At 35.5% G+C, this 115,343-nt stretch carries 89 protein-coding genes, 4 tRNA genes and 6 rRNA genes (1 of these 99 only partly in view); 36 read left to right on the plus strand and 63 right to left on the minus strand.

All coding sequences use genetic code 11. The features are described from left to right. Positions 1-162: 162 nt before the first annotated feature. The gene (dnaJ, locus tag AOY20_RS03785; RefSeq protein WP_054580624.1) at positions 163-1,278 is read right to left on the minus strand and encodes a molecular chaperone DnaJ; all 1,116 of its coding nucleotides are present in this window, start codon (positions 1,276-1,278) and stop codon (positions 163-165) included. A 106-nt stretch (positions 1,279-1,384) separates the two neighbouring features. Then, the gene (locus AOY20_RS03790; RefSeq protein ID WP_054580625.1) at positions 1,385-1,762 is read right to left on the minus strand and encodes a hypothetical protein; all 378 of its coding nucleotides are present in this window, start codon (positions 1,760-1,762) and stop codon (positions 1,385-1,387) included. A 628-nt stretch (positions 1,763-2,390) separates the two neighbouring features. Between AOY20_RS03790 and ppc the strand changes: the two genes are divergently transcribed. The 3 genes from ppc to AOY20_RS03805 all read left to right on the plus strand — a co-directional run bounded on the left by ppc (position 2,391) and on the right by AOY20_RS03805 (position 7,689). Next, positions 2,391-5,075, plus strand: coding sequence for a phosphoenolpyruvate carboxylase (gene ppc, locus AOY20_RS03795; RefSeq protein WP_054580626.1), 2,685 nt, complete (start codon positions 2,391-2,393; stop codon positions 5,073-5,075). A 296-nt stretch (positions 5,076-5,371) separates the two neighbouring features. Further along, a complete protein-coding gene (locus tag AOY20_RS03800; protein WP_054580627.1) occupies positions 5,372-6,676 on the plus strand; it encodes a solute carrier family 23 protein in 1,305 nt (434 codons plus the stop codon). A 113-nt stretch (positions 6,677-6,789) separates the two neighbouring features. After that, positions 6,790-7,689: a LysR family transcriptional regulator gene (locus AOY20_RS03805; protein WP_054580628.1), complete on the plus strand. Its 900-nt coding sequence runs from the start codon at positions 6,790-6,792 to the stop codon at positions 7,687-7,689. A 4-nt stretch (positions 7,690-7,693) separates the two neighbouring features. Here AOY20_RS03805 and AOY20_RS03810 read toward each other — a convergent pair whose 3' ends face one another. Then, on the minus strand, positions 7,694-8,416 hold the full coding sequence (locus AOY20_RS03810; protein ID WP_054580629.1) for a sulfite exporter TauE/SafE family protein: 723 nt from the start codon (positions 8,414-8,416) through the stop codon (positions 7,694-7,696). 124 nt (positions 8,417-8,540) lie between these two features. Here AOY20_RS03810 and AOY20_RS03815 point away from each other — a divergent pair, with 124 nt between their 5' ends. Then, a complete protein-coding gene (locus AOY20_RS03815; RefSeq protein ID WP_054580630.1) occupies positions 8,541-9,287 on the plus strand; it encodes an HAD family hydrolase in 747 nt (248 codons plus the stop codon). A gap of 38 nt (positions 9,288-9,325) precedes the next feature. On the opposite strand, the gene AOY20_RS03820 is transcribed toward AOY20_RS03815, so the two are convergent. The 5 genes from AOY20_RS03820 to AOY20_RS03840 form a co-directional block, all read right to left on the minus strand. Further along, complete coding sequence (locus tag AOY20_RS03820; protein ID WP_054580631.1) at positions 9,326-9,610, minus strand: chorismate mutase; 285 nt, start codon at positions 9,608-9,610, stop codon at positions 9,326-9,328. Between the two features lie 7 nt (positions 9,611-9,617). Further along, a complete protein-coding gene (locus AOY20_RS03825) occupies positions 9,618-10,913 on the minus strand; it encodes a hypothetical protein (RefSeq protein ID WP_054580632.1) in 1,296 nt (431 codons plus the stop codon). A 306-nt stretch (positions 10,914-11,219) separates the two neighbouring features. After that, positions 11,220-13,049: a dihydroxy-acid dehydratase gene (gene ilvD / locus AOY20_RS03830; protein ID WP_054580633.1), complete on the minus strand. Its 1,830-nt coding sequence runs from the start codon at positions 13,047-13,049 to the stop codon at positions 11,220-11,222. Positions 13,050-13,353: 304 nt separating this feature from the next. Then, the gene (locus tag AOY20_RS03835) at positions 13,354-13,776 is read right to left on the minus strand and encodes a hypothetical protein (RefSeq protein ID WP_054580634.1); all 423 of its coding nucleotides are present in this window, start codon (positions 13,774-13,776) and stop codon (positions 13,354-13,356) included. Between the two features lie 323 nt (positions 13,777-14,099). Continuing rightward, positions 14,100-17,183: an ESPR-type extended signal peptide-containing protein gene (locus AOY20_RS03840; protein WP_054580635.1), complete on the minus strand. Its 3,084-nt coding sequence runs from the start codon at positions 17,181-17,183 to the stop codon at positions 14,100-14,102. A 430-nt stretch (positions 17,184-17,613) separates the two neighbouring features. Here AOY20_RS03840 and fmt point away from each other — a divergent pair, with 430 nt between their 5' ends. Together fmt and rsmB are read left to right on the plus strand one after the other, a co-directional pair. Next, complete coding sequence (fmt, locus tag AOY20_RS03845) at positions 17,614-18,576, plus strand: methionyl-tRNA formyltransferase (RefSeq protein WP_054580636.1); 963 nt, start codon at positions 17,614-17,616, stop codon at positions 18,574-18,576. Beyond that, positions 18,573-19,883: a 16S rRNA (cytosine(967)-C(5))-methyltransferase RsmB gene (rsmB, locus tag AOY20_RS03850; RefSeq protein WP_054580637.1), complete on the plus strand. Its 1,311-nt coding sequence runs from the start codon at positions 18,573-18,575 to the stop codon at positions 19,881-19,883. The genes fmt and rsmB overlap by 4 nt, the downstream gene beginning before the upstream one ends. An 80-nt stretch (positions 19,884-19,963) precedes the next feature. Here rsmB and AOY20_RS14440 read toward each other — a convergent pair whose 3' ends face one another. The 12 genes from AOY20_RS14440 to tyrS form a co-directional block, all read right to left on the minus strand. After that, entirely contained in the window at positions 19,964-20,068 is a 105-nt protein-coding gene (locus AOY20_RS14440) for a methionine/alanine import family NSS transporter small subunit (RefSeq protein WP_081403353.1), read from the minus strand. 1 nt (position 20,069) lies between these two features. Continuing rightward, positions 20,070-21,551: a sodium-dependent transporter gene (locus AOY20_RS03855; protein ID WP_054580638.1), complete on the minus strand. Its 1,482-nt coding sequence runs from the start codon at positions 21,549-21,551 to the stop codon at positions 20,070-20,072. A 359-nt stretch (positions 21,552-21,910) separates the two neighbouring features. Then, a complete protein-coding gene (locus tag AOY20_RS03860) occupies positions 21,911-22,483 on the minus strand; it encodes a DUF1287 domain-containing protein (protein ID WP_054580639.1) in 573 nt (190 codons plus the stop codon). 158 nt (positions 22,484-22,641) lie between these two features. Beyond that, positions 22,642-23,928: a glutamate carboxypeptidase gene (locus AOY20_RS03865; RefSeq protein ID WP_054580640.1), complete on the minus strand. Its 1,287-nt coding sequence runs from the start codon at positions 23,926-23,928 to the stop codon at positions 22,642-22,644. 280 nt (positions 23,929-24,208) lie between these two features. Continuing rightward, positions 24,209-25,489: a M20/M25/M40 family metallo-hydrolase gene (locus AOY20_RS03870; RefSeq protein WP_054580641.1), complete on the minus strand. Its 1,281-nt coding sequence runs from the start codon at positions 25,487-25,489 to the stop codon at positions 24,209-24,211. A 228-nt stretch (positions 25,490-25,717) separates the two neighbouring features. Next, positions 25,718-27,067 (minus strand): aromatic acid/H+ symport family MFS transporter, encoded by a 1,350-nt coding sequence (locus AOY20_RS03875; RefSeq protein ID WP_054580642.1) that lies wholly within the window; start codon positions 27,065-27,067, stop codon positions 25,718-25,720. Positions 27,068-27,483: 416 nt separating this feature from the next. Continuing rightward, positions 27,484-27,598: ribosomal RNA gene (rrf, locus tag AOY20_RS03880) — 5S ribosomal RNA — on the minus strand. Between the two features lie 184 nt (positions 27,599-27,782). Further along, positions 27,783-30,674, minus strand: a 23S ribosomal RNA gene (locus AOY20_RS03885). 386 nt (positions 30,675-31,060) lie between these two features. Then, positions 31,061-31,136, minus strand: a tRNA-Ala gene (locus AOY20_RS03890). Positions 31,137-31,173: 37 nt separating this feature from the next. Further along, a tRNA-Ile gene (locus tag AOY20_RS03895) sits at positions 31,174-31,250 on the minus strand. Between the two features lie 61 nt (positions 31,251-31,311). Continuing rightward, positions 31,312-32,849: ribosomal RNA gene (locus AOY20_RS03900) — 16S ribosomal RNA — on the minus strand. A gap of 1,256 nt (positions 32,850-34,105) precedes the next feature. Further along, positions 34,106-35,320: a tyrosine--tRNA ligase gene (tyrS, locus tag AOY20_RS03905; RefSeq protein WP_054580643.1), complete on the minus strand. Its 1,215-nt coding sequence runs from the start codon at positions 35,318-35,320 to the stop codon at positions 34,106-34,108. A gap of 81 nt (positions 35,321-35,401) precedes the next feature. On the opposite strand from tyrS, the gene AOY20_RS03910 reads away from it, so the two are divergent. Then, positions 35,402-36,529 carry an anhydro-N-acetylmuramic acid kinase gene (locus AOY20_RS03910; protein ID WP_054580644.1) on the plus strand — a complete coding sequence of 376 codons (1,128 nt, stop codon included), beginning with the start codon at positions 35,402-35,404 and terminating at the stop codon, positions 36,527-36,529. A gap of 74 nt (positions 36,530-36,603) precedes the next feature. On the opposite strand, the gene AOY20_RS03915 is transcribed toward AOY20_RS03910, so the two are convergent. Beyond that, complete coding sequence (locus tag AOY20_RS03915) at positions 36,604-37,620, minus strand: alpha/beta fold hydrolase (RefSeq protein ID WP_054580645.1); 1,017 nt, start codon at positions 37,618-37,620, stop codon at positions 36,604-36,606. A 273-nt stretch (positions 37,621-37,893) separates the two neighbouring features. Then, the gene (gene erpA / locus AOY20_RS03920) at positions 37,894-38,229 is read right to left on the minus strand and encodes an iron-sulfur cluster insertion protein ErpA (RefSeq protein WP_054580646.1); all 336 of its coding nucleotides are present in this window, start codon (positions 38,227-38,229) and stop codon (positions 37,894-37,896) included. 232 nt (positions 38,230-38,461) lie between these two features. Here erpA and AOY20_RS03925 point away from each other — a divergent pair, with 232 nt between their 5' ends. Continuing rightward, positions 38,462-40,396: an ATP-binding cassette domain-containing protein gene (locus AOY20_RS03925; protein ID WP_054580647.1), complete on the plus strand. Its 1,935-nt coding sequence runs from the start codon at positions 38,462-38,464 to the stop codon at positions 40,394-40,396. Between the two features lie 73 nt (positions 40,397-40,469). Here AOY20_RS03925 and AOY20_RS03930 read toward each other — a convergent pair whose 3' ends face one another. The 5 genes from AOY20_RS03930 to dnaA form a co-directional block, all read right to left on the minus strand. Next, entirely contained in the window at positions 40,470-40,829 is a 360-nt protein-coding gene (locus AOY20_RS03930) for a hypothetical protein (RefSeq protein WP_054580648.1), read from the minus strand. A gap of 197 nt (positions 40,830-41,026) precedes the next feature. Continuing rightward, positions 41,027-43,495: a DNA topoisomerase (ATP-hydrolyzing) subunit B gene (gene gyrB / locus AOY20_RS03935; protein ID WP_054580649.1), complete on the minus strand. Its 2,469-nt coding sequence runs from the start codon at positions 43,493-43,495 to the stop codon at positions 41,027-41,029. A gap of 43 nt (positions 43,496-43,538) precedes the next feature. After that, positions 43,539-44,621 (minus strand): DNA replication/repair protein RecF, encoded by a 1,083-nt coding sequence (recF, locus tag AOY20_RS03940; protein WP_054580650.1) that lies wholly within the window; start codon positions 44,619-44,621, stop codon positions 43,539-43,541. Between the two features lie 17 nt (positions 44,622-44,638). Further along, the gene (gene dnaN, locus AOY20_RS03945) at positions 44,639-45,787 is read right to left on the minus strand and encodes a DNA polymerase III subunit beta (RefSeq protein WP_054580651.1); all 1,149 of its coding nucleotides are present in this window, start codon (positions 45,785-45,787) and stop codon (positions 44,639-44,641) included. Positions 45,788-45,896: 109 nt separating this feature from the next. Then, positions 45,897-47,273, minus strand: a complete 1,377-nt coding sequence (gene dnaA / locus AOY20_RS03950; protein WP_054580652.1) for a chromosomal replication initiator protein DnaA — start codon at positions 47,271-47,273, stop codon at positions 45,897-45,899. Positions 47,274-47,920: 647 nt separating this feature from the next. Here dnaA and rpmH point away from each other — a divergent pair. The 10 genes from rpmH to AOY20_RS04000 all read left to right on the plus strand — a co-directional run bounded on the left by rpmH (position 47,921) and on the right by AOY20_RS04000 (position 58,468). Further along, positions 47,921-48,055, plus strand: coding sequence for a 50S ribosomal protein L34 (rpmH, locus tag AOY20_RS03955; RefSeq protein ID WP_000831329.1), 135 nt, complete (start codon positions 47,921-47,923; stop codon positions 48,053-48,055). A gap of 29 nt (positions 48,056-48,084) precedes the next feature. Continuing rightward, the gene (gene rnpA, locus AOY20_RS03960) at positions 48,085-48,477 is read left to right on the plus strand and encodes a ribonuclease P protein component (protein ID WP_054580653.1); all 393 of its coding nucleotides are present in this window, start codon (positions 48,085-48,087) and stop codon (positions 48,475-48,477) included. Positions 48,478-48,486: 9 nt separating this feature from the next. Then, a complete protein-coding gene (gene yidD / locus AOY20_RS03965; protein WP_054580654.1) occupies positions 48,487-48,807 on the plus strand; it encodes a membrane protein insertion efficiency factor YidD in 321 nt (106 codons plus the stop codon). 5 nt (positions 48,808-48,812) lie between these two features. Further along, positions 48,813-50,576 (plus strand): membrane protein insertase YidC, encoded by a 1,764-nt coding sequence (gene yidC / locus AOY20_RS03970; RefSeq protein ID WP_054580655.1) that lies wholly within the window; start codon positions 48,813-48,815, stop codon positions 50,574-50,576. A gap of 91 nt (positions 50,577-50,667) precedes the next feature. Next, positions 50,668-52,023, plus strand: coding sequence for a tRNA uridine-5-carboxymethylaminomethyl(34) synthesis GTPase MnmE (gene mnmE, locus AOY20_RS03975; protein WP_054580656.1), 1,356 nt, complete (start codon positions 50,668-50,670; stop codon positions 52,021-52,023). Between the two features lie 351 nt (positions 52,024-52,374). Continuing rightward, positions 52,375-54,873: a fimbria/pilus outer membrane usher protein gene (locus AOY20_RS03980; protein ID WP_054580657.1), complete on the plus strand. Its 2,499-nt coding sequence runs from the start codon at positions 52,375-52,377 to the stop codon at positions 54,871-54,873. 15 nt (positions 54,874-54,888) lie between these two features. Next, on the plus strand, positions 54,889-55,635 hold the full coding sequence (locus AOY20_RS03985) for a fimbrial biogenesis chaperone (RefSeq protein WP_054580658.1): 747 nt from the start codon (positions 54,889-54,891) through the stop codon (positions 55,633-55,635). Positions 55,636-55,790: 155 nt separating this feature from the next. Further along, the gene (locus AOY20_RS03990) at positions 55,791-56,276 is read left to right on the plus strand and encodes a fimbrial protein (protein WP_158319988.1); all 486 of its coding nucleotides are present in this window, start codon (positions 55,791-55,793) and stop codon (positions 56,274-56,276) included. Between the two features lie 15 nt (positions 56,277-56,291). Beyond that, the gene (locus AOY20_RS03995; RefSeq protein WP_054580660.1) at positions 56,292-57,356 is read left to right on the plus strand and encodes a fimbrial protein; all 1,065 of its coding nucleotides are present in this window, start codon (positions 56,292-56,294) and stop codon (positions 57,354-57,356) included. 323 nt (positions 57,357-57,679) lie between these two features. Then, entirely contained in the window at positions 57,680-58,468 is a 789-nt protein-coding gene (locus tag AOY20_RS04000; protein ID WP_054580661.1) for an ankyrin repeat domain-containing protein, read from the plus strand. A 59-nt stretch (positions 58,469-58,527) separates the two neighbouring features. Here AOY20_RS04000 and AOY20_RS04005 read toward each other — a convergent pair whose 3' ends face one another. Further along, on the minus strand, positions 58,528-59,715 hold the full coding sequence (locus tag AOY20_RS04005; protein ID WP_054580662.1) for an MFS transporter: 1,188 nt from the start codon (positions 59,713-59,715) through the stop codon (positions 58,528-58,530). A 256-nt stretch (positions 59,716-59,971) separates the two neighbouring features. On the opposite strand from AOY20_RS04005, the gene AOY20_RS04010 reads away from it, so the two are divergent. Continuing rightward, positions 59,972-60,667, plus strand: coding sequence for a DsbC family protein (locus AOY20_RS04010; RefSeq protein ID WP_054580663.1), 696 nt, complete (start codon positions 59,972-59,974; stop codon positions 60,665-60,667). 71 nt (positions 60,668-60,738) lie between these two features. On the opposite strand, the gene AOY20_RS04015 is transcribed toward AOY20_RS04010, so the two are convergent. The 3 genes from AOY20_RS04015 to guaD all read right to left on the minus strand — a co-directional run bounded on the left by AOY20_RS04015 (position 60,739) and on the right by guaD (position 63,208). Beyond that, positions 60,739-60,987, minus strand: coding sequence for a GlsB/YeaQ/YmgE family stress response membrane protein (locus AOY20_RS04015; protein ID WP_054580664.1), 249 nt, complete (start codon positions 60,985-60,987; stop codon positions 60,739-60,741). A gap of 167 nt (positions 60,988-61,154) precedes the next feature. Then, positions 61,155-61,682 carry a hypoxanthine phosphoribosyltransferase gene (hpt, locus tag AOY20_RS04020; protein WP_054580665.1) on the minus strand — a complete coding sequence of 176 codons (528 nt, stop codon included), beginning with the start codon at positions 61,680-61,682 and terminating at the stop codon, positions 61,155-61,157. A gap of 197 nt (positions 61,683-61,879) precedes the next feature. Beyond that, on the minus strand, positions 61,880-63,208 hold the full coding sequence (gene guaD / locus AOY20_RS04025; RefSeq protein WP_054580666.1) for a guanine deaminase: 1,329 nt from the start codon (positions 63,206-63,208) through the stop codon (positions 61,880-61,882). A gap of 229 nt (positions 63,209-63,437) precedes the next feature. On the opposite strand from guaD, the gene AOY20_RS04030 reads away from it, so the two are divergent. Next, positions 63,438-64,037 (plus strand): nucleotidyltransferase family protein, encoded by a 600-nt coding sequence (locus AOY20_RS04030; RefSeq protein ID WP_054580667.1) that lies wholly within the window; start codon positions 63,438-63,440, stop codon positions 64,035-64,037. A 52-nt stretch (positions 64,038-64,089) separates the two neighbouring features. Here AOY20_RS04030 and AOY20_RS04035 read toward each other — a convergent pair whose 3' ends face one another. Together AOY20_RS04035 and AOY20_RS04040 are read right to left on the minus strand one after the other, a co-directional pair. Then, positions 64,090-65,052 (minus strand): TerC family protein, encoded by a 963-nt coding sequence (locus AOY20_RS04035; RefSeq protein WP_054580668.1) that lies wholly within the window; start codon positions 65,050-65,052, stop codon positions 64,090-64,092. 301 nt (positions 65,053-65,353) lie between these two features. Continuing rightward, positions 65,354-66,547, minus strand: a complete 1,194-nt coding sequence (locus AOY20_RS04040) for a sugar transporter (RefSeq protein ID WP_054580669.1) — start codon at positions 66,545-66,547, stop codon at positions 65,354-65,356. Between the two features lie 133 nt (positions 66,548-66,680). Here AOY20_RS04040 and AOY20_RS04045 point away from each other — a divergent pair, with 133 nt between their 5' ends. Then, complete coding sequence (locus AOY20_RS04045; RefSeq protein WP_054580670.1) at positions 66,681-66,962, plus strand: GNAT family N-acetyltransferase; 282 nt, start codon at positions 66,681-66,683, stop codon at positions 66,960-66,962. A gap of 57 nt (positions 66,963-67,019) precedes the next feature. On the opposite strand, the gene AOY20_RS04050 is transcribed toward AOY20_RS04045, so the two are convergent. Both AOY20_RS04050 and mpl read right to left on the minus strand, forming a co-directional pair. Next, positions 67,020-68,108, minus strand: coding sequence for a zinc-dependent alcohol dehydrogenase family protein (locus AOY20_RS04050; protein WP_054580671.1), 1,089 nt, complete (start codon positions 68,106-68,108; stop codon positions 67,020-67,022). A gap of 193 nt (positions 68,109-68,301) precedes the next feature. Beyond that, complete coding sequence (gene mpl, locus AOY20_RS04055; RefSeq protein ID WP_054580672.1) at positions 68,302-69,666, minus strand: UDP-N-acetylmuramate:L-alanyl-gamma-D-glutamyl-meso-diaminopimelate ligase; 1,365 nt, start codon at positions 69,664-69,666, stop codon at positions 68,302-68,304. Positions 69,667-69,910: 244 nt separating this feature from the next. Between mpl and AOY20_RS04060 the strand changes: the two genes are divergently transcribed. The 4 genes from AOY20_RS04060 (at position 69,911) to AOY20_RS04075 (ending at position 74,122) form a co-directional block, all read left to right on the plus strand. After that, positions 69,911-70,252, plus strand: coding sequence for a DMT family protein (locus tag AOY20_RS04060; protein ID WP_054580673.1), 342 nt, complete (start codon positions 69,911-69,913; stop codon positions 70,250-70,252). Positions 70,253-70,437: 185 nt separating this feature from the next. Then, on the plus strand, positions 70,438-70,950 hold the full coding sequence (gene purE / locus AOY20_RS04065) for a 5-(carboxyamino)imidazole ribonucleotide mutase (RefSeq protein WP_054580674.1): 513 nt from the start codon (positions 70,438-70,440) through the stop codon (positions 70,948-70,950). 28 nt (positions 70,951-70,978) lie between these two features. Beyond that, positions 70,979-72,100, plus strand: a complete 1,122-nt coding sequence (locus AOY20_RS04070) for a 5-(carboxyamino)imidazole ribonucleotide synthase (protein WP_054580675.1) — start codon at positions 70,979-70,981, stop codon at positions 72,098-72,100. Between the two features lie 732 nt (positions 72,101-72,832). Further along, on the plus strand, positions 72,833-74,122 hold the full coding sequence (locus tag AOY20_RS04075) for a lytic murein transglycosylase (RefSeq protein WP_054580676.1): 1,290 nt from the start codon (positions 72,833-72,835) through the stop codon (positions 74,120-74,122). Positions 74,123-74,169: 47 nt separating this feature from the next. Here AOY20_RS04075 and AOY20_RS04080 read toward each other — a convergent pair whose 3' ends face one another. The 8 genes from AOY20_RS04080 to grpE all read right to left on the minus strand — a co-directional run bounded on the left by AOY20_RS04080 (position 74,170) and on the right by grpE (position 82,534). Beyond that, positions 74,170-74,547 (minus strand): hypothetical protein, encoded by a 378-nt coding sequence (locus AOY20_RS04080; protein WP_162490446.1) that lies wholly within the window; start codon positions 74,545-74,547, stop codon positions 74,170-74,172. Between the two features lie 153 nt (positions 74,548-74,700). Further along, positions 74,701-75,849 (minus strand): fimbrial protein, encoded by a 1,149-nt coding sequence (locus tag AOY20_RS04085; protein ID WP_054580678.1) that lies wholly within the window; start codon positions 75,847-75,849, stop codon positions 74,701-74,703. Position 75,850: 1 nt separating this feature from the next. Next, positions 75,851-77,179, minus strand: coding sequence for a fimbria/pilus outer membrane usher protein (locus tag AOY20_RS15030; RefSeq protein WP_081403355.1), 1,329 nt, complete (start codon positions 77,177-77,179; stop codon positions 75,851-75,853). Continuing rightward, positions 77,089-78,369, minus strand: coding sequence for a fimbria/pilus outer membrane usher protein (locus tag AOY20_RS15035; RefSeq protein ID WP_054580680.1), 1,281 nt, complete (start codon positions 78,367-78,369; stop codon positions 77,089-77,091). Before AOY20_RS15035 ends, AOY20_RS15030 begins: the two co-directional genes overlap by 91 nt. Position 78,370: 1 nt before the next feature. After that, positions 78,371-79,075, minus strand: a complete 705-nt coding sequence (locus tag AOY20_RS04100) for a fimbrial biogenesis chaperone (RefSeq protein WP_054580681.1) — start codon at positions 79,073-79,075, stop codon at positions 78,371-78,373. Positions 79,076-79,114: 39 nt separating this feature from the next. Beyond that, positions 79,115-79,696, minus strand: a complete 582-nt coding sequence (locus AOY20_RS04105; RefSeq protein ID WP_054580682.1) for a fimbrial protein — start codon at positions 79,694-79,696, stop codon at positions 79,115-79,117. A 226-nt stretch (positions 79,697-79,922) separates the two neighbouring features. Then, positions 79,923-81,866: a molecular chaperone DnaK gene (gene dnaK, locus AOY20_RS04110; RefSeq protein ID WP_054580683.1), complete on the minus strand. Its 1,944-nt coding sequence runs from the start codon at positions 81,864-81,866 to the stop codon at positions 79,923-79,925. Between the two features lie 119 nt (positions 81,867-81,985). Further along, positions 81,986-82,534 carry a nucleotide exchange factor GrpE gene (grpE, locus tag AOY20_RS04115; protein ID WP_054580684.1) on the minus strand — a complete coding sequence of 183 codons (549 nt, stop codon included), beginning with the start codon at positions 82,532-82,534 and terminating at the stop codon, positions 81,986-81,988. 658 nt (positions 82,535-83,192) lie between these two features. Between grpE and AOY20_RS04120 the strand changes: the two genes are divergently transcribed. The 9 genes from AOY20_RS04120 (at position 83,193) to AOY20_RS04160 (ending at position 94,233) form a co-directional block, all read left to right on the plus strand. Continuing rightward, the gene (locus tag AOY20_RS04120; protein WP_054582534.1) at positions 83,193-84,275 is read left to right on the plus strand and encodes an alpha/beta hydrolase; all 1,083 of its coding nucleotides are present in this window, start codon (positions 83,193-83,195) and stop codon (positions 84,273-84,275) included. Positions 84,276-84,429: 154 nt separating this feature from the next. After that, complete coding sequence (locus tag AOY20_RS04125; RefSeq protein WP_054580685.1) at positions 84,430-84,987, plus strand: peptidylprolyl isomerase; 558 nt, start codon at positions 84,430-84,432, stop codon at positions 84,985-84,987. Between the two features lie 433 nt (positions 84,988-85,420). After that, positions 85,421-86,958 (plus strand): 16S ribosomal RNA (locus tag AOY20_RS04130). 61 nt (positions 86,959-87,019) lie between these two features. Further along, positions 87,020-87,096: transfer RNA gene (locus AOY20_RS04135), tRNA-Ile, on the plus strand. Between the two features lie 37 nt (positions 87,097-87,133). Further along, positions 87,134-87,209: transfer RNA gene (locus tag AOY20_RS04140), tRNA-Ala, on the plus strand. A 386-nt stretch (positions 87,210-87,595) separates the two neighbouring features. Further along, positions 87,596-90,487, plus strand: a 23S ribosomal RNA gene (locus AOY20_RS04145). Positions 90,488-90,671: 184 nt separating this feature from the next. After that, a 5S ribosomal RNA gene (gene rrf, locus AOY20_RS04150) occupies positions 90,672-90,786 on the plus strand. Between the two features lie 372 nt (positions 90,787-91,158). Then, entirely contained in the window at positions 91,159-92,415 is a 1,257-nt protein-coding gene (locus AOY20_RS04155; protein WP_081403357.1) for a PQQ-dependent sugar dehydrogenase, read from the plus strand. Between the two features lie 168 nt (positions 92,416-92,583). After that, the gene (locus AOY20_RS04160; protein WP_054580686.1) at positions 92,584-94,233 is read left to right on the plus strand and encodes a Na/Pi cotransporter family protein; all 1,650 of its coding nucleotides are present in this window, start codon (positions 92,584-92,586) and stop codon (positions 94,231-94,233) included. On the opposite strand, the gene AOY20_RS04165 is transcribed toward AOY20_RS04160, so the two are convergent. The 5 genes from AOY20_RS04165 to AOY20_RS04185 form a co-directional block, all read right to left on the minus strand. After that, a complete protein-coding gene (locus AOY20_RS04165; RefSeq protein WP_054580687.1) occupies positions 94,230-94,799 on the minus strand; it encodes a hypothetical protein in 570 nt (189 codons plus the stop codon). The genes AOY20_RS04160 and AOY20_RS04165 overlap by 4 nt on opposite strands. A 45-nt stretch (positions 94,800-94,844) precedes the next feature. Beyond that, positions 94,845-95,270, minus strand: a complete 426-nt coding sequence (locus tag AOY20_RS04170) for a hypothetical protein (RefSeq protein WP_054580688.1) — start codon at positions 95,268-95,270, stop codon at positions 94,845-94,847. Next, on the minus strand, positions 95,267-96,643 hold the full coding sequence (locus tag AOY20_RS04175; protein WP_054580689.1) for a phosphatase PAP2/dual specificity phosphatase family protein: 1,377 nt from the start codon (positions 96,641-96,643) through the stop codon (positions 95,267-95,269). Before AOY20_RS04175 ends, AOY20_RS04170 begins: the two co-directional genes overlap by 4 nt. 74 nt (positions 96,644-96,717) lie before the next feature. Further along, the gene (locus tag AOY20_RS04180; RefSeq protein WP_054580690.1) at positions 96,718-98,466 is read right to left on the minus strand and encodes a bifunctional alpha/beta hydrolase/class I SAM-dependent methyltransferase; all 1,749 of its coding nucleotides are present in this window, start codon (positions 98,464-98,466) and stop codon (positions 96,718-96,720) included. 4 nt (positions 98,467-98,470) lie between these two features. Further along, complete coding sequence (locus AOY20_RS04185; RefSeq protein WP_054580691.1) at positions 98,471-99,109, minus strand: CDP-alcohol phosphatidyltransferase family protein; 639 nt, start codon at positions 99,107-99,109, stop codon at positions 98,471-98,473. Positions 99,110-99,279: 170 nt separating this feature from the next. On the opposite strand from AOY20_RS04185, the gene AOY20_RS04190 reads away from it, so the two are divergent. Further along, entirely contained in the window at positions 99,280-99,588 is a 309-nt protein-coding gene (locus tag AOY20_RS04190; protein WP_054580692.1) for an ankyrin repeat domain-containing protein, read from the plus strand. Between the two features lie 231 nt (positions 99,589-99,819). Here the strand turns inward: AOY20_RS04190 and AOY20_RS04195 are convergent, their stop codons facing one another. From AOY20_RS04195 to ribF, 5 genes are all read right to left on the minus strand, one after another. Continuing rightward, the gene (locus AOY20_RS04195; protein ID WP_054580693.1) at positions 99,820-100,362 is read right to left on the minus strand and encodes an NADPH-dependent FMN reductase; all 543 of its coding nucleotides are present in this window, start codon (positions 100,360-100,362) and stop codon (positions 99,820-99,822) included. A gap of 155 nt (positions 100,363-100,517) precedes the next feature. Then, on the minus strand, positions 100,518-101,000 hold the full coding sequence (locus AOY20_RS04200; RefSeq protein ID WP_054580694.1) for an FKBP-type peptidyl-prolyl cis-trans isomerase: 483 nt from the start codon (positions 100,998-101,000) through the stop codon (positions 100,518-100,520). Continuing rightward, a complete protein-coding gene (gene lspA, locus AOY20_RS04205) occupies positions 100,997-101,533 on the minus strand; it encodes a signal peptidase II (RefSeq protein ID WP_054580695.1) in 537 nt (178 codons plus the stop codon). Before lspA ends, AOY20_RS04200 begins: the two co-directional genes overlap by 4 nt. After that, complete coding sequence (gene ileS / locus AOY20_RS04210) at positions 101,526-104,372, minus strand: isoleucine--tRNA ligase (protein WP_054580696.1); 2,847 nt, start codon at positions 104,370-104,372, stop codon at positions 101,526-101,528. Before ileS ends, lspA begins: the two co-directional genes overlap by 8 nt. 60 nt (positions 104,373-104,432) lie before the next feature. Further along, on the minus strand, positions 104,433-105,437 hold the full coding sequence (gene ribF / locus AOY20_RS04215; protein ID WP_054582536.1) for a bifunctional riboflavin kinase/FAD synthetase: 1,005 nt from the start codon (positions 105,435-105,437) through the stop codon (positions 104,433-104,435). 197 nt (positions 105,438-105,634) lie between these two features. On the opposite strand from ribF, the gene AOY20_RS04220 reads away from it, so the two are divergent. Further along, the gene (locus AOY20_RS04220; RefSeq protein WP_054580697.1) at positions 105,635-106,198 is read left to right on the plus strand and encodes a 5'-methylthioadenosine/S-adenosylhomocysteine nucleosidase family protein; all 564 of its coding nucleotides are present in this window, start codon (positions 105,635-105,637) and stop codon (positions 106,196-106,198) included. A 57-nt stretch (positions 106,199-106,255) separates the two neighbouring features. On the opposite strand, the gene AOY20_RS04225 is transcribed toward AOY20_RS04220, so the two are convergent. The 10 genes from AOY20_RS04225 to AOY20_RS04270 form a co-directional block, all read right to left on the minus strand. Further along, positions 106,256-106,879: a TetR/AcrR family transcriptional regulator gene (locus tag AOY20_RS04225; RefSeq protein WP_054580698.1), complete on the minus strand. Its 624-nt coding sequence runs from the start codon at positions 106,877-106,879 to the stop codon at positions 106,256-106,258. Between the two features lie 305 nt (positions 106,880-107,184). Then, positions 107,185-107,988, minus strand: coding sequence for an ABC transporter ATP-binding protein (locus AOY20_RS04230; RefSeq protein WP_054580699.1), 804 nt, complete (start codon positions 107,986-107,988; stop codon positions 107,185-107,187). A gap of 10 nt (positions 107,989-107,998) precedes the next feature. Further along, the gene (gene ssuC / locus AOY20_RS04235; RefSeq protein ID WP_054580700.1) at positions 107,999-108,814 is read right to left on the minus strand and encodes an aliphatic sulfonate ABC transporter permease SsuC; all 816 of its coding nucleotides are present in this window, start codon (positions 108,812-108,814) and stop codon (positions 107,999-108,001) included. Beyond that, positions 108,814-109,989: an FMNH2-dependent alkanesulfonate monooxygenase gene (gene ssuD, locus AOY20_RS04240; RefSeq protein ID WP_054580701.1), complete on the minus strand. Its 1,176-nt coding sequence runs from the start codon at positions 109,987-109,989 to the stop codon at positions 108,814-108,816. The genes ssuC and ssuD overlap by 1 nt, the downstream gene beginning before the upstream one ends. A gap of 19 nt (positions 109,990-110,008) precedes the next feature. Then, a complete protein-coding gene (locus AOY20_RS04245; protein ID WP_227510380.1) occupies positions 110,009-110,932 on the minus strand; it encodes a sulfonate ABC transporter substrate-binding protein in 924 nt (307 codons plus the stop codon). 98 nt (positions 110,933-111,030) lie between these two features. Then, positions 111,031-112,002: a sulfonate ABC transporter substrate-binding protein gene (locus tag AOY20_RS04250; RefSeq protein ID WP_054580703.1), complete on the minus strand. Its 972-nt coding sequence runs from the start codon at positions 112,000-112,002 to the stop codon at positions 111,031-111,033. 334 nt (positions 112,003-112,336) lie between these two features. Beyond that, the gene (gene argA / locus AOY20_RS04255) at positions 112,337-113,689 is read right to left on the minus strand and encodes an amino-acid N-acetyltransferase (protein ID WP_054580704.1); all 1,353 of its coding nucleotides are present in this window, start codon (positions 113,687-113,689) and stop codon (positions 112,337-112,339) included. Between the two features lie 128 nt (positions 113,690-113,817). Beyond that, positions 113,818-114,183, minus strand: a complete 366-nt coding sequence (locus AOY20_RS04260; RefSeq protein WP_054580705.1) for an RcnB family protein — start codon at positions 114,181-114,183, stop codon at positions 113,818-113,820. A gap of 232 nt (positions 114,184-114,415) precedes the next feature. Further along, the gene (locus tag AOY20_RS04265) at positions 114,416-114,811 is read right to left on the minus strand and encodes an RcnB family protein (protein ID WP_054580706.1); all 396 of its coding nucleotides are present in this window, start codon (positions 114,809-114,811) and stop codon (positions 114,416-114,418) included. Between the two features lie 363 nt (positions 114,812-115,174). Then, positions 115,175-115,343, minus strand: partial view of a hypothetical protein gene (locus tag AOY20_RS04270; protein WP_054580707.1) — the 3' end only. It continues 251 nt past the right edge of the window; the window shows 169 of its 420 coding nt (coding positions 252-420); its start codon lies off the right edge, out of view; the stop codon is at positions 115,175-115,177.

The following is a 115,343-nucleotide window of genomic DNA, read 5'->3' on the forward strand; positions in this document are numbered from 1 at the left end:
CAGATACCCCCTAGCTATTAGTGATACTGCTAATAGTTTTTAGCCACATTCTTCCCAGTATGTGGCTTTTTTTTATATGATGTTCACGCTCTCTACTAATATTTTTAGTCTAATTTCAATAAAAAAAGGATGCAAATGCATCCTTTTTTTATTCATGATAGCTTAGTCAAATAAACGATCAAAGAATGATTTTTTCTTTGGTGATGATTTATTATCATCACCATCCATTGTCGCTTGTAATTCTTGCAACAATTCACGCTGACGAGCAGTTAAGTTAACAGGTGTTTCAATCACAACTCTGCAAAGTAAATCACCAGTCATACTCGTACGTACGGGTTTTACACCTTTACCACGTAAACGGAAGAGTTTACCTGTTTGAGTACCTTCTGGAATTTTCAAACTTACACGACCATCTAGTGTTGGAATTTGAATTTCTTTACCTAAAGCAGCATCAGCAATACTTACAGGCACATCCATATACAAATCGGCACCATCACGTTGGAAAATTTCATGCTCACGCACAACAACTTCAACGTATAAGTCACCAGATTGTCCATCACGAATTGCTTCGCCTTTGCCTGCTAAACGAACACGGTCACCATTATCTACACCTGCCGGAATAGTAACTTCGAGTGTCTGTTGACGATCTGTAACACCTGAACCATGACATGAATTACATGGGTTTTTAATAATCGTACCTTGTCCACGGCAAGTACTACACGTTTGTTGAACAGAGAAGAATCCCTGTTGCATACGTACTTGACCAGCGCCATGACAAGTTTTACATGTTTCTACATCATTTGGGTTCTTAGAACCTTTACCATTACATGGTTCACATGGAGCTGGTGCTGTGAATGTAATTGTTTTTTTAATGCCCTTCACTGCTTCTTCAAGCGTGAGTTCCATTACGTACCGTAAATCTGAACCACGGCGTGCACGCTGTTGACCTCCTCGGCCTCCACCACCAAATGCACCACCGAAAATATCACCAAATTGGCTAAAAATATCTTCCGCACTGAAGCCGCCAAAGCCGCCTCCACCGCCCATACCACCTTCAAATGCTTGATGTCCCATGCGATCATACATGCTACGTTTTTCAGCATCAGAAAGAACTTCATATGCTTCAGAAGCTTCTTTAAACTTATCTTCAGCTTCAGCATTATCTGGATTACGGTCTGGATGATATTTCATCGCCAACTTACGGTAGGCTTTTTTAATTTCATCATCACTAGCGGTTTTAGATACGCCCAAAACCTCATAATAATCACGTTTAGCCATGTCTGGCGATGCTCCTCACGGATAATTCATTTAATTTCACAATGTGGTCTGTAATGGGGGTCAAACTTGGTTTTACAAGAGCCAAAATATAAAAAAATTAATGTAACTAAAAAACAGCTTTATTTTTTATATATTTAGAAATGCCTTTAATCCATGTATTCAATAAATATAAAAATGCAATCAGGACAAAAACAACACCTATTACAGTGCATGCTGTTACCCATAAATATGTATCCCAATAATAAAAATAAAGTGGAATAAACCATATAGAAGCAAACATCATCAAAATAAAATAAATAAGGGAATTACGCATTACCCATAATGCTTGTGCATGTAACCACACTTCGGCATCATCAATTACTGTTACTTTTCTAGCAAATAAATAAGCTAATAAACTTGTAACAACCGTAAATAAAGCGAAAAACATGCAGATATACGCGATCGTTACCGAGCGACGATATTTTGCTAAATTGTCTTTTGCCATTCTTAACCAACCCCAACATCACCACATTTTTATTTTGTATTATGCGGCATTTTAAATTTTAGAACCGTATTTGAAATACAGGGGATACTATATTGAAAATTTCAATATTTCGCACCATATAATGACAGAATATTTAAATAATATTATTATTTTTTTCCGTAAAAATAGTGAATTTTATAAGAATTATAACAAATATAGTCTAATTTTACTGCCTCTACGAATATCTAGTATAAAAAATGTTTCTTATACATCAAAGAATAAAGTACATATATGTAACTTTATCTCATCATACATTCATCTGTTTTGCGATATCAACTCGTCATAGTTCCTTACAATTTTATTAATTAACTTATGAATTAATGTTATCAAATTAAAATTCAAAATAGATAAATGTAACGAGAATACCAGAAAAACATTATTTTCACTTTATGATTCATTTCATTATTAGAAATTAAAATATAGGTTTCAGTAAGATAAATAAAAAATTTACTATGTCGTATTTTGATACGATCAGCACTCTTTTTATTCAATAAATATTCAATCAATTTGCGACTTTTGTTGCATATAAGTTGGCAATCTATATTTTAAGGGTATAGTCACAATTCAAGGACATGTGGAGAACAATAAAATGGTTCAACAAATTGCTGCCCCTTTACGCGAAGACGTACGGTTGCTTGGAAATTTACTTGGTGAAACACTCAAGGAACAAGTTAGTCAAGATTTGTTTAATCAAGTAGAACAAATCCGTGCTCTATCTAAAGGTGCACGAGATGGACAATTAGAAGCAGAAAAGCAATTAGAAACCTTACTTTCAAGCTTAAAAGATGAAGAAATTTTACCATTAACACGTGCTTTCACTCACTTTTTAAATTTTGCAAATATTGCAGAGCAGTATCATGTCGTTCGCAGTCGAAGACAAAGTGAATTTGATGAAAATTCTCCTTCTCCAAATCCATTAGATCACTTATTTCAAAAATTTAAAGACAATAAAATTTCAGCGCATACTTTATATCAACAAATCTGCGAATTAAAAATTGAATTGGTTTTAACAGCACATCCAACAGAAGTCAGTCGTAGAACATTAATCCAAAAATATGATGGAATTAATGACTGTTTATTTAAAATGGATCAGCAAAAGCTCACACCTCGTGAACGCCAAACTGTTTTAAATGATCTTAAGCAACTCATTTGCTCTGCATGGCAAACTGATGAAATTCGCCAACATCGCCCTACTCCAATTGATGAAGCAAAATGGGGTTTTACAACCATTGAGCAAACGCTTTGGAATGCTGTTCCAAAATTTATGCGTGAATTAGATGAGTTTGTTGAACTTCATTGTGAACAAAACTTACCACTTACAATTTCTCCAATTCGTTTTGCCTCTTGGATGGGTGGAGATCGTGATGGTAATCCAAACGTGACACATCATGTTACTCAAGAAGTGCTCTGGTTATCTCGTTGGAAAGCAGCTGATTTATATTTACGTGATATTGAAGATTTACGTTGGGAATTATCTATTCAGCAATGTTCTGATGAGCTATTAGAAGCACTTGGCTCACCACATCAAGAACCCTATCGTGAATATTTAAGAGATACCCGAGAACGTTTAAAAGCAACGCGTGAATGGTTGACAATTAAATTATCGGGTAAAGATGCTGATGATCAATTCGTCATTAAAAGTAAAAATGAATTATTAGAACCTTTACTACTCTGTCATCGTTCTTTAATCGCTTGTAATTTACCTGAAATTGCCAATGGCAAATTACTCGATTTTATTCATAGAGTGAATTGCTTTGGTATTGAATTATTAAAACTAGATATTCGCCAAGAATCAGGTCGTCATCGTCAGGCAATTTCAGCCATTACTGAATATCTAGGTTTAGGTAATTTTGAAACATGGACTGAGCAAGCACGTCAAAATTTCCTTTTACAAGAATTACAAAGTAAACGCCCTTTATTACCGAAATTCATAAAAGAGCCTAAAGGTAGCCTTATTGAAGATCCAAGTGTTCAAGAAGTGTTTGCAACAATGCGGACTTTAGCAACTCAACCAACTGAATGTTTGGGTGCTTATATTATTTCAATGGCAGAATACCCAAGTGATGTACTCGCTGTCTTACTTTTACAAAAAGAAGCAGGTATTCAACATCCACTGCGTGTCGTTCCTTTATTTGAAACTTTAAAAGATTTAGATAGTGCTGCTGACACCATGGATACCTTGTTTAATATGCACTGGTATAAACAGCATATTCAAGCAAAACATGAAGTCATGATTGGTTATTCCGACTCTGCAAAAGATGCGGGCTTTATGTCTGCAAATTGGGCTCAATATCGTGCACAAGAAGAGTTAACAGAAGTTTCTCAAAAACACGGCGTACAATTAACATTATTCCATGGTCGCGGTGGTTCAATCAGTCGCGGTGGTGCACCAACTCAACAAGCCCTATTTTCACAACCACCTGGTTCAATTTCAGGTGCTATTCGTGTGACAGAACAGGGCGAAATGATTCGTTTTAAATTTGGTTTAGAGGGTATTGCTTTACAAACCTTAGAAATTTATACCGCTGCAACCTTAGAGGCAACACTACTTCCACCACCAACGCCAAAACAAGAATGGCGTGACTTAATGCATACTATGACTGAACTTTCAGTGAATGTGTATCGTCAAACAGTTCGTGAAAATCCACATTTTGTAAAATACTTAAGAACCGTGACACCTGAGCTTGAATTACAAATGCTACCTTTGGGTTCACGGCCGGCCAAACGTAAAGTCAGTGGAGGCATTGAATCATTACGTGCAATTCCTTGGGTCTTCGCTTGGACTCAAATACGGTTAATGCTTCCTGCTTGGCTTGGAACAGGTACTGCTTTACATGAAGTGATTGCTCAAGATCAAAAAGCTCTTTTAGAAGAAATGCTAAAAGAATGGCCTTACTTCCAAACATTAATTGATATGTTAGAAATGGTTCTATCTAAATCTGACACACATATTGCTCTTTATTACGAATCTCATCTTACACAAGATGAAGATTTAAAAAATTTAGGGGCTGAATTACGTCAACGTCTAAAAAATGCAGTTGAAACACTTTTAGTATTGAAAGGTGAATCTAAACTTTTAAGTACCAATGATGTTTTAGATCAATCTATGAAAGTTCGTAAGCCTTATATTCTTCCCTTACATTTACTACAAGCTGAACTTATGAAACGTCGCCGTGCATATTTAGCAGCACAGCATACAGAACATACACCAATTGATCATGCACTGATGGTCAGTATTACAGGTATTGCTGCTGGTTTACGCAATACAGGTTAAAAAATTATGTGAAAAAGCACACTTTTTATAAGTGTGCTTTTTTATTAACCAAACAAATAAATAACTCTATAAATTACAAATAAGCTAAATAAGAAATTTTTATGAAGTTTTGCTTTTCTAAAAACCAAGTATAATCTACTGATTTACAGTCACTTTTCAAATTCAAAAACTTTTACCATCTGGTAAAAATCTAAATAAGTCATATAATTAGTTTTAACAATTTTTTGTATCAAAGATTAAAACTTCGAATAAACAAGAGTATGATGTGCACAATTTATCTATTGAGTGCTCATTTTATGTCCAATTGGTTTCCCAAATGGCGCCCTTATTCGGGCAGTATCGATGCGCGTCCGGTAGGTACAAATGAATACCTCCCTCCTATACACAGTGCCATTTTAGGCGTTCAACATGTTTTTGCCATGTTTGGCGCAACTGTTCTTGCACCATTTCTAATGGGCTTTGATCCTAACCTTGCCATTATGATGTCAGGGATTTGTACTATTCTGTTTTTTATTATTACAGGTGGTCGAGTTCCAAGTTATTTAGGTTCAAGTTTCGCTTTTATTGGCGTCGTGATTGCAGCAACTGGTTATGCAGCATCAGGAACAGGAGCTCCCAATACAAACTTAGCTGCCGCAGCTGGTGGAATCATGGCATGTGGTATTTTATATGCCATTTTTGGTTTCTTAGTTGTAGCAACTGGAACTCGTTGGATTGAAAAACTTATGCCACCTGTTGTAACAGGTGCTGTAGTAATGATCATTGGTTTAAATTTAGCACCCGTGACTGTAAAAAATGTACTGGGTAATGACTTTAATATGTGGATGTCATTAGTCACTGTACTATGTATGGGTACTATTGCTGTTTTTACCAAAGGACTTCTTCAACGTCTTCTACTTCTTGTTGGCCTCTTAATGGCTTACTTAGTGTATTACATTGTTGCAAATGCAATGGGCTATGGTACTCCAATTAATTTTGCACCAATCCAACAAGCAGCATGGTTTGGCTTACCAACGTTCCACTCTCCTACTTTTGAATTTAATGCTGTCTTAATTATTGCACCGATTGCTTTAATTCTTGTGGCTGAAAACTTAGGTCATATTAAAGCTGTGAGTGCCATGACGGGAGAAAACCTAGATCCTCAAATTGGTAAAGCATTTATTGCCGATGGTGTCGCAACAACACTTTCAGGTGGTGTAGGTGCTCCGGGTATGACAACATATGGTGAAAACATTGGTGTTATGGCTGTAACACGTGTTTATTCTACTGTTGTGTTTGCAATTGCAGGTGTCTTTGCTATTTTCTTAGGTCTTTCTCCCAAGTTTGGTGCAGTGATCCATACTATTCCAACGGCTATTTTAACGGGTGCTTCAATTGTTGTATTTGGTCTAATTACCATTGCTGGTGCTAAAATTTGGATTGAAAATAAAGTCGATTTTTCTAAAAATAAAAATTTAATGGTTGCTGCTGTGACAATTATTTTAGGAACTGGAGACTTTGCACTTCAATTTGGTAGCTTTAACTTAGGTGGTATTGGTACCGCTACATTTGCTGCTCTTTTCCTTAACTGGTTCTTTGGTTTAGCAGACAAATCTCAATAATTTTATCTTCAAAATAATATATAAATTTCATAGCAGTCTTCGGACTGCTTTTTTTATGCTGTAATTTTCCTTAAGATGACAAACTTAGTTTTTATAATAATGATACCCATCTTATGCGCTTAGACTTTTTTGATTTAGAGTTGGTCTTACATATTGTAGAAACCGGCAGCTTTACTAAAGGTGCTGAACGATCGTCTATTTCATTACAAGCATGTAGCGAAAGAGTTAAAAAACTAGAACAACGCTATGCGGTTAATTTATTTATTCGCCACGCTTCAGGTGTAAAGCTCACTTTAGCAGGACAAACTTTTATAGAACATGCTCAACAGATTGTGCAACAAGCAAAACAACTGCAACAAGCTATGGCACCTTTTGCTCAAGGCATGAGTTCTAATGTCACACTATGGTGTAACTCTTCAGCACAAAGTGAATATTTACCTATGCTTTTACCACAATATTTGGTTGAAAACCCAAATACTCAAATTCAATTAAAAGAAGCTGAATCAAGCAATATTGTGCAGCAAATTGAAAATGGTACAGCGAAATTAGGTTTAATCTCGAGTTTTTTTAAATCTCACCATCTACAAACTTTAGAATTTTCTGAAGATCCTTTAGTTTTAATTTGTCCACCTCAGCATGAATTAGCTATACATCAACAGCTTAATTTAGATCATATTCTAAGTTACCCATTTGTTGGTTTAATGCAATATCACTCACTACAACAGTCTATAGAAACTCAAGCTCAAATTTTAGGATGTCAAATTCAATATCGCCTACGCTTACCCAATTTTGCAGCTATTGCTCAAGTCGTTGCTAATGGTGTCGGAATTGCCATTATGCCTAAACGAGCTGCTCAACGACATAATACTCAATTTGCCTTTAAACAAATTCAACTTGAAGGAGCATGGGCAAACCGTAAACTATTACTCACGGCTAAAAACTTTGATGACTTAGCAATGCCTTATCAGCATTTCACACAATTTCTAATTTCTCAAAGTACAAAAATTAAATAATCAATTAATGCACCACCATATAAGTACCTAATGCAATTAAGCCTGCAAAAAATACCTTACGAAATTTCTGTTCAGAAATTCTATAACGTAATTTCGTTCCTAACCACATTCCCATTAATGCAGGAATTAATGCCATTGCAGACATTGCATAATCGATTGGCATATTATCGACAGGATTCTGATGTAAAAAAACAGCTAAGCAGATCGTTGATGTTGTAAATGCCAAACCTAAAGATTGCACTAAATCATCACGCTTTAAATGTAGACTTTGCAAATAAGGAACTACAGGAATTACAACTACACCTGTTGCAACGGTCAATGCTCCTCCTAAATAACCCACAATTGGAGATAACCATTTTTCATGCCTAGATAAATTCGGCATACTTTTCGCACAAAGCCCATATAAACCGTATAGTCCAAGCATTCCGCCTAATAGTGCTTCACTTTTAAACTCACTATGACCTAGAGTTGGGAAAATACTCCACGTCGAACCAATGGCAATACAAATTAACATTGGCCAAAAACGGCGTACCAATCTTAAGACATGGCCTTCAGCAAATAGCTGCCAAAAATTAGTCACCATTGAAGGAATAATTAATAAAGTCGCAGCTTGGAATGGACTAATCACCATCGTTAATAGCCCCATTGCAACGGCTGGCAAGCCTAAACCAATCGTGCCCTTAATCATTCCCGCAATGGCAAAAACTACAATAACAAACAACAGCATCGTTGCTGAAACCTATTTTTTTAAATTAGGCACATGCTAAAGTGTTTATACTTAAATCAAAATGCATATTTTTCGAAGTAAGCCTCAATGAAAAGTTGAGGCTCTTATAAAAGGATATCTCTTCATGACAACATCAATTTTAAATCGACTTCATTCAAAAAAATTGGTTTGTTTTGATCTAGATGGTACGTTAATTGATTCTGTTGGTGTATGGAATCAAGTCGATGCTGCGCTTATTCTTCAGTTAAGTGGACATCAAATTGATTTAAATTTAATTCAACAAGATCGTGATCAACAACTAAGTTTTTTTAAAAATCATGCCGATCCATACCTAGAATATTGTGATTTTTTAAAAGAGAAATATCATTTTGTATTAGAAAAAAATCAAGTAAAAGAACAACGCTATGCTATTTCACATCACTTTTTAGATCATGTTATTTGCTTAAAACCTGAGGCAGATTTATTTCTGCATTATTTACATCAACACCATATTCAAACTGCATTAACCACAACTACAAGCTTAAGCAATATTCAACGCTATCAAAAAAATAATCAAAATATTTATTCTAAATTAAATTTTTCAAAAGATTTTTCTCTAATATTAACGCGTGATAAAGTCAAAAAAATTAAACCCGATCCTGAAATTTATTTAAATGCTCTTTCATATTTTCAATTGCAACCAAAAGACTGCTTAATTATTGAAGACTCTCTTATTGGTGTTCAAGCAGCCCATGCTGCAGGCATTGATGTGATCGCCATTTATGATCAATATTCTGATCATGAATGGTCTGATATTCAAAATCTAGCAACGGAAAACTACCATAGTTATGCTGAAATGCTAGATATCATCCAAACAAATACAGATAAATAATTTCAACTTCATCTGTATTTATTCTATTTTCCAAAAACTTAAGGGCGTATTTCTTTTAGTTCTCTACGTAAAAAATGCTGAATCATTTCCGTATAAAAACTTTCAATCATGTCTGGATCTACGCCCTTTTCTTCTGCCTGTTGGCGCACACGCGCAAGTACCTCTTCAATTCGTGGTGTTGCCGCATCTTGTTTAATACGTCTAAAACGAATGACTTGATCTACATAAAATTGACGTGTTGCAATTAAATCAATAAGTGATGCATCTAGTTCATCAATTTTGGCACGCGCTTGCTCTAAGGATTCTACTTTTTCTTTTTTCATTTGCTTTCTATTCGCCTTCTATTGAGCTTTCACTTTTGTACCTTTCTTCTAACACATTACTAAAAATACTTTCAATCATCCAGACACGATATAGACTATTAAAAACAAAATTTTGCCCATCAACTCTTAACTCTAATACTGGAAAATTAGGTTGAGATTTCATTTCACAATGCTGATCATTTTCTTCAAGCTTTTCTAAAACATCTATAGAGCTCAGAGTATCTATTTCTAATTCTTTCATCAGCGCATTGAAATGTGGCAGATAAGATAAATCTTTACCATCCGTCCAAACTGCCTGCAAAATGCTATACATTGCCTCAAGTTGTTGTTCTTCAGGTACGCTATAAAATAACTGAGCCATTTTTATGCTGGCTTGCTCTGTAGGACGACAAAAAGGCGTAAATTCAACTTCTGTTCGCTTAGATAACCGCGTTGCTAAACTCCAATCAAACAAATCACGCCCTTGATAACTCAATGGGTAAATTCTGAATTGAATATTATAATAATTCGCTAATTCTTCTTTAATATAAGCAAGTAATAACCAAGATATTGGATCCTCTAAAGCGATATATAAATCAAGTTCAGGATTGAGTGACTGAATTTCATTAAGCTCTTCAGCATCACTAATTAAATGTTCACGCCAATCAATATGATTAATTAAAAAAATAGGATTATCTGTAAATAATTTTTGTTGCTTTAAACGTCGTGTTAAACGTAATAAATCATCTACAGCATGATACTGACGCCCGCCAATTTCAAAATAACTCATCAACACAGGCTGATAATTAAAAACTCGCTCAGGAAAATTCTGTGGCTTATGATGATACTTTGCCATTGCATATAAAGTTCTTAATTTTCCATACTGCTTTTGCCATAGCATATGAAAAACATCTTCAAGCAAATATAAAAAATCTTGCCCACGCAAAGGAGTATTTTTTAAGATTGTCTCTGCTTGTTCTAATGCTTCAGTGGTCGGCTGTTGCGGTGTTTCATCAAAGCTAAAACGATGTTGTTTAGATAAAATTTTTGCATCATTTAAGCAGTAATTTTGCCATTCTAAGGCTGACATTTCATTTGGTGGTGAAGCCGCTTGATTTGAAATCACCACTTTTAATGGCTTTAATTCATCTACCAAAATTTCTTCTAATTGTGGAAGTTGTTGTACTGCCAAATAGCTATAAACATCATCAAGACGCAAATAAATACTTAATCCTTGATCTGTAGATAACACCGTTTGTCGAATTGGTTTTTGATAAAACCAGCTCGATCGGATTGGATCAAACCAACGGCGCAACAATGACATTAGATTTAGCCTCGCAACAATAAATTTATTTGTAAAAACAAATAGGATTTGTATTTTCTTTTCATTTGTTTCGTTTAAAAATATATATTGTGTGAAAAAACTTATATCAAGCCATTGTTAAATGATCAATGCTCTCAATACAACAAGCAATTTAAATTTCAAGTTAATTCACAGTACTATTTTAGACTTCTTTCCCTCATATTTATAGCATTTCATCTTTTTCAAATGTATAAAATTGAAAAGCTTAAAAATAAAAAAGCACCCTTTTTAGGATGCTTTTTTATGAAATAAATTTAAAGGATGACTTTAAATTTCACGAACTGCACCTTTGGCAGCACTTGTTGTATGCATTGCATATGCTTTTAATGCTTTTGAAATTTTACGTGGACGTTCTTCAACTGGATGCCAACCTTTTTCATCTTGTACTTTACGACGAGCAGCCATCGTTGCTTCATCTACAGCCAAGTGAATTGTACGGTTTGGAATATCAATTTCAATAAGATCGCCATCTTCCACTAAGCCAATTGCACCACCTTCCGCAGCTTCAGGAGATACGTGACCAATTGAAAGACCTGATGAACCGCCAGAGAAGCGACCATCTGTTAACAATGCACATTCTTTACCTAAACCTTTAGATTTCAAGTAGCTTGTTGGATAAAGCATTTCTTGCATACCCGGACCACCACGTGGACCTTCGTAGCGAATTACAACAACATCGCCCGCTTTAATATTTCCACCTAAAATAGCATCTACTGCTGCATCTTGGCTTTCAAATACACGTGCGGTACCGTTGAATTTTAAAATTGATTCATCAACACCAGCTGTTTTCACAATACAGCCATCAAGTGCAATATTTCCATAAAGAACAGCTAAACCACCATCTTTAGAGAATGCATGTTCTGCATTACGAATTACACCATTTTCACGGTCACCATCTAAACGTGAATAATAACGGTCTTGTGAAAATGCTGTTTGTGTTGGTACGCCACCCGGTGCTGAACGGAAGAATTGATATACATCTTCATTTTCAGTACGAATGATATCCCACTTGTCTAATGCATCTTTTAATGAAGCTTCGTGCACTGTACCTACTGAAGTATCAAGTAAACCTGCACGGTCTAATTCACCTAAAATAGACATGATACCGCCTGCACGGTGTACATCTTCCATGTGAACATCATTTTTCGCTGGTGCAACTTTACAAAGTACAGGAACTTTACGTGATAAACGATCAATATCATCCATCGTAAAATCAACACCTGCTTCATTTGCTGCTGCCAATAAATGAAGTACGGTATTGGTTGAACCACCCATTGCAATATCTAAAGTCATTGCATTTTCATACGATGCCTTAGTTACCATTTCACGAGGTAATACGCTGTAATCATCTTGTTCATAATGACGTTTGGTAATTTCAACAATAAGTTGACCCGCACGTTCGAATAATTTTTTACGGTTTGCATGTGTTGCAAGCGTAGAACCGTTACCCGGAAGTGATAAACCTAATGCTTCTGTTAAGCAGTTCATTGAGTTTGCAGTAAACATACCTGAACAAGAACCACATGTTGGACATGCTGAACGTTCATATTCTGCAACTTCTTCATCCGTATAATTGTCATCTGCTGCAACAATCATGGCATCAATCAAGTCAATTGCTTTATCATTTCCACGGATTTTTACTTTACCCGCTTCCATTGGTCCACCAGAAACAAATACCACTGGAATATTCAAGCGCATTGCAGCCATGAGCATTCCCGGTGTGATTTTGTCACAGTTAGAAATACACACCATAGCATCGGCACAATGTGCACTTACCATGTATTCAACCGAGTCTGCAATTAAGTCACGTGATGGAAGTGAATACAACATTCCATCATGTCCCATTGCAATACCATCATCTACTGCAATCGTATTGAATTCTTTTGCAACACCACCTGATGCCTGAATTTGTTCAGCAACGAGCTGCCCTAAGTCTTTAAGATGGACATGACCCGGTACAAATTGAGTAAATGAGTTTACGACTGCAATAATTGGCTTACCAAAATCTTCATCTTTCATTCCTGTCGCACGCCATAAACCACGCGCGCCAGCCATATTTCTTCCGTGTGTCGATGTTTTTGAACGATAATCTGGCATGGTATTTTTCCAACAATGTTTGTGCTCGAGTAAATAGCAATATTTACTCTGGCGAAATATCCCTGATAATATTTGATTTCATCAATCTCAGCCTAAATATCATACTATATTTCATACGATATAAATGAACACTTTGGCTAGATGATTTCTGAAGATATTCCGAAATTTCTAATTAAAAATTTAAACCGATGACTTACTATATCGTTATCTGAATAGATAAAACATAAAACTTTCATGAATATTTTTATAATTTTGCATAAATAAAAGCTATAAAAGGCTTTCTCAATAGAAAGCCTTTCTAAAACTATTTACTTTTCATCAAGAATAAACCAGAACATTGTTTTGCTTCTGCATCTGTACAGACTTCAGCGCGTTTAGGAGAAGTCCATTTTAAAGCAAGTTGGATATTCACATTGCTATAATCTTGCTGATCACCCACACATCCTTCTAGTTTATTATCTGTTTTAACGTTCATCATCAGTAGATCCAAACCAGATGAATTAGATCGAACAACAGCAAAATCACCTACTAACTGCTTTTTATTAACTTGATAAATAAAAGCTCCAGGCTTCTTAAAATTGAAAACTTCTGTGCATTTAGTTTGAGGATTATATAAAGTCCATGTTCCCCAAAACTCTTTATCTAAATCAACCTGGTTTTTATCAAATGCTTGAACACTACTAATTGTTAAGCCTAAAAATACTAAAAATAATACTTTTTTAATCATGTTATAACCTCTTTTATATATTGTTATGGCAACTTCCATAATTTTTATCTTTTATGATTTTTTCTATATCAATGAACATTTAACTAAACAGTGTTATATCGATGGTTTAAATTTTTTATCTATTTTATTTAGTTCTTTCATTTTTATAGCCTTACCTACATTCAGTTTCATCAACTGCGAGTGCAATGTAAATGTAGCACAATAAATTCTTATTGAAATAGATAAAAAGTACTTATTCCATAAAAGTCTAAGTACTTTTTTAATCAGATAAAGAACTATGCAATTAAATCATCATATTCTTTGATTTTGTTCAATTTATTTAACTAATCAAATATACCACTTACACCAATACGCATACTAGGACTGCCTTCAGTTGCAGTTGCAATCCCACCTGTAATTGCCCATTGACCACTGTCAGCTGTTCGCCTAAAAGTCATTCCCACAGCAGACTCTCCTCCATGATGTGCAGCTCCAATAGCATAAGTATATTTACCTGCGATATAAGGTGCTGACTCCATTGCCATAGCAGCTGCAATCCCTGCATTTGCCTGTTTAATAATTTGATCAACTTTCTTATTTGTTGCAAACAATGCATTCTTAAATTTAGCTTCTAGATTAATAACTTGTTGCGTTATGATTTGATCTGCTTTATTCAATGCATTAACTGCACTACCAACATTATTTAAACGGCTATTTCCAACCTGATACTGGGGTGGACGATAACTTTTGTTCGCTGCATCATAAAATGCCCCTCCACCTAAAGATTGACTTAATTCTGTATATGAGGATTGTAATTGTCCCATTGTTGCAACATCATTTTCTTTTACACCTGACGCAACTCCCGACAAAATTCGATCACCCTTAGAACCAGACATATTAATATTGGTTCCAACAGAGTTTTGCGCAATCATAATATCTGAGCTAGTTTCATCTATTTCAATTAAACCGGATTGCTGTTGAATTACTCTTTGCTGTAAATTTAAAATTTCACGTTGGTTTTCACTAATTTTTTGTTGTGTATCCCATAATTGACGACCTGTAATAATCTCTTTGGAATCAGGAGAAACTTTCCCATCTTTAAAAGGACTTATGGCTGTACTAGAAATAACTGAAGCATTTTCTGGGGCTAAATTTATTTTTTGATTATTAAGTTGGGAGCTTTCATCTCTCTGTTTTTCAGCAGTTTTAAACTCTAACTTTAAACCTGTAATGGCTTGTTGTAACTGCCCTTCTGTTGCAGCTTGATCTAATCTTATTTTATTGATGTCCCATGTAGTATTCGCTAAACCTGTAATCACGTTATTTTGGATGATCGTTCGATCAATCGAAATACTACCTTGAGTACCTAAATCTAAATTGCGTGCTAATCCTAATCTAATTAATCCTTTGGTATCAACCTGAGTGAAAATATTTTTTCCTTTATCTGAATTCTCAAAATGCGTATTTTTATCATCACCTTTAATACGTAATGTTTGACCTAATTGAAGTTGAGTTGCTTTACCACTATTTGCAGCAAAAATCATACCTTTTGTCAAAACATGATGAACAGCATTATTTAAGTCACCGGCATTAATCGCTTTACCTGCATTTGCTTGATTTTTATAATCGCCAGCACTGGCTAAATTCGAGATACTCGTTCCTCCTGTCATTTTCCATTCTTGACTTATAGGATCTTGTATTAAACTTAAATGACGACCAGACAATATGACCTGATCATAATTTGTCATACCTGAATCTTTATTTTTAGTATAAGAAACAGTTGTCTGTGATGCAGTACCTTGTTGATCAATTACTTGTTTGAGCTGTTCTTCTGTCGCTGCTCGTCCTGATTGGGCAAAGTCTTTACTATTTAAATTTCTATTTTCTAAGCCACTTAGTACACCTTTGCTGAGTACTGTTTCCCCGACTTGAAGTTTGTTGTTTTTAACTAGAACATTTCCAATACTTAAACTCCCTTCTTGGGTAAGATTCACTTGTTTGGCAAGTTGAATTTTCAGCCCTTGTCCATCCGCTTGGGTTTTAATATTACTATCTGCACCTTGAATGCTGAGTTGTTCACCCAGTTTTTGTGCTCCCGTTTGTCCTGTATCACCTTTAAATATGATGCCTTGTTCTTGAATACTTTTTTGTGCATTTTTCCCTGCTACTAATGCAGATTTTGCTGATGGAGATAAATCTAATTGATAAGTTGCTTCACCATCTTTATCTATTGTTTTATCAAGAAAAATGGACTCATTATTCGCTTTTAATTCAGTCTTTACAGCTCTAATTGCAGCATCAATCGTATTTTTTCCTGTCCCAGCAATATTGTTCCCAATGATATTTCCATTACTATTTTTAGCACTTTGACCAAGAATATTTTCTAAATTTTTCTGAGCTTCTTTGAGTTGTTGAACATTAACGGCATCAAAATCTTGTGAACCATCTGCAACATTTTGAAGACGGCGAGAAATATTTTTATTGCCAATCGAAACTACACCATCTATTTGACTTGGAATTTTTCCAGTTAAAAAAGCAGGGGTTATCGAACTAAGCGTAACAGAATCTGCTCCTAACGCTATGCTATTTATATGATTTGAATTTGCATTCTCGCCTATAGAAATTGCATTTTTTGCTGTACTTGTTGCTTTTGTTCCAATAGCAATACTATTTAAAGAAGATGCTGTTGCTATAGAACCAACCGCAATACTTTTATCTCCTAAAGCATAGCTCTGACGCCCCATCGCTATTGAAATTACACCTTCTGCTTTATTTGCAACACCAATGGCTATAGCAGAATTCTTGGTGACTAAGTTTCCTATACCCAAAGCAGAAGAATAATAATCAGAAACTAAATTACTATGCCCTACTGCAATACTATAGGATGTATTTTTATGAATTTTATTATGACCACCTATTGCTAAACCGCCACCACTACTCATGACAGAATTAGATACTCCTAGAGTTAAAGCGGAACTTAATATTGTCTTGTTACCTGTTGGAAAAGGATAAATAGGCAATTTATCAATTTGTGGAACTCTATGATCTAAAATAGTCCGATTAATCGGTAAATTTCCTGAGATATGAATTGTATTTAAGCAACCAATAGCAACACTATATTGAGTAAAATCATTATTACTTACATTGCCAGAACTCACCTGATTCTTACACCCAAGTGGTGAATTCGATATATTACTCAAAGAAGCTAACTTCCCATTTTGCCCTTGAGCAAGACTAGAAGAAATAAAGATAAAACTTGCAAGCACTGTGAATATTGTATTTAAAAAAATACTACTTTGGGGGAACTCTACTATTTTTCCCTTAGCTAAAATTATCCTACCTTGTTTGATACAACTTTTTGACTGTTCAGAAGTAACAATCCATTTTCCTGTACTTCTATTCCAAATAACTTTATATATTTTATTCATTTTTCGAAGCCCTCTTATCCCGAACGCTTTGTCTTTTGACTTTCTACACTACAGGGCTAAAATTATTAATAAATAATAATTAACAAATAATTCACAATTTCTAAACAATATTTTTGTTAATTTTTCACAATTTTTTCTATAAAAATAATCAATTACACATTTTCATTTTAAAATCATAATTTTTTCGGTTTCTTGTATTAAACATACAAATATTCATGAAATTTTTCATCAGCTTGTTAGTCTTTGCTTATTATTCATGCTGCTCAATAATATTATTTTATCTATATTTTCTGATTAACTTTTCAATTTTATAATAATCTTATTCTAATAAATATTTCATAATGAACTCATTTTACGAATGAGATTAAGCACAATAAATTATATTCAGCTTTGCTATAATTAAACTAAATTGAGCTATTGAGTTGGTCTATTGAAAATCATTTTTGCGGGTACGCCAGAATTTGCAGCAGTGGCGTTAAAAGCCCTTATTTCTACAGAACATAATATTGTTGCAGTCTATACTCAACCAGACCGCAAAGCTGGTCGTGGACAAAAATTAACAGCATCTGCAGTTAAACAACTTGCTTTAGAAAACAATATTCCCGTTTATCAACCGTTACATTTTAAGTCTTCAACAGAAGAAGGTTTAGCTGCTCAGCAAGAACTTGCAAATTTACAAGCAGATATAATGGTTGTTGCCGCATATGGTCTCATTTTACCTCAAGTTGTTTTAGATACTCCTAAATACGGTTGTTTAAATATCCATGGTTCTTTATTACCTCGCTGGCGTGGTGCTGCGCCAATCCAACGTGCCATTGCAACAGGTGATCAAGAAACTGGTGTAACCATTATGAAAATGGCTGCAGGATTAGACACTGGCGATATGATGTTTAAAACATATTGCCCAATTCAAGCCAATGATACTTCAGCAACTCTTCATGACAAACTTGCGATACAAGGTGCTGAAGCAATTGTAAAAGTTTTAGAAACTGAAGAAACGCTCCAAACATATTTCGCTAACCGTGAAGTTCAAGATGAAGCGCTCACTGTTTATGCTCATAAATTATCTAAAGCTGAGGCAAAAATTGATTGGTCTCAAAATGCCATTCATATTGACCAAAATATTCGAGCATTTAACCCTTGGCCAGTTGCATTTATTCCCTTAGATGAAAGTAATAACTTACGTATATGGGGTTCATTACTTTCTACTGAAAATGCTGTAAATCAACAAGCAGGTACTATTCTCGCTATAGATAAACAGGGTGTACATGTTGCTTGTGGTGATGCCAAAGCCGTATGTTTAACCTCATTACAATGGCCAGGTGGTAAACCCCTGAATCCTGTACAAATCAACCAAACTCAAAAACTTCAGGTAGGACAAATTCTCCCATGAGTCAACAGCAATCGGGAACTTCCCACCTTAATTTACGTGCTCAAGTCATTCGTACTTTACTTGCAGTTCAACAAGGTCAATCATTGGCAAGTGTAATGCCAATCCATTTAGCAAAAGTGTCTGATCGTGACCGTGCGCTATATCATGAATTGGTATTAGGCAGCTTGCGTCAATGGTATAGCTTAAAAAGCATTACCCTACCTTTACTCACAAAATCGGATAACAACGAAACTGTAGAAACATGCATGTATGTTGGTATTTATCAATTATTGTGTACCCGACTTGCACCACATGGCGTAATTTCTGAAACAGTTGAAGCAGTAAAACAATTAGGTTATGCACCTTTAAGTGGCTTAGTAAATGCTGTACTACGTCGTGTTTCACGTGAAACACTAGAGTTCCAAGAACAACTTGCACAAACTCATGGTTTACCAAGTTGGTTGTTTAAACGTCTTAAAAAAGATTGGGGCTTAGAAACTTTAGATCAATTATGCTGGGATCTACAACAAGTTGCACCTTTAACTTTACGGGTCAATGACCGTGCTGTGAGTCGTGATGAGTTCTTAGAAATTCTAAGCGAAGAAAAAATTGAAGCACGTAAGTGTGAACATTCAAATGTTGGTTTGATTCTAGAACAAGCAGTGCAAATCCCTCAGCTACCAGGCTTTGAAGATGGTGGTTTCTCTGTTCAAGATGAACATGCCCAATTATGCGCTCAAATTTTACCGGATCTAACTGGCAAAGTTGTGGTTGATGCTTGTGCTGCACCAGGTGGTAAAACAGCACATTTACTTGAGCGTTTTGATCTTAAAAAATTGTATGCCATTGACCAAGACAGTAAACGTTTATTACGCGTTTCAGAGAACTTGGAACGTCTACAACTGAATGCTCATGCAGATGTGGAAATTTTAACTGCTGATGCAACAACTTGGACACCTACTGAACAAGTAGACTGTATCGTTCTTGATGCACCTTGTTCTGCCATTGGTGTAATGCGTCGTCATCCTGACATTCGTTTACTACGTCAATCTACAGATATTGCTCAGACTGTAGAATTGCAAAAACAAATTTTGAACCATATGTGGCAACAACTTAAAGTTGGTGGCACTTTGCTTTATATCACCTGCTCTATTTTAAAAGCTGAAAATGAACAGCAAATGCAAAATTTCTTTGCTGAACATGTCGATGCTAAAGAAATCAAAATTGATGCGACTTGGGGTATTGAGCAAATTCATGGTCGTCAATTGCTTCCACAAACAAATGCAGGTGATGGCTTCTACTATTGCCGTATTCAAAAGACAGCTTAAGCCTAATTTCTTATCTAAGTTATTAAATAAAAAGGAACCTTTATAAGGTTCCTTCTTTAATTCATAAAATATGAATGGTTTTATTCTTCATCAGGATGCTTAATTAAATGAATTGTTGCTAAAATTAAGCCACCCCAAAGTAAAACTGTTGAAATCACAAGCATCACTATAGCAGATGTGTTCATATTAGTTCTCCTTTGTATCGTGATCTTTGAAACTTGTACATACCAATGCACCAATAATAAAGAAGGCTATCACTCCTCCGGCAACCGGCAATAATGTACTTAATGGATAACTACCATACCCCTTAGAAATCACATCATTAATCGTCAAACCTAATGTAATTAATAAAGCTGATGGAGTCACAATAGTAAGAAGGAAATTCCATCCCCAACCTAATTTAATGCTTGAATACTCATTCACATGATCTTGTAACTGTTTCAACAATGGACGACGGAACCAAGATACGAAAATAATAGATAACAAACCACCTAAAACAATACCAATGTTATTTGCAAAGTAATCAATAATATCAACAAAAGTAATTGCATTATGGGTCGAAAAAATCAATGTAGATACTATTGCAGAACCACCACCGACAATGGTTACAGCCTTTTTACGAGACCATGCCAATTTATCTTGGAATGCTGCAATCGGCACTTCTAAAATACTCACCATTGAAGTTACACCTGCAACAGCCAAAGATGAGAAGAAAAGGAAACCGAATAAATCACCGCCCGCACCTAAGCTTGAAATAATTTTCGGGAATGCAATAAAGGCTAGACCAATACCACCAGAAACTACATCATCAACTGATGCACCAGCGCTATATGCCATAAATCCTAAAGCAGCAAAAATACCAATACCTGCAAGAATTTCAAAAGATGAATTGGCTAATGCAACAACAACTCCAGAACCTGTTAAATTTGTTTTTGGCTTTAAATAAGATGCATACGTCAGCATAATCCCAAAACCAACAGATAATGAAAAGAAGATATGACCAAATGCTGCCAACCACACTTTATAGTTTGTCATTGCTTCCCAGTTTGGCGTAAAAAATGCATTTAAACCGTCAACAGCACCAGGTAAACGCAAAGCTTGAACAACTAAAACTGTAAATAAAACAACCAATAAAGGCATAAATATTTTATTAGAAAGTTCAACACCTTTTTTCACACCACCATATAAAATGAACATAACAATCGCCCAAACTGCTACAAGTCCAATGAATAAAGTTGGTACGAAAAGTGATGTAGTATCTCCATTTTGAAGATAGCTATTAAAGAAGAATTTCTCTGTATCTGTACCCCATTTCTGTCCAATCGAGTAATAGATATACGTTCCTGCCCATGACAAAACACTGGCATAATAAATACCAATAATTAATGTCACCATAACTTGCCACCAGCCAAGTGCCTCACTATTCATAAGCTTTTTATATGCTGTAGGTGGAGCCTTTCTAAATTTATGTCCAACTGCATAATCTAAAAATAAAAGAGGTAAACCAGCTGCAAAAATAGCAATTAAGTACGGAATTAAAAATGCACCACCGCCATTTTCATACGCAACGTATGGAAAACGCCAAATATTTCCTAAGCCTACAGCAGAACCAATTGCTGCAATAATAAATCCTGATCGGGCTGACCAATTTTCACGAGAATTTGTCATAAAACACCTAAACCTTAAGTTCCTTCTCTGCTGTTTTTTTTGTTTATGAGGCAGCATAAAAAGTACTAATTAATATTGTTGTGTTTGAGATTTAGTTTCTGCCTTTTGAGCAATACGTTCTAAAATACAAACTGATAAATCTTTTTCATGCTTTTTGTGAAAGATCATTCTAAAAATTTATCTAGATATGAATTAACAATACCTACTTTTTACATTTTTTTCTGTAGTTTCTTCCTAATATTCTGTTTTTTTGTAATATATTTCACTCAAATGATCATTTTAAAGACGAAAATTTAAGCAAAAATTTCATACCTATAAAAACTTTTTGGAATATATCATTGCCACTATTAAACTGATAGTTATTTTTTGACTCTAAAATGACCTGTTATTTTATAAGTGTGTAAAATATCATTTTCCTGCGTACCATAACCAATATTATGAATCACTAAAGGCGTTTTGGTTAATAACGTCTTTTTATTAGAAATAATACCAATATGCACCAATCCTTTTCCTAAATCCCAAGTCACAATATCTCCAGGAAGGAAGTTTTGATCCTTAATTTCGTAACCCTGTCTTTTAAAATAAACTTGAATATTGGGCACACGTCGATGATCGATATTTTTATCTGGTGACTTTAGCCCCCATTTTTGAGGATATGCTTTAAAGTTCTTTTTCATATCTTCATGAATTAACTGCTGTAAATCAATTCCCTGCCCTCTTAAAGCTCTCACCACAACATCCGTACAAACACCTTTAATAAGTGGAACATCCCCCATAGGATACTGAAGTTTGGTATAAGCAGGGTCGTAATACAATGTTTTACCAATTTGGGATTTTGCTGAAGTCACTAATGTTGTTGAGGAAAAAGCCCAAACAACTGAAGAATGTAGAATAAATAAAAAACTAATGAATAATTTATAAAAGTGCTTCATTTTAATAGATCTTTTTATCAAACTTATTAAATATTGAGCAATTATGACTTTATTTTTAAATAAATGATACAGCAGACATATTTAGTAAAAATATTTATTTAAATCAAAAAAGGAAATATGAAGCTCATATTTCCTTTAAAAATTTAATTGTTAATTCACTATTTTTTTGCGGTTTCCATGATTAAACGCGTTGTTAAATATAAACGCGGTACAATGCTATCAATAAATACATATTCCGCATTAACCGAATGTGCTCCTGTACCTGTTAATCCCATTCCCTCAATAATTGCAGCTTGAGATTCAAGTCCAGCAAAAGCAGCATCTGTACCACCCCCCATTGGGGTTGTTAAAATAGTCAAAGGCAGATTTAACTCATTTTTATAAATATTTTGCGCTGTTGATGCTAATTTAATTGCCTTTTCAGATACTTCTAAAGGTGGACGACGTACTTCAAATTTCACATCAATTTGGCTATCTTCTAATAGTTTATTCTTAATTTTTTCATGTAATGTTTTATCTATATAGTTAAAATCTGCTTGTTTTAAAGCACGTACATCAGCTTGAGCAACAGCTGAATCAGGAATTACATTTCGTGTTTTACCTGCATTTGCAATCGTCCAATTCATTTTTAAGCCAGTTTCTGGTTTAGATAAATCTTTCATTTGCAAAATTTGATGAGATAGCTCAGTTAATGCATTCACTCCCCCTTCAGGGTTCATACCCGCATGCGATGATTTTCCTTGTACCGTTAAATATGCAGCACCAATTCCACTCGTTGCTAAACGTAAACTGCCATCTTTAGCTTCACCATCAGTTTCAAAAGACAGTACAACATCTTGTCCTTTAGCCGTTTCCGTAATTAATTTACGTGAACCAGGTGAGCTAATCTCCTCATCTGAGTTAATTAAAACTGTAATCGTTCCAAAATCTTGATAATTTAGTGTCTTTAACGTTTCAAGCGTATGAATAATTAATGCAATTCCTTGCTTGTCATCTGTAATGCCTAAACCATATGCTCTATTTCCATCAACTCTAAAGGGTTGATCTTTTAATAAGCCACGTGGATATACGGTATCCATATGTGCTAACAGCATAATGTTGCCTTTGCCTTTTCCTTTTATAGTTGCTTTAATTGCAGGTCCAACTTGTTCAGGTGCATCGTTCATTGGGTAAATATCTTTATTTTGAATAATATTTACATCGGCACCAGTTGCTTTTAAACGTTCAGCAATTAACTTTGCAATTTGATCTAAACCTTCTATATCTTTACTTCCAGACTCTATATGTACCAAATCCTTTAGAGTACTGAGATAACTTTCTTGTTGTGCTTCTACAACCGTTTTTACTTGTTTAGGTGTAATTGCAAATGAAGTTGAAGCAAGACTTGCCAAAACCAAACCTAAAAATGCATGTTTTTTTGAAGTTAATTGATTAAAAATTACCATATTTTAGAGTCCTATTCCTTTATATTATTTGATTCAAGCATATTTTTTAAAAAATATTGATATCAATTTCACATATTAAAACAAGAAACTCAAGTCATCATTCTTATCAGAATTTATTTTAAATAATGATTATAAATCTACAGTTTTCATATCCTTATTTTCATATCCTGATTATTTTCAGAAATTTTGAAATTTTTAGTTACGGTTTATTTTAATAAAATAAAAAAGATCTATTCAATTCTGAATAGATCTCTTATTAATGATCATCGGCATGTAAGGCTTATTTTTTAGATGAATCCATGATTAAACGTGTTGATAAATATAAGCGAGGAACAATCGTATCAATAAAAATATATTCTGCATTTGTAGAATGAGCTCCGCCACCAGAAAGTCCCATTCCTTCAATTACTGCTGCTTTTGAACGCATACCTGCAAATGCAGCATCGGTACCACCTCCTGTTGCTGTACTTAGAACATTCATAGGTAAATTAAGCTCATTTTTGTAAATCTCTTGAGCACTTTGTGCAAGTTTTTGAGCTTTTTCATTTGCAACCAATGGTGGGCGTCTTACTTCAAATTTAACATTCACTTGACTATCAGCAAGCTTTTTATTTTTAACACGTTCATCTAAAGCCTTTTCTATCTGATCAAAATCTTCAACTTTAAGTGCTCGAACATCTGCTTGTGCAGTTGCAGTATCAGGAATAACATTTCTAGTTTTTCCTGCCGTTGCTACAGTCCAATTTAATTTGAGTCCTGTTGCTGGATTTGATAAATCTTGCATCTGACCAATTTGATGAGATAGCTCAGTTAGAGCATTCACACCATCTTCAGGTTTCACTCCTGCATGCGATGATTTTCCTTTAATATCTAAATATGCTGCACCAATTCCACTCGTCGCTAAACGTAGGCTCCCATCTGTTCCACCTCCTTCAAATGAAAGTACAACATCTTGATCTTTCGCTGTTTCAGTAATTAATTTACGTGAACCAGGGGAACTAATTTCTTCATCAGAGTTAATCAAAACTGTAATGGTTCCAAAATCTTTATAATTTAATTTTTTTAATGTATCTAAAGTATAAATAATTGCAGCAACACCTTGTTTATCATCACTAATTCCAAGTCCATATGCTCTATTATCTTCAATTTTAAAAGGCTGATCCTTTAACTGCCCTTTTTGATACACAGTATCCATATGTGCAATGAGCATAATCTTACTCTTACCTTTCCCTTTAAGCACAGCCTTTACAACTGGACCAATCTCTTCAGGTGTATCATCCATCCGATAAATGTCAGTACTTGGTATAATACTCACTTCTGCGCCTGTAGCTTTTAACTGCTCGGCAATTAGGTTTGCAATTTTGTTTAAACCATCTAAATCTTTACTGCCTGATTCAATATTAACAAGCTGTTCTAATGTTTTTAAATACGATTGTTGTTGTCCCTCCACAACCGTTTTTAATTGTTCATTGGTCACAGCAAAAACTGAAGTTGAAATGGTTGTAGCTATAGCTAAACCAAATAAAAATTTTTGATGAGCCACAAAAGAAGATAAATTCATTTCCTATATCCTTACTCGTTCTTTATTTTTAAGTATCAGTCGCCTGATCTGAATATTTTTACATCAATTTGTTTTAATTTCATACAATAATAAAAAAGTATGATGAAATAGAATTTTTTAAATATATCTTTGATCTTATTTTTTAGAAAAATAATAATAAATTTATTTAAATTTTCAATAAATTAGATATTTTAAGTGCCCTTTAAATAAGAGCACTTAAAATCTACATTACACTTTAGCTTCTTTTAGCTCATTTACATTTACTGGTTCTGATTCATCATGATGATAAATCAAAGCAACAGCAAGCGCTGTGATCAAGACAGGTAAACCAACTGCAATAAAATTTAAATATGATGGTAAAGACATACCCAATAGTGCACCAATTAAAATAGGTCCAACAATTGCCCCCATACGACCAATGGCAGATGACCATCCAATACCTGTAGAACGTACAGCCAATGGATAGTATTGAGCAACATAGCTATAAAGTAACATCTGTGAACCAATAGATGCTGCACCTGCTAAAAACACTAAAATATATAGAATGAATTGATTTGATTGTAAGCCCATTAGACTCATCACAATCGCACCCATAATTCCTAAGCACATCAATACAGGTTTTAGATGGAAACGGTCAGCTAAAATACCGCCTCCCACAATCCCAACAATTGCTCCAATATTCATGACCATCATGAACATTAAGCTGTTATCCATTGAATAACCTGCTGCCATCATTAATTTTGGAAGCCAGCTACTTAAAGCATACATCGTCAGTAAACATGAGAAAAATGCTAACCAAAATAGCAGTGTATTCATTGCACGACCACGCTTAAATAAACTTGCAACAGAAGCTGACTCAGGTACATCAACTTGATGTAATTCAAAAATAGTTGAAGACTGTACATCTACTTGCGGAGCTAAACGACGTACAATTTTACGTGCTTCTTCTTGCTTATTTTGCTTAACAATAAAAGTTAAAGATTCTGGTAAAAATTTCCAAATTACAGGGAGTAAAAATAAAGGAATCCCAGCGATGAAAAACATAATTTCCCAACCAAAACTTGGTGTAAACCATGAGCCGAGCAATGCAGCCATTACGCCACCAACAGCATAACCACTAAACATCGTTGTGACTAAAGTACTACGCATTTTTTTTGGAGCATATTCAGAAGTTAATGCAACTAAATTCGGCATTACTCCACCAATTCCAAGCCCAGCTAAAAATCGTAAAATACCAAATTCAGTAGGATTCGAAGCAAATCCTCCAGCAAATGTAAGACCACTAAAAAGTACAATACAAATCATTATGACTTTTTTTCGCCCAATTTTATCTGCTAAAGAACCAAAAATCATGGCACCAAACATCATACCAGCCAATGCTGTACTTGCTAACATTCCAGCTTGAACTGCTGTTAATCCCCAATCGTTCATTAATAAAGGTAAAACAACCCCATTAATCGCTAAATCATAACCATCAAAAAGAATGACAAGTAAACACCATGCCACTACGTTAAAATGAAATGGTGTAAATTTCGCGTGATCAATAACATCATTGACATTCACTGCTTGATCTGTCACTCCTCACCTCCTGTGAGTCTAAATTACATTGCACTTTAACTAGCGCCCTTCAGTTTAGAGTTATGATTTTAAAAACAAAACTGAAGCCATTTACTAAAGTAATAAAATATAATATTCACATAATTTATAGCACTATAAGAATTCAACATTAGTCTAATTATTAGATTTAATGATCAAATAATATAAAATTAAAATATGGAAAAAGATGGAATATCAATCTGCAAATAGGTAGATTGATTAAAATTAAAGTTAATTTTTTGTATTATTAAAAAAATAATATTTATAAAATATTGATAAAGACATAAAAGATTAATAATTTACATATTAATGCCTTTCTTATTCCTTAAATTTCTTTCATTTATTTTTTCACATAAAAAAACACCCCCTTCTTTGAAGGGGGTGTTTTAGAATTAATGAGCTGGCGATGACTTACTCTCACATGGGTAACCCCACACTACCATCAGCGCTAAGAGGTTTCACTTCTGAGTTCGGGAAGGGATCAGGTGGTTCACTCTTGCTATTGTCGCCAGCACAACTGTTTATGATTACTTGCTATGGTCTTACTTAGATGCCTAGCTTTCTTCAAATGAGTTATTAACAGGTATATCTGAGTTAATTTAAGGTGTTCATTGTATCTAGCTTTAGAACTAAATCAAGTTTCTTTGATTATTTGTGAATCAATTGATGCTTGATACAACAACTGTTTGGGTGTTGTATAGTCAAGCCTCACGAGCAATTAGTATTGGTCAGCTTCACATATCGCTATGCTTCCACATCCAACCTATCAACGTCGTAGTCTTCAACGGCTCTTTAGAGGACATATAGTCCTAGGGAAATCTTATCTTGAGGTAGGCTTCCCGCTTAGATGCTTTCAGCGGTTATCCCTTCCGAACATAGCTACCCGGCGATGCGACTGGCGTCACAACCGGTACACCAGAGGTTCGTCCACTCTGGTCCTCTCGTACTAGGAGCAGATCCTCTCAAATTTCCAGCGCCCACGGTAGATAGGGACCGAACTGTCTCACGACGTTCTAAACCCAGCTCGCGTACCTCTTTAAATGGCGAACAGCCATACCCTTGGGACCTGCTTCAGCCCCAGGATGAGATGAGCCGACATCGAGGTGCCAAACACCGCCGTCGATATGAACTCTTGGGCGGTATCAGCCTGTTATCCCCAGAGTACCTTTTATCCGTTGAGCGATGGCCCTTCCATACAGAACCACCGGATCACTAAGACCTACTTTCGTACCTGCTCGACTTGTGGGTCTCGCAGTTAAGCGCGCTTTTGCCTTTATACTCTACGCGTGATTTCCGACCACGCTGAGCGCACCTTCGTACTCCTCCGTTACTCTTTAGGAGGAGACCGCCCCAGTCAAACTACCCACCAGACATGGTCCTCGCTCCAGATAATGGAGCAGAGTTAGAACCTCAATATTACCAGGGTGGTATTTCAAGATTGGCTCCACCGAAACTAGCGTCTCGGTTTCAAAGCCTCCCACCTATCCTACACAAGTAAGATCAAAGTTCAATGTCAAGCTGCAGTAAAGGTTCACGGGGTCTTTCCGTCTAGCCGCGGGTACACCGCATCTTCACGGCGAATTCGATTTCACTGAGCCTCTGCTGGAGACAGCGCCGCCATCATTATGCCATTCGTGCAGGTCGGAACTTACCCGACAAGGAATTTCGCTACCTTAGGACCGTTATAGTTACGGCCGCCGTTTACTGGGGCTTCGATCAAGAGCTTCGCTTACGCTAACCCCATCAATTAACCTTCCAGCACCGGGCAGGCATCACACCCTATACGTCCACTTTCGTGTTTGCAGAGTGCTATGTTTTTAATAAACAGTTGCAGCGGCCTGGTTTCTGAGGCTGTCATCAGCTCAAGGAGCAAGTCCTATCACCAACAACAGCGTACCTTCTCCCGAAGTTACGGTACCATTTTGCCTAGTTCCTTCAGCAGAGTTCTCTCAAGCGCTTTGGTCTACTCGACCTGACCACCTGTGTCGGTTTAGGGTACGATTCCAGTATAACTGAAGCTTAGAGACTTTTCCTGGAAGCATGGTATCAGCCACTTCGCTAGTAAACTAGCTTGCTATCAGTTCTCAGCATAGAGTACCCCGGATTTGCCTAAGATACATGCCTACAACCTTCCACCTGGACAACCAACGCCAGGCTGACTTAACCTTCTCCGTCCTCTCATCGCATTATACTGAAGTATTGGAATATTAACCAATTTCCCATCGACTACGCCTCTCGGCCTCGCCTTAGGGGTCGACTCACCCAGCCCCGATTAACGTTGGACTGGAACCCTTGGTCTTTCAGCGAACGGGTTTTTCACCCGTTTTGTCGTTACTCACGTCAGCATTCGCACTTCTGATACCTCCAGCAGACTTCTCAATCCACCTTCATCGGCTTACAGAACGCTCCCCTACCACTTGCAATAAATTGCAAATCCGCAGCTTCGGCATATAGTTTTAGCCCCGTTACATCTTCCGCGCAGGCCGACTCGACTAGTGAGCTATTACGCTTTCTTTAAAGGGTGGCTGCTTCTAAGCCAACCTCCTAGCTGTCTATGCCTTCCCACATCGTTTCCCACTTAACTATAATTTTGGGGCCTTAGCTGGCGGTCTGGATTGTTTTCCTCTTGACTACGGACGTTAGCACCCGCAGTCTGTCTCCCGGATAGTACTCATTGGTATTCGGAGTTTGCATCGGTTTGGTAAGTCGGGATGACCCCCTAGCCGAAACAGTGCTCTACCCCCAATGGTATTCGTCCGAGGCGCTACCTAAATAGCTTTCGGGGAGAACCAGCTATCACCAAGTTTGATTAGCCTTTCACCCCTATCCACAAGTCATCCCCTGGCTTTTCAACGACAGTGGGTTCGGTCCTCCAGTTAGTGTTACCCAACCTTCAACCTGCTCATGGATAGATCACCTGGTTTCGGGTCTATACCCAGCAACTAAACGCCCTATTAAGACTCGGTTTCCCTACGGCTCCCCTATGCGGTTAACCTTGCTACTGAATATAAGTCGCTGACCCATTATACAAAAGGTACGCAGTCACCGAACAAGTCGGCTCCCACTGCTTGTATGCATGCGGTTTCAGGATCTATTTCACTCCCCTCACAGGGGTTCTTTTCGCCTTTCCCTCACGGTACTGGTTCACTATCGGTCAGTCAGGAGTATTTAGCCTTGGAGGATGGTCCCCCCATATTCAGACAAGGTTTCACGTGCCTCGCCCTACTCGACATCATTATGTGTGCCCTTTCGTGTACAGGACTATCACCTACTATGGTTGCACTTCCCAGAGCATTCCACTAAAACACACATAACTTAATGGGCTGTTCCCCGTTCGCTCGCCGCTACTGAGGGAATCTCAATTGATTTCTTTTCCTAAGGGTACTGAGATGTTTCACTTCCCCTCGTTCGCCTCGTAACACTATGTATTCATGTTACGATACCTAGCTTATACTAGGTGGGTTTCCCCATTCAGAAATCTCCGGATCAAAGGATATTTGCCGCCTCCCCGGAGCTTATCGCAGGCTATTACGTCTTTCATCGCCTCTGACTGCCAAGGCATCCACCACATGCACTTAATTACTTGACTATACAACCCCAAACAGTCGCCCATTTCCTACAAGTGAAAATGTTGCGTTGCGAACTTAATCGCCACAGTTAGAGTTTTGTAGATTTAACTACAGTACAGCTTCAATTAGATTCATATACCAAAACGCTTGATTCAGTTAATTTCGCTAGTAACTCATTTAATCAGTCAACTTCAGAATTACTTCTTTAGTCTTCCTTTTAACGAGTATGAACAAATTATTTCAACTCAAATATATTCTGTTAATGATTCACTACGTCTTCGTCAGATCGCAGTCAACTGTGATAAATCACAGAGATTAATAACAATGCCGCGCATTATACGCCACCTTATCACTAAGCTCTATAAGCTATCCAACTGTTTGCTTACTATGTATTCATTCAAATACATGGTGGAGACTAGGAGAGTCGAACTCCTGACCTCCTGCGTGCAAAGCAGGCGCTCTACCAACTAAGCTAAGTCCCCAGCTTATCATTTAGATTCAATGTACCTTTCTAAGTCATGGTGGGTCTGACAAGACTTGAACTTGTGACCCCACGCTTATCAAGCGTGTGCTCTAACCAACTGAGCTACAGACCCTCAGATACATCATAATGAAGAACAACTTGTTGTGGATTCTTACCAATCGTCAATCTTTCGTTAAGGAGGTGATCCAGCCGCAGGTTCCCCTACGGCTACCTTGTTACGACTTCACCCCAGTCATCGGCCACACCGTGGTAAGCGTCCTCCTTGCGGTTAGACTACCTACTTCTGGTGCAACAAACTCCCATGGTGTGACGGGCGGTGTGTACAAGGCCCGGGAACGTATTCACCGCGGCATTCTGATCCGCGATTACTAGCGATTCCGACTTCATGGAGTCGAGTTGCAGACTCCAATCCGGACTACGATCGGCTTTTTGAGATTAGCATCCTCTCGCGAGGTAGCAACCCTTTGTACCGACCATTGTAGCACGTGTGTAGCCCTGGTCGTAAGGGCCATGATGACTTGACGTCGTCCCCGCCTTCCTCCAGTTTGTCACTGGCAGTATCCTTAAAGTTCCCGGCATAACCCGCTGGCAAATAAGGAAAAGGGTTGCGCTCGTTGCGGGACTTAACCCAACATCTCACGACACGAGCTGACGACAGCCATGCAGCACCTGTATCAGAGTTCCCGAAGGCACCAATCCATCTCTGGAAAGTTCTCTGTATGTCAAGACCAGGTAAGGTTCTTCGCGTTGCATCGAATTAAACCACATGCTCCACCGCTTGTGCGGGCCCCCGTCAATTCATTTGAGTTTTAGTCTTGCGACCGTACTCCCCAGGCGGTCTACTTATCGCGTTAGCTGCGCCACTAAAGCCTCAAAGGCCCCAACGGCTAGTAGACATCGTTTACGGCATGGACTACCAGGGTATCTAATCCTGTTTGCTCCCCATGCTTTCGTACCTCAGTGTCAGTATTAGGCCAGATGGCTGCCTTCGCCATCGGTATTCCTCCAGATCTCTACGCATTTCACCGCTACACCTGGAATTCTACCATCCTCTCCCATACTCTAGCCAACCAGTATCGAATGCAATTCCTAAGTTAAGCTCAGGGATTTCACATTTGACTTAATTGGCCACCTACGCACGCTTTACGCCCAGTAAATCCGATTAACGCTTGCACCCTCTGTATTACCGCGGCTGCTGGCACAGAGTTAGCCGGTGCTTATTCTGCGAGTAACGTCCACTATCTCAGAGTATTAATCCAAGTAGCCTCCTCCTCGCTTAAAGTGCTTTACAACCAAAAGGCCTTCTTCACACACGCGGCATGGCTGGATCAGGCTTGCGCCCATTGTCCAATATTCCCCACTGCTGCCTCCCGTAGGAGTCTGGGCCGTGTCTCAGTCCCAGTGTGGCGGATCATCCTCTCAGACCCGCTACAGATCGTCGCCTTGGTAGGCCTTTACCCCACCAACTAGCTAATCCGACTTAGGCTCATCTATTAGCGCAAGGTCCGAAGATCCCCTGCTTTCCCCCGTAGGGCGTATGCGGTATTAGCGTCCCTTTCGAAACGTTGTCCCCCACTAATAGGCAGATTCCTAAGCATTACTCACCCGTCCGCCGCTAGGTCCAGTAGCAAGCTACCTTCCCCCGCTCGACTTGCATGTGTTAAGCCTGCCGCCAGCGTTCAATCTGAGCCATGATCAAACTCTTCAGTTTAAAATCAGTAGTAGCTTATGGCTACCAATCTTGGCTCATCAATTTTCTGACAAATATTTCTCAAATAAACTTCGAGTAATTTCTACCATTCAATCAATGAAAATATATTCGATTGATCAACTAGTAAAAATCCACACAAGTTGTTCTTCATAATCTCTTAATGATCTTTCTAACATCTCGTCAATGCTAGAAGCTGGACTCAAAACACTTGATAACTCAGCGATCCGCTTCGTTCATCACCGTGTATCTCGTCGGTATGGGGTGCATTCTAGAGGATTTTAAAACCTTTGCAACCCTTATTTTCACAAAATCTTCACGGGTGTTTTATTTTTCACCAAAAATACATAAAAAAGGTCTTTTTTAGATATTTTTTAGACATTTTAACGATAATTTTTTTAAAAACATTTAAATTATTTTTTAGAAGACACTTTATTTGTCACTCATAAAAGTATTTATTTTTAGATTTTCCTCTTTTTAATTAGATGTTATAGCTATTTTTTACATATAAAGTTTGTATGACTTCATAAATCATTTCTTCTTTACCGTCAAAACTCTCCCCAGCAAAAAATAATTTAGCTCTTTTAGGTAATTTTTCTTTTATTAAGGCAAAAAGTAAATATGTAGAAGCTAAGTCCAACTCTCTTAATATTTGTATAGTCGTCTTTAATGTATTTTCATCTATAAAAGTAGAATAAAATAAGCATTGTAAAATTTAATTTATTTGATCATCTTGCATGAGATGGGTGTCATAACGCTACATTGTTTTATAACCTTGACCTTTTTATCTCTATAATTATTGCTATTTTTTTAATTTCCATCTTATATTTAAGTGTAAGCATTTGTATTACAGGTATTTTTTTAAACAAAGGCTTTAAATTAGGATTTAATCGCTTAACTTTAAATAAAAAAAGAAAGAGATCTCTCCCAAAATCTCTTCCTTCTAGTTGAATCTATAAAGATCCAATATCTCGTTATAATTGTTATTTAGCTAAACATTAAAGCATTTATTTCAACGCTGTTTATTTTTAGTTTTTTACCCTCTAGATATGCACAAATTAGTGTCTCCAGATGCCCTAAGCTTAATCCACATCAATCTAAAAATGCAATACCTTTAGGTAAATTTAAGTGCCTTTTTTATAAGGTTTTTTTGAATTTGCTTATTTAAAATATAGATATAAGAACTTCATAAAATAAAAGCAGACCTTAGTCTGCTTTTATTTTTACTTTCAAAGTTAACTTTTATATTGAGAAAACAATCAATCTACAAATGTAACTTTAGCAATAGCTTTTTTACCAGCTTGTACAATAATAGTCTTATTCTCTTTTACAGAATAAGAGGCATCTACAACGTTCCAATCTACTTTAACAGCGCCACGTGCAACTGCATCTTTTGCCTGTGCTGCATTTTTTGTTAAATCTGCTGCGCGCACAATAGAAGCAATAAACATTTCACCGCCAAATTCTGCACGTGAAATTGTTACCTCAGGTGTTCCCTCTGGGAGTTCACCTTCGGTAATAATATTACCTGCACCTTTATGTGCATTAGCAGCAGCATCACTTCCGTGGAAACGTTCTACTAACTCTAAAGCAAGAATCTTTTTCACTTCTTGTGGATTACGACCTTCAGCAACTTCTTTTAACAACACTTGAATTTCTTCAATTGTTTTAAAGCTAAGTAAATCGAAATAGCGTTCAAGAAGTGAATCTGGCATTGAAAGTACTTTCTGATACATTGCACCAGGAGCATCAAATACACCAATATAGTTACCTAAAGATTTAGACATTTTATTTACACCGTCTAAACCTTCAAGAATAGGCACAGTAATACATACTTGTGCTTCTTGATCGTAACGACCTTGTAATGTACGTCCCATCAACAAGTTAAAAGTTTGATCCGTTCCGCCAAGTTCTACATCTGCTTGTAATGCCACAGAGTCATAACCTTGCACCAATGGATATAAAAATTCATGAATCGCAATAGGTTGATGATTATTATAACGTTTTGTAAAGTCATCACGCTCTAACATACGTGCAACTGTTTGCTGTGAAGCAAGTTGAATTAAATCAGCAGCAGTTTTTTGTGCAAACCATTCAGAGTTAAAAACAACTTTAGTTTTATTTGGATCAAGAATTTTAAATACTTGTTCTTGATAAGTCTTCGCATTTTCTAACACTTGTTCACGAGACAATGGTGGACGGGTAGCACTTTTACCAGTCGGATCACCAATCATTGCAGTATAATCACCAATTAAGAAATAAACTTCATGTCCTAAATCTTGGAACACTTTAAGTTTATTAATTAAAACTGTATGTCCTAAATGCAAATCTGGTGCAGTTGGATCAAAACCCGCTTTAATTTTTAATGGACGATTTTCTTTTAATTTCTTCAGAAGATCTTCTTCAGAAATAATTTCATGTGTGCCTCGTTGAATGAGGGCAAGTTGTTCTTCAGCTGGTAGGAAATTCGACATCACAAAATCCGAATACATCAGTTACTTAATTTGTGAGATATACTAACACTTTTTCAGCATATTGCAGGCGTAAGAATAATCATGACAGCGATCTATATTGGAGTAATGACTGGCACAAGTATGGATGGTGTCGACATTGTTGCTGCTTCTTTTGATCCATTACAGCTTCATGCCACCTTATCTTTAGACTTTGATCCTGATTTAAGAGCTGAACTTATGGCACTGACCTTACCTGACGATAATGAAATTGATCGTATGGGAAAAGCAGATGTTGCTCTAGCAAAAATGATTGGACACGGCATAAATACACTTATAAAAGACAATAATTTAGATCGATCAAAAATTAAAGCCATTGGTTCACATGGTCAGACAATTAGACATAGACCAGAATATGAATTTACCTTACAAATAGGTGATCCAAACATTATCACTGAAATAACCCAAATTCCTGTTATTTCAGATTTTCGTCGTCGTGATATGGCTGCTGGTGGTCAAGGTGCTCCTCTTGTTCCAGCATTTCATCAAGATATTTTTCAACATGAAAATATCCACCGCGTTATTCTTAATTTAGGTGGTATTGCCAATGTAAGTTTATTACCAGCAGGAAAACCTGACCAAGTTTCAGGCTTTGATACAGGTCCTGCCAATATTCTTATGGATGGATGGTGTCATCGTTATACAGGACAACCATATGATGAAAATGGTAACTGGGCTGCTTATGGCACACCTATTCGTAGCCTTTTAGATCGTTTACAAGCACATGATTTTTTCTCTAAAGAACCACCAAAAAGTACTGGTCGAGAAGACTTTAATTTAGATTGGTTAGATGAACAAATTGCCGATTGGCGTAGTAGCTTAGAATACGATGAACTTGAAGACACCCCTGAAAATGTACAAGCAACATTAATGAAACTCACCACACGTGCGATTAAAAAAGCAATTTATCGCTCAGGTATGGAAACTGGTGAAGTTTATGTATGTGGTGGTGGTGCATATAACTCACATTTACTTGAACAGTTACGCTGGCGTTTACGTAAACATGAATGGACTGTTCAAACCACAGCAGATTTAGGTTTAAGCCCAACATGGGTAGAAGCAACTGCTTTTGCTTGGCTTGCAATGCGTTTTATAAACCAGTTAAGTGGAAATTTACCCGCTGTTACAGGTGCACAGGCATATAGAATTTTAGGTACGATTACTGCTGTTTAAGTTACTCAAATATAAACAGCATGATTTGTTCAAAATCATGCTGTAGTTATGTATTAATAATTATCATCATTTTCTTATCGTGCTAATAACTCACGTAATGCAGCATCTATAAATGCTGTATCTTCTTCATTCATACCTGCCCCTGCAAAATGCCCCCATACACCAGGTATTACTCTTAGTTCTGCATCTTGCATAAACGACACTTCATATTTTTCATCATCCACTGGAAAATATAAATCACGCTCTGCTGGCATCACAATTGCCTTTGCTTTTATTGAAGATAAAGCTGCTTCATGATCACCATTAAAACCTGGTGTATTACCTACATTACCATGCTGCCATGTCCACAGCATCGTAAGTAAATTATTCGCATCTCGATCATCAAGAAAAAAACCTTCCCAAAAACCAACTAAAAAATCTTCCAAACTTGCATAACCTAACTTTTTATAGAGCTGTTCCCAATAAAATGCCTGACTAAATCCCCAACCTGCATATACACGTGCAGCAGCTCGTAAACCTTTTGTAGGTTGTGTTTGATAATCTCCTTGTAAAAAAGCAGCATCGGTTGTAATTGCGGCTTTCACAGCCTCTAAAAACACAATATTGTGTTCACTTGTACGGGCTGAACCACAAAATGGTAAAATTCTTTGTACCATCTCAGGATAACTAACTGCCCATTGGAAACTTTGCCCTGCACCCATTGACCAGCCAATAACTGCAACTAATGTTTCTATTCCAAAATGCTTTGTTACCAGTTCATGTTGTGCCCGTACCTGATCGTAAACGGTAACATTAGGAAAATGTGATGCATTATAAGGTTCTGGTGTATTTGAAGGAGATGATGAAAGTCCATTACCCAACATATTCGGAACAATAATAAAATAACGCTCAGGATCTAGCGCTTTATCCCTTCCAATGAGCCACTCATTTTCCCAATGACGTCCCGAATACCACGTTGGATAGACAATGGCATTTGTTTTATCCTTATTTAATTGACCATACGTTTTATAGGCAATTTTTGCTTCTTTTAATGTTGCACCATGCTGTAATGTAAAATTATTGATTTGATAAATTTCATAATCTTCAGACATCATTGTCTCCAATAAAGTTAAAAAACATTGGTTTGAGTATCCAGTCCTCCTTTTAATTTTTATGCTGAAATTCTTACTATTCTTTCTCTTTAGATCGCTATTTAACTTATTAGTATTCAGAATTTTTAAATTTTCATTATTTTTACTACAAATCATTTAAGCTTAGTCAGCATAAAACGCACAGAATTTTTAATAAAAAAATACAAAAAAAAGCCCTCAATTTTTGAGGGCTTTTTTTGCTTTTCAGTATAGAAAAACAGAATTCATTCAATATTAAATTGAGAAAGATGAACCACAACCACATGTTGTTGTCGCATTTGGATTTTGCACTACAAAACGAGAGCCTTCCAATCCTTCTAAATAATCAACTACTGAACCCACTAAATATTGATAGCTTAATGAGTCAACTAGCATTTTGACATCACCATTTAAAAATTCAGCATCATCTTCATTTTGGCTTTCAGCAAAATTAAAACCATAAGAAAAACCAGAACAACCGCCACCTGTCACGTAAACACGGAGCATAAGGTCTTGGTTCCCTTCACTGTCACGCAATTGGCGTACTTTATTGGCAGCGTTGTCGGTTAGCACAAGAGCTTGGTCAGTCATGTAGGATTCCTCGGTACTAAAATAGTGTCTTATCAATATTAAGACTAGATTTGCAGTATAACATAATCAATATAAGGACATTAATTCCGAATTAAAGTTTAATCAGACTAATTTAATAAGATTTTAAAAATACGCTCTAAATTTATCTCAAAAAGAAATCTAATCCATATTTTTGTTTTATGCCTTATATCATTTAGAATGGTGCATCTTTTGGCTTAGTTTTGATAATTCAATGATTCAGTTAGATCAACTTTCTATACGTCGCGGTGGACGTGTTTTATTTCAAAAAGCATCCATGCAGCTACATCCAGGATGGAAAATTGGCTTAACTGGCGTAAATGGCGCAGGTAAATCAACATTATTTTCTGCTTTATTGGGTGGAATGGAATCAGATGGTGGTTCACTCACTCGTCCTTCTGTTTGGACGGTTGCCCATATGGCGCAAGAAATTAAAGCCTTAGATATGAAAGCCATTGATTTTGTATTATCTGGAGATAATGAATACTGGGACATTCAACACAAATTAGAACATCCTGAAAATCTCAGCAATGAAGAATTAGCTCATTTATATGGTCGTTTTGATGAAATTAATGGTTATTCAGCTTCTTCAAAAGCTTCTCAACTCATGGCTGGTCTAGGTTTCTTTGAACACCAATCACAACTTGATGTTTCTAGTTTTTCTGGTGGATGGCGTATGCGCTTAAATCTAGCACGAACTCTAATGAGCCGATCAGACTTGCTTCTTCTTGATGAACCTACAAACCATTTAGATTTAGATGCAATTCTTTGGTTAGAAGATTGGCTTAAAGCTTATGAAGGAACATTAGTTTTAATTTCACATGATCGTGATTTCTTAGATGCAATTACGGATCATATTTTACATATTGAAAATCAAGAACTTATACTTTACACAGGTAATTACTCTACCTTTGAACGTACTCGTAGTGAACGTTTAGCTCAACAACAACAAGCCTATGAAAAGCAATTAGAAACACGAGCACATTTACAAAAATATATTGATCGTTTTAAAGCACAAGCAACCAAAGCAAAACAAGCACAAAGTCGTATTAAACAACTTGAACGTATGCAAGAGCTTTCAGCAGCACATGTTGATACACCTTTTACATTTAGCTTCCGTGAACCAACCAAAATGAGTTCACCATTACTTCAGTTAGAACATGCCGATATTGGCTATGGTGACAAACTCATTGTAACCAATGTAAATCTACAAATTACTCCAAGTAGCCGTATTGGTTTACTCGGTATGAATGGTGCTGGTAAATCGACATTAATCAAATCTTTGGTAGGTGACTTAAAACTCTTACGTGGTCACCGTAAAGACTCGGAGTTACTCAATATTGGCTATTTTGCTCAGCACCAAATGGATGCTTTAGATGGCACTGCTAGCCCAATGTTGCAACTCTCACGTATCGCAGATAAAAAAATCAGCGAAGCGACTCTCCGATCTTTCTTAGGAAGTTTTGGTTTTAGTGGCGAACGTATGGATACTCCAAGTGAAAGCTTCTCTGGCGGTGAACGTGCTCGCTTGGCATTGGCACTCATTGTTTGGAAACGTCCAAATGTCTTAATTCTAGATGAACCAACAAACCATTTAGATTTAGATATGCGTCATGCTTTAACAATGGCATTACAAGATTTTGAAGGCGCTGTCGTTTTGGTTTCACATGAACGCCAATTGGTTGCTAGCGTTTGTGATGAATTGCTACTTGTTCATGGTGGTCAGTGTAAAGAATTTGATGGTGATTTAGTCGCTTATGCGGACTGGTTACGTCAAGCACGTGCAGACATGATCAAAAATGGACAAAAACCTGCTGCTCCTGTTCAATCTCAAGTTGAAGTAAAATCTGTTATTTCAAAAACAGATAAAGAAGCACAACGTAAAGAAGCAGCGCGTCGTCGTGAAATCAGTAGACCTATTCGTAAGAATATTGAAAAAAATGAAGCTGAAATTTCAAAAATTCAACCAAGATTAGCTGAAATTGAAACTTTATTGGGAGATACAAGCCTTTATGAAGCTGGTCGAAAAGATGACTTACTCAAACTGATGAATGAACAAACTGAATTAAAAGGTAAATTAGAACAAGCTGAAGAACAGATGCTTGAACTTATGATGGAGCTTGAAGAGTTAGAAAACTCTTTCGAATAACCATCTAAAACCTAATTAAAAAATCGCAAAGTGATCATAACTTTGCGATTTTTTTTATGACCATAACACGTAATTAAAAATGATTTTTTGATTTCAAAAATCTTAACTCTGTAATCTTCCAACCATTGTCATAAATCCAATGTTCTTGAATTAATCGTTTATCTTTGTCCAAGCCAATCAAAATCTGACATTCAGTTTCATCTCGATTAAACTCAAACTCTTCGAATTCGACATCTGGATTTTGTGGTTTCCATACCCCATTTTTTACAGCATGTGCAATTCGATCATAACGAGTATAGTTACTCTCAACTCGCCCCTCTTGCTCATAAATGACTTTAAATTTGTCATGTTCATATTGAGCAAGCACATCATAATTACCTGTAAAAAAAGCATTCGCCCAAATGTCACGGCTTTGTTCTAATAGTAACTCCATCTGTAACATACTCTTATGAAATAAGATCATTTCATCATCATCTTATTAAAGTAATAAGTCAATTTTATAAACGTATGAGTTTTTCTAAAAAAATCAGGTTAAATAGCTGTCAAATATAAATTCTTTTTTCTTATTCTTTTTGTTCCTACAAATAAAAAGCACCGTAATCGGTGCTTTTTATCATGAACTTTTAGATATTATGCATCAATATCTGCATTCAAGGCATTCTCTTCAATAAAGGCACGACGTGGTTCAACATCATCCCCCATTAAGCAAGAGAACATACGATCTGCTTCAATAGCATCTTGTATCGTCACTTGTAACATGTTGCGGTTTTCAGGATCCATAGTCGTTTCCCAAAGTTGTTCCGCATTCATTTCACCCAAACCTTTATAACGTTGGATCATCATGCCACGACGTGAATCTTGTAAAATATTTTGCCAAACTTGATGGAAGCTTGAAACTAAAATTTTACGTTCGCCTTTTTGTAAATATGCACCTTCTTCGAGTAAGGTAAACCAACTCTTAGAGTTTTTAAGTAATCGTGCATATTCACTAGAACTTAATAAAGTAGCATCCAACAAATAGCTATGTGGCAAATTATGAACATAGATTGTAATACGTGGTAAATACGTCATTACACGTTGACCATCTGCTGCTTCTTTTTCAAATGTTTCAAGTGTAAGCTCAGGACGTAAACTTGGTTGATATTTCTCAACAGCAGTACGTACTTTTTCAGACCACTCTTGAACATAGGCTTGATCATAATTTTGATCTAACTTAAATGCTTCTACAGTTAACAAAGCATCAAGAAGACTTGCAGGATAACGTAGAGTTAAACGCTGTAAACTCTTTTGAGATGTTTGATAATCTGCAATTACATTAGCCAATGCTTCACCACGAATTGCTGGCGCATCTGCACTAATATGTAATTCAAGCTCATCAATTGCATTAGAAATTAAATAGCTTTCCAATGCATCATTATCTTTAATATACTGTTCTTGCTTACCTTTTTTCAGTTTATACAACGGTGGCTGTGCAATATAAATATAACCACGCTCTACAAGCTCAGGCATTTGACGGAAGAAGAACGTTAACAATAACGTACGAATATGTGAACCATCCACGTCCGCATCGGTCATGATAATGATTTTATGATAACGCAATTTATCTGGATTATATTCTTCACGACCAATACCACAACCTAATGCAGTAATCAGTGTGCCCACTTCTTGTGAAGAAATCATCTTATCAAAACGTGCACGCTCCACGTTTAAGATTTTACCTTTCAACGGAAGAATTGCTTGCATTTTACGGTTACGTCCCTGCTTCGCAGAACCGCCCGCAGAGTCACCTTCGACTAAATATAACTCAGATAAAGCTGGATCTTTTTCTTGGCAATCTGCCAATTTACCTGGAAGACCAGCAATATCAAGTGCACTTTTACGACGTGTCATTTCACGTGCTTTACGTGCTGCATCACGCGCACGTGCTGCATCAATAATTTTTCCTGCAATTGATTTAGCAGCTTGAGGATTCTCTAACAAATATTCAGAGAATGCTTTATTCATTGCTTGCTCAACAGCAGGTTTTACTTCACTTGAAACCAATTTTTCTTTCGTTTGCGAAGAGAATTTTGGATCAGGTACTTTTACTGAAACAATTGCAGTTAAACCTTCACGAGCATCATCACCAGAAACAACGACCTTTTCTTTTTTCAGAATATTTTCGCTATCCATGTAGTTATTTAAACCACGTGTTAATGCCGCACGGAAACCTGCTAAATGAGAACCACCATCTTTTTGTGGAATATTATTTGTAAAACAACGTACATTTTCTTGATATGTATCATTCCATTGCAAAGCAACTTCAACACCAATGCCATTATCAGATTGTGTAGTAAAATGAAAAATATCATTTAAATGTGTTTTACCTTGGTTTATATATTTAACAAACTCAGATAAGCCACCTTCGTAATCAAATACATGCTCTAAGTTCACGCGCTCATCACGAAGAACAATTCGAACACCTGCATTTAAAAACGATAATTCGCGTAAACGACGCGCTAAAATATCGACATTAAAAATCGTTTGGCTAAATGTTTCTGCACTTGGCCAAAAACGAACAGTCGTACCTGTTGTAGTTGTATCACCCACAACTTTTAATGAGTATTGTGGATCACCATGACGATATTCTTGTTGATGAACGTGTCCAGCACGCTGAATTGTCAATTCAAGTTTTTCAGATAAAGCATTTACAACTGAAACACCTACACCATGTAAACCACCAGACACTTTATAACTATTGTCATCGAATTTACCGCCAGCATGTAAAATTGTTAAAATTACTTCTGCTGCAGATACGCCTTCTTCAGGATGAATATCTGTTGGAATACCACGGCCATTATCTGAAACACTCACAGACTCATCTTCATGAATGGTCACTAGAATTTCATCGCAGTGGCCAGCTAAAGCTTCATCAATGGCGTTATCTACAACCTCAAACACCATATGATGTAGGCCTGTACCATCATCGGTATCACCAATATACATCCCTGGGCGTTTACGAACTGCATCTAGGCCACGTAATACTTTGATGCTAGAGGAATCATAAGCCTTTTCATTGGTTTGTTCTGTTTGAGAGGCAGATTGATCTTCTGAACTCATGGTTTCTCCCTAGTGAAAAATAGGTCTATCCAGTAATGGTAAATCATTGTGGAATAACTCGAACTTGACCAGACTCAACATTAAATAATTGGTAAGTAATAGATAAATCATGTAAGTGATTTTTTACTGATTCGTACTCTAAAGTGGTAATAAAAACCTGACTACCAAGTTGGCTTAATCGCTCAATTAAACGTTGTTGTGCGGTTAAATCTAATTCTGCTGTAAGATCATCTAATAATACCACAGTTTCCTTATTACAAGCATGTAGCATCGCAATCTGCGAAAGCTTTAATGCCATGATAAGTAATTTTTTTTGCCCTCTTGAGAGAATAACATCAGCATCTCCGATAGGTGTTTTTAAACGTATATCTGCACGATGTGGACCATACTCAGTATAACCACGCTCTAGGTCTTTATAATGGTAATTTGTCAAATCATTCAACAATCCAGTATCACTGTGATAACCTGCCAAATACTCCATTTCTATGTCTAAATTGGGCAATAAAGCTTTTAAATCTTCAATAAAAAAAGCCTTCCACCGATCAACAACAATAGATCTTAATGAATGTAATATTTCACCATAATCACTAAGCATTTTGTTCCACGGTTCTAAATCTGAAAGTGATAAATGTCTGTTTGATTTTAATAGGCTATTTCTTTGTTTTAGTGCACGTGCATAAAATTGCCATGTTGAATAAAACTCAGGTTCCACGTGAAACATTAACCAATCTAACATTTGTCTTCTTGGTTTAGCCCCATAATCAATAATATCTGTACTTTGTGGTTCTAAATGTTGTAAAGGTAAAATTTTTGCTAATTGCCCTTGTGTTGCAACAGAATCACCATTTACCTTAATTAATTGCTCACCTGAAATATGCTTCTTCATGCCTATTTTTTCAGAATTAGATTGAGCAAAAACAATCGCATCTTGAGTATTATTTTGAATATAATTTTTAGGAATATGTGTTCGAAATGAACGACCAGTTGCCAACAAATGTATTGCTTCTAAAATCGATGTTTTTCCAGAACCATTTTCACCGTAAAAGACATTAAACGGTTGCAATCCTAAGAGTGCAACCGCTTTTAAATTACGAACACGTTCTATATTTAAACGCGTAATATGCATAACTTAATCTTGTACAATTAAACACGCATTGGCATAACAACATAAATTTGATCTGGATGCGCTGGATCTTGAACTAAAACAGACTGATTTGCTTCCGTCATTGTTATTGAAACATCATCACCATCTAATACATTCAGTACTTCTAATAAGTATTGTGCATTAAATGACATTTCCAATGGGGTATCTGCATACTGAATTGCTAAATCTTCAATTGCTTCATCTTGCTCAGGGTTGTTTGCACGTAACTGTAATGAATCTGCATTAAAATTCAAGAAAACACCGCGTAACTTTTCATTACTTAAAATCGCAACTCGCTGTAAAGATTGCTTAAAAACATCATGTGCAATCATGACATTCTTATCACCACCACGTGGAATTACACGACGGTAGTCTGGGAATTTCCCATCAATTAATTTCGTTGTAAAACGAACTTTAATATCGCCTTGTTCTTTATCACGACTTGGAATAAGAATCGTCACATTAAGTAATTCACGACCAATTAATAAAGCCAATTGCTCATCTTCAACACTTAAAAGTCGTTGCAACTCACCAACCGCTTTACGTGGAACAATTGCTTGTACAGCTTGGGTTGCTGTAGATGTTGCAGCTGTTTCACACATCGCTAAACGATGCCCATCAGTTGTTACTGCTCGTAATTGTTCTTGATCAATTTCAAGTAATGTTCCTGTTAAATAGAAACGAACATCTTGAACAGCCATAGCAAATGACGTTTTTTCAAATAAACGCTTTAATTCACGCTGTGTAACAGAAACTTGTGTACCTAATGTATTTTCAGTTGTTAATAATGGATAGTCTTCCGCAGGTAGAGTACCTAACACAAACCTACTATTACCAGATTTTAAAATACAACGTTGATCTTCAGTGATCTGTAAATCAACCAAGGCAGCAGATGGTAGAGATTTACAAATATCAACTAATTTACGTGCAGGAACAGTAATCTCACCTGCTTGTAAACATGCACCTTCAGTTAAAGCTGTACTTGCAACAAGTTCAACTTCTAAGTCAGAACCTGTAATTGTTAATGATTCTGTTGTTACACGAATTTTAACATTAGAAAGAATATTTAAAGTGTGGCGACGTTCTACCGCTCCTACAACATGTGACAATACATTAAGTAAGCTTTCTTTAGCGATTTTTAAACGCACGGTACATTCCTCTAACAACTGAAGATAATATGGAAATAAAAATTAATTTTTTAGCAGTGTACTATGAGGCAGAAAATGCTACATTGCAAGAACATAATTTGATCGATTTTTAACTTTGCAACAACCTTTGCAAGTTCTTATAGTCTTCATTAAAAATTGGATCTTCAGCACGCAAGCTTTGTACTTTTTCACAGGCATGCATCACAGTACTATGGTCTCGTCCACCAAATGCCATCCCAATCTCAGGAAAACTATCACCAGTCAATTCACGAGCTAATCCCATCGCTAACTGACGTGGACGAGCATAAATTCGAGTTCGCTTAGGACCAACCAACTCTTTTAACGGAATACGGAAATATTCACTTACAACACGTTGAATATTTTCCGTACTAATTGTTCTAGCACGAATAGCTAAAACATCTTTTAAAGATTCACGTACTACTTCTAAATCAATAGCGGTCCCTTTAAAACGAGAAATTGCGACAACTTTATTTAAAGCCCCCTCTAGTTCTCGAACGTTTGCTACGACTTGTTGTGCAATAAATAATGCACAATTTCTTGGAAGATCAACGTGATTACTTTCCGCTTTCTTTAATAAAATTTCGATTCGCGTTTCAATATCTGGTGGCTCAACACCAACAGAGAGTCCCCAAGAAAACCGAGAAACTAAACGTGGATCTAGCTCAGTTAATTCCTTTGGATAACGATCTGATGTTAAAATAATTTGTTTTGATTCATCCAATAAGGCGTTAAACGTATAAAAAAATTCAACTAAGCTAGCTTCTTTTCCTGCTAGCAAATGAATATCATCAACAAGTAAAAGATCTAAAGAACGACAATTTTTCTTAAACTCTTCAACTTTACCCTGCTGCAAAGAACTTACAAAATCCTGAACAAAACTTTCAGCTGTCATATACATGACTCGAGCATTTGGCTTTGCTTGCAACAAAGCATTTCCTACTGCCTGCATTAAGTGAGTTTTACCTAAGCCTGTAGGACCATATAAAAAAAGTGGGTTATGTTGCGAAGCACCCAACTGGGTTAAAATTTTGCGACATGTTTCGGCCGCCATTTGGTTCGAACGACCTTCAACAAATAATGAAAAAGTAAATAAAGGATTTAACTGACGCTTGCGATTATTTTTCGGTGTAGTCTCTTCTTTTTTAATTTTTGGTGTAGGCGCAACGGGAGCGGATTCTAAAGCTGAAGTTGTTGTTGCTGGTTGCTCACTTGCTGACAAAATCGCCCCAGGACGAGAATCTACTAAAATCTCAACTTTACGAACACGTCCTTCAGAGAGCTGTTCAGCTAAAATCGTAATTAAATCTAAATGATGTTCTTGGATATAACGTGTCCAATAAGGATTAGGTGCATAAAGCCTCAAGCAACCATCAACCTCTTCTGCAACTAATGGACGAATCCACATTGTAAAGACATTGCCAGATAACTCTTGTCTTAAACGAGTTAAGCAGTCTGTCCAAAGCATGTGGAGCTCCCTATTCACTTAAAAATAAAAAAAGATATGACCGCAGAAGCGGGTCGCCATTCTAGCTAAGTTATCCACATCTGTCATGACTAATTTAAACACATTTGATTAAAAACAAGCCATAAGAGATTAAATTTAAATTCAAAACCACCTGTGGATAACATTTCAAACATCCTGTGGATAAAATATAGCACAAACTTATCCACAAACCACACAAAAAATAAGAACATAATTATCCACAATTAAAAACATTGTTTATTAATGATAAAAATGCGTTATCCATAGAAAAACGGCACCCTAATAGTAATAATATTAAATTTTAAAATTTAAATTTATTTATAAGAGATTCAGTTTTCTGTGGGTAACTAAAAGAAATGAATTTAAATTCAAAAAATATAAATTTAAAATTAAATACAATTTAACCACTGTTTGTAAGTTTGTTAATAAGTTGTAAATATTTATTAAATACAATAATTTAAATTGTTAATAACTATAAATGAGTTTTTTTATCTTTTTCTAGTACCTTTATTTTTGATTATATAAAATTTGTCTTTATTTTTTAATATTCGTGGTTTTTGATTGACAGCTCAAGCAATGAACACTAAAATCGCGGACCTTTATAGAAAGATCATTTTTGGAGTTTCGATATGAAACGTACATTCCAACCATCTGAATTAAAGCGTAAGCGTGTTCATGGTTTCCGTGCTCGTATGGCTACTAAAGCTGGTCGTCAAGTATTAGCTCGTCGTCGTGCAAAAGGTCGTCATAGCTTAACAGTTTAAGCTGTTAACGCTTGAAGATTTTGGGTGTTATGACATCACTTTATAGTTTCGGCACAGATGTAAGATTACGCTGTGCTGCTGATTATAAGGGCGTGTTCGATGGTGCGCTTTTTAAAGTGCATCAACCCCATTTTTTATTTTTAGCAACTTTAACCGAACAGCCTAAAAGCCGTTTGGGTTTGGTTGTTGCTAAAAAGAAAGTGCGTCGCGCACACGAAAGAAATAGAGTAAAACGACTTGCTCGCGAAAGTTTTCGCTTACATCAACAGCAATTAGAAAAATTAGATATTGTTGTTATGCCTAAAATGGGCATAGATACAATTCCTAATGCTGAGTTACATCAGCAATTACAATTTGCTTGGCAAAAACTTCAACGCCTTGCCAAAAAGCATTCGAAAATAGTTCCCTCCCCACAAAAGTAGAGATGGCCAATGGTACGTTTACTGCATTGGTTGATTCGATTCTATCAGATTGCGATTAGTCCATTATTAGGACCACGCTGTCGTTATATACCTACTTGTTCTCAATATTCCTTAGAAGCAGTCCGTCAATATGGTGCTGTTAGAGGTGTGTGGTTGGCGACTACCCGTATTTGCCGTTGTCATCCGTGGGGTGGTTTTGGATATGATCCAGTTCCTCCCAAAGCAATTCGTTTTATTTCATTTTATAAAATAGATTCTCAAACGCGTCACGTTGCTGTACCCTTTCGTGATCGTTTCTTGAACCAAAATCACTCTAACCACTTGGGGTAATAGATATGCAACAATGGGCCAGGATTGCAATTCTCGGAGCCATGTTTGTTGTCGCATACTTGCTCATTTTGGCTTGGCAGAAAGATTATGGAAATGCGGATACTCAACCAACGCCTGAAGCTGCGGTTGTAACGCATGAAGTATCTGCTGACTTACCAAATGGTCAAGCTACTGCTGCGGTACCTTCGGATGTACCACAAGCAAACATTGCGAATCAGCAACAAGCTACGGATGCAACAGCACCTGTAAGTCAACAGCTTATTTCAGTAAAAACTGACCTTTATCATCTTTGGATTAATCCGAAAGGTGGTGATATTGTTCGTGTTGAATTACTCAACCATGACAAGAATAAAGACAGTGATCAACCATTTGTATTATTGGAAAGTGATCCAAAACGTACTTATGTTTCACAATCTGGCTTAATTGGTCTAAATGGACCAGATAGTAGCCGTAATGGTCGTCCTGTTTATGAATCTGAGAAGACTTCTTATACTTTGGCGACTGATGCTAAATCTTCAGAAGAAAAAGATGGTAAAACGATCAAAGTCTTAAATATCCCAATGGTATTTAAAACTGCAGATGGTATCGAAATCATTAAAACCTTTAAATTTACTGAAGGTGATTATCCAGTTGTTGTGACTCACAAAATTGTGAACCGCAGCGCAAGTAACTGGCAAGGTCAAATGTTTGGTCAAATCAAACGTGATGCTTCTGATGATCCTGGTAAATCTGATCAAGGTATTTTCACTTTAGGAACATTCTTAGGTGGTGCTTGGGGCGATCCTGAAGATCCATACAATAAATTGAAATTCTCTAACTTTAACGATGAAAAACTTAATGTTGACGCTAAAGGTGGATGGGTTGCAATTGTTCAGCATTACTTTGTTAGTGCATGGGTACCAGGTCAGTTAAAGCTTACTCAAGGTAATGGTCAAGAATATACAGCGCATTTAGAATCACGCAAATCTAGCGATGATATGAATATCATTGGTTTTACTTCTCCAACAATTAATGTACCAGCAGGTACTGTGGCGGAAGTTGATGCAACATTCTATGCAGGTCCAAAAATTCAATCTGAATTAAAAGACTTGGCTGTTGGTTTAAACCAAACTGTTGATTATGGTTGGTTATGGCCAATTGCAAAACTACTCTTTATTGGTTTGCAATTCTTCCATGGCATCGTAGGAAACTGGGGTTGGTCAATTATTTTATTAACCATCCTTGTAAAACTTATTCTTTGGCCTTTGTCTGCGAAAAGTTATCGCTCAATGGCAAAAATGCGTGTAATTGCACCAGAAATGCAACGCATGAAAGAAGAGTTTGGCGAAGATCGCATGCGTTTCTCCCAAGAAATGATGGCACTTTACAAACGTGAACAAGTAAACCCACTTTCTGGTTGTTTACCATTGTTGTTACAAATGCCAATTTTCTTAGCGTTGTATTGGGTACTGATGGAGTCTGTTGAACTTCGTCATGCACCTTGGATTCTTTGGATTCAAGATTTATCTGCAATGGATCCGTATTTCATCCTTCCATTGTTGATGGGTGCAACGATGTTTATTCAGCAAATGTTGAATCCACAGCCTGCAGATCCAATGCAAGCGAAAGTATTCCGCATTATGCCGATTATCTTTACTGTATTTATGTTGTTCTTCCCTTCTGGTCTAGTTCTTTACTGGATTGTGAACAACAGTATTACGATTTTACAGCAGTCTTTAATTAATAAGAGTGTTGAAAAAGAGAAAGCAAATCGCGAAGTAGCAAACTAAGTCTTGCTCAATAGCTGAATAAATCCGCTTAAGATGGTAATCTTAGGCGGATTTTTCTTTATCTGCTCTTTAAGAATTTTAGGTGAATTTTATGTTAGACCGAACCACTATTGCTGCAATTGCGACTCCACCTGGGCGTGGTGGTGTTGGTGTTATTCGCCTGTCTGGTCCAAAATCTTATGCAATTGCCGAAGCCTTAACTCAAAAGCAATTACCTAAGGCGAGATATGCTGGTTTTCGTCAATTCTATGATGCTCACGGCGAAGTCATGGATGAAGGTTTGGTCATTTGTTTTCCAAATCCAAATTCTTTTACAGGTGAAGATGTTGTTGAGTTACAAGGTCATGGTGGACCTGTTATTCAAAATGCATTACTTGCACGACTTTTAGAACTCGGTGCTATTGCGGCTAAAGCTGGCGAGTTTTCAATGCGAGCTTTTGAAAATGGAAAACTTGATTTAGTACAAGCCGAAGCGATTGCTGACTTAATTGATGCAACATCTCAAGCAGCAGCACGTTCTGCTGTACGTTCATTGCAAGGTGCATTTTCAACAAAGGTAAATACTGTTCTTGAGCAATTAATTCATTTACGTTTACATGTAGAAGCGGCTATCGATTTTCCTGAAGAAGAAATTGATTTCTTGGCAGATGGTAAAATTTTAAAACTTCTTGATGATGTTGCTCATTCTGTCACGGCTGTTCAACAATCTGCTCGTCAAGGTCAGCTCTTACGTGAAGGTTTACAGGTGGTTATTGCAGGTAAGCCAAATGCAGGTAAATCATCTTTACTCAACTCTTTAGCAGGCGTAGAACGTGCAATTGTGACTGATATTGCAGGTACAACACGTGACGTTTTACATGAAAAAATTACGCTCAATGGTTTACCAATTACCTTAACAGATACCGCAGGTTTACGTGAAACTGGCGATATCGTTGAGAAAGAAGGTATTCGTCGCGCGATTAAAGAAATAGAACAAGCTGATTTATTGTTATTGGTTTATGACTTAAGCCAAGGTGAAGATCCATTAAGTTTAGCAAAAGAATATTTTGCTGATCATTTAGAACCAAAGCGTTTAATGTTGATTGGCAATAAATGTGATTTAACAAGTATGAAAGCCGAAATTTCTGATTTTCAGGGATTCCGTCATATAACAGTTTCGGCTAAGCAAGAAACCGGTGTTCAATCACTCATAGATGCGATTACAGCACATGCTGGTTTTCAACCTGAAGAAGATACCTTTATTGCTCGTACACGTCATTTAGATGCAATGAAGCGTACGCAAGACTATTTGGCAGAAGCTCGTGAGCAATTAGTGGTCTATCATGCTGGTGAGTTAGTCGCTGAATCACTACGTTTAGCTCAAAATGCATTAGGCGAAATCACAGGTGATTTTAGTGCTGATGATCTTTTGGGTAAGATTTTTGGTTCATTCTGTATTGGGAAATAAATTTTCCACACAAAAAGCATTTAATTATTAAATGCTTTTTGTGTTTTTTATCACATAAAAAATAAATAAACTCTTTTAGTTATAAAGTTATTATTTTCTTTATCTTTTTTATTTTTATTTTGATCATTTAGCTGTAAATTAATGTCATTATGATGTTTATAAAGATGAGTCATATCGTTTAAAAAAAATATTTATTCGCTCAATTTGTTAAATGTTTATTGGAAATATTTAATTTTTAACTTGTAGATTCTTTGTTTGGGGAGCAGAAACTATGAGCTATTTACATCATCTATATATGAGTTTAGGTAAGCTCCTACTAAAGATTGGCTCAACATATAGATGAGATAGACTATGTATGTAAATCATCCAGTAAAAAAAATATGCGTAACGATTTTATCTGGCATATCTATTTATTGTACTTCTGTTTATGCAGATGATTTACAATTTAATACTGATTTATTAGATGTTGAAGATAAAGAAAATATTGAAAAGGGAATATTCTCCAAACCTGGCTATATTATGCCGGGTTACTATAACTTTAAAATTTATTTAAATAATCAATATTTAGTAGAGCAAAAAATAGAATATTTACGATCATTAGATCAAGAGAATCAAACGGAAGCATGTATTACGCCTGATTTAGTTGAAAAATTTGGTCTGGTCAAAGATACACAAAAAAGATTGTTATGGAATAAAAAAAATTGTTTAATTTTAAGTAGTTTAGATGGGGTCACAGTTAAAGGAAACTTACCTCAAGGTACTGTAAATATTAATGTTCCTCAAGCATATTTAGAATATAGAAGTGAAAACTGGGATCCTGCTGCTTTATGGGATAATGGAATTAATGGTGTCATTTTAGATTATAACATTGCTGGAAATTCACGTTTTAGTCATCAGCCTGATTTAACGGATGATACGTATATCAGTGCAAATGGAGTGGCAGGATTAAATTTAGGTGCTTGGAGAATTCGTGCCGATTGGCAAACGAATTACAGGCATGTTAGTGGTTTTGATCAAGAAGATCAGAAAAACTTTGATTGGAGCCGTTTTTATGCTTATCGAGCAATACCAGAATTAAAAGCTCAACTTATATTGGGTGAAACTTTTTTAAACTCAGATCTTTTTGATAGTTTTAGATTTACTGGGGCGAGTCTGAGATCTGATGTTAATATGCTACCACCGAATTTACGTGGCTATGCTCCACAGGTCACAGGTATTGCTCAGACCAATGCAACAGTTATTGTGAGCCAATTAGGGCGGGTTTTATATCAGACACAAGTTCCTGCTGGACCATTTAAAATTCAAGATCTTAATGATTCTGTAAGTGGCACGTTAAATGTTCGTGTTGAAGAAGAAGATGGAATGATACGTGAGTTTACAGTTGAAACTGCATCAATTCCTTTTTTAACGCGTCCAGGTTCAATTCGATATAAAACAGCAATTGGGCGACCAACCACTTACAAGCATCATGTTGAAGGCGATTTATTTCTTACCGGGGAATTTTCTTGGGGAATATCAAATGGATGGTCACTTTTTGGTGGGAGCTTAAACAGTAATTATTATAATGCTTTGTCTGTTGGTATTGGTCGAGATTTACTTGCATTTGGTGCAATCTCTTTTGATGTCACACAGTCATTTGTGAAGTTACAAGAAGATCAGCATGTAGAAGGTCGTTCGTATAGAGTAAATTATGCAAAACGATTTGAAGAGCTAAATAGTCAAATTCAGTTCGCAGGTTATCGTTTTTCTGAAAAAGACTTTATGACGATGAATGATTATTTGGCATCTACAGGCGTAATGGTGACCAAATATGGTCGAAATAAAGAAATGTACAGTGTTTCTTTAAGTCAAAATCTACCTATTTATCAAATTTCAATAAGTTTAAATTTGAATCATCAGACATATTGGGATTTTGAAAATCGTGATTATTATAGTTTATCTCTGAATAAAACTTTAAATTCTGGTTGGTTTAAAGATTCTAATTTAGCAATATCTGCCTATAAAAATAAATCTGAAGTGAATGATTCTGGAGCATATATTTCTTTATCTGTTCCCTTAAATTCTGGTGCAAGAGTGAGTTATTCAGCAGCGCATAATGATACTGAAACTCGATATCAAGTTGGATATTTCGATCGTTATAGTAATGCTACAACCTATCAGGTGAATGCCAATTATTCAGATCAACAAAATAAAGGTTCTTTGGGAGGCTTTGTTTCCCATTCAAATGGACGTACGCATCTAAATGCAAATATTAATTACCTTCAAGATTTATATACGACTATTGGTGGGAGTGTTCAAGGTGGTTTGACATTGACGATGCAGGGAGTCGATTTACATCGTAGTACAAATATGGGAGGAACTCGTCTTATGGTAGATACAGATAAGGTTTCAGATATTCCTGTCAGCGCATACGGTGTCCCAACAAATTCTAATTTATTTGGTAAAGCTGTGATTACTGATGTGAGTAATTACTCACGAAATAAAATTAAAGTTGATATTAATAAATTACCTAAAAATGCTGAAGTGATTGAATCTGTATTGCAAGCAAGTCTTACACAAGGTGCGATAGGTTATCGTAAATTACACGTGATTTCAGGACAAAAAAAATTATTAACTCTAGCATTTGAAGATGGTTCTTTTGTTCCATTTGGAACACCCATTGAAAATAGTCAGGGATTTAATGTAGGGATGGCAGATGAGAATGGTTTGGCATATTTAGGAGGAATTCGTTTAGGTGAAACCATGATTGCTCAGTTGGGAAGTAATCAAGAATGTTTATTTACCTTCACGGAAAGTAACTTAGAAAAAGATGAAGATGATCCAATTATTTGTGAATTAAATCATAAGTAAATGGAGGAAAAATCAATGTGTGTAGAGAATTTTCTAAGATATATTACAGCAACAGCATATGTATTGATAAGTACAAGTGCTTATAGTGCTGTGACATTAGATCGTACACGCATAGTGTTTAATGGTTCTAACTCATCAGTTTCTATTGCAATTCAAAATAAAAATCAGGATATTCCTTTTCTTGCACAAGCTTGGTTAGAAAATGCTATTCATGAAAAAGTAAAATCTCCATTTATGGTTATTCCTCCTATTCAACGATTAGAACCGACTCAAAGTAGTCAAATAAGAATTGAAGTATTAGAAAAAAAAATAGATGCTTTACCTCAAGATCGGGAAAGTTTGTTTTATTTTAATCTTCGAGAATTACCACCAAAAAGTGATAAGCCTAATATATTACAGTTTGCTCTTCAAAATAGGCTCAAATTATTTTATCGACCAACACCTATTGTGATGAGCTCTAATGAAATATTGAAAAATCCTTGGCAGGAAAAGTTAGAAATTATTAAAAAGGATAATAAGGCAATTGCTAAAAATCCAACGCCATATTTTACTACAATTTTGTCAGTTCAATCTCAAAATGCAAATCAAAGTTTAGTTTCACAATCGTTAATGATTGCTCCTTTTTCAGAGGCTGAATTATCTATTAATGCTCAAGATTTAGGAGAGTTTCCAACTTTAACGTATATCAATGATTTAGGCGGAACTCCAAAAATAAAGTATCAGTGTCATATTGATATTTGTCAGAAGCTTGAATCTCAATAAGAGTGATGAATTAAATGAAAAATATATTTAAATTACCGTTTTCACTTAATGTTCATCAATCAAAGTCTTTTGATGAGATGTCCACGATTAAGTTTAAATGTCAAAAAGTGACTAGTTTTATTCAGTGGAGTTACAGTTTTGGAATTATGATAAGTGTGGGAGTTTCATCTATTGTATATGCAAATGATCTCAATAATCGGCAACTTAATATTTCAGGATTAATTATTACACGTGCTTGTGAGTTAGTAACATCGGAAATTGATGTTGATTTTGGCGTTATTAGTGCGCCACAAATCATGAATGATATGGCACCAAAAGAAGACTTTGAAATTTCATTGAATAATTGTCCTAAAGCAAATATTCGAGCGGTTTTTACAGGAAATACGGATAGTAATCATCAGTTATTGAATGTGACAAGTAGCAGTACCGCACGAGGTATAGGTGTTCGAATTTATGATGAAAAAGATCATATTGTAACATTCGGTGAAACGCCGACCTCAGGAACAACAGGAATCAATGGTGTTGTGCATACACTTCGATTTAAAGCCCAAGTTGCGAAGTTACCCGAAGTTGAATCTATTCGAGATATAAAAGAAGGAACATTTTCAGCATCAGCAACTTATGAAGTTATTTATGATTAAGAGATTAGGTGAATAATGAAACGTTCAATATTATGGTTTTTGAGTTTACTTATAATTTCTGAAATTACAGTAGCTCATGCGGCTGATGAACCAGGGATTTATTGTTTAGATGATCAAACAGGTCAATGGCTTGGTTTTAGTTCTTATGCAACTTCTCGAATGGCTCGTTTTGTTAATGTTGGTAGCCCACAAACTGTTTCTGGTGGTTTATCATCGACGAGTGGTACTCGAGATATGCCATTTTCTTTAGGTTCAATATATTTACAATGTCGAAACTCTTTTACAGATAATGTTAAATATAATCTGCGTATATATCGTGTTTGGAAGGAAATGACAGATGGTAGTCCTGCATTAATTGGCTCAAACAATTATATTAGTTATGTTTATTCTTCCAATTCAGGAAAATATTTTACACCTTCAAATTTTACTTATACGCCGTTACCAGATCGAAATGGTTTAGGAACATTAGTGATTGATCCTACTTTAGTGATTTATGGTGGACGGTCAACAGTGATTCCAGTGGGGACATTTATTGGATCATTAGAATTTGGTTATGTTGCAGGAACGGGAGCAATTAACCCGAATAAAACGATTCTTGTTGATTTATATGCGACCAATGAACTTGTCTTTCAAACGGAATCTTGTGTGATTAATAATAATCAACCATTAGAAGTTGATTTAGGAAGTTTTTCTGAGTTGGAAATTTCTGCAAGTAGTGGGTTAAATAGTGCAATTACAAAAGATATTACCTTAGATTATGAATGTGATAGATCTGTTGATTCTAATATGCGTGTACAAATGATTGGGCAACAGTCACCATTTTCGACAACAGCATTGGAAACAAAAGAAGGTTTAACTTATGGAACTGGTAATGTTATTAAGAGTTTAGGTGTAGAAGTATATCGACAAGGTACTTTATTAACACCAAACTCCCCTGTAGGAATTCTTACCAATATTGAGCAAGGTTTAGGGCAAGATATTTTAACTATTGCACCAATAAAAGATGGTAGTGAAGATGCTGAAGAAATTCCATTAGGATATTTTAATGCGACTGCTACACTTGTATTGTCTCCTGAATAGTATGACGTAGATATGAAGGCTTAAAGGATCTTGGGATCCTTTAATAGTCACGTAGACTGTATTGTTAATATTTTTTATAGTTTAAATTTTTTATTAAAAGTGATATTTGTTAATAAAAACTAAATGGGTAAATATTTGTAATTTTTTAATAAATCATATTGAAAAAAAATTCTAAATAATAGAATATTTGATTAATTGTTAACCAAATAACAATAAAAACAATACAATTAAAAAATTGTCAAAAATCACTAAAAAAGTAAAATGTGTGATAGCTTTCTAATATATACCTTCTATTGAAATTTAAATTAAAAAGGGGAACGTAAATGCTTTTCAAAAAAACAATGCTGCTTTCAGCTTTATTAATCGCTACGCAATTAACTCAAGCAGAAGTTTCTATTGAAACTCAAACAACAAAATATGATGTATTAAATCCGAATAATCCTGATGGTTACAAACAATTCCGTTTAGATTTGATTGAAATGCAAGACATTGCAAATCCATCTAAATTAGGATGGCGTGTATTTTATGATAAACCATCTGAAGGACAGAATGCGGAATGGTTTGATGCAGTTAAGCAAGGTAACTTAGCGAAAGTTAAAAAAATGGTTGAAAATGGCCAGAATTTAGAAGTTACAGATGATGCATCTTTACAACAAACAGCATTAGGTTGGGCTGCATTTATTGGTTATGAAGACATGTTTGACTATTTAGTTGAACAAGGTGCAAATATTTGGGCAAAAGATAAAGGTGATGTACTGAATGTTATGAAATCTGCTGGTCTTGGAAAAAATATTAATGTGTTTAAAAAAGCACATCAATTAGTAAAAGATAAAGTAGATATCAATGACCAGACATTGGATATGCAAGGTGAAACAGTACTTATTGTTGCATCAAGTAATGGTCGCAATGAAATCGTAAAATATTTGCTTGATTCAGGTGCTAAAACAAATTTAGTAACAACTGAAAAAAATACAAGCCATCCTGCATATGATCAAGATGCTTTAACATTTGCTTGTCGTAATGGAAATTTAGATACAGCTAAAATTCTAGTTCAATATGGGGCAATTAACCATAGAACTGGTATGCCTGCATGTGATTATCCAGCAAAATAAATTTATTTTTAAGCTAAAAAAGCTTTACTATTGTAAGGCTTTTTTATGATATTCAAATTTTATACCGATTCTAATGAGGTAGGTGTAAATTTGAGTAATATGAGTAATCCAATACATAGCAGTCCAATTGAAGAACAAAAACCAATAATTCCTGTAATAAATCCAAAATGATCTGCTAAATACCCCACACCTAAAATGGGAATAATCGTACCTATATATCCAATAAATAAATACGTAGACATGACAGCTGCACGATTTTCTAAATGGGTCATTTTATGTATAAATGAAAAGGCACCAATAAGCCCTAAACCATGCCCTATTCCAACAAATATAACACTGATAAAGAATAGTGCGCTCCAATGCATGAGCATACAAAAACTAAGTAATATATAGCTTAAAACTAAACAGCTTAGTCCTACTTTTATGCTGATTTGAGGTGCTAAATTCTTTGCTGAAAATTGAGTGATTGCTGATACTAATAAAATACTTGAAATGGCTGTACCACTAACGAATGGACCATGCCAAGGAATCGCATCTTTTACAAATGATGGTGCTAATGATGCAAATAAGCTAAAAGAGGCAAAAGTACAAAAAGCAGTAAACCCAGCGATATAAAATAGAACTTTAAATTTGGCTTCAGGTAACTGTAAGTGTGGTGCGATAGAAAATGGTTGTTTATTTATAATTGGAGAAGGAAGTTTTAATAACCCCAATAAGCAAAATATTGCGCCAATAATAATGGGTAAATAAGGGGTAATTAGAGGGGTTTGAGAGAATTGAGCAATAACACCACCCACAAAAGGACCTAATCCAAAACCGACAACGGTAATGATTGAACACAGCTGTGCAACGTTATTTTTATGGCTATCTGGTATAGTAGAAAATAACCCGAGCATTGCGGATGTACTAATTAAACCAGAAGCAATCCCAATAAAAAAGCGTGCAATAGAAAGTATTAGTGCATTTGATGCAAATATAGATAAGCTTAATCCTAAAACTACAAAAAAGAGCCCAATTTGTAATGTACGTAAGTAGCCAAAACTATTACTTGCTCGACCTAGAAATAATAAAGTGGCTAAGCATCCAAACATATACGCCACAAAAATAAAGGTAATTTGGCTAGGAAGTAATGACCACACTTCTTGATAAATTGGATAAAGTGGACTAGATAAGGCAGTTCCAATTGTTCCCATAATTAACGCTAAGCTAATCATAATAAATGGATGCCAAGATTGAGAATATGTCATTAATTGGATCACTAAAGCATGCAATTTTTTTATAAATTTGCATATTGTTAAAATTTATTGATTTTTATTGTAATCTATTATTTAATCTTTAGATGTATATTTAATGATAAATTCATTTTTTAGTAAGATGAATAAGTATTAGATCATGTTCCACGTGGAACTAAATATTATGGAAAAAGAAAATAAAAAATAAACAAAAATAAAGACTTTACTTGATACAATAGCTTGTGAACAAATGAGAGAGAAAGATTTAAAAATGAAAAAAACAATACTGTTGGCAACAGCTTTATTTTCAACATTCAGCTTTGCAAATGTTGATACGGTTAAGTCTAATTTGCAAAAAAATCATCCAGATTTAAAAATTGAAAAAATTCAGCCAACAGAAATGAAAGGTATTTATAGTGGTGTAATGGGTGGGCAAATTGTCTATTTAAATGATGATGCTCAGCATCTTATCGCAGGAACAATGGTGCGTTTAAGTGATCAAAAAAATTTAACGAAAGATCTCGTAATTAAACAAAATACAGTAGATTGGAATAAGTTAAATCTAAATGATGCTGTCAAAATTGTGAAAGGAAATGGTAAGCATAAACTTGCTATCTTCTCAGATCCAAATTGCCCTTACTGCAAAAATTTAGAAGATGAATTGAAAAATTTAAATAATGTAACGATTTATACCTTTATTGTGCCATTTAAACCGCAATCTGTTGAACCTTCGAAAAAAGTATATTGTGAAAAAAATCCTGCTCAGGCATGGACTGATTTAATTGCTAAAGGTATTCAACCAACGACTAAAAAAGTCTGTGAAAATCCAATTGATCGTAACTTTGCTGTTGCAAAAGAAATAGGTGTAACAGGAACGCCAAGTATTATTTTTGAAAATGGTTTAAAAGTTGTAGGTGCGTACCCTACCGATAAAATTGAAGAAATTTTCAAAGAATTTGGTTTATAAAAAGAGTGGATTAAATGATTTAGATAAGTGATTTATCTACAAAAAAGCACCTTATTAAAAGGTGCTTTTTCTTAATTTTTTGTGAGTAAACTATAAAGATATAAAATAACAATAGCACCAACAATAGAGGCGAAGAATCCTGCTGTTGCATTTTCACCATAAAAACCTAAAGCTCGACCTCCATAGGTTGCAACTAATGAACCACCAATACCTAATGCTGTAGTGACAATAAAACCTGCTTTATTGTTTCCTGGTTTAATCGCTCGAGCAATTAAACCAGCAACAAAGCCGACCATAATGGCTACAATAAGTGACCACATAAAAGATCTCCTTGTTATTTATACTTTGCAAATCATACTGATATATATCATTAATCAGTTTATAAAATTGAAAAGTATATTAAATGCTAAAAGTTGTGGGGATTTTGTATTTTTAAAGAATAAAACGATATAAAAAAAGTGGCATATGCCACTTTTAATATTATTAATCAGAGACCAATTTCTCCAATAAATGGAATATGGCGATATTTTTGATCGTAATCTAAACCATAACCAACAATAAATTTATCTTCAACTTCAAAGCCTAAGAATTTAACTTCTAAGTCGATTTCACGGCGTGAAGGTTTACTAACTAAAGTACATAATTCAATTGAATTAGGACCACGTGTTTCTAGTATTTCTAGAACTTTGCTTAAGGTATTACCAGAGTCAATGATGTCTTCAATTACAAGTACATCTTTACCGCGAATATCGCCATCTAAATCTTTTAAAATTTTAACGTCTCGCGTAGATACCGTTCCACCACCGTAGCTTGAAACAGTCATGAAATCGAGTTCATGCGGTTTTTCAATTGTGCGACACAGATCTGCCATAAAAATTACAGAACCACGAAGCAAGCCAATAAGAATAAGCTCTTTGTCACTGTTTGCGTAGTGTGCATTAATTTGTGCACCAAGCTCTTTAACTTTAGCTTGGATTTCGTCTGCTGAAATCATTACGCTCATTTGAACGGTCATGGGTAGATACCTAAAGAGTAAGAAAATATAAATAAAAAAGGCGTTGACCAGCAACACCCCAAATAATATATATTAATTTTAATACATCTAGACTCGAGATGCATCTTTTTTACCAAGGAAAGCATGTAATCATATTTGAGTTTGTAAAATGTTATTCTTTTAAAATGACTTATTTTACAAACTCAAAGTCTAAAAAATTAGCTGATTTTTACATCTTTGACGTATGCAGGTTGCCCATAAATATAGGTTGCATGGATATTACGATCATCCCCCATTGTCATTAATGCAAACAGAGCATCTTCAATGCTTTTGGCTCTTTGCTGACGAAGTTCTTGTAACGCCGTGGCTGCTAAATCTAGCACCACAAAGTCGGCTTCTTTACCTACATTAAAGTTACCTAATTGGTGGTCTAAATCTAGCGCTTTCGCACCGCCTAATGTTGCATGATATAAAGATTCAAATGCAGATAATTTATTACCTTGCAGTTGTTGAACTTTATAAGCCTCATTGATCGTTTGTAATTGGTTAAAGGATGTTCCTGCGCCAATATCTGTACCTAAACCGACTTTGACTTGTTTTTCCCACGTTTTATTTAAAGGGAATAATCCACTTCCTAGAAATAAATTGGATGTTGGGCAAAATGCAATAGCTGAATTGGTTGCATGCATACAGTCCCATTCATCTTCATTAAGATGAACACAATGAGCAAAAATAGATTTTGAACCTGTTAAGCCATAATGATGATACACATCTAAATAGCCTTTTTGATTTGGGAATAAATCTTTAACCCAAGCAATTTCATTTTTATTTTCACTTAAATGTGTATGAATATAAACATTAGGATATTCAGCTTTAAGTTGCTGCGCTTTTTGCAATTGTTCAGGTGTTGAAGTTGGTGCAAAACGTGGCGTAATCGCATAAAGATTACGACCTTTACCATGCCATTTTTCTATAAGAGTCTTAGAGTCCGTATAAGCACTTTCAGGAGTATCACAGAGTTCATCAGGTGCATGACGATCCATGAGAACTTTACCAGCAATAATACGCATTTGATGCTGTTCCGCAGCTTCAAATAAGGCATCTACAGACGTAGGATGAACTGTACAGAAAACTAAAGCAGTGGTTGTACCATTTTTTAATAATTCATGAATAAAAAATTGTGCGATTTTATCGGCATAATTTTTGTTATTAAATTGAATTTCTGTTGGAAATGTATAGGTATTTAACCATTCTAAGAGTTGTTCACCGTAGGCACCTATCATTTCCGTTTGTGGAAAATGGATATGGGTATCAATAAAACCAGGAACAATCAATTGATCCTTATAATGTTGTATTTGGATGTCAGATGAGAGTAGCTCTTTCCCCTCCTCCCATGCACCAAACCATTTAATTTTTCCTTGCTCAGTAATGAGTAAACCATCTTCTACATATCGCACTTGGTCGTGAATTTCACGCGCTTGGGCAACCGTATTCTGAATATCTAGGAAGCGACCGCGAATAGCCGTCGTTGCAATTACAGAAGACATTTAAAACCTATGCTTTTTACTTTTTTCAGTTGATTGTACCTGAAAATTGGATAAAAAGTGTGAAATGTATTTTTTGTTCTAAAGGGATTAACAAAGATAAAACTGAATGTAAATTAATCTACTTTTAATTTCGATCAATCATCCAAAACTACATACAAAATATGAGATAAGATAAAAACTAGGAATAGAAGAAAGTATAGTCTATTTTATGTTTTCAATAGGAATTTAAATGAAGAATGATGAGCAATTAAGAAAAAGAAATCGACGAGAAAAACATGATTTAAAACAGCTGAAAACAATCATTTCACAGCATGCTGTAATTCCTAAAATATTATCAAGTTTGAAACAATTTTCAATACCGTTATATCTAGCTGCTGGTGTCATTCGTAATACAGTATGGGCACATTTACACGATATTGAATATGATTTAAATAGAACAGAAATTGATGTTATTTTTTATGATAGCCATGATGATGGTTCATTTTATCAAGATATAGAAAATGTATTATCAAAAATCTTTCCTCATATAAAGTGGGATGTTACTAATCAAGCTCTAGTTCATCAATGGTATAAAACAGATCGTGGTGAATCAATTGCCCCTCTATTTTATGCTTTATCTCTTTGGCCAGAAACAGCAACAGCTGTTGCTATTCGATTAACTGAAAATAATAAATTAGAGTGTATAGCCCCTTTCGGGTTAAGTGATTTATTTGAATTAAAGTTAAGATGGAATAGTAAATTGGTTAGTTATGAGGTATTTCAACACCGAATAAGTAGTAAGAAATTTTTAGAAAAATGGTATTTGTTAAAATTGATTAAAGATACTTAAGAAAATAAAAATGCTTTCCCTTAAGAAAGCATTTAAAGCGTTTTAAGTTATTTTATAGCGCTGTTTCATTATGCTTTTTGTTGTGCTGAATTGACATCCAAGCCGTAATAGCCAATACCAATACAATAAAGCTAAGTGAAATCCAAATTGGCATATGGAACACATCAAGCATTAACATTTTAAAGCCAATAAATAAAAGAATGATACCTAAACCATAAGGAAGATAATGCATTTTTGCAGCCGCACCAGACAGTAAAAAGAACATTGCACGTAAGCCCAAAATTGCCATTAAGTTTGCTGTTAATACAATGAAGGGATCACTTGTTACAGCAAAAATTGCAGGAATAGAATCGACAGCAAAAATAACGTCAGATGCTTCAACCAAAATTAAAACTAAGAATAATGGCGTTGCCCATAAAGCACCATTTTGACGAACAAAGAATTTGTTGTCGTGCATGGCTGAGGTAATACGAAGATGTTTACGTAAGAATTTTAATATAGCCATATCTTCGATATTTGGATCATCATCTTGTCCTTTAAGGAATTTAAAACCTGTATAAACAAGGAAAGCACCAAAGATATAAAGTACCCAAGAAAATTCTTGAACGAACCATGCACCAATAAAAATAAAGATGGTACGAAGGACAATAGCACCCAATACACCGTAAAGTAGTAATTGGCGTTGTAATGCAGGAGGAATAGCAAAAGCGGCAAAAATCATAAGCCAAACAAAGACATTATCAATCGCTAATGATTTTTCAAGCAAATAACCTGCAAAGTATTCCATGACTTTGGTATTTGCGACTGTTACACCAGCGGTTTGTTGTAAGTAGAGCCATAATCCACCGCCAAATAAGGCAGCGACAGTAACCCATGCAATACTCCAAAAAGCAGCAGTTTTAATTTTAACATCTTGACCTTGTTGTTGTCTGAAGCCTAAAAAATCGATTAAAAGCATGACAGCAACGATGCCGAAAAATGCCAGATACAGCCATAAAGTGCCGATTGTTTCCATGTGTATTTCTCCACATCTTAACAACCAGCCATAAAAAAACCTCGACCAGTTGCCAGATGATATAAATCTCTGTAACAACATGATCAAGGTCTTGCCTACATCTTTAATTATTTAAAGATGCTCAGATACCGACTTTTTGCAAAGTGTAATGACGATAGTCTGACACGTTAAATCAGAAAGCATTTAACGTTTGGAGGAGGCTACTCCCCTTGTTCAATAATTCTGTTTTTGGATGAGTTCCAAATATATATGAAGCATGACAGAATTTTTTAAATTGTGCAATTATTAACACCATAAAGATTTAATTTGAGGGTTTTAAGAAGTCAGATCGATTGACTAAGAAGAGTGCTACTAATGTTCCCATTAGTGCGATTATTCCACCAAATATACCAATATAGTTGAGACCAATATAACTGGTAATTAATCCACCTATTAGTGCTCCTCCACCAATTCCGACATTATATAATCCTGAAAAAATAGCCATAGCGACATCAGTTGCATCTGAAGCAAGATTTAATGTTTTTGATTGGACTGCTAGATTAAAGCTAATAATCGCGATTCCCCAAAATATACTTAATAAGCTTAAGCTCCAAAAACTTATACTCGCTGGTAATAGCAATAACATGGAGATAGCAAGACTTGCAGTTGTAATGGGAATGAGCATTTTAGAAATTCGGCTTGCAAATTTTCCAAATAAATAAGAACCAATAAAGCCTGCTCCACCATAAATAAGTAACAAAGTTGTGGTTTCTTCAGAATTAAATAATGCGATATTTAATGAAAAAGGTTCTATATAACTATATGCCGTAAATTGTGCGCAAATAATGAGAACAACCAATGAAAATATCAGCATTAAACTCGGTCGTTTTACTAAACTTTTTAAACTACTTAATGAGCCTGAATTAACGCTTGGTAAGAGTGGTAAGGTTTTCGCTAGAATTAAGCAAATGAGTGCAGCACAAATAGCGATGAAACCAAAAGAGTTTCTCCAACCATATTCATCACCAATAATTCGTCCCAAAGGAATACCAAGTACCATTGCCAAAACAGTGCCAGTAGAAAGTAATCCGAGCGCTTGAAATTCTTTACCTTTTGGTGCTACACGTACAACTAAGGATGCTGTAATTGACCAAAATAAAGCATGGGCAAAGGCAATACCAATTCGGCTAATAATAAGAACTGTAAAACTCCAAGAAAAGTAAGATAAAACGTGGCTGGCAATAAATAGAATAAATAAGCTAATTAAAAGAAAACGACGCTCAATATTCTTGGTCAATAACATAATGGGCAATGACGTGAGTGCAACAATCCATGCATAGATCGTAATCATTGTGCCGACTTGAGTGACAGACATGGAAAAGCTTTGACCAATATCACTGAGTAATGCAATTGGAATAAATTCGGTGGTATTAAAAATAAAAGCAGCAAATGCGAGAGTAATAACACAGATCCATTGCTGACGTGACTTTTGAGGTATTTCAGATGAAATTGACATGAATAAGCGTCATTTAGGATAGTAGACAAATGAGGAACTTAATTTTATAGAAATAAATGATGTCTGACGATAATATGTTCATTATATTTCAATACAATAGATTGAAATTAAGTATAGACGTTGAGGAAAAATAATGCAGATTCAATATAAAGAATATGAAAATGGTGGAATGTTTTATATAGAACAAGAACAACGAAATTTGGCAGAAATCACTTATCAATGGAAAGATGACTCCACTATTATTGCAGATCACACACGTGTTGATGATGCATTAAAAGGACAAGGCGTTGCTCGTCAGTTATTAGATGCACTTGTAGAATTTGCACGTAAAAATAAATTAAAAATAGTACCTCTATGTTCTTATGTTGAAGTCATGTTTAGACGAGATCAAAGTTTGGCAGATGTAAAAGCTTAAATGCAAAAGAAGCCTATATGTATAGGCTTCTATTTATTTTATGATTCTAAATAATGTTTAAAAATCAATAATTACTTTTAATGCATTTTCATCAGAAGCATGTTTAAACACTTCATATGCAGATACCATATCTTTAAATTTAAAATGATGTGTTGCTAATTTTTCTAAAGGTAATTTTCCTGAGCAACATGTTTTTAATAGCATGCCTGTTGTATTGGCATTGACTAGACCAGTCGTAATGGTGAGGTTTTTAATCCAAAGCTTATTTAATTCAAAGCTAACGGCTTTTCCATGTACGCCTACATTGGCAATATTTCCGCCCTCTTTCACTACATTTTGACAAATGTCCCATGTCGCTTCAATACCAACGGCTTCCATTGCACAATCAACACCACGACCATTTGTAAGTTCTAAAATACGTTGAATAGCATCTTCTTTAGCCGAATTGACTGTATGAGTTGCACCAAGTTCTTTAGCTAAAGCGAGGCGGTTATCATCCATATCTACAGCAATGATTTGTGATGGTGAATAAAATTGTGATGTTAGTAAGCAGCCCATACCAATTGGACCTGCCCCAACAATAGCAATCGTATCTCCTGGTTTTACATCACCATATTGCACGCCAATTTCATGTGCTGTTGGTAATACATCTGATAAAAATACAGCGACATCTTCATTTAAACCTTCTGGTAATAAATAAAGTGAAGTATCTGCAAACGGTGTGCGAACATATTCAGCATGAGTACCATCAATCATATAACCCATAATCCAACCGCCTTCATTTTGGCAATGAGAGTAGAGTTGTTTTTGACAGTTTTCACAAGTACCACAACGGCTAACACAAGAAATAATTACGCGGTCGCCCTTTTTGAAGTTTTTGACACTACTACCGACTTCTTCAACAATTCCAATACCTTCATGCCCTAAAATTCGACCATCAAAATGCCCAGTTTTTGCTTTAGCTGTTTCTTCAATTTCAGGATTTTTACCTTTCCAAATGCCTAAGTCTGTTCCGCAAATTGTAATTTTTTCTAAGCGAATAATGGCATCGGATGGGTGGATAATTTGTGGAACTGGACGGTCTTCAAAACGTAAATCATTAGCACCGTGATAGACCATTGCTTTCATGGTATTTGTCGTATTCATCGTTTTATTCCTTCTTTAATTATCATTGAAATTTCTAGGATAAATCTATATTACTATTAGAAAATTAAAATAATATGTGTAGTTTATGTACATTTTTTTATAAGATTAAATCATTGTTATTTATCTAAAAAATATTTTTTATTCTATTGGGAAATAAAAAGCCCGAAAAATCGGGCTTTTAAAATACTAAAATTTAGGCTTTGAGTGCTGTGATGAGTTTTTGATGTAAGCCACCAAAACCACCATTTGACATAATCACAATAGCATCGCCCTCACCTGCTTCTGCTACTACGGTTTGAATAATATCTTCAAGTGAACGAGCAACCACAGCTTTGTTTGATGCAGCCTCAATAACAGGTTGTAAATCCCAATCTAAACCTTCTGGTTGATACCAAATCACTTCATCTGCTAAACGTGCAGAATGAGCTAAACCATCTTTATGGCTTCCCATACGCATCGTATTTGAGCGAGGTTCAATAATTGCCCAAAGTTTACGTTGACCTAAACGTTTACGTGCACCTTCAAGTGTTGTATCAATCGCTGTTGGATGATGTGCAAAGTCATCATATACTTCAATACCACGAATGGTACCAAGTAATTCCATACGGCGCTTTACACCACCAAAATTAGATAATGCTTCACATGCAGTTTCAATTGAAACACTAACATGTTCTGCCGCAGCAATAGTTGCTAAAGCATTTGCAACACTATGTTGACCTGTCATTGTCCATTTCACTTCACCTTTTTCAACGCCGTGTTGTAAAACTTTAAAGTGAGAACCATCTTCAGACAATTGTTCAGCATACAGCTCTGATTTCTCATTAGCATCTAAACTTGTACGAACCACAGGTGTCCAACATCCCATTTCTAAAACTTCATCAATATTGGTTTCAGTAATGGGTGCAATAATGCGACCTTCACTTGGAATAGTACGAACTAAATGATGGAATTGTTTTTGAATGGCAGCTAAATCATCAAAGATATCTGCATGGTCAAATTCTAAATTATTAAGAATCGCTGTTTTTGGATGGTAATGAACGAATTTAGAGCGTTTATCGAAAAATGCAGAATCATATTCATCTGCTTCTACACAGAAATATTTACCACCACCTAAACGTGCACTTTCACTAAAACCCAAAGGTACACCACCAATTAAAAAACCTGGTTCTAGCCCAGCTTGATCAAGTACCCAAGCCAACATAGTTGTTGTCGTTGTTTTACCATGAGTTCCTGCAACGCCTAATACATGCTTACCTTGTAAAACATGATCTGCTAGAAATTGTGGTCCTGAAATATAAGGTAGACCTTCATTTAGCATATATTCCACAGCATCTATGCCACGCTTCATGGCATTCCCAACAATCACTAAATCTGGATGTGGTTGTAAATGACTGCGGTCATAGCCTTGCATTAAGGTAATACCTGCATTTTCCAATTGAGTGGACATCGGTGGATAGACATTTTGGTCTGAGCCTGTAACTGTATGACCTAAATCACGTGCTAATAATGCTAAAGAACCCATAAAGGTGCCACAGATGCCTAGAATATGCAGATGCATACGTTGAACTCCACTTCTTTTTTTGACACATCACTTTGTTTTTGGTGGTGTTGTCATACATTTATTTGATTTGTAAGCAACGATAGCAAGGCTCTAGATGAAAAGATAGTTTTTCTTGTATTCAAATTCATGTTTCTCTAGATTAAGAATCTGAAATGAGAGTGAGGAAAAATCTGCATTAAAAAATGCATTTTTTTAGAATAAAACTCTAAAATAGTATGAATTTTTGAGGATTTAAATTGAGATGTCATTCGCCTTTATTCTATTGATTATTGCCAATTGTTTTATGACATTAGCATGGTATGGACATCTAAAATTTTTACATGATGTACCACTTTGGCAAGCGATTTTATTTGGTTGGGTGATTGCCTTACTTGAATATAGTCTAATGATTCCAGCAACACGTATGCTTGCAAATCATGGATGGTCTCTAGGACAAATGAAAATTACTCAAGAAGTGCTAACTTTGGTCGTTTTTGTACCTTTTATGATTTTTCTTTTTAAACAACCTTTTAAATTAGATTATCTATGGGCAGGGCTTTGTTTACTTGGATGTGTCTTTTTTGTTTTTCGTAGTCAGTCTTAAATTTAATCGAAGACTACATAACTATTTTTATTAATTTTTTATAAAAAACAATAAAAATCGAGCCTTACATTGACCGTTAAATTTTCTTGAGATGAAAAATCAGTCTATAATATAAGGCTCTTATTAAAGCTTGGCTCTCTCGTCGAGATTTATCTCTTCTTTCTTTAATCTCTGGAAAAATTGCAATGAATGCGGCCGCTTCTCAAGACACTCCTCTCGTTGGAATTATTATGGGTTCTCAATCAGATTGGGCAACACTAGAACACACTGCCAATATGCTTAAGCAGCTTGGTGTCCCTTTTGAAGCTGAGGTTGTCTCTGCACACCGTACACCAGATCGTTTATTTGAATATGCTGAAACTGCGCGTGATCGTGGTATTCAAGTAATTATTGCAGGTGCTGGTGGTGCTGCACATTTACCAGGTATGTGTGCTGCAAAAACTGATTTACCAGTACTAGGTGTTCCTGTTAAATCATCAATTTTAAATGGTGTTGATTCATTACTTTCAATTGTACAAATGCCAGCAGGTATTGCGGTTGGTACATTAGCAATTGGCCCAGCTGGTGCAACGAATGCGGCAATTATGGCGGCACAAATTTTAGGTTTAACGCGCCCTGAAATTGCAAAAAATGTAGCAGATTTTAGAGATGCCCAAACTGAAAAAGTGGCAGGCAATAATATTCCAGGTCAGAACTAAAAGCCAAGCTTAATACGGAATCAAGATTATGAATAAAACCATCGGTATTTTTGGTGGTGGTCAACTCGGTCGAATGATGGCTCAAGCGGCTTTGCCACTGAATATTCAATGTACTTTCTTTGAAGCAAGTTCAGACTGCCCTTCTGCTGCATTGGGACAAGTTATTTCAACCAAAGCTGAAAATGGTTTGCAAGACTTTATTCAAAGTGCAGATGTATTTAGTTTAGAGTTTGAAAATACACCATTGGCTGATGTAGATGTTTTGGTACAGCAAAAAGCATTACATCCACCGCGTCAGGCTTTAGCAATTGCACAAAATCGTCTTTCAGAAAAAGCCTTGTTTGATGAGCTTGCAATTCCTGTTGCACCTTATAAAGCCGTTAACTCTTTAGAAAGCTTAAAAACTGCTGTTGCTGACTTAGGTTTACCTATTGTGCTTAAAACAGCAACTGGTGGTTATGACGGTAAAGGACAATTTGTTTTACGTCATGAAGATCAAGTTGATCAAGCATGGGAAGAACTTGGTCCAGCAGGTTCATTAATTGCAGAAAGTTTTGTCACTTTTTCGAGAGAAGTTTCAATTATTGCAGTACGTGGACAAAATGGAGATGTAAAAACTTGGCCACTGGCTGAGAATCATCATCACAATGGTATTTTGTCACATTCAATTGTTCCTGCTCCAAATAGTGTAGATTTACAGCCTGTAGCACAGGAATACATTACTCGCCTACTTAATCATTTGAATTATGTTGGTGTATTAACACTTGAGCTGTTTGTAACAGATAAAGGTTTATATGCCAATGAAATGGCACCACGTGTTCACAATTCAGGACATTGGTCAATTGAAGGTGCTGTATGCTCGCAATTTGAAAATCATATTCGTGCAGTGGCTGGTTTACCATTAGGATCGACAGAGATTGTACGTCCAACGGTACTAGTTAATATTATTGGTCAATATCCAAAGTCTGAAGATGTACTTGCACTCAATGGTGCTCATTTACATCTTTATAATAAGACTGAACGTGAAGGTCGTAAGATTGGTCATATTACTCTAATGCCAAATGATAGTTCGGAACTTACAAGTTTATGTCGTCAGTTGGCGAAAATTTTACCGAATCCATTAGCACTTAGCGAAGATATGAACATTTAAACCTAAATTTGAATGTAAAAAAAGCGGTCATGCAAATGACCGCTTTTTTTCTTTTCCATATTCGGGCATGATTGCGCCTCTTCAAAATCTAAGCATTTTTCATAAAAATATTAAAAAAACTGATGTTTGAAAAACAATCGATTAGTTATATAAAAAAAGTATAAAAATGCGGAATTTTATCTATTTTGAAAAATAAAAAATACACCTCAAATTTACGCTTTGAATTTAAAATAAGTGGTTTTTAAATTCAAAAAATGGGGTTTATGAATTTAAAAACAAAGTTTTGAATTTAAAGTTTAATAAAATGAATTTAAAAAGATGATAAATGAATTTAAAACACTAAACTTTAAATTTAAAGATGGATTTTATGAATTTAAACATGAGTTTTTGAATTTAAAAGTATGCTTTTGATGTGTAAGTAACCAAGATTTAAATTTAAATAGATAAAATTTAAATTTAAAAATAATAAAGAGTTATAATGTTGCTTGTGGATAACTAGATGTTTCTTCTATTTTAAATTTAAAATATCAGTTTTAAATTCAAATTAAGTGGGTTTTGACTAATGTTTTAAATTTAAAAGTGTTTTGTTGATAAGTTTTTAAATTTAAAACAGTAAATATGAATTTAAAATGAAGAAAAAATGAATTCATATTTACGAAATAATTCTAGCTTTTCACTTTTATGGTGCTACTTTCAATAATATGATTTGAATTTAAAAAAATTAGGTATTTTATGCGTTATTTTGCTTTGCTATGTGCATCTTCATTATTCAGCTTTTCTCAATTGCATGCTGAATTAGTTATTAACGGTCAAACAGATGCAAAATCGCCCATTGTAAATATGGGGAATCTGGAAAGTACTTCTCAAAGTAAATTTCAAAGTTGTTTAGCAAATTTACGTAATCAAGCCATTAAATCTGGGGTTTCTGCTACAACATACGATCGCTATACACAAAATTTAGTACCTGATTATTCAGTAATTGAAAAATTAAATTTTCAACCTGAGTTTTCAACACCTATTTGGGATTATTTATCTGGCTTGGTCGATGATGAGCGGGTACAAACAGGACAACAAAAAATTCAGCAACATCGAGATGTTTTAAATCGTGTGTCTCAAGCTTATGGCGTTCCTGTAGAAACGGTTGTTGCTGTGTGGGGCGTAGAGAGTAATTTTGGTCAAATTTCTGGTAAATATCCATTATTACAAGCACTTGGTACCTTAAGTTGTGAAGGGCGTCGACAAAGTTATTTCCGTGGTGAATTTTTTGCCACAATGCGTATTTTACAGCGTGGAGATTTAAGAGAAGAGCAACTGAAAGGTTCATGGGCTGGTGCATTTGGGCATACTCAATTTATGCCATCAACATATGAAGAGCTTGCTGTTGATTTTGATGGTGATGGGCGTCGTGATTTAGTGTCAAGTACATCTGATGCTTTAGCATCTACTGCCAATTTCTTGAAAAAACGTGGTTGGCAAACAGGTCAACCTTGGGGATTTGAAGTTCAAATACCAAGTGGTATGTCAATTAATGGTGAAAGCCGTCGTAATAAAAAGGCATTATCAACATGGCTTGCTAAAGGGGTTACACGTATAGATGGTACGCCATTAATTCAAGGAAATTTAACAGAAAATAGTCAAGCAGGTTTGATGGCACCAGCAGGTGCTAATGGTCCTGTCTTTTTAGTATTTAAAAATTTTGATGCTATTTATAGTTATAACGCAGCAGAAAGTTATGCATTGGCGATTGCACATTTATCTGATCGATTACAAGGCAAAGGTCCATTTATTCAGACATGGCCAACTGAAGATGCTGGAACATCGCGTGCCGAACGTCGTGAAATTCAAAACTATTTATTAAGCCTAGGTTATGATATTGGTGAGGCAGATGGTTTAATTGGTGATAAAACTCGTAAGGCTATACAGCAAGAACAAATTCGTTTTGGTCTAAAACCAACAGGAAGAGCTGGGCAGCTAATTTTGAAGGTCTTACGAGATGAAAATGTGAAAAAAATTATGCAATAATTTAAAAAATTAAAGCCTGCATATGCAGGCTTTAATTTTTGTATAAGTTAAACTTCTAATTCAATTGCTTCTAATAAATCAAAAATAATTAAAGTAACATCTTGGCTTAAATCTCTGTTATTAAAGATTTCATATGCTGTAATTGTAATGTCTGTATCGCTTGGCAATAAGCGTTGTTCTTCTTCTATGAGATCTTTTATTGGAAGCAATGTTTGCTTAATTTTGAGATGAAAAATATCTTCAAATTCAACAAACTCATCATCTACTTCTATCAGTTGTTTATTGAAATAAGGAATGAGAATTGAGTGGAGAAATGGTTTAATTTCCATAATATCAAATATTTCAATATCACGTGTTTGTTCAATGGTGCTGATGTGATCATTTACTTCTATAATAATATGATAGTAACTCACATTGGTCTCCATAAAAATTATTATAAACTATATCTATAATATGAAATATTTATAAATAAACTAAAAGATATTTCAAACGAATAAATCATTATATTAGATTTTTACATATTAAGCTAAAGTTTTGAGTAGAGTGTATATATTTAGAAAAAATATATTTTTGATGAGTTATTCATAATCTATTAAAAAAGTAGCTTTTCCTTCTATATTGCCTACCGTAACAGTTGGATTAAATTTATAAAGTTGTGCAGATGCTAATTTTGTATAGGTTGTTGATGTGTCAGCATTAAAGTAATTGAAAGGCCTGCCAAGAACAAATGGTGTTGGGGTATTTAAGTTATTTATAAGTTGAATTCTAGCATTGCTAATAGGTGTTGTGGTTGCACTATTAGTTAATATACCTTGATCATTTGTATTTGCTGAATCATTAACATCTAAAATAGTTAATTTAAAGGTTCTACTGTTAATAGATGCCGAACAATTAATATCAATATTAAATTGTGTTGTATTTTGCGTTAGATTGTTGGAAAGCAAATCAATAGTTGTACTTCCTAAATTTAGTGTAGAAGGCACATTTAATTGGCAAGTTGGCAAATTAAATCTTAAAGGAATATTTAATTTAATATTTGTTGAATGTGTAAATATGATGGATGTATTTCCTCGATGGTAGTAGCGTAGATCAAGTCTTCCTAAATCAATAGTTAATGTAGTGTTATTTAATGCATTAATTACTTCAGATGAAGGTTTTTGGTATAAAAAATTGAATGTTGCATTTTCAATACGAATACCTAAACTATTTATGCCAACATTTGTTCCTCCCGTGTAATATACAAGACCACCCAAGGTTGTGACATTAGATTGGCTTTCTGGTGAGATGGTAGCGGGAATGATATTATAAGTTGTATGGTTGTTTGTAATTTGAGCACCAGTTCCACCATTTGCATTATTTTTTAAACTGAATTCTAGGCTAAAATTTTGTGAAATGTAGTCTATTGCAGCAGTAATAATTGTGGGATTTGTTGTTGATGATCCTGTAATTGTAAAATTATTATTTATTAATCTAAATGGTGGGGTTGTAGATAATACTGTTGAATTAGGTGTGAAATCTGCACGAACATATACTTGACCACCATCACTTTCATTTGCGCAATTTTCTAGAACTTGCATGTTAATAGAACTAGTTATAGATGAAGTATGTGAAAGATTATTAATGTTTTGAGTTGGAGTTGTATAAATAGCAGGATTTAATTTTGTTCCACAGTCTGCATATAAATATGATGTAGTGAAGAGTAAATATAATTGTAATAATAATTTCATTTTATATACACTCCACGTCTATAATATTGAAATATTCTGTTTTAATTTTTTTTATTGTTGATATATTTATTGGTTCAATAATACAAAAATCACTATCATTATCTCCCCAAATTAATTTTGTTGAATAAGTAAGAGATTTTTCATCTTCAATGATAATTTGTTGCGAGGGGCTCAAAAATCCAATTATTTTATTATTAAAATCATATAATTGACTTCCAATAGGTGGCGATTTTGGGCTATAGATATTAAATAAAATATTAGAAAATTTCTGTGTTTCAAATAAAGCAATTTGTGCACTATATTTTTTAGGAATAACTTGGGTTTGGTTAGTAATAAAATTAATATTTGTAGATAAGTGAGATGGATCTATGGAAATAGTATTGAATGTATAAGGCGTATTAAAAGGATAAATAGCATTTCCAAAGCGATCTATCTGTACTCCCCAAGCATTTTGTACTTTTGCACCTTTTCCATCTTTAGCATGAATAATAGTATATGTTTCAGGTATATATCCGACCAAGCTAATACCATAAGGATGTGCAACAATTGCACCATTTGCAGAGAATGAGTGTTGGCTTGTATGATCATTATAATTTATAGTTGATGATAATGATGTTTGAGGTAAGTGATAATTAATATATCCTGTTATTGAATTTTTATTTTTAGAATTATCAAAATTTTGTTGAATACCTAAACCAAAATTAATTTCATTATTTGAACCTGAATTTCCAGAAATTTGTGAGGTTAAAGATGTTTGATCTTTATTATTTTGAATGGAATTATTTATAAATAGATATTTATTTTTCCATTGAAGTGGAATATTAATTGAAAGATATAAATTTAAATCATCTTTATATGTGTTATTTGTATAATTGGTTTTTGCTATATTTAAATTATAATTGATTTTTTTATAAGCATTACTATAATTTAAGTAATACTGGTAAGTATTTTCACTCTCCTTCCAGTAAATGTTTTCTCTATAACCGATATTGAAATTTCCTAAGCTTTTATGACTAAATCCTTTTGTTAAAAAAAATCCAAAAGTTTCTTTTATTCCATATGAGTATTCATAATTTAAATTTTTATCGGTAGTATTTTTATAATTTTTTTCATATAATAAATTTGAAATGTTTATATGTTTTTCAGTGTTGTATTCATAATCTGTTGAAAAACTAAAGTTATTTTTAATCCAGTTATATTTGTAGTTAATGCTAAATCTTTGAGCATTATTATTTTGATTTAAATATTTTGATTTAAATATTTTGATTTTTGATGTTCTAATTGTAAGTTTAAACCACCAAGTATTGTTGAAAATGAACTTCCTAATAATAGACTATAGAATCCATTTGTAATGTTTAATCCGAGTATACTAGTTGTATTGTTGGATAAGCCATAATGAATATTATTTTGAAAAACATAATCATCTGAATTGCTGTTTTTAAAATAATACTCTCCCAAAGCTATATTATAATTTATTCTTCCTTTTTTTAATAAATTAAAACTATTTTGAAAAGGAATTATAAAGGTTCGCTTTTCACCACCTATTTCATTTATTTCAAGTAAAATATCACCATCTGCATGAGTTACTAAATCTGAAATTTTAAATGGACCTGTAGGAACATTTTTTTCATATATTTTTTGTCCATTTTGATAAATATTAATAAGTGCATTTGTATAAGCAACATTTTCGATAATTGGTGCATAAGATCTTTGAGACCAGGGGAGCATTTCAGCATCTGATGAAATTTGAATACCTAGTATTGGAATGCTTTCTATGTTGTAATTCTGCGTGTTAAATTGTCCTATGCTTAAACGAGAATTTAACTTATTAATATCCTTATAAAGTACATTTTGTGATGAATTATATTTCTGAAAATTATTAGAGTGAGCTTCAAAGGTTCCATTATGTCTAAAATACCAATCTAACAGATTAAGGCCTCCTGATAATCCTAAATATTTGCTTTCTGAGTTTTTTTCTTTATTGTAGTTGAAGTTATATCCAATAAAGCTAGATGTAACTCCTTTATTAAATAATTTGGAATTAATATATCCTTTTGGATATTCTTTAATAAATTTTTGAGGAATAAATAAATCTAATTTTAAAATTTCTTTATGAAAAACATAATATGCATCTTTAGAAATATCGTTTATTAGAAGGCATTTATTTTTAGAAATATTTTCTAAAAATTCTTGTGTAAAATTAATTTTATTGATCAATTCATTATCGATGCATAATACAGCACTTAATGACCCATCTAAATGGTCAAATTTGGTATCAATATCACCAATATTTTGCCCATTTAAAAATATACTGGTTCTATAAACTCCTGAACTTATATAATTTTCAGTTTGAAAATGACTAAGGTTAACAGGAATGTCATTTCCAAAAAGGGATGATGAGTCAAATGTCACTATATTATATGCAATAAGATCATCCACGAGATCGTTATTGGCAAAAGCTTTACTGATTAAAATTGTGGTAAATATTAAGCATAGAGAATGACATATTTTACTATTCATTTTATCCCTCATTACCTGAAGGTGTTGAATTAAACTCCTCAATAACACCTAAATCATTGATTATATAGTACTTAATATTGTTGTTTTTTATTTTAAGCTGAAGAATTTTTTCTTCAAAAGGTTCAATCATATGAGAATTTTCAGTTATTTCTTTATTCTCACTTTCAATTTTTATAATCGTAATGTAATAAGGGGAAGGGTTGCTTATTTTTAAGTGATCTTGGTCAAGATATTGAAAATTTAGCATTTTATAGGCTTGATTTGGATGGATTTTTAATCCTTTTGGACGATAAAAAAGCTTAATACGTGTTCTTACCGTAAATTTAATTTTATTTGCATCGGTATATTTAGGATTTTCTGGTGGTATATCGAGCATGTTAAACCAAAAAATAGATTCACGATCTAATGGCAACATGGAGATTGTTGTTGGAATAAGGCGGATAATTTGCCCTTTGTTTGCTTCTATTCTTGTTAATGAAGGATTGAGAACAAATGGAATTTCATTTGCTTTAGGAATCTCTAGAGTATTGCCATTATCAATCCAAACTTGAACCAAAGCAGGTGTTTTAAATGTATTCCTTAATTGTATATTTATACTTTTTTCATTCGCAGGAAATATGATTCGAGTGCCATCGATTGTGACCCCACTCCATGTGATTGAGCTTATTAAAGTGAGAAAAATAGACAAAAGAGTATTGCGAAGCATATTTCTCAGCTCCTTTTTTGTTTTTTAAGTATTTATTTTTTAATTATATTCAAGCGTATATGTAAGAAGTGCTTGTACCGGTTGAGCAACTGAAGTGGCATCAGCGGCAATATATTGTGCTTTATAGGTTAATGTTGCAAAGCCTCCATCATCTGCAATAACAATACTTCTTGGCTGTGATGGATAAGTTGTATTAAACGTAACAGGAACATCATTGTTTGTAAGAATTTGAAGGTTCACTTGCCCAGCCCCTGCATATGCAGTATTTACAATAACTGAAGGCTTTGTGGCAACATATCCATTTGCGGGCACACTTAAACCAATTCCTTTAAGACCTTGATTTGTTGCTTGATCACAAGCTGTTGTACTATTCGTTTTTGTAAGACGTAATTTGAATGTTTTAGTGCCAGTAACGCTGTCTTCACCCATGAAAGAACTATCAGGGACTGTATCTAGAACTACAGCAATATCATCATAAGCACCATTTGTATTGTCCCCACCAGACAGGGTGCAGGTAGAATCAATTACACGACCTGTAATTGTAATTTGATTGGCTGCATATAATTGTGAATAGCCAAATAGTCCCAAACAAAGAAGTGTACTTTTAGAAATAATTTTCATAATGTCACCTTATTATTATAGTTGCATCAGATTTAAAGATATTATTTTTTTATAAAATTTGGGCTAATAAATAACCTCTTTTAAGAAAATATTAACATAAAGTATTTTATACAGACAGTTTTTATTATATTAATTAGTTGAATTAATTCACATTAAGGATTGATTTTTAGAATTGGTTAAAAAAAGACCGCATAATTATGCGGTCTTTTTTACTTAAGATGAAAAATTATTTTTTATCATCTTTAACTTCAGTGAACTCTGCATCTACAACGCCATCATCAGCTTTTTGCTGTTGTTGACCAGCATCACCTTGGAATGCATTAGGATCAAAACCTTGTGCACCGCCTTGACCTTGCGCAGCTTCATAAGCACGCTGAGTAATAGGCATGATGATATTTTGAAGTGCTTCAGTTTTTGCTTTGATATCTTCTGCATCATTTTCTTTTGTAGAAGTTTCAAGCTCTGCTACAGCAGTTTCAATTGCAGTTTTTTCATCAGCTGTTACTTGCTCGCCAAGATCTTTGACAGCTTTGTTTGCAGACGTAATTAACGCATCAGCTTCATTACGTGCTTTTGCAAGTTCTTCAAATTTACGATCTTCTTCAGCATTCGCTTCAGCATCTTTGATCATCGCTTCAATTTCAGCATCGCTCAAACCAGAGTTTGCTTTAATTTGAATTGATTGCTCTTTACCAGTGCTCTTATCTTTAGCAGATACTTTCAAGATACCATCAGCATTGATGTCAAATGAAACTTCAATTTGTGGCACACCACGTGGAGCAGGTGGAATGTCGCCTAATTGGAAGTTGCCTAACAATTTGTTTTGTTGAGCCATTTTACGCTCACCTTGGTAAACAGAAATGTCTACAGCAGGTTGGTTATCAGCAGCAGTTGAGAACACTTGAGATTTCTTCGCAGGAATCGTTGTGTTTTTCTCAATAATTGCTGTTAACACGCCACCCATAGTTTCAATACCAAGAGTCAACGGAGTTACGTCAAGTAAAAGAACGTCATTCTTGTCACCTGAAAGTACAGCACCTTGAATTGCAGCACCCATTGCTACTGCTTCATCAGGGTTCACATCTTTACGTGGCTCTTTGCCGAAGAATTCTTGTACTTTTTGTTGTACAAGTGGCATACGAGACTGACCACCAACTAAGATTACATCAGAGATATCAGAAGTTGATAAACCAGCATCTTTAAGCGCAATCTTACATGGCTCAATTGTACGAGCAACTAAGTCAGCAACAAGACCTTCTAATTTTGCACGTGTTACGTTGATCACTAAGTGTTTAGGACCAGTCGCATCAGCAGTGATGTATGGAAGGTTGATTTCAGTTGCATTAGAAGATGAAAGTTCAATTTTCGCTTTTTCAGCAGCTTCTTTTAAACGTTGAAGAGCAAGTGGATCTTGTTTCAAGTTTACGCTTTGCTCTTTCTTAAATTCTTCAACTAAGAATTCAATTAGTGCGTTATCGAAGTCTTCACCACCAAGGAATGTATCACCGTTTGTAGATAGCACTTCAATTTGTTGGTCGCCATCAAGGTCAGCGATTTCAATGATTGATACGTCAAAAGTACCACCACCTAAATCGTAAACTGCAACTTTACGATCACCTTCTTTTTTGTCCATACCGAACGCTAACGCAGCAGCTGTAGGTTCGTTGATGATACGTTTAACTTCTAAACCAGCAATTTTACCAGCATCTTTAGTTGCTTGACGTTGAGCATCATTGAAATATGCAGGAACAGTAATTACTGCTTCTGTTACTGCTTCACCTAAATAATCTTCAGCTGTTTTCTTCATCTTTTTCAAGATTTCAGCAGAGATTTGCTGTGGAGCAAGTTTTTTATCGTTTACTTCAACCCAAGCATCACCATTGTCTGCTTGAATGATTTTGTAAGGTACAAGACCAATATCTTTTTGTACTGCTTGATCTTGATACTTACGACCAATTAAACGTTTGATAGCGAATAATGTATTTTTTGGGTTAGTTACCGCTTGACGTTTTGCTGATTGACCTACAAGAATTTCGCCATCTTTATACGCAATAATAGATGGAGTTGTACGTGCACCTTCAGCATTTTCAATTACTTTAACTTTGTCGCCTTCAAGAACAGCAACACATGAGTTTGTTGTACCTAAGTCAATACCAATGATTTTAGCCATTCGATCTGTTCCTCAAAAATTCTTTTGTGATTTACACTTGTTATCCGATATGAGAGCCGTTCAAAATATTTCAAGTTTTTTTAGTAAATATTTTTAAAAAACTCTCAAATTTTTTAGGTTTATGAGCCAACCATAACCATAGCAGGACGAAGTAAGCGTCCGTTTAAGCTGTAACCTTTTTGCAATACTGTGCCAATTTCATTGCTTTTTGCATTTGGATCAATCCCAACAGCTTGATGTAAGTCAGCATTAAAACCATTTGCTGTATCAACAGCGACTACACCGAATTTCTCAAGTGTAGAAAGTAAAGATTTAAGAGTAAGTTCAACACCTTCAACAACAGGGTTTTTATCATCACCTACTGCTTGAATTGCACGTTCTAAATTGTCAACTGTATCTAAAAGTGCTTTTGAAAATTTTTCTAAAACGGCATCTTTATGTTTTTCAGATTCACGCTGAATACGTTCTACACTTTTTTGTGCTTCATAAACAGCATTTGCAGTACGTGCTTTTTCTAACTTTAAATCTTCTTCAAATTTCTTAATTTGCTCTTGTAAGCCTTCAACGGTAACTACAGATTCCTCGTTGGTTTCTTGAGTTTGTGCAGTTTGTTGATTTGTTTGCTCTTGCTCAAGATCATGAGCTTGTTCATTTTGCTCAGTTGCCATTGATTTACTCCGTTTAAATGGGTTCTTAAACATGTACAGCCCTTCTTTGGCATCAGTTTTAACTGAGTTAATGCTGAACTGCCATGAGTTAAATTTCATGATTAGCTAAAAGGTCGGGGCATATTGTGAAAATTCAAGCACAAACTGAATAATTTAATTTCTAATACTTGCAGTTTTTTTTTAAGGGATTAATATAGTTGAAAGAGAACTAATATAATTGTATTTATTTTAAAAAAATTATTATGAAAAATCATCTAAAAAAGAAGTTGATTAGATTGGATTCTTAGATAATTAGCTGCTGATCACAGATTGGTGATTCATTATACTCCTATCGAAATATGTGATTAGTTTTATGAATTTTAACGGTTATACAATTTTTTAGTTATTGATATTATGTATTACATATTCAGTGACCATATTTTTGAGGAGAGAGCGGAATATGGTTGCTGATTGTTTTTCAAATTTTTATTAAGTTTTATACGCGCTGTTCTTTCTTCTAGTTGGAAGATTTTTGTTGAGCCTATCTAGTTTCTAGATAGGCTCTTTTAATGTTACTGATAGATATTGCTGAAATTATTTTAATAAAAATATAACAATAATAGGAATGGATATTCCTTTATATTTACAAAAGATGAAAATAAAGAAGATTGGTAAAGGAATGAGAAAAAAATTGATAAATATATTTGACCAGCACCAAGAAATTACAGCTCGAATAGTAGATAGAATGCCTAAAATAGTGCAAAAATCATTGGTTGAATTATTATCTTATCCCTATCAATATCCCAATTTAGATTCTTTTATTCAATGTATGCTCGCAGCACAATATAGACGAGGATATAAAGGGTTAATAAATGGAAGCATTGTTCAATCTAGGATTCAATTTGAGCAACAAATGCAAAGGATTTCATCTCATAAAACATATATAAGTAAGACTGAAGACATTCATTTACCACTTCAAAGTGGAACACTTTTAGCTAGACATTACCAACCTGCACCTCATAAAAAGCTACCTATGGTGGTTTACTATCATGGTGGTGGATTTATTTTAGGAAGTATTAATACACATGATGAGGTTTGTCGATTACTTGCGAAATATGCTCAAGTCCAAGTGTTAAGTATTAATTATCCATTAGCTCCTGAATTTGGATCTAATCAAATTATACAAATATGTGAGGATGCATTGGCTTGGACGTATCAAAATAGAAAAAATTTAAAAATATTAAAAAGTAGAATTGCTGTGGCTGGTGATAGTGCTGGAGGAAATCTTGCGACGGTTATTGCGCAAAAAACTAAATTAAAAAAACATGCACCTCGGGCACAATTGTTAATTTATCCAGTTACCGACTTTGCACGGAGATATCCTTCCTATTATGCATATAAAGATGGATTAATTCTTACGTCTGATGATGTTGATATTATGATCTCTGAGTATGCAAAAAAACACGATATGTCTTTAAGCCAACCAAATATTTCACCTTTATACGGAGATCTTAAAAAATTAGCACCAACATATATAGTTACAGCAGAATATGATGTATTGCATGATGAAGGAGAGATATATGCAAATTTACTACAGCAAAAAGGTATAAAAGTTAAATATGTGAATTATGACGATCAAACACATGGCTTTATTAATTTAACGCCAATATCAAAAAAAGCTAAAAAGCATACGATACAAATGTTTAAAGATTTCCGTAAATTCTGGAATAAGCAAGAAGGCTATTTTTGGAATATTTTTTAGGTGGCATATAAAGTGCTACTTTTTTGAATTAAATGATGATTAACATAAAGTGTATTATGGATTATTGATCTTCAAAGTTGATTAATGCTTGAAGTTTCAAGAAAGAACATTACATACCTAAATATATTGATATAAAAAAGATGGTGAGAAACTCATGTTGAAAAAAATACTATTAACTGGAGTGCTAGGTAGTACTTTATGTGCAAATGTACTCGCAGCGAATACTTTGGTAACAATGACAACAAATAAAGGGCCAATCGAAATTGAGCTTTATAATGATAAAGCGCCAATATCTGCAAAAAATTTTGAAGAGTATGTAAAGTCAGATTTTTATAAAGATACTATTTTCCATCGTGTTATTCCTGGATTTATGATTCAAGGTGGTGGCTTTGATGATCAAATGAAAGAAAAGCAGACACGAGCACCAATTAAAAATGAGTCTTACAACAATTTATCGAATACACGTGGCACTTTAGCGATGGCTCGCACAAATGATCCAAATTCGGCATCAAGTCAGTTCTTTATTAACTTGGTAGACAATACTTATTTAGATAAGAATGCGCGAAATGATGGTTATGCGGTATTTGGTCGAGTTGTAAAAGGTATGGATGTAGTTGATGAGATTGCTAAAACTCCAACTCGAAACTATGCCATGCATCAAGATGTACCAGCTCAAGCTATTAAAATTGAGAAAGTTGAAATAAAACAATAGAAATAAGTCAAAATTAAATAAAAAATTATATTTTTTAATTTTATGTTTGGTTTCATTAACTTATGTACATATTGGTTTAATAATGAATCAAAACAGTGCATAAAAATAAAACACTCAATATTTTTATGCACTCAAAGGGGTTGCAAAGGTTTTAAAATCCTCTAGAATGCACCCCATACCGACGAGATACACGGTGATGAACGAAGCGGATCGCTGAGTTATCAAGTGTTTTGAGTCCAGCTTCTAGCATTGACGAGATGTTAGAAAGATCATTAAGAGATTATGAAGAACAACTTGTGTGGATTTTTACTAGTTGATCAATCGAATATATTTTCATTGATTGAATGGTAGAAATTACTCGAAGTTTATTTGAGAAATATTTGTCAGAAAATTGATGAGCCAAGATTGGTAGCCATAAGCTACTACTGATTTTAAACTGAAGAGTTTGATCATGGCTCAGATTGAACGCTGGCGGCAGGCTTAACACATGCAAGTCGAGCGGGGGAAGGTAGCTTGCTACTGGACCTAGCGGCGGACGGGTGAGTAATGCTTAGGAATCTGCCTATTAGTGGGGGACAACGTTTCGAAAGGGACGCTAATACCGCATACGCCCTACGGGGGAAAGCAGGGGATCTTCGGACCTTGCGCTAATAGATGAGCCTAAGTCGGATTAGCTAGTTGGTGGGGTAAAGGCCTACCAAGGCGACGATCTGTAGCGGGTCTGAGAGGATGATCCGCCACACTGGGACTGAGACACGGCCCAGACTCCTACGGGAGGCAGCAGTGGGGAATATTGGACAATGGGCGCAAGCCTGATCCAGCCATGCCGCGTGTGTGAAGAAGGCCTTTTGGTTGTAAAGCACTTTAAGCGAGGAGGAGGCTACTTGGATTAATACTCTGAGATAGTGGACGTTACTCGCAGAATAAGCACCGGCTAACTCTGTGCCAGCAGCCGCGGTAATACAGAGGGTGCAAGCGTTAATCGGATTTACTGGGCGTAAAGCGTGCGTAGGTGGCCAATTAAGTCAAATGTGAAATCCCTGAGCTTAACTTAGGAATTGCATTCGATACTGGTTGGCTAGAGTATGGGAGAGGATGGTAGAATTCCAGGTGTAGCGGTGAAATGCGTAGAGATCTGGAGGAATACCGATGGCGAAGGCAGCCATCTGGCCTAATACTGACACTGAGGTACGAAAGCATGGGGAGCAAACAGGATTAGATACCCTGGTAGTCCATGCCGTAAACGATGTCTACTAGCCGTTGGGGCCTTTGAGGCTTTAGTGGCGCAGCTAACGCGATAAGTAGACCGCCTGGGGAGTACGGTCGCAAGACTAAAACTCAAATGAATTGACGGGGGCCCGCACAAGCGGTGGAGCATGTGGTTTAATTCGATGCAACGCGAAGAACCTTACCTGGTCTTGACATACAGAGAACTTTCCAGAGATGGATTGGTGCCTTCGGGAACTCTGATACAGGTGCTGCATGGCTGTCGTCAGCTCGTGTCGTGAGATGTTGGGTTAAGTCCCGCAACGAGCGCAACCCTTTTCCTTATTTGCCAGCGGGTTATGCCGGGAACTTTAAGGATACTGCCAGTGACAAACTGGAGGAAGGCGGGGACGACGTCAAGTCATCATGGCCCTTACGACCAGGGCTACACACGTGCTACAATGGTCGGTACAAAGGGTTGCTACCTCGCGAGAGGATGCTAATCTCAAAAAGCCGATCGTAGTCCGGATTGGAGTCTGCAACTCGACTCCATGAAGTCGGAATCGCTAGTAATCGCGGATCAGAATGCCGCGGTGAATACGTTCCCGGGCCTTGTACACACCGCCCGTCACACCATGGGAGTTTGTTGCACCAGAAGTAGGTAGTCTAACCGCAAGGAGGACGCTTACCACGGTGTGGCCGATGACTGGGGTGAAGTCGTAACAAGGTAGCCGTAGGGGAACCTGCGGCTGGATCACCTCCTTAACGAAAGATTGACGATTGGTAAGAATCCACAACAAGTTGTTCTTCATTATGATGTATCTGAGGGTCTGTAGCTCAGTTGGTTAGAGCACACGCTTGATAAGCGTGGGGTCACAAGTTCAAGTCTTGTCAGACCCACCATGACTTAGAAAGGTACATTGAATCTAAATGATAAGCTGGGGACTTAGCTTAGTTGGTAGAGCGCCTGCTTTGCACGCAGGAGGTCAGGAGTTCGACTCTCCTAGTCTCCACCATGTATTTGAATGAATACATAGTAAGCAAACAGTTGGATAGCTTATAGAGCTTAGTGATAAGGTGGCGTATAATGCGCGGCATTGTTATTAATCTCTGTGATTTATCACAGTTGACTGCGATCTGACGAAGACGTAGTGAATCATTAACAGAATATATTTGAGTTGAAATAATTTGTTCATACTCGTTAAAAGGAAGACTAAAGAAGTAATTCTGAAGTTGACTGATTAAATGAGTTACTAGCGAAATTAACTGAATCAAGCGTTTTGGTATATGAATCTAATTGAAGCTGTACTGTAGTTAAATCTACAAAACTCTAACTGTGGCGATTAAGTTCGCAACGCAACATTTTCACTTGTAGGAAATGGGCGACTGTTTGGGGTTGTATAGTCAAGTAATTAAGTGCATGTGGTGGATGCCTTGGCAGTCAGAGGCGATGAAAGACGTAATAGCCTGCGATAAGCTCCGGGGAGGCGGCAAATATCCTTTGATCCGGAGATTTCTGAATGGGGAAACCCACCTAGTATAAGCTAGGTATCGTAACATGAATACATAGTGTTACGAGGCGAACGAGGGGAAGTGAAACATCTCAGTACCCTTAGGAAAAGAAATCAATTGAGATTCCCTCAGTAGCGGCGAGCGAACGGGGAACAGCCCATTAAGTTATGTGTGTTTTAGTGGAATGCTCTGGGAAGTGCAACCATAGTAGGTGATAGTCCTGTACACGAAAGGGCACACATAATGATGTCGAGTAGGGCGAGGCACGTGAAACCTTGTCTGAATATGGGGGGACCATCCTCCAAGGCTAAATACTCCTGACTGACCGATAGTGAACCAGTACCGTGAGGGAAAGGCGAAAAGAACCCCTGTGAGGGGAGTGAAATAGATCCTGAAACCGCATGCATACAAGCAGTGGGAGCCGACTTGTTCGGTGACTGCGTACCTTTTGTATAATGGGTCAGCGACTTATATTCAGTAGCAAGGTTAACCGCATAGGGGAGCCGTAGGGAAACCGAGTCTTAATAGGGCGTTTAGTTGCTGGGTATAGACCCGAAACCAGGTGATCTATCCATGAGCAGGTTGAAGGTTGGGTAACACTAACTGGAGGACCGAACCCACTGTCGTTGAAAAGCCAGGGGATGACTTGTGGATAGGGGTGAAAGGCTAATCAAACTTGGTGATAGCTGGTTCTCCCCGAAAGCTATTTAGGTAGCGCCTCGGACGAATACCATTGGGGGTAGAGCACTGTTTCGGCTAGGGGGTCATCCCGACTTACCAAACCGATGCAAACTCCGAATACCAATGAGTACTATCCGGGAGACAGACTGCGGGTGCTAACGTCCGTAGTCAAGAGGAAAACAATCCAGACCGCCAGCTAAGGCCCCAAAATTATAGTTAAGTGGGAAACGATGTGGGAAGGCATAGACAGCTAGGAGGTTGGCTTAGAAGCAGCCACCCTTTAAAGAAAGCGTAATAGCTCACTAGTCGAGTCGGCCTGCGCGGAAGATGTAACGGGGCTAAAACTATATGCCGAAGCTGCGGATTTGCAATTTATTGCAAGTGGTAGGGGAGCGTTCTGTAAGCCGATGAAGGTGGATTGAGAAGTCTGCTGGAGGTATCAGAAGTGCGAATGCTGACGTGAGTAACGACAAAACGGGTGAAAAACCCGTTCGCTGAAAGACCAAGGGTTCCAGTCCAACGTTAATCGGGGCTGGGTGAGTCGACCCCTAAGGCGAGGCCGAGAGGCGTAGTCGATGGGAAATTGGTTAATATTCCAATACTTCAGTATAATGCGATGAGAGGACGGAGAAGGTTAAGTCAGCCTGGCGTTGGTTGTCCAGGTGGAAGGTTGTAGGCATGTATCTTAGGCAAATCCGGGGTACTCTATGCTGAGAACTGATAGCAAGCTAGTTTACTAGCGAAGTGGCTGATACCATGCTTCCAGGAAAAGTCTCTAAGCTTCAGTTATACTGGAATCGTACCCTAAACCGACACAGGTGGTCAGGTCGAGTAGACCAAAGCGCTTGAGAGAACTCTGCTGAAGGAACTAGGCAAAATGGTACCGTAACTTCGGGAGAAGGTACGCTGTTGTTGGTGATAGGACTTGCTCCTTGAGCTGATGACAGCCTCAGAAACCAGGCCGCTGCAACTGTTTATTAAAAACATAGCACTCTGCAAACACGAAAGTGGACGTATAGGGTGTGATGCCTGCCCGGTGCTGGAAGGTTAATTGATGGGGTTAGCGTAAGCGAAGCTCTTGATCGAAGCCCCAGTAAACGGCGGCCGTAACTATAACGGTCCTAAGGTAGCGAAATTCCTTGTCGGGTAAGTTCCGACCTGCACGAATGGCATAATGATGGCGGCGCTGTCTCCAGCAGAGGCTCAGTGAAATCGAATTCGCCGTGAAGATGCGGTGTACCCGCGGCTAGACGGAAAGACCCCGTGAACCTTTACTGCAGCTTGACATTGAACTTTGATCTTACTTGTGTAGGATAGGTGGGAGGCTTTGAAACCGAGACGCTAGTTTCGGTGGAGCCAATCTTGAAATACCACCCTGGTAATATTGAGGTTCTAACTCTGCTCCATTATCTGGAGCGAGGACCATGTCTGGTGGGTAGTTTGACTGGGGCGGTCTCCTCCTAAAGAGTAACGGAGGAGTACGAAGGTGCGCTCAGCGTGGTCGGAAATCACGCGTAGAGTATAAAGGCAAAAGCGCGCTTAACTGCGAGACCCACAAGTCGAGCAGGTACGAAAGTAGGTCTTAGTGATCCGGTGGTTCTGTATGGAAGGGCCATCGCTCAACGGATAAAAGGTACTCTGGGGATAACAGGCTGATACCGCCCAAGAGTTCATATCGACGGCGGTGTTTGGCACCTCGATGTCGGCTCATCTCATCCTGGGGCTGAAGCAGGTCCCAAGGGTATGGCTGTTCGCCATTTAAAGAGGTACGCGAGCTGGGTTTAGAACGTCGTGAGACAGTTCGGTCCCTATCTACCGTGGGCGCTGGAAATTTGAGAGGATCTGCTCCTAGTACGAGAGGACCAGAGTGGACGAACCTCTGGTGTACCGGTTGTGACGCCAGTCGCATCGCCGGGTAGCTATGTTCGGAAGGGATAACCGCTGAAAGCATCTAAGCGGGAAGCCTACCTCAAGATAAGATTTCCCTAGGACTATATGTCCTCTAAAGAGCCGTTGAAGACTACGACGTTGATAGGTTGGATGTGGAAGCATAGCGATATGTGAAGCTGACCAATACTAATTGCTCGTGAGGCTTGACTATACAACACCCAAACAGTTGTTGTATCAAGCATCAATTGATTCACAAATAATCAAAGAAACTTGATTTAGTTCTAAAGCTAGATACAATGAACACCTTAAATTAACTCAGATATACCTGTTAATAACTCATTTGAAGAAAGCTAGGCATCTAAGTAAGACCATAGCAAGTAATCATAAACAGTTGTGCTGGCGACAATAGCAAGAGTGAACCACCTGATCCCTTCCCGAACTCAGAAGTGAAACCTCTTAGCGCTGATGGTAGTGTGGGGTTACCCATGTGAGAGTAAGTCATCGCCAGCTCATTAATTCTAAAACACCCCCTTCAGATGAAGGGGGTGTTTTTTTATGTGAAAAAATAAATGAAAGAAATTTAAGGAATAAGAAAGGCATTAATATGTAAATTATTAATCTTTTTTTATTCATTAATGTGTTTTTATTTATAATGAATAAGAATTATCCGATCTCAATAATAGATTTTGTAATCTATTAAATGGTTTTTAATATATTGAAATTAAAAATAAAAAAAATATAAAAAGATGAAATTAAAAAATACTAAAAGTTAATATTATTAATATAACACTCGAATGACTAAGCATTTATTAACAGAAATTGGATAATTTTTTATATATGTTTTCTTCTACATAAAAATAATATTGAGTAGGAAACAATAATATGAAAAGACATCAATATCTATATACCATTTTATTCAGTATAAGTTTTATAGTGGGCCTTTCTGGTTGTAAAACTGGTAAGGATAAAGAAGCATCAACAGCATCAACAGCATCAACAGCATCAACAGCATCAACAGCATCAACAGCATCAACAGCATCAACAGCATCAACAGCATCAACAGCATCAACAGGATTAATACGAAATTTTAAGGTCAATAATATTGCTAGTTTTGATAATCCATGGGCAATGGTTGAATTACCTGATCAGCGGTTATTAATTACAGAAAAAGATGGTAAATTACAATTATTTAATCCACGAGATAATAAAAAACGACCTGTATTGGGTGTACCTAAAGTTAAGAATGAAGGTCAAGGAGGATTAGGAGATATCCAATTACATCCTAATTTTATTCAAAATCAATGGGTATATTTAAGCTATGCTGAATCAGATCCAGAATTTCCTCATCTATTAGGGGCAGTTGTAATTCGTGCAAAGTTAGATTTGTTAAATAATAATCCAAGGCTGGTTGATATTCAAAAAATATGGACTCAAGTTCCTAAATTTACAGGAAGTGGACATTATTCACATCGAATTATTTTTGATCGTGATGGTAAATTATGGATTAGCTCTGGTGAGCGACAAGAATTTACACCTGCTCAAGATATGAATTCAAATGCAGGTAAAATTATTCGATTAAATGATGATGGGACTTTGCCAACGGATAATCCATTTCAAACACAAGGGGAAATTGCGAAACAAATTTGGACGCTTGGGCATCGTAATGTTTTAGGTTTAGCATTTGATTATCGTCAGCAATTGTGGGCAGCAGAAATGGGACCTCAAGGTGGAGATGAGTTAAATTTAATTGTTAAATCTGCGAATTATGGTTATCCAATTGTTTCTGAGGGTGTTCATTATGGAGGTTCTTCTAATACACAACCAGATTTTTTAAGACACGCAGATAGACCAGAATTTAGAGCACCAGAATTATCTTGGACACCTGTTATATCTCCTGCTAGCCTAATTTTTTATAAAGGGAGTGTATTTCCACAATGGAAAAATAAAGCAATTTTAGCGGGATTGAGTTCTAGAAGTATCGTTATTGTCGATACAGAGACTCGTCCAGTAAGAGAAATTCAGCGTATTCCAATGAATAGTCGAATTCGTGCTGTTATTGAGTCGAAAGATGGTACGCTTTGGGTCTTAAAAGATAAAAATCTAAGCCCATTTAATCTTGTAAAAATAGTACCTAAGTAATTTAAAATTAGTAAATAAGTACTCTGAAAATTTAATGCTTAGAGTGAGTTTGAAGAGTACATTTATAAATTATATTAATATTTTCTGCTTAATATTATGGATATCTCTATAAATTTGATTAAAAAGTAGCTAATATTCAAATTCTTATTATCATAAAAATAGAATCTAGTGTTTGAAATTACGATACAACTTTGTGGGGGAATTGGTCTTTTTTTACTTGGAATGACTTTAATGACAGATAGTCTAAAAGCTCTAGCAGGTGAAAAATTGCGTTTATGGCTGAGTAAATTTACTGGATCACCAATAAAAGGTATGTTTTCAGGAATTGGATTTACTTTAGCTGTACAGTCATCAACGGCAACAACTTTAGCGACAATTGGTTTTGTAAGTGCTGGTGTACTTACTTTTAGTCAAGCTATGGGGGTGATTGTTGGTGCAAACATTGGCACGACGAGTACAGGTTGGATGGTGGCTTTGTTAGGAGTCAAATTTTCAATTACTAGCTTTGCCTTACCATTCATAGCATTAGGTGCAATTTTAAAACTTTTAACACATGGAAAATTTGCTCTTCTTGGCTTATGTTTAGCTGGATTTGGCCTTATATTCTTTGGAATTGATCAATTGCAAATTGCCATGGCAAGTGTTGCACATCATGTTGATCTTTCAGTATTTACAACAACTAGTTTTTTATCAAAATTGCTATTGGTTTTTATTGGTTTAGTGATGACGATTCTTTTACAGTCATCTAGCGCAGCTATTACAACAACACTAGCAGCTCTAGCTGGTCAAGCTATTCAGTTAGAACAAGCACTCATGTTAGTGATAGGACAAAATATTGGTACAGTTGCTACAGCAATTTTAGCTGTTATAGGTTCAACTGCTAATGCAAAAAGAACAGCAGCTGTTCATGTTTTATTTAATGTGATGAGTGCCATAATCGCATTTTTTATTTTATTACCTTTATTTGTTTGGCTTTATGATTATATTCCGATAATTCATTTTTTAGATCATGTGATTATTGTTGCCGCATTTCATACGGCTTTTAGTGTAGTAGGTGCATTATTTTTTATGCCATTTTTAACAAAATTTGGTCGTTTAATTATTTATTTTATTCCTGATAATCAGAAAGAGCGGACAGAATATTTAGATCAAGCAAGTTTATCTGTTCCTGCTTTAGCAATTTCTACTGCGGAACGTGTACTTTTTTTAAATTTATATGATCAGCTTTGTATTTTTCGAAATGCATTAACAGATGGGACTCTAGTGACAGAAAATAAACTTAGAGATTTTGATAATTTAATAAGTGATTTGGATCTTTATTTAGAAAAAATAGCATTACCAGAGTTAATAGAGGATCGGGAAAAATTGATATTTTTATTACGCCTTGCTGTATATATTCGAGTATTACGCAGTGACTTAGATGATTTAAATTATGCGCTATCCATTCGGGCACAACCTAAAATTTTTCAAGTAGCACTCGATTACGTAAATATTCTAGATCATTCTTTAAATGAACTATTTGTACAAAGAAATCAATTAAAAGTAGAAAACTTTCATGAAGAATTATTAAGTTTAAAACAATGGGCTGATGAACATCGTAAAGAAACGAGAGAGAAAATTATTGAGTATGTTCAATTAAATAAACTGAGCGCTGCGAGAAATCTAGATTTACTTGCAGCACAACGTTGGTTGGATCGGTTAATTGCTCATACACAAAGATTAGCTAATGTGATGAGTGAAAAATCCACTGTTTTATCATCAACAGTTGGAGTTTCTGCATACGAGCATGAACATTTGTCATCACAATTTACTGATTAATTTTTATTTGAAAGAGGTATTAACTGTTCATCACTCTGTGAATATAACTCATCTAATTTATGAAAAACTATAAATGCTTGAATAAAATTAAGAGAGTTTTCTATAGAGAATTGAACTTCAAAATCATCTGAACCATCTTTATAATTAACAGCATATAATATTGGAATTTCGAAATTATTATTTTCAAAAAGATTTAAATCTTCAGAGTCATCTTTAAATCGATATAATTTTTTAATCAACATTGAATGCTCGATAGTTCCTTTACATATTGAACGAGCATTTATAAATTTACTATTTTGTCTAACTTCATTATCAGAATTTGTGGGATCAATTTGTTGAATGTTTATAAGACCAATGCCTCTTGTAGAAAATAGTCTAGTATTAGGTGCATTTAGTTTATGAGACAGAGGGCTATTATTCACTTTGTTTATATATAAGCCTTTAACTGTTTCAATTACTTTGGGGTGATTACAAATTAATTCATGAGCTGTATCATTATTAAAAACGTTACAACCCTGAATAAGTAAAAGTGAGGCAATTAGATTAATTTTGAAAAAATTATTCATTTGATATAACCATTCATATAATGTATTTGAAAATGAAATTGATTTTTAAATATAATAAAGTATGAAAAACAACATAAAAACTTGTATAAAAAATATGAAAATTTGTATTTTAAAGAGTTTTTGACAACCGGTTAGACGTAATTTCCAGCTTCTATTAGCTTTATCTATTGGCATTAATTTTAGAGTAATTAAGCTTTGATCGAGTTCTTTTGTAAGCGAGTCGACATTAGAATAATCTATTTTTTTTGAAAGGTATTGTAATAGTTTCGCATCAAAAATAACGCGTATAGAAACATAATGATGAAGAAGTCCAATTAAAATTGCACAAATACACAAAGTTAAATTTAAAATATTAATATCTTGTTTAAATATCAATAAAAATAGACTAAAAAATAAAAAGCCATATCCAGCAATAAGTAAACTATAGCTTGAATGAAATAACTTTGATAAAACAACGAAATGCATTTTCATTCTTTTTGTCCATTTATATACTGTATATAGAGATTAATTTGTTCAATTTGGGTGGGTTTTAGAACAATCCAAGGTCGATTTTTTCGAATAATTAGGATTGCTTCATCTATATTTTGAGCGATTTTATTTTTGATTAACCATGCAATTAGTATAGATGTGCTTCTAGAATAACCGAGTGCACAAAAAATAAGAAGTTTATTATTTGATTGAACATTTAATAGTTGTTTTTGCCATAATTGATCAAATTGTTGAACGGCTATATCTAATTGTTTAAGTTGTAATACAGTCAAATCTAAACTGAAATAGGATTGATAAGATTGCATATTTTGAGAGAGTGGTAATTCAGCACAGCAGTCAAATAGGGCGTTATAGTATTGGCTATTCTTTAAACTTGGAATACGGCCTAAAAATATATCAATATTTTGATGTTGAATAATAAAAGAATCTTCGGGGTGTTTTTTTGTCCAAATACGACTATTTAGCCAAGCAAAACATAAATAAGGTGCATATAAAATAAGTGCAGCAATGGTGATTTTTCCATTTTTTTGCTTTTGAAATAACTGTGGTCGTACTGTGATATATGCCAAAGAAACTAAGCATAAACTAAGTGCAGGATATAAAAGCCAAAGTACACTATTTCGGAAAAAGAGGGCTAAAGTAATCAGCAATATTGCACCAATAACATAATATAAGGCTAATTTAAAATGCTGAGATGTTCTTTGTTGAATAGATGATTGAAATGGTGATGTTGTTGAGATTGGAAATAGCCATAAACATAAAGCTCCAACAAGAATACCAGTTGGAATATCAATAAAATGATGCTGCCATGTTGTTAATACTGAAATACCAATAAGCAATGACCAAAAATCTACAAGATATTTCCAGTGATTTTGAACATGCCGACGATAAAAATCCCAGAGAATAACCAATAAAACAATATGTAGTGACGGTGCTTGATTAAAAGGCTTATCAAAACCCATTAGTACATCAAACCAAATTCCAAAAAAACCGTCTAATGGTGGGCGTTCAAAAGAGAATTTAAGTGGAAATAATAAAAAGCAGCTAACAGCAATAATTTGGGCTAAAAATAAACGTAAAGTCTGTTGTTTTAGTTCAAATTTATTCCAACAGAGTAACAACGATAATCCATAAAATAGATCGATAGACCAATAAGGAATAATAGTCCAAGACCAAAGCGGAATATTTTTTTCCCATTCAAATACAAGGCTAGGAACATTAGTTAAACTTGCTGCATATTGATTTGCAAAGCCATATGTTAAAAAAAAGAATGGGGCAAGAAACACCAATGCTACTAAGCCCCATTTCCATGTTCCAGCTTCTTTATTTGGTTGCAATATACTTTTTATGCCCATAAATGATGGTATCCATTTTTGTTATTGTAAGGCTAAGTTGCCTATTAGAAAAAGCAACTTAGCTAGATGAAAAATTAAATTTTTTGTGCAACAGATACCGTGAAAATTCCGTATTCATCTATACATTGATCGACTTTTTTAAAGCCAGCATTTTCTACTAATGTATCCATTTCTGCCTGTGAGCGTAAACGCATGACCCATGCTGAGCCTTGTCGATGGGAGGTTAGTGCACGTGCAATAAACTCTTGCTGAGGATGCCAAATTTGACCTGTATAGATAATATAGCCACCTTTTTCCATTGCAGAATGAATACCGCTAAGGGACTGTGTAATCAGCGCATTTTCATTGAATAGTTCATATAATCCGGAAATGACAACTAAGGTTGGTTTAGGCTTTACAGCAGCTAAAGATGCAGCATCAAAAGCATCTCCTAATATAAATTGAGCAATATCATTAAGTTCACGTTCAGCAATCATTTTCTGTCCAGCTTGAACATTGATGTCACTATAATCTCGTAACAAAATAGAATGTGGACGTTTAGGAAGCTGATTTACAGCATCTAAAATATAACGACCATGACCTGCAGCAATATCCATAATTCTAATGGTTCGGTTTTGTTGATTGAGCTGTTCAACATATTTTCTTAAGAGCTGCTCAATATGTTGCTTTCGAACACGGATACCACGCCAACCAATCGCATTAAGATATTGTTGATCAATAATATTTCCAAGTGGATTACTACTTTCTGGTTGATTACGGTAAACAAAATCAAGGGTACTACCAGAATCATAGCCAGTATCTTCACCAATTTTTAAACCCTGAGAAAATTGGCTACCAAATTTCAAATTACTTTTGATGAGTTGCCATACTTTATTTTTAATTGAGTTTTCAGGTAATGGGCTACTGAGTTCTTCTGCAATTGCACAACTAAAGCCAATTTTATCTGCATTTAATAAATCAGGTTTTTGATAAGGTTCAGTGAAGCATTGCTGAATAAAGCGATGAATTTTTTGTATTGCTATTTCTCTATGCTTTTCACCTAATGTGTCATGGAAAAAGCCTTCTAAAAGATGAAATTCTTTTTTAGGATGAGGAAGCTTTTCATAAAATTCACGCTGTGGTTTTTGAAAGACGACAAAGTCATTTCCAGAGCTTAAAACTTGCGTTGGGACATAAATATGGTAGGCATCATTTACGATTCGTTTTGATGCATCATATAAGCCTAAAAGCATTCGGACTGAAATTGCACGGGCAATTAAAGGGTCTTGTTCATATGATTTTGCACGTTCAATATCATGGGTCAGCATATTTGCTTTGACATAACTTTGAATAAAAAAATTACCCTTAAGTTTATTGAGAGTTCTTAAGCCTGTTTCTGCAAAAGGTACATATAATTTAATATCAAAAGCAGGAGAGGCAAGGCACAATGCACGAAGTTTAGGGGCGTAATCATGTACCCATGTAGCAGCTAAAACAGCACCAACACTTTGTGCTATAACAGCAATATTCTCTGTTGAAATTCCATATTGTTGTTCAATATGTTGTATAAAATATTGAATATCTTTTACACAAGCTGAAAAACTGGGTGCATCACCTCGTTCACCAGGGGAATGCCCATGACCACGAGCATCCCATGCAAAAAAATCAAACTCAGGTAAGTTTAGTTCTTGAACTAAATGTGCCATTCGACCTGAATGTTCATGACCGCGATGGAAAAGTACAATCGCTTTTTTATCATTAATATTTTGTGAACTTTCCCAGTGTTGATAATACAATTCAGTGCCATCAAAACTGCAAAAGGTATGTTGAGAATTTTTATACATAAATTTAACCCTGTAATGTAATACTATTTTTTATACGGTTATAAATTGTGAGAAGTAGAAGAATACAAATAACTCCAAGTAAACCATTGATCAGGTAAGATATGATTGTCATTGAAAAGTGTAGAAAATTTTGGGTGATTACAATGATTGTGATAACACTTGTCCAAAAGGCACGATCACTTTTCCCCATAGGACCATCATAACGACGTTCTTGTCCCACAAGTGGAGCCATTACCCCCGTATATTCACTTAAAATGGCTAAGAAGGTCATAAGTAGCAGGAGCTGTGGATGAATACAAGAAAAGACAATGAGGCTCATAAATAATGCACTGTCTGCGATGACATCGCATAATTCATTATAAAAAGCACCTAAATGAGATTGCTGATGAAATTCGCGTGCGAGCATGCCATCAATCGCATTAAATGCCATCCGTACTAACATCCAAATAGGATAAATTAAAAGGAAGATATAATTGGCAGCAGGATTTTGAAAATAGAGATAAATAAATAGACTGATAGCCAATGAAAGAAACATTGCTAAGAGGGTAATTTGATTTGCTGTACAGCCTTTTTTATAAAGATATTGAACAAGCGGGCGTAATAAATTTTGAAATGCTGGTTTTAATTGGTAAATAGAAGGCATTTTTTAGCGTTTATTTTTAGTACATTCTTCATTTAAACAAATTCAAAATATTGAAACAAATAGAAATTGCTACGAATTGTTATCAGCCATTAAAAATGGGGTATCTATTGCCAAATGATAAGGAATAGTACATCGTACAAAGTAATAATTTATTTGAGGCTTGTTGGAATATGAAACTAAATTCATTTTCACCACTTCCTGAAGATGATGAATTACATCTTCCTGAATTAGTATATTGGGCATCTTTGGGTAATATTGATGAAGTAAAAGCGAGCCTTAATGCTGGTACTGATGTAAATACAGCAGATGATGATGGCTATAGTGCACTTCATGCTGCGGCTGAAAATGGTTATTTAGATATTGTTAAATTACTCGTATCACAAGGTGCGAATGTACAACATAAAGCACCTTATACTGCTTTAGAGCTAGCAGAAATGGCAGATCAAACAGAGATTGTTGAGTACTTGAAGCAACAATAATAAAAAACCCTCTAACATCCTGTTAGAGGGTTTTGTATTTTGTGTCTTTAGGTATAACTCCTGTCGTACCTCACATCCTGATGCTCAAACATCTTTATTATTTTTATTGTTTGGGAAACATCCTGTCTCCAAGTAAGATTAATATAATCTTATAACATGATAAGAAAAAGATATTAAAAGCATCAAAGCATGTAGTCTTTCGCTTACATGATTGATTAAATAATATTCATATTAAGCGCTAACATATTGAATAATTTTATCAAAAGCTGCTTTTAAAGCTTTTTCATCAAATTCATTGGCTTCAAATTCTTCACTTTTATTTCTAGAGAAGATATCTCGAATTTCCACCACTGCATTGCTATCAATCATGCCCAATTGTGTACAAACTTGTCGAATTTGATCGATTGATCGAGATCCATTGGTACTGCCATATCCTACGTATGCTGCTGGTTTTCCACCCCATTCTTTACCTAAGTAATCGAGTGCATTTTTGAGAGCAGGGCTATAGCCGTGATTGTATTCAGGGCTAATTAGAATATAGGCATCGCCTGTTGCAATTTTATCTGCCCAAGCCTGTTGTTTTGGCTGATTATAAATACCAGACATAGGAGAATTACTACCTGCAAAAATAGGTAAATTCCATTCTTTTAGATCGATTAATTCAAGTTCAATAGTTTGCCATTGTTGGCGTTCGAAGCTTTGGTGAATCCATTTTGCAATTTTAATTGCAGTACGCCCTTCACGCACACTGCCAATGAGTACTTGTATTTTCATCATGTTCTTCTATAGAAATAAAATGTTTAATTTTAAAGTTATGATATTGCTAGAGATGATGGAAATATAAATTTGTATGTATTTATTAAACTATTATTTTTCTTATAATTAATTTAAAAATAAAAAGCCTCAAAAGAGGCTTTTTATTTTAGGGATTACATGATTTTAATACCTTGTTGTCCTGCAGGTGTTACTTTGAAAATTTCTACTTCAAATGTAATATTTTTGCCTGCTAAAGGATGGTTAAAATCAACTTCGGTAATATCATCACCTACAGTTTTAACCACACCATAAAGACTTGATTTTGCTTTGTCTTCGAATTCAATCATATGACCAACAATAGGACGTTGTTCAAATTTGATTGTATCGAACTTTTGTACGTTTTCTGGATTCCATGGACCAAAAGCATCTTCAGGAAGAAGACTAACCGTACGACGGTCTCCAGCACGTAAACCAAATAATGCTTTTTCAAAGCCAGGTAGTAAATTACCATCGCCAACTACAAGGCTTACAGGCTCTTCACGACTACGAGTGTTGTCAATCTCAGGGCCATTTTCAATTGCAACTGAGAAATGAAGTTCAACTTTAGCACCTTCTGCTACACGTGTTTCTTCATTTGGATTAATAAAATCTGTCATTTTTGCGCTTCCGCATGTTGGATACGTTTTTTCTCAAGGAAGAAAGTATCAATCAACAATAAAATTGTACCAAGTGTAATGGCACTGTCTGCAATATTAAATGCAGGGAAGTGACTGTTGTTGTAGTACACATGGATAAAATCGACCACATAACCTAAAGATACACGGTCAATTAAATTTCCAATTGCACCACCTAAAATAAGTGCAATTGCAATTGGGAGTACTTTTACATTTTTCGGCATACGCATGAGCCAAAAAACAAAAACAACAGACACAATTCCTGCAAGGGCTGTAAAGAAATAACGTTGCCATCCACCAGCATCGGACAAGAAACTAAAAGCTGCGCCATAGTTATATAATAATGTCCAATTTAAAAAGGGCATTACAGGTACAGGATCTGCATAATGCAAATGTGTAACAGCAATCCATTTCGTCCATTGATCTAGAATAATTGCGATAATGGATAACCCCACCCACACTAAATTGTGTGAGTAGAATTGAAAGAAGCCCTTTTTATGATGTGGATTAGGCATATTTTCTCTCTTCGCCTTGGCCTGTAGGAAGGTTAATAATACAACGACCACATAAGCCTGGATGTGCAGAATGTGTATTTACATCTGGAAGCACATGCCAGCAACGTGCACATTTTTCACCATCTGCTGCTGAAATTTTAACGCGTAAACCTTCAAGTTCAGATTCTTGACCTTGTGCTGCGTCAAATGCATTGACAATAACCTGAGAGGTAATAAGAACAAAACGAAGCTCATCACCCAGTTTGTCTAATACAGCTTTAAGCTCTGCAGAAGCCCAAAGTTCAACTTTAGCAGATAGGTTAGAACCCACTAGTTTTGCATTACGTGCTGCTTCAATATGTTTATTCACAGCAGATTTAATGCTAATGAGCGTTTGCCATTCAGCTTCTGAAACTACGTTTGCTGTAGAGGCAACAGGAATGTCATACCATTCAGCTGTAAATACGTATTTTTCAGATTGTTCTGGAATTAAAGGCCATGCTTCTTGAGCTGTAAAGCTTAAGATTGGTGACATCCAACGAACAAATGCTTGTACCAAGTGATACAACGCAGTTTGTGCAGAATGACGTGCTTGTGAATCTGCTTTTGTTGTGTATTGACGGTCTTTGATGATGTCTAGGTAGAAACCACCTAAGTCATTAATACAGAAGTTTGTTAAAGCATTTGTAACGATATGGAAGTTCATATCTTCATATGCTTTCTTAATTGTTTCTTGAACGTCGCTTGCACGCTGTAAGATATATTGATCAAGTGCGATTAATTGGTCTACAGGAAGTGCATCAGTAGATGGTTTGAAACCATTTAAGTTCGCAAGTAAGAAGCGAAGCGTATTACGGATACGACGGTAACCATCAGATGCACGGCTAAAGATTTCTTTACCCGCTGTCATTTCATAACGGTAATCTGCAGATGCGATCCAGAAACGAAGACCATCAGCACCCATATCTTTAATGATGTCTTGTGGTGTGATCACGTTACCAATAGATTTTGACATCTTACGGCCTTTTTCATCGACTACGAAACCGTGAGTCAATAAGCCTTTGTAAGGTGCGCGTCCATTAATTGCAATTGACGTTAATAATGAAGATTGGAACCAACCACGATGTTGATCTGAACCTTCAAGATATAAGTCTGCTGGATCAGTCAGTTCTTCACGTTCACGAAGTACTGCATAGTGCGTTGTACCAGAGTCAAACCATACGTCTAGCGTATCGCGTACTGCATTGTATTGTTCAGCATCAGCACCAATGAACTCAGCTGCATCACGGTTATACCAACCATCAATACCTTCTTGTTCAATCAGTTTAGCAACTTCTTCAATTAATTCAGGCGTACGTGGGTGCAATTCATTCGTATCTTTATGAACGAAGAATGGGATTGGAACACCCCAAGTACGTTGACGAGAAATACACCAATCTGGACGACCGTCAATCATTGCTTGAATACGGTTTTTACCCCAATCTGGAACGAAGCTGATGTCGTTTTCAATTGCATTTAATGCACCTTGACGTAAACCTTTTTCATCCATGCTAATGAACCATTGTGGTGTTGCACGGAAGATAATTGGTGTTTTATGACGCCAGCAGTGAGGGTAGCTATGTTTGATCGCAACATGTGCCCAAAGTTTGCCTGCCTCAGTTAAAGCAGCAATAATTTTTGGATTTGCTTTATAGATATGTTCGCCTGGGAACAGTGGTGAAGTTGGTAAATAAACACCATTACCACCGACAGGATTTTCAACTTTTAAGTTATATAGTAAACCAACTTTATAGTCATCTACACCGTGACCTGGTGCTGTATGTACTGCACCTGTACCACTTGTTGCAATAACGTGTTCACCTAAAATTACAGGTACTTGACGCTCTGTAATTAAAGGATGTTGAAGAACTAAGTTTTCTAATTTAGCACCAACAAAGTCTGCAATAACTTCGAAAGATTCAAAGCCATAACGCTCAGTTGCAGATTGTACTAAATCTTTTGCAAGAATAAGGTTTTGTGCTGCTTTATTTTCACCTGTTGCTTGAACAAGTTGATATTCAATTTCAGCATGAAGAGAAACAGCTTGGTTTGCAGGCATAGTCCAAGGAGTTGTTGTCCAAATAACGATATCTGTCGAATCTGTAACAGTTACGCCTAAACGTGCAGATAAATCAGCTAAATCAACAACTGTGAAACCAACGTCAATCGCATCAGATTTTTTATCTTCGTATTCAACTTCTGCTTCAGCTAAAGCTGAACCACAGTCTAAACACCAGTTCACTGGTTTAAGACCTGGTTGAATATGACCGTTTTTAGCAATAGCACCTAATGAACGAACAATATCAGCTTCTTGTTTGAAGTTCATTGTAAGGTAAGGATTATCCCAATCACCAAATACGCCCATACGAATGAAGTCTTTCTTTTGTAAGTCGACTTGAGTGTAAGCATATTCGCGGCAAGCTTTACGGAAAGTTGAAGCATCAACTTTAACGCCAACTTTACCTACTTTTTCTTCTACTTTAAGTTCAATAGGTAAACCATGACAGTCCCAACCTGGTACATATGGTGCATCAAAGCCATCCATTACACGGCTTTTAATAATAATATCTTTAAGAACTTTATTGACTGCGTGACCTAAATGGATTTGTCCATTTGCATACGGAGGACCGTCGTGAAGCACATACTTTTTTTTGCCAATTCGCGATGCACGAATCTGCTGATAAATGTTATCGGCATACCACTCTTCTAACCATTTCGCTTCACGTACTGCTAGATTTGCTTTCATTGCAAAGTCAGTACCTGGGAGGTTTAGCGTGGCTTTATAGTCCACTGCATTTTCAGGAGTTTGCTTATCGCTCATGCAAGTTGTCTTCCAATTAAATCAGTGTAGAACTGACGCGTTTTACATTAAAAAAAGTTGTTATTTAAATGGAAAAGATGAATTGTTGAGACGAAACTCAAGAAGTTTCTCAACATCATCATCAATTCCAGCTTTTAGTGCTTCAAGCGAAGGGTAGTCCTTTTCACCATGAAGATAGTTCAAGAACGTCACCCGCATTAATAGGCCATACAGATTAGCAGAAACTTCAGGGAAATGTACTTCTAATCGCCATTCTGGATGTGCTTGTTTGATTGCGGGACGAGTACCGACATGACCTGCACCAAATAATGCAGTAGGGGTATATCCAGCAATACCTATTTTACTTGGATTTTCATTTTTTACTTTCGCTTGTAATGATTCTGTTTCACAAATTACTTCAACGCCATAAATACCATTTAAACAAGGTTTATGACGATTTAAACGAACATTAATTGTTGGAAAATTAATGGTTCGTCCAATTTGATCTCCATATTGCACACGACCCGTAATGCTATATGGACGACCCAATAATTTGGCAGCAAGGGCTAGGTCATCTGCCTGTAGTGTTTGACGAATACGAGTTGAACTGACGCGTTCGCCATCTAAAAGAATAGTTTCTAGATTGGTAACATGAAAACCATATTGCTTTAAAAATTCACTGTTTCCTTGACGGTTTTTGCCAAAATGAAAATCATCGCCTAGTACTAGATGTTGAGCACTTAATTTTTCTTTTAATATTTGGGCAAATTCTTCGGCATTTAAGCTTCTAAAATGATGATCAAATTTTGCAACAATAACGTAATCGACACCAAGTTCAGCTAAATATTCTACTTTTTCACGTAATGAACTAATGCGGGGAGGCGCATCATAAGCCTTAAAAAATTCTAAAGGCTGTGGCTCAAAAATCATGATAGCCGTTTTTAAATTCTGTTCTGACGCAATGTGCTTGAGCTGCTTGATCATGGCTTGATGACCAAGATGCACGCCATCAAAATTACCTATTGTAACCGCCGTGTGAGGTAACTCAGAATGCGTAGATAAAGCGTTTAAGCGCAGTAACTTCATGGACAAATAATTAAAATTAAATTTATGAGGACTATATATTGCCATATTCTAATGATTTCGTCTTGTTGTTCTGTTTTTATCCAAGAAAAAGTTATTTTAAAATCTAAAATTTTTGGCTAGGTTGTAGATAAAAATATTGATGACTTTAATGAATTCTCGTTTAATGGGTCTGTTTTAAACGTGAAATAAGGTTGTTTATGTCAGATTTAGCACTGATTATGGCATTGCCAAATGAGTCCAAAGGTTTATTTGAAGCAGAAGGAATTCAAGTGAATTACAGCGGTATTGGTAAAGTAAATGCTGCGTTTAAAGCATTTGAAGTGATTCAAAAAACTGGATGTAATACCTTATTAAATTTAGGTACAGCAGGAAGTTCGCATTTTAATGCACATGATTTGGTGGAAGTTACGCAATTTGTACAGCGTGATATGGATGTCTCACCATTAGGTTTTGAAGTAGGTGTTACACCTGTTGATACAGATTATCCTGCTGCCATTCATTTAGATGAATACTTTGAGCATTTACCTAAAGGTATCTGTGGTACAGGCGATAATTTTGAGGTTGGAATACCTAAAGTACCGTGTAATTTAGTTGATATGGAAGGTTATGCACTTGCAAAAGTTTGTAAGCGTTTAGGTGTGCGCTTAATTTCTGTCAAATATATTACCGATGGTGCAGATGATGCTGCTCATTTAGATTGGGAAGAAAATTTATTATTTGGTGCTAAAAAACTTTTAGAATTATATCAATTAATAAAGTAATAGAGCATTCGGCGACCATAGTATTCTATGGTCGTATGCCAAAATCATCGCAAGCGATCATTTGTTTTCATTACGTGGAAGAATACCGTAAAGCATCATGTGAACAGTATGTTGAATAATACGTTGTTGCATGCTGCGGTTACGCAATGTTTTTCCTGTGACCATTTCCATTTGAGTAGAAAAGTCAGCATAGTTTTGAGTAATAGCCCAAATATTTAAAATAAGTAATTCAGGGTCAATATCTGTTGAAATTTTACCTTGTTCTTGCCACATGATAATGACTTTAGCTTTACGTTTAACTAACTTTTTCAAAGGACCTTTTAAAATATCGAGAATATGTGGGGCACCTTGAATAAGCTCTAATGCAAACAAACGAGAAGCTTTTGGCTGAGTGCGAGAAACTTCAATTTTTTGCAATAAATAATTTGTTATAGCTTCATCGGGTTCAAGTTCAGTTTCAAGCGTTTGCAATGGAGCTAACCATTTTTGAAGTACAGTTGTTAGTACTTCAACATATAAAGCTTCTTTATTTTCATAATAATAGAAAATATTTGACTTATGCATTTCTGCAATTTGTGCAATTTCATCTAAGCTAGCTCCATTGAAGCCATATAGTGAAAAGACATCTAATGCTGCACTGAGAAGTTGATGACGCTTTTGCGTACTCTTTTTTTGTTCCATTATCAATTTAAACGAAAGAAAAGGGGAATGTTAATTGTACGGCAATTCATCAGTTTTGTGCATAATGAATATTAATATTTTTATTATTTATTTGAAAGAATAAAAAAAGATAAAAAACAATAAGTATTAACTGTTTATAGGTTATAGAAAATACTTCAAAGTATGGTCAGATTTAAATTTGAACTGAGATTAATCAAAATATAATCACATGAAATTTAATATGAATAATAAAATAATGTATAAGAAAAAGTTACTTGATTATGGAGTGATGAGTCCTTCAAGGGCGAATGAAGGACTTTTAGGATTTAAGTTGCAAGAACGGCATGGAGGACTTCTTGTTCAAGTTTAGAAAATTCAATACCTTTTTGACGTGGTCGAGGTAATTTAACTTCAAATTGTTTTGCAATAAGTCCTTTATCTAACAAAATAATACGGTCTGCAAGTTGGACTGCTTCACTAACGTCATGTGTGACTAACATGGCAGTGAAACCTTGTTCAGTCCAAAGTTTTTCAATTAAATTTTGCATGTCTAAACGTGTTAAAGCATCTAAAGCACCTAATGGTTCATCGAGCAATAAAATACGCGGTTTATGTGAAAGTGCACGTGCTAAAGCTGTACGTTGACGCTGTCCACCAGAAAGTTGAGATGGCCATAGAGTGGCTTTTTCTTTTAAGCCTACTTTCTCTAGCATTGCAGATGCATTTGCATGTTGTTCTTTTGGTAAACCAAGTTGAACATTTTCCTCAATACTGCGCCAAGGAAGTAACCGTGGATCTTGGAACATGACACGAATGTCATCTGACGTTATACCTTCGCGTAAATGGCGTGCTGACTTAAACTTAATTTCACCATAACTTGGTTGTTCTAAGTCTGCAATCAAACGAAGAAGTGTACTTTTACCACAGCCACTTCGTCCAACAATCGCAACAAACTCACCAGGTTGTATATGTAAATCTAGATCTTCAAGTACGGTGACTTGTCCGTAAAGTTTATAGAGTTGTTCAATATTAATTTCTGCACCAATAACTGCATTTGGATTAATATCAGCATTTAACTTTTCATGACTTGTAGAAGGCAAATTTTGTAATCCTACGCTTAAATCAGACATTTTATTTTCCTTATTTTTGATAACCTGAGTGCCAACGCAATAGATATTTTTCTAATGCAACAGCCATGACATCTGCTAATTTTCCAAGTAGGGCATACAACAGAATACCAACTAAAACGATATCAGTTTGAAGAAATTCACGAGCATTCATAGTCATGTAACCAATACCAGCTTGAGCTGAAATAGTTTCTGCCACAATTAAAAGAACCCAAACTAATCCCAAAGAAAAACGTAGACCTACTAAGATAGATGGCATTGCTCCAGGTAGAATAATTTCTTTATACAATTGCCAACGTGTTAGTCCATAGCTTTTACCCATCTCAATAAGCTGAGGATCTACAGAACGAATACCATGATAGGTATTAATATAAATTGGAAAGAAAACACCAATTGCGACAAGAAATAATTTTGCACTTTCATCAATTCCAAACCATAAAATAACTAATGGAATTAAAGCCAATGCTGGAATATTTCGAATCATTTGAATTGTGGTATCAAGCAGAGCAGAAGCAGCTTTTGAGGAACCATTCAGTAGGCCTAAGAGTAACCCTAATCCGCCACCAATCAATAATCCTAAAAGGGCGCGTCCTGCACTTACTTTGACATGCTCCCACAGTTCACCACTAACAAGAAGTGTCCAAAATGCAGATACTACAGCAGTAGGGGCAGGTAATATTCTGCTTTCTAGAAGCCCTGTATTTGAAGCCAATTGCCAGATTAAGATGAGTGTAATTGGAACTAACCAAGGCAGCAAACGCTGCCCAAATTGTGTTCCACGTGAAACCTTATTTTTACTTAAGGTTTCAATTGAAACTTTAGAAGTCATTAAGCCGGCTCCTGTTGTTTTATTTCTTTTTTCGCCTCATCTGCAACGTAGTTATTCGCTACAATTTCACCAAAAGGACCTGTCAAATTAGGCTGAGCTAATTTTTTACGTGTTTCAATTGGAAGAAGTGGGAAAACAAGTTCCGCAAAGCGAATTGATTCTTCTAAATGCGGATAGCCAGAGAAAATAAATGTGCCAATGCCTAAATCTGCATATTCTTGAATACGTGCTGCTATAGTTTCTGGATCACCAACTAAAGCAGTTCCTGCACCACCACGGACTAGCCCAACACCAGCCCATAAGTTTGGTGAAACTTCTAATTTACTACGATCACCATTATGTAGCTCAGCCATACGACGTTGACCTACTGAATCCATTTGTTTGAATTTTTGTTGCGCAGCTTGAATGGTTGCATCATCTACATATTGAATAAGTTCTTCTGCCGCTTTCCACGCTTCTTCATTTGTTTCACGCACAATTACATGTAAGCGAATACCGTAATTTAAAGTACGGCCTTTAGCTTCAGCTTTTGCTTTAACAACAGCAATTTTTTCTTTTACTGCCGCAGGAGGTTCGCCCCAAGTTAAATATGTATCGACTTGGTCTGCCGCAAGTTCAATAGCATCTTCTGAGGAACCACCAAACCAAAGAGGTGGATATGGTTGTTGAACTGGTGGATAAAGTAACTTCGCGCCATCTACACTTAGGCGTTCACCATGAAATGTAAATGCTTCACCTGTATGAGATCGTTTTAAAATTTCACGCCAAATTGTTGTGTATTCAGTTGCAGTTTTATAGCGTGTCGAATGGTCTTCATATACGCCATCACCTTTAAGTTCTTGCTCATCGCCACCTGTAACCAAATTAAGTAATATACGGCCATTAGATAAACGATCAAATGTTGCAGCCATACGTGCAGCAAGAGCAGGTGTTGTTACACCTGGACGTAATGCCACTAAAAATTTTAAATTTTTTGTAGCATCAATGAGGCTTGCTGCTGTAATCCATGGATCTTCGCAAGAACGACCAGTTGGAATAAGGACACCTTCATAACCTAAATTATCAACAGCAACAGCAATTTGCTTCATATAAGCATGATCAACCTGACGACCGCCTTTGCTTGTGCCTAAATAACGACTGTCACCATGGGTAGGAATAAACCAAAAAATTTTCATAACTTCGTCCTTCGAAATATTACTTTTGTACCCAAACAGCTTGTTTAATTTGGATAGGTTTAGGGATGATCTTGAGCTCGGCAAAACGATCAGCGAGTTGTTGTTGGTCTGCAATTACTTTTGCATTGAGTGGTGCAGCACTTGATGGTGATGGGCGACGATTAATAAATAATTGGCTCACATTTGGTTTAATGCCAGTGCTGTCCGAAAAAATTTGAGCGGTTTGAGCTTTGTTCTTTTGTACCCATTTGTCAGCAAGTGTGATTTGGTTGATAAAACCTTTTACTGCTTGTGGATGTTGTTTTACAAAATTACCTGATGCTAGGTAGAAGGTGTAATTAGGGCTAAGATCTTTTCCAGTCGTTAAAACCTTTGCTTTATCTTCTACCTGAGCAGCGGCATAGTATGGGTCCCAAATAGCCCAAGCATCGACAGCACCTTTTTGAAATGCTGCACGGGCATCAGCAGGGCTGAGCCAAATCGGTTGAATATCCGTCCACTCTAATCCTGCTTTTTTAACAGCTTGTACAAGTAAATAATGTGAACTTGAGCCACGGTGAACTGCAACACGTTTTCCTTTTAATTGCTTAAGCTGTGTAATATTTGAGTTTTCAGGTACCAAAATTGCAGATGACAAAGGTTTCGCTTTTTCATAAGCAATATATGTTAATGGCTTATTTCCAGCTTGTGCATAGACAGGTGGAGTATCACCAGTAGTACCAATATCAATTGAACCTACAGCTAAAGCTTCTAAAATTTGTGGACCACCAGGAAATTCATTCCAAGAAATTTTTGCATTTGGAAACTCTTTTTCTAGCAATTTTTGCTGTTTTGCTATTACGACATTCACAGATGCTTTTTGATAGCCAACTCGTAATTGTTTTACGTTAGGATCAACTGCCCAAACTGCTGTAGAACCCATCATCACACAAGCAACCAACATCGCACTTACACTATGCGCTGAAGTGTTAAACCATGTTGGGGTGTTGTTTAGTGTATGATTTTGTTCCATTTTTAGATCCTTTCTTAATGATTTTTAGTTTATGGATTTGACGATAAAATTGCGGCTTGGATATTAATTTGATGTGGTATTAGTTTTTCTTGATAGAAGGCATCGGCCACATATTGCTGCTGTTTTGCAACTTCAGGCGAAATAGGTGTAACACCAAATCCCATGCGTGAAATTGATGCTTTGAGAATGTTAAAATCGAGTCCAGTTGGTTTTTCTAAAAGTTTTGCTGCTTCATCTTGATGTTGAGCAATCCACTGAGTTGTTGTATTCAATTCTTTTACAACGACTTGTAAAACTTTAGGATGTTGTTCTGCAAATTGGCGATCTGCTAAATAAAATTGATAGTTATTGACTAAGTTAGCGCCTGTTGCAATTACTCGTGCACCAATTTGTTGTTCTGCTGCTGCAAAGAACGGGTCCCAAATCACCCAAGCATCTACTGCACCACGTTCAAATGCAGCACGTGCATCTGATGGTGGTAAGTAAACAATATCAACTTCATTCAATTTAATATGGTTTGCTTCTAATAATTTAACGAGAAGATAGTGAACATTTGAACCTTTATTTAGTGCAATGCGTTTACCTTTTAAATCTTGGACAGATTGAATTTTAGAATCTTTTTGAACGATTAATGCTTCTGCATTAGGTGCTGCTGGTTGATTTGCCACATAAACTAAATTTGAGTTTGCAGCTTGTGCAAAAATTGGAGGAGCTTCACCAGCCTCGCCAAATGAAACGCTACCTACATTTAAGCCTTCTAAAAGTTGTGGACCAGCAGGGAACTCAACCCATTTAATATTAATACCTTGTTTTTTTAAAGTTTCTTCTAATAGGCCTCGTTCTTTAACAATTGGCAAAATGCCATACTTTTGAAAACCAATATTTAATGTAATGTTTTCAGCTTCTTTTTTCTCACAACTTGAAAGCATGATTGCACTTGCAACAATCGATGAAACAATAAGTGATTTAGAAAAAAAATTCGTCGTTGTTAATGTACTCATGAGGTACTGAGTCCTAAAATAAAAAAGCAAAAAGTCATCTAGCACATAACTTATGTTGTTTTCTTATTCGAAAAAAATAACAATTCAGAAATTTAAAATGAAAAAAAAAGATAAAAAAAAAGATGAAAAACTTATCTTAAAAATAGATATATAAACTAGACTCAATAGTAGGTTGAAATTTTTATAATTTATTGAATTTTAATGATAAAAATGCTTAAGCATCAATATTTATTTTATTAGCATTTTTTCTGCTATAAAAATAGAAATATAATTTATGGTTTTGCTTATAAAGATATGAAAAATAAAGCTAAATGGCATATAAAAAAGTCACTGTTTAAAGTGACTTTTTACACACTAAAGAATTACGTTGATAGTTATAAAGTGCCTGTCGAGCATTTGGTAAATCATCAACAGAAGCTTTTACAAAGCCCTGTTCTAAGAACCAATGAGCAGTTCTAGTGGTAAGAATAAATAATTGTTGAATACCTAGTTCTTTTGCCTGTTCTTCTAGGTAATGTAAAATTTGACTGCCACGATTAGATTTTCTATAGCTTGGATGAACGGCAACACATGCAATTTCAGCAGATTTTAATTCATCATCTGTTGTTGGGATTGGGTAAAGTGCGGCACACGCTAAAATGGTGCCATCACGTTCAATCACTGCAAATTTTTCGATTTCATTCTCTAAACGTTCTCGTGAACGATAAACTAAAATTCCTTCTTCCTCTAATGGTCGAAGTAAATTAATGAGTCCGCCCACATCTTGAATATTTGCTGTACGTACATCTTCATAATGAGCATCGGTCACCATAGTGCCAGAACCATCACGGGTAAAGAGTTCTTCTAAAAGAGCACCGTCATAAGCATAAGAAAGTAAATGAACACGATGAACGCCATTTAATGAAGCTTCATGAGCCGCTTTTAAATAAGATGCCAATTCAGGATTTTCATCTTTAAATTTTTGAATATGTTGATCTAATTGATGTGGCGTAATTTCACGTTGTAGTTGTTGATGTTCATTGACTAAGCCATGTTGTTTTCCTAAGAAAATCAGTTTATCTGCTTTTAAATGAACGGCGGTTTTTGTTGCAACTTCTTCAGCCAGTAAATTAAACACTTCGCCAGTCGTGGAATAACCTGTTGGTCCAAGTAGAACAATATTTTGGCTTTCTAAGTGCCTTTGGATCGCATCGGTATCAACAGTACGAACTTCGCCAGTCAGCTGAAAATCTACACCATCTCGAATACCATAAGGTTTGGCAGTAACTAAATTTCCTGAAACAACATCAATACGAGCACCATACATAGGGGAGTTTGCAAGTCCCATAGACAGTAAGGCTTCAATTTGCAGACGAATTGAACCTACAGCACTCATAATTGCACTGAGAGATTCACGGGTTGTAATGCGCTTATGCTGATGAAATGGTGTTGTTAGTTGGCTTGCTTTTAAATTTTGATTAATTTGAGCTCGTGCACCATGCACCAAAACAAGATGAATCCCTAAAGAATGAAGTAGGGCAATATCATGAATAATATGTTTGAAATTTTCATGCTGAACGGCTTCACCATCAAACATAATGACAAAGGTTTTATTTCGATGAGCATTAATATATGGTGCAGAATGACGAAACCAATGCACATATTGTAATGTTGTGCTTTGTGATGTTTCCGAAAGATTCGTGTCCATATGTGGCTCAAAGATAAAAAAGATAAGTTTGATTCTAATCAAAAAATGGATTTGGAAAAAGAACAATAAAAAACACCGATGATTTACAACGATGTTTTTTATGGTGATTCACTTATTTGATGCTTAGATTACGCAATAATGCGAATAATTTTTTGATTACGTTCATTAATTAACACGTAATCGCCATTAATTTTTAACCATTGTTGGTTCTTATTTGGTTTTGAAAGGCGAGAAGCATCTTTATAGCTTACCTCATAAGCCGAATGTTGAAATTGTCGAGGTAAGGTTTGTCCTGTTTTCCAGTCTCGTGCAGGTTTTACTTTATATTTTGATTTATTGTGATCATCATATTTTTTTGATGAATATACATGTTTATCTTTTGGGTTTAGATGATAGGTAGACTTATCATAATGCTCGTAGTTAGAACCTGCTATTGCTGATGTTGCAATTAGAGTCGAAAGAGACAGCGTAAGAAGAGATAATACCTTTTTCATTACTTTCACACAGTTTTAAGTCATTTAAGATGACTTAAAATTAGCGTAAAAGTGCTTAGAAAAAATGAGGTGAATATTAGTAAATTGTGAATTTTATGAAGAAAAATTGAAGTTTTTCAATTATTCATGTGCTTTAAAATAAATTTTATTTATTTACTATTTTTACTTTATAAAATTGATTACACATATATAAAAAACTCAACGAATGTTGAGTTTTTTATCGCAATTAAATTTAATGATCATAAATTCTCAGGATATTATTTTTCTCAGAATCAACTAAAAGATAATCATTATTAATCTTATACCATTGTTCATTTCGTGCAGGTTTCGGAAGATTATATTGTTGAGGATCAACTTTATAACTATTACTTCGATAGTGCTGAGGTAATACATAACCCTCTTGCCACTTATGTTCTTTTAAGCGTTTTGCACCACGTTCTTCTCGTATGCGGCGCTTATCAGTTTGTTCATCATTATTTTGGTTTTGAAAATTTTTACCTTTGTTACTATTTGGTTTTTTATATTCAAAACCAGAATTATTGTTGTCACTATGAGGTGCAGCATAACTGATTCCGCTTACGAACAAAGCACTGAAAGAAATTGCTAAGCTAGTCAAAATCTTTTTCATGTTCGGCCCTCGTAAATCATAAAATATTTCACTTGTCTTATAATGTATATAAAAAATGCAGAGAAACTATGGAGACTAAGCAGTAGTTTTTTAAAGCTTTTGATACCTAATTACGATTATAGGTAAAAAAGAATAAAAATTAAAATAGTAAAATGTTAATGTCGATTATAGATGGATAATTATCTTATATTTACGCATAGTTTTAAGATTTAATAAAATTTAAGTTGTTCTGTCATATTTGATTGTTAGTGTGTAAGAAAAAATCAAAAAGAGCCGATATAAATAATAAAGGCTCTTTTTTTATTTAATTATCAATTTATTTTGAGTCAAAAAATTGAATATGTTTTATCAAATTGACTTATTTTAATAAGCATATTTTAGGTCAGTATAATCAGTTAATGACTTCTGTACATGTGCTTGAATAAACTCACGAACATCTGTATCGGTCATAGGTTGCCCTTGTTTAGTAATCACATGATCAATTTCAGGTTGCCCTTCAATTTTAATAATATAAACAAAGTTTTTGCTTACT

This window comes from Acinetobacter equi (genome assembly GCF_001307195.1).
In the GTDB taxonomy this organism is placed as follows: Bacteria; Pseudomonadota; Gammaproteobacteria; order Pseudomonadales; family Moraxellaceae; genus Acinetobacter; species Acinetobacter equi.

What these genes read in the sequence shown, in the direction of transcription:
- AOY20_RS04010 (WP_054580663.1), top strand. Translation starts at nt 59,972, where the DNA reads ATGAAAAAAACAATACTGTTGGCAACAGCTTTATTTTCAACATTCAGC.
- AOY20_RS03800 (WP_054580627.1), top strand. Translation starts at nt 5,372, where the DNA reads ATGTCCAATTGGTTTCCCAAATGGCGCCCTTATTCGGGCAGTATCGAT.
- ribF (WP_054582536.1), bottom strand. Translation starts at nt 105,437, where the DNA reads ATGAAGTTACTGCGCTTAAACGCTTTATCTACGCATTCTGAGTTACCT.
- AOY20_RS03980 (WP_054580657.1), top strand. Translation starts at nt 52,375, where the DNA reads ATGTATGTAAATCATCCAGTAAAAAAAATATGCGTAACGATTTTATCT.
- AOY20_RS04195 (WP_054580693.1), bottom strand. Translation starts at nt 100,362, where the DNA reads ATGAAAATACAAGTACTCATTGGCAGTGTGCGTGAAGGGCGTACTGCA.
- AOY20_RS04190 (WP_054580692.1), top strand. Translation starts at nt 99,280, where the DNA reads ATGAAACTAAATTCATTTTCACCACTTCCTGAAGATGATGAATTACAT.
- AOY20_RS03870 (WP_054580641.1), bottom strand. Translation starts at nt 25,489, where the DNA reads ATGAATTTATCTTCTTTTGTGGCTCATCAAAAATTTTTATTTGGTTTA.
- AOY20_RS15035 (WP_054580680.1), bottom strand. Translation starts at nt 78,369, where the DNA reads ATGAATAGTAAAATATGTCATTCTCTATGCTTAATATTTACCACAATT.
- AOY20_RS03825 (WP_054580632.1), bottom strand. Translation starts at nt 10,913, where the DNA reads ATGTCATTGTTGCGCCGTTGGTTTGATCCAATCCGATCGAGCTGGTTT.
- AOY20_RS04200 (WP_054580694.1), bottom strand. Translation starts at nt 101,000, where the DNA reads ATGACAGATTTTATTAATCCAAATGAAGAAACACGTGTAGCAGAAGGT.
- ppc (WP_054580626.1), top strand. Translation starts at nt 2,391, where the DNA reads ATGGTTCAACAAATTGCTGCCCCTTTACGCGAAGACGTACGGTTGCTT.
- AOY20_RS04220 (WP_054580697.1), top strand. Translation starts at nt 105,635, where the DNA reads ATGTCAGATTTAGCACTGATTATGGCATTGCCAAATGAGTCCAAAGGT.
- tyrS (WP_054580643.1), bottom strand. Translation starts at nt 35,320, where the DNA reads ATGTCGAATTTCCTACCAGCTGAAGAACAACTTGCCCTCATTCAACGA.
- AOY20_RS04250 (WP_054580703.1), bottom strand. Translation starts at nt 112,002, where the DNA reads ATGAGTACATTAACAACGACGAATTTTTTTTCTAAATCACTTATTGTT.
- rnpA (WP_054580653.1), top strand. Translation starts at nt 48,085, where the DNA reads ATGACATCACTTTATAGTTTCGGCACAGATGTAAGATTACGCTGTGCT.
- mpl (WP_054580672.1), bottom strand. Translation starts at nt 69,666, where the DNA reads ATGCATCTGCATATTCTAGGCATCTGTGGCACCTTTATGGGTTCTTTA.
- AOY20_RS04170 (WP_054580688.1), bottom strand. Translation starts at nt 95,270, where the DNA reads ATGAAAATGCATTTCGTTGTTTTATCAAAGTTATTTCATTCAAGCTAT.
- AOY20_RS04260 (WP_054580705.1), bottom strand. Translation starts at nt 114,183, where the DNA reads ATGAAAAAGGTATTATCTCTTCTTACGCTGTCTCTTTCGACTCTAATT.
- hpt (WP_054580665.1), bottom strand. Translation starts at nt 61,682, where the DNA reads ATGACCGTTCAAATGAGCGTAATGATTTCAGCAGACGAAATCCAAGCT.
- AOY20_RS03855 (WP_054580638.1), bottom strand. Translation starts at nt 21,551, where the DNA reads ATGACAAATTCTCGTGAAAATTGGTCAGCCCGATCAGGATTTATTATT.
- AOY20_RS04005 (WP_054580662.1), bottom strand. Translation starts at nt 59,715, where the DNA reads ATGACATATTCTCAATCTTGGCATCCATTTATTATGATTAGCTTAGCG.
- AOY20_RS03910 (WP_054580644.1), top strand. Translation starts at nt 35,402, where the DNA reads ATGACAGCGATCTATATTGGAGTAATGACTGGCACAAGTATGGATGGT.
- AOY20_RS04045 (WP_054580670.1), top strand. Translation starts at nt 66,681, where the DNA reads ATGCAGATTCAATATAAAGAATATGAAAATGGTGGAATGTTTTATATA.
- AOY20_RS03995 (WP_054580660.1), top strand. Translation starts at nt 56,292, where the DNA reads ATGAAACGTTCAATATTATGGTTTTTGAGTTTACTTATAATTTCTGAA.
- ilvD (WP_054580633.1), bottom strand. Translation starts at nt 13,049, where the DNA reads ATGCCAGATTATCGTTCAAAAACATCGACACACGGAAGAAATATGGCT.
- AOY20_RS04050 (WP_054580671.1), bottom strand. Translation starts at nt 68,108, where the DNA reads ATGAATACGACAAATACCATGAAAGCAATGGTCTATCACGGTGCTAAT.
- AOY20_RS04015 (WP_054580664.1), bottom strand. Translation starts at nt 60,987, where the DNA reads ATGTGGTCACTTATTGTAGCCATTATGGTCGGCTTTGTTGCTGGTTTA.
- AOY20_RS04030 (WP_054580667.1), top strand. Translation starts at nt 63,438, where the DNA reads ATGAAGAATGATGAGCAATTAAGAAAAAGAAATCGACGAGAAAAACAT.
- AOY20_RS04060 (WP_054580673.1), top strand. Translation starts at nt 69,911, where the DNA reads ATGTCATTCGCCTTTATTCTATTGATTATTGCCAATTGTTTTATGACA.
- AOY20_RS04180 (WP_054580690.1), bottom strand. Translation starts at nt 98,466, where the DNA reads ATGTATAAAAATTCTCAACATACCTTTTGCAGTTTTGATGGCACTGAA.
- AOY20_RS04070 (WP_054580675.1), top strand. Translation starts at nt 70,979, where the DNA reads ATGAATAAAACCATCGGTATTTTTGGTGGTGGTCAACTCGGTCGAATG.
- recF (WP_054580650.1), bottom strand. Translation starts at nt 44,621, where the DNA reads ATGCATATTACGCGTTTAAATATAGAACGTGTTCGTAATTTAAAAGCG.
- yidD (WP_054580654.1), top strand. Translation starts at nt 48,487, where the DNA reads ATGGTACGTTTACTGCATTGGTTGATTCGATTCTATCAGATTGCGATT.
- AOY20_RS04175 (WP_054580689.1), bottom strand. Translation starts at nt 96,643, where the DNA reads ATGGGCATAAAAAGTATATTGCAACCAAATAAAGAAGCTGGAACATGG.
- ssuD (WP_054580701.1), bottom strand. Translation starts at nt 109,989, where the DNA reads ATGAAAATTTTTTGGTTTATTCCTACCCATGGTGACAGTCGTTATTTA.
- ileS (WP_054580696.1), bottom strand. Translation starts at nt 104,372, where the DNA reads ATGAGCGATAAGCAAACTCCTGAAAATGCAGTGGACTATAAAGCCACG.
- AOY20_RS04165 (WP_054580687.1), bottom strand. Translation starts at nt 94,799, where the DNA reads ATGAATAATTTTTTCAAAATTAATCTAATTGCCTCACTTTTACTTATT.
- gyrB (WP_054580649.1), bottom strand. Translation starts at nt 43,495, where the DNA reads ATGAGTTCAGAAGATCAATCTGCCTCTCAAACAGAACAAACCAATGAA.
- AOY20_RS04125 (WP_054580685.1), top strand. Translation starts at nt 84,430, where the DNA reads ATGTTGAAAAAAATACTATTAACTGGAGTGCTAGGTAGTACTTTATGT.
- AOY20_RS04000 (WP_054580661.1), top strand. Translation starts at nt 57,680, where the DNA reads ATGCTTTTCAAAAAAACAATGCTGCTTTCAGCTTTATTAATCGCTACG.
- dnaK (WP_054580683.1), bottom strand. Translation starts at nt 81,866, where the DNA reads ATGGCTAAAATCATTGGTATTGACTTAGGTACAACAAACTCATGTGTT.
- erpA (WP_054580646.1), bottom strand. Translation starts at nt 38,229, where the DNA reads ATGACTGACCAAGCTCTTGTGCTAACCGACAACGCTGCCAATAAAGTA.
- grpE (WP_054580684.1), bottom strand. Translation starts at nt 82,534, where the DNA reads ATGGCAACTGAGCAAAATGAACAAGCTCATGATCTTGAGCAAGAGCAA.
- AOY20_RS03860 (WP_054580639.1), bottom strand. Translation starts at nt 22,483, where the DNA reads ATGAAGCACTTTTATAAATTATTCATTAGTTTTTTATTTATTCTACAT.
- AOY20_RS03925 (WP_054580647.1), top strand. Translation starts at nt 38,462, where the DNA reads ATGATTCAGTTAGATCAACTTTCTATACGTCGCGGTGGACGTGTTTTA.
- AOY20_RS04035 (WP_054580668.1), bottom strand. Translation starts at nt 65,052, where the DNA reads ATGGAAACAATCGGCACTTTATGGCTGTATCTGGCATTTTTCGGCATC.
- AOY20_RS04100 (WP_054580681.1), bottom strand. Translation starts at nt 79,075, where the DNA reads ATGCTTCGCAATACTCTTTTGTCTATTTTTCTCACTTTAATAAGCTCA.
- ssuC (WP_054580700.1), bottom strand. Translation starts at nt 108,814, where the DNA reads ATGACTTCTAAAGTTTCAATTGAAACCTTAAGTAAAAATAAGGTTTCA.
- dnaJ (WP_054580624.1), bottom strand. Translation starts at nt 1,278, where the DNA reads ATGGCTAAACGTGATTATTATGAGGTTTTGGGCGTATCTAAAACCGCT.
- AOY20_RS04185 (WP_054580691.1), bottom strand. Translation starts at nt 99,109, where the DNA reads ATGCCTTCTATTTACCAATTAAAACCAGCATTTCAAAATTTATTACGC.
- AOY20_RS04245 (WP_227510380.1), bottom strand. Translation starts at nt 110,932, where the DNA reads ATGTTGGTTGCTTGTGTGATGATGGGTTCTACAGCAGTTTGGGCAGTT.
- dnaA (WP_054580652.1), bottom strand. Translation starts at nt 47,273, where the DNA reads ATGCTTTGGACAGACTGCTTAACTCGTTTAAGACAAGAGTTATCTGGC.
- argA (WP_054580704.1), bottom strand. Translation starts at nt 113,689, where the DNA reads ATGGACACGAATCTTTCGGAAACATCACAAAGCACAACATTACAATAT.
- AOY20_RS04120 (WP_054582534.1), top strand. Translation starts at nt 83,193, where the DNA reads ATGAGAAAAAAATTGATAAATATATTTGACCAGCACCAAGAAATTACA.
- guaD (WP_054580666.1), bottom strand. Translation starts at nt 63,208, where the DNA reads ATGTCTTCTGTAATTGCAACGACGGCTATTCGCGGTCGCTTCCTAGAT.
- AOY20_RS04040 (WP_054580669.1), bottom strand. Translation starts at nt 66,547, where the DNA reads ATGTCAATTTCATCTGAAATACCTCAAAAGTCACGTCAGCAATGGATC.
- AOY20_RS03915 (WP_054580645.1), bottom strand. Translation starts at nt 37,620, where the DNA reads ATGTCTGAAGATTATGAAATTTATCAAATCAATAATTTTACATTACAG.
- AOY20_RS03840 (WP_054580635.1), bottom strand. Translation starts at nt 17,183, where the DNA reads ATGAATAAAATATATAAAGTTATTTGGAATAGAAGTACAGGAAAATGG.
- AOY20_RS04085 (WP_054580678.1), bottom strand. Translation starts at nt 75,849, where the DNA reads ATGAAATTATTATTACAATTATATTTACTCTTCACTACATCATATTTA.
- AOY20_RS04230 (WP_054580699.1), bottom strand. Translation starts at nt 107,988, where the DNA reads ATGTCTGATTTAAGCGTAGGATTACAAAATTTGCCTTCTACAAGTCAT.
- AOY20_RS04080 (WP_162490446.1), bottom strand. Translation starts at nt 74,547, where the DNA reads ATGGAGACCAATGTGAGTTACTATCATATTATTATAGAAGTAAATGAT.
- AOY20_RS03815 (WP_054580630.1), top strand. Translation starts at nt 8,541, where the DNA reads ATGACAACATCAATTTTAAATCGACTTCATTCAAAAAAATTGGTTTGT.
- AOY20_RS04155 (WP_081403357.1), top strand. Translation starts at nt 91,159, where the DNA reads ATGAAAAGACATCAATATCTATATACCATTTTATTCAGTATAAGTTTT.
- AOY20_RS03805 (WP_054580628.1), top strand. Translation starts at nt 6,790, where the DNA reads ATGCGCTTAGACTTTTTTGATTTAGAGTTGGTCTTACATATTGTAGAA.
- AOY20_RS04105 (WP_054580682.1), bottom strand. Translation starts at nt 79,696, where the DNA reads ATGAAAATTATTTCTAAAAGTACACTTCTTTGTTTGGGACTATTTGGC.
- rpmH (WP_000831329.1), top strand. Translation starts at nt 47,921, where the DNA reads ATGAAACGTACATTCCAACCATCTGAATTAAAGCGTAAGCGTGTTCAT.
- AOY20_RS03810 (WP_054580629.1), bottom strand. Translation starts at nt 8,416, where the DNA reads ATGCTGTTGTTTGTTATTGTAGTTTTTGCCATTGCGGGAATGATTAAG.
- mnmE (WP_054580656.1), top strand. Translation starts at nt 50,668, where the DNA reads ATGTTAGACCGAACCACTATTGCTGCAATTGCGACTCCACCTGGGCGT.
- AOY20_RS04075 (WP_054580676.1), top strand. Translation starts at nt 72,833, where the DNA reads ATGCGTTATTTTGCTTTGCTATGTGCATCTTCATTATTCAGCTTTTCT.
- AOY20_RS03790 (WP_054580625.1), bottom strand. Translation starts at nt 1,762, where the DNA reads ATGGCAAAAGACAATTTAGCAAAATATCGTCGCTCGGTAACGATCGCG.
- lspA (WP_054580695.1), bottom strand. Translation starts at nt 101,533, where the DNA reads ATGCCTAATCCACATCATAAAAAGGGCTTCTTTCAATTCTACTCACAC.
- purE (WP_054580674.1), top strand. Translation starts at nt 70,438, where the DNA reads ATGAATGCGGCCGCTTCTCAAGACACTCCTCTCGTTGGAATTATTATG.
- yidC (WP_054580655.1), top strand. Translation starts at nt 48,813, where the DNA reads ATGCAACAATGGGCCAGGATTGCAATTCTCGGAGCCATGTTTGTTGTC.
- AOY20_RS04225 (WP_054580698.1), bottom strand. Translation starts at nt 106,879, where the DNA reads ATGGAACAAAAAAAGAGTACGCAAAAGCGTCATCAACTTCTCAGTGCA.
- AOY20_RS03985 (WP_054580658.1), top strand. Translation starts at nt 54,889, where the DNA reads ATGTGTGTAGAGAATTTTCTAAGATATATTACAGCAACAGCATATGTA.
- rsmB (WP_054580637.1), top strand. Translation starts at nt 18,573, where the DNA reads ATGAGTCAACAGCAATCGGGAACTTCCCACCTTAATTTACGTGCTCAA.
- AOY20_RS03930 (WP_054580648.1), bottom strand. Translation starts at nt 40,829, where the DNA reads ATGGAGTTACTATTAGAACAAAGCCGTGACATTTGGGCGAATGCTTTT.
- AOY20_RS03835 (WP_054580634.1), bottom strand. Translation starts at nt 13,776, where the DNA reads ATGATTAAAAAAGTATTATTTTTAGTATTTTTAGGCTTAACAATTAGT.
- AOY20_RS04265 (WP_054580706.1), bottom strand. Translation starts at nt 114,811, where the DNA reads ATGAAAAAGATTTTGACTAGCTTAGCAATTTCTTTCAGTGCTTTGTTC.
- AOY20_RS03820 (WP_054580631.1), bottom strand. Translation starts at nt 9,610, where the DNA reads ATGAAAAAAGAAAAAGTAGAATCCTTAGAGCAAGCGCGTGCCAAAATT.
- AOY20_RS03865 (WP_054580640.1), bottom strand. Translation starts at nt 23,928, where the DNA reads ATGGTAATTTTTAATCAATTAACTTCAAAAAAACATGCATTTTTAGGT.
- AOY20_RS14440 (WP_081403353.1), bottom strand. Translation starts at nt 20,068, where the DNA reads ATGAACACATCTGCTATAGTGATGCTTGTGATTTCAACAGTTTTACTT.